99 protein-coding genes and 1 riboswitch (2 of these 100 only partly in view) are annotated in these 115,343 nt (G+C 70.2%); of the genes, 34 read left to right on the plus strand and 65 right to left on the minus strand.

The features are described 5' to 3' along the window. The 4 genes from PV734_RS35240 to PV734_RS35255 all read left to right on the plus strand — a co-directional run. A protein-coding gene (locus PV734_RS35240) for a TIGR01777 family oxidoreductase (RefSeq protein ID WP_319293506.1) crosses the window boundary here: on the plus strand, positions 1-820 show its 3' portion. 179 nt of this gene lie to the left of the window's left edge; 820 of the gene's 999 nt are visible here — the last part of the coding sequence; its start codon lies beyond the left edge, outside the window; the stop codon is at positions 818-820. Between the two features lie 131 nt (positions 821-951). Beyond that, a complete protein-coding gene (locus PV734_RS35245) occupies positions 952-2,358 on the plus strand; it encodes an alpha/beta hydrolase (RefSeq protein WP_319293508.1) in 1,407 nt (468 codons plus the stop codon). A gap of 300 nt (positions 2,359-2,658) precedes the next feature. Then, positions 2,659-4,233: a hypothetical protein gene (locus PV734_RS35250; RefSeq protein WP_319096077.1), complete on the plus strand. Its 1,575-nt coding sequence runs from the start codon at positions 2,659-2,661 to the stop codon at positions 4,231-4,233. Positions 4,234-4,425: 192 nt separating this feature from the next. Beyond that, positions 4,426-4,845, plus strand: coding sequence for a hypothetical protein (locus PV734_RS35255; RefSeq protein ID WP_319096076.1), 420 nt, complete (start codon positions 4,426-4,428; stop codon positions 4,843-4,845). 66 nt (positions 4,846-4,911) lie between these two features. Here the strand turns inward: PV734_RS35255 and PV734_RS35260 are convergent, their stop codons facing one another. Both PV734_RS35260 and PV734_RS35265 read right to left on the minus strand, forming a co-directional pair. Further along, entirely contained in the window at positions 4,912-6,240 is a 1,329-nt protein-coding gene (locus PV734_RS35260; protein WP_319096075.1) for a class I SAM-dependent RNA methyltransferase, read from the minus strand. Between the two features lie 121 nt (positions 6,241-6,361). Next, a complete protein-coding gene (locus tag PV734_RS35265) occupies positions 6,362-8,410 on the minus strand; it encodes an APC family permease (RefSeq protein WP_319096074.1) in 2,049 nt (682 codons plus the stop codon). Between the two features lie 167 nt (positions 8,411-8,577). Here PV734_RS35265 and PV734_RS35270 point away from each other — a divergent pair, with 167 nt between their 5' ends. The 3 genes from PV734_RS35270 to PV734_RS35280 all read left to right on the plus strand — a co-directional run bounded on the left by PV734_RS35270 (position 8,578) and on the right by PV734_RS35280 (position 10,222). Beyond that, on the plus strand, positions 8,578-8,736 hold the full coding sequence (locus PV734_RS35270; RefSeq protein ID WP_319293576.1) for a hypothetical protein: 159 nt from the start codon (positions 8,578-8,580) through the stop codon (positions 8,734-8,736). Positions 8,737-8,873: 137 nt separating this feature from the next. After that, entirely contained in the window at positions 8,874-9,545 is a 672-nt protein-coding gene (locus PV734_RS35275) for a TrkA family potassium uptake protein (protein WP_319096073.1), read from the plus strand. After that, the gene (locus PV734_RS35280; protein ID WP_319096072.1) at positions 9,545-10,222 is read left to right on the plus strand and encodes a TrkA family potassium uptake protein; all 678 of its coding nucleotides are present in this window, start codon (positions 9,545-9,547) and stop codon (positions 10,220-10,222) included. Before PV734_RS35275 ends, PV734_RS35280 begins: the two co-directional genes overlap by 1 nt. A gap of 156 nt (positions 10,223-10,378) precedes the next feature. Here the strand turns inward: PV734_RS35280 and PV734_RS35285 are convergent, their stop codons facing one another. From PV734_RS35285 to PV734_RS35315, 7 genes are all read right to left on the minus strand, one after another. Next, a complete protein-coding gene (locus tag PV734_RS35285; protein WP_319096071.1) occupies positions 10,379-11,101 on the minus strand; it encodes a DUF3159 domain-containing protein in 723 nt (240 codons plus the stop codon). Positions 11,102-11,104: 3 nt separating this feature from the next. Further along, positions 11,105-11,503: an OB-fold nucleic acid binding domain-containing protein gene (locus PV734_RS35290; protein ID WP_319096070.1), complete on the minus strand. Its 399-nt coding sequence runs from the start codon at positions 11,501-11,503 to the stop codon at positions 11,105-11,107. Between the two features lie 68 nt (positions 11,504-11,571). Then, positions 11,572-12,255, minus strand: a complete 684-nt coding sequence (locus PV734_RS35295; RefSeq protein WP_319096069.1) for a response regulator — start codon at positions 12,253-12,255, stop codon at positions 11,572-11,574. Next, the gene (locus PV734_RS35300; RefSeq protein WP_319293510.1) at positions 12,252-14,870 is read right to left on the minus strand and encodes a sensor histidine kinase KdpD; all 2,619 of its coding nucleotides are present in this window, start codon (positions 14,868-14,870) and stop codon (positions 12,252-12,254) included. Before PV734_RS35300 ends, PV734_RS35295 begins: the two co-directional genes overlap by 4 nt. 186 nt (positions 14,871-15,056) lie before the next feature. Then, positions 15,057-15,824, minus strand: a complete 768-nt coding sequence (locus tag PV734_RS35305; protein ID WP_319096066.1) for a DUF3710 domain-containing protein — start codon at positions 15,822-15,824, stop codon at positions 15,057-15,059. Position 15,825: 1 nt separating this feature from the next. Continuing rightward, on the minus strand, positions 15,826-16,377 hold the full coding sequence (gene dut / locus PV734_RS35310) for a dUTP diphosphatase (protein WP_319293572.1): 552 nt from the start codon (positions 16,375-16,377) through the stop codon (positions 15,826-15,828). A gap of 11 nt (positions 16,378-16,388) precedes the next feature. After that, positions 16,389-16,973, minus strand: a complete 585-nt coding sequence (locus PV734_RS35315) for a PaaI family thioesterase (RefSeq protein ID WP_319096064.1) — start codon at positions 16,971-16,973, stop codon at positions 16,389-16,391. A 58-nt stretch (positions 16,974-17,031) separates the two neighbouring features. Between PV734_RS35315 and PV734_RS35320 the strand changes: the two genes are divergently transcribed. Continuing rightward, a complete protein-coding gene (locus PV734_RS35320) occupies positions 17,032-17,508 on the plus strand; it encodes a DUF3093 domain-containing protein (protein ID WP_319293513.1) in 477 nt (158 codons plus the stop codon). 110 nt (positions 17,509-17,618) lie between these two features. Here the strand turns inward: PV734_RS35320 and PV734_RS35325 are convergent, their stop codons facing one another. The 4 genes from PV734_RS35325 to PV734_RS35340 all read right to left on the minus strand — a co-directional run bounded on the left by PV734_RS35325 (position 17,619) and on the right by PV734_RS35340 (position 21,151). Beyond that, positions 17,619-18,539 carry a hypothetical protein gene (locus PV734_RS35325; protein ID WP_319293515.1) on the minus strand — a complete coding sequence of 307 codons (921 nt, stop codon included), beginning with the start codon at positions 18,537-18,539 and terminating at the stop codon, positions 17,619-17,621. Between the two features lie 13 nt (positions 18,540-18,552). After that, positions 18,553-18,849 (minus strand): DUF4193 domain-containing protein, encoded by a 297-nt coding sequence (locus PV734_RS35330; protein ID WP_006380512.1) that lies wholly within the window; start codon positions 18,847-18,849, stop codon positions 18,553-18,555. A 394-nt stretch (positions 18,850-19,243) separates the two neighbouring features. Further along, positions 19,244-20,491, minus strand: coding sequence for a HAMP domain-containing sensor histidine kinase (locus tag PV734_RS35335; RefSeq protein ID WP_319096060.1), 1,248 nt, complete (start codon positions 20,489-20,491; stop codon positions 19,244-19,246). Positions 20,492-20,497: 6 nt separating this feature from the next. Continuing rightward, positions 20,498-21,151, minus strand: a complete 654-nt coding sequence (locus PV734_RS35340) for a response regulator transcription factor (protein WP_006380516.1) — start codon at positions 21,149-21,151, stop codon at positions 20,498-20,500. A gap of 434 nt (positions 21,152-21,585) precedes the next feature. On the opposite strand from PV734_RS35340, the gene PV734_RS35345 reads away from it, so the two are divergent. After that, a complete protein-coding gene (locus PV734_RS35345; protein WP_179200522.1) occupies positions 21,586-21,759 on the plus strand; it encodes a hypothetical protein in 174 nt (57 codons plus the stop codon). 99 nt (positions 21,760-21,858) lie between these two features. Here the strand turns inward: PV734_RS35345 and PV734_RS35350 are convergent, their stop codons facing one another. Together PV734_RS35350 and PV734_RS35355 are read right to left on the minus strand one after the other, a co-directional pair. After that, entirely contained in the window at positions 21,859-22,674 is an 816-nt protein-coding gene (locus PV734_RS35350; RefSeq protein ID WP_319096058.1) for an inositol monophosphatase family protein, read from the minus strand. A gap of 8 nt (positions 22,675-22,682) precedes the next feature. Continuing rightward, positions 22,683-23,810, minus strand: coding sequence for a ferrochelatase (locus PV734_RS35355; protein ID WP_319096057.1), 1,128 nt, complete (start codon positions 23,808-23,810; stop codon positions 22,683-22,685). A 150-nt stretch (positions 23,811-23,960) separates the two neighbouring features. Here PV734_RS35355 and PV734_RS35360 point away from each other — a divergent pair, with 150 nt between their 5' ends. From PV734_RS35360 to sepH, 3 genes are all read left to right on the plus strand, one after another. Next, positions 23,961-25,199 (plus strand): MFS transporter, encoded by a 1,239-nt coding sequence (locus PV734_RS35360; RefSeq protein WP_319096056.1) that lies wholly within the window; start codon positions 23,961-23,963, stop codon positions 25,197-25,199. Beyond that, positions 25,159-26,478, plus strand: coding sequence for a D-arabinono-1,4-lactone oxidase (locus PV734_RS35365; protein WP_319096055.1), 1,320 nt, complete (start codon positions 25,159-25,161; stop codon positions 26,476-26,478). Before PV734_RS35360 ends, PV734_RS35365 begins: the two co-directional genes overlap by 41 nt. Positions 26,479-26,885: 407 nt before the next feature. Continuing rightward, on the plus strand, positions 26,886-27,911 hold the full coding sequence (sepH, locus tag PV734_RS35370) for a septation protein SepH (RefSeq protein WP_319096054.1): 1,026 nt from the start codon (positions 26,886-26,888) through the stop codon (positions 27,909-27,911). A gap of 84 nt (positions 27,912-27,995) precedes the next feature. Here the strand turns inward: sepH and PV734_RS35375 are convergent, their stop codons facing one another. Further along, entirely contained in the window at positions 27,996-28,847 is an 852-nt protein-coding gene (locus PV734_RS35375; protein WP_319096053.1) for a sulfurtransferase, read from the minus strand. 381 nt (positions 28,848-29,228) lie between these two features. On the opposite strand from PV734_RS35375, the gene PV734_RS35380 reads away from it, so the two are divergent. After that, a complete protein-coding gene (locus PV734_RS35380; protein ID WP_319096052.1) occupies positions 29,229-30,032 on the plus strand; it encodes a VOC family protein in 804 nt (267 codons plus the stop codon). 18 nt (positions 30,033-30,050) lie between these two features. On the opposite strand, the gene PV734_RS35385 is transcribed toward PV734_RS35380, so the two are convergent. The 5 genes from PV734_RS35385 to PV734_RS35405 all read right to left on the minus strand — a co-directional run bounded on the left by PV734_RS35385 (position 30,051) and on the right by PV734_RS35405 (position 36,972). Further along, a complete protein-coding gene (locus PV734_RS35385) occupies positions 30,051-31,349 on the minus strand; it encodes a C40 family peptidase (RefSeq protein ID WP_319293517.1) in 1,299 nt (432 codons plus the stop codon). Positions 31,350-31,543: 194 nt separating this feature from the next. Then, positions 31,544-32,194 (minus strand): thymidine kinase, encoded by a 651-nt coding sequence (locus PV734_RS35390; protein ID WP_319096050.1) that lies wholly within the window; start codon positions 32,192-32,194, stop codon positions 31,544-31,546. Positions 32,195-32,283: 89 nt separating this feature from the next. Continuing rightward, positions 32,284-33,474: an alkaline phosphatase family protein gene (locus PV734_RS35395; protein ID WP_319096049.1), complete on the minus strand. Its 1,191-nt coding sequence runs from the start codon at positions 33,472-33,474 to the stop codon at positions 32,284-32,286. Then, positions 33,474-34,061, minus strand: a complete 588-nt coding sequence (locus PV734_RS35400; RefSeq protein WP_318320856.1) for a DUF5998 family protein — start codon at positions 34,059-34,061, stop codon at positions 33,474-33,476. The genes PV734_RS35395 and PV734_RS35400 overlap by 1 nt, the downstream gene beginning before the upstream one ends. 40 nt (positions 34,062-34,101) lie before the next feature. Then, a complete protein-coding gene (locus PV734_RS35405; protein ID WP_319293519.1) occupies positions 34,102-36,972 on the minus strand; it encodes a GNAT family N-acetyltransferase in 2,871 nt (956 codons plus the stop codon). Positions 36,973-37,151: 179 nt separating this feature from the next. Here PV734_RS35405 and PV734_RS35410 point away from each other — a divergent pair, with 179 nt between their 5' ends. Then, positions 37,152-37,433 carry an HPr family phosphocarrier protein gene (locus PV734_RS35410; RefSeq protein ID WP_006379745.1) on the plus strand — a complete coding sequence of 94 codons (282 nt, stop codon included), beginning with the start codon at positions 37,152-37,154 and terminating at the stop codon, positions 37,431-37,433. Positions 37,434-37,604: 171 nt separating this feature from the next. Here the strand turns inward: PV734_RS35410 and PV734_RS35415 are convergent, their stop codons facing one another. From PV734_RS35415 to PV734_RS35430, 4 genes are all read right to left on the minus strand, one after another. Next, the gene (locus PV734_RS35415) at positions 37,605-38,300 is read right to left on the minus strand and encodes a GntR family transcriptional regulator (RefSeq protein WP_319096046.1); all 696 of its coding nucleotides are present in this window, start codon (positions 38,298-38,300) and stop codon (positions 37,605-37,607) included. 188 nt (positions 38,301-38,488) lie between these two features. Beyond that, complete coding sequence (locus tag PV734_RS35420) at positions 38,489-39,262, minus strand: M23 family metallopeptidase (protein WP_319293521.1); 774 nt, start codon at positions 39,260-39,262, stop codon at positions 38,489-38,491. 13 nt (positions 39,263-39,275) lie between these two features. Then, a riboswitch (cyclic di-AMP (ydaO/yuaA leader) is annotated at positions 39,276-39,443 on the minus strand. Positions 39,444-39,658: 215 nt separating this feature from the next. Beyond that, positions 39,659-41,062 carry a pitrilysin family protein gene (locus PV734_RS35425; protein ID WP_319096044.1) on the minus strand — a complete coding sequence of 468 codons (1,404 nt, stop codon included), beginning with the start codon at positions 41,060-41,062 and terminating at the stop codon, positions 39,659-39,661. Next, entirely contained in the window at positions 41,059-42,396 is a 1,338-nt protein-coding gene (locus PV734_RS35430) for a pitrilysin family protein (protein WP_319096212.1), read from the minus strand. The genes PV734_RS35425 and PV734_RS35430 overlap by 4 nt, the downstream gene beginning before the upstream one ends. 322 nt (positions 42,397-42,718) lie before the next feature. On the opposite strand from PV734_RS35430, the gene PV734_RS35435 reads away from it, so the two are divergent. After that, positions 42,719-45,175 (plus strand): DNA topoisomerase IV subunit A, encoded by a 2,457-nt coding sequence (locus tag PV734_RS35435; RefSeq protein ID WP_319293524.1) that lies wholly within the window; start codon positions 42,719-42,721, stop codon positions 45,173-45,175. Between the two features lies 1 nt (position 45,176). On the opposite strand, the gene PV734_RS35440 is transcribed toward PV734_RS35435, so the two are convergent. Next, complete coding sequence (locus PV734_RS35440; protein ID WP_319293527.1) at positions 45,177-46,256, minus strand: GTP-binding protein; 1,080 nt, start codon at positions 46,254-46,256, stop codon at positions 45,177-45,179. A gap of 717 nt (positions 46,257-46,973) precedes the next feature. Between PV734_RS35440 and PV734_RS35445 the strand changes: the two genes are divergently transcribed. The 4 genes from PV734_RS35445 to PV734_RS35460 all read left to right on the plus strand — a co-directional run bounded on the left by PV734_RS35445 (position 46,974) and on the right by PV734_RS35460 (position 51,329). After that, complete coding sequence (locus PV734_RS35445) at positions 46,974-47,912, plus strand: sucrase ferredoxin (RefSeq protein WP_319096041.1); 939 nt, start codon at positions 46,974-46,976, stop codon at positions 47,910-47,912. Between the two features lie 138 nt (positions 47,913-48,050). Further along, entirely contained in the window at positions 48,051-49,799 is a 1,749-nt protein-coding gene (locus PV734_RS35450; RefSeq protein ID WP_415924315.1) for an ATP-binding protein, read from the plus strand. Then, positions 49,796-50,476, plus strand: coding sequence for a response regulator (locus PV734_RS35455; RefSeq protein ID WP_319096039.1), 681 nt, complete (start codon positions 49,796-49,798; stop codon positions 50,474-50,476). Before PV734_RS35450 ends, PV734_RS35455 begins: the two co-directional genes overlap by 4 nt. A gap of 160 nt (positions 50,477-50,636) precedes the next feature. Beyond that, on the plus strand, positions 50,637-51,329 hold the full coding sequence (locus PV734_RS35460) for a response regulator (protein WP_319096038.1): 693 nt from the start codon (positions 50,637-50,639) through the stop codon (positions 51,327-51,329). A gap of 104 nt (positions 51,330-51,433) precedes the next feature. Here the strand turns inward: PV734_RS35460 and PV734_RS35465 are convergent, their stop codons facing one another. The 6 genes from PV734_RS35465 to PV734_RS35490 form a co-directional block, all read right to left on the minus strand. Further along, on the minus strand, positions 51,434-53,026 hold the full coding sequence (locus PV734_RS35465) for a cation acetate symporter (protein ID WP_319096037.1): 1,593 nt from the start codon (positions 53,024-53,026) through the stop codon (positions 51,434-51,436). After that, on the minus strand, positions 53,023-53,586 hold the full coding sequence (locus PV734_RS35470; RefSeq protein ID WP_319096036.1) for a DUF485 domain-containing protein: 564 nt from the start codon (positions 53,584-53,586) through the stop codon (positions 53,023-53,025). Before PV734_RS35470 ends, PV734_RS35465 begins: the two co-directional genes overlap by 4 nt. A gap of 69 nt (positions 53,587-53,655) precedes the next feature. Continuing rightward, positions 53,656-54,339, minus strand: coding sequence for a response regulator transcription factor (locus PV734_RS35475; protein ID WP_319096035.1), 684 nt, complete (start codon positions 54,337-54,339; stop codon positions 53,656-53,658). Next, positions 54,336-55,487 (minus strand): sensor histidine kinase, encoded by a 1,152-nt coding sequence (locus PV734_RS35480; RefSeq protein WP_319096033.1) that lies wholly within the window; start codon positions 55,485-55,487, stop codon positions 54,336-54,338. Before PV734_RS35480 ends, PV734_RS35475 begins: the two co-directional genes overlap by 4 nt. Next, entirely contained in the window at positions 55,484-56,047 is a 564-nt protein-coding gene (locus tag PV734_RS35485) for a DUF1453 domain-containing protein (protein WP_319096031.1), read from the minus strand. Before PV734_RS35485 ends, PV734_RS35480 begins: the two co-directional genes overlap by 4 nt. 204 nt (positions 56,048-56,251) lie before the next feature. Continuing rightward, on the minus strand, positions 56,252-58,372 hold the full coding sequence (locus tag PV734_RS35490) for a DNA topoisomerase IV subunit B (RefSeq protein ID WP_319096030.1): 2,121 nt from the start codon (positions 58,370-58,372) through the stop codon (positions 56,252-56,254). A 452-nt stretch (positions 58,373-58,824) separates the two neighbouring features. Between PV734_RS35490 and PV734_RS35495 the strand changes: the two genes are divergently transcribed. Further along, complete coding sequence (locus PV734_RS35495) at positions 58,825-59,055, plus strand: hypothetical protein (RefSeq protein ID WP_319096029.1); 231 nt, start codon at positions 58,825-58,827, stop codon at positions 59,053-59,055. A 181-nt stretch (positions 59,056-59,236) separates the two neighbouring features. Here the strand turns inward: PV734_RS35495 and PV734_RS35500 are convergent, their stop codons facing one another. From PV734_RS35500 to PV734_RS35530, 7 genes are all read right to left on the minus strand, one after another. Then, the gene (locus tag PV734_RS35500; RefSeq protein ID WP_319096028.1) at positions 59,237-60,103 is read right to left on the minus strand and encodes a serine protease; all 867 of its coding nucleotides are present in this window, start codon (positions 60,101-60,103) and stop codon (positions 59,237-59,239) included. Between the two features lie 226 nt (positions 60,104-60,329). Then, entirely contained in the window at positions 60,330-61,865 is a 1,536-nt protein-coding gene (locus PV734_RS35505; protein WP_006375893.1) for an RNA polymerase sigma factor, read from the minus strand. Between the two features lie 515 nt (positions 61,866-62,380). Then, positions 62,381-63,268 (minus strand): FadR/GntR family transcriptional regulator, encoded by an 888-nt coding sequence (locus PV734_RS35510; RefSeq protein ID WP_319096027.1) that lies wholly within the window; start codon positions 63,266-63,268, stop codon positions 62,381-62,383. A 162-nt stretch (positions 63,269-63,430) separates the two neighbouring features. Next, complete coding sequence (locus tag PV734_RS35515) at positions 63,431-65,524, minus strand: ATP-binding cassette domain-containing protein (protein ID WP_319293531.1); 2,094 nt, start codon at positions 65,522-65,524, stop codon at positions 63,431-63,433. A 111-nt stretch (positions 65,525-65,635) separates the two neighbouring features. After that, entirely contained in the window at positions 65,636-66,394 is a 759-nt protein-coding gene (locus PV734_RS35520) for an NUDIX hydrolase (protein ID WP_044472053.1), read from the minus strand. Positions 66,395-66,524: 130 nt separating this feature from the next. Further along, on the minus strand, positions 66,525-68,444 hold the full coding sequence (locus tag PV734_RS35525; RefSeq protein WP_319293533.1) for a glycogen debranching N-terminal domain-containing protein: 1,920 nt from the start codon (positions 68,442-68,444) through the stop codon (positions 66,525-66,527). A 764-nt stretch (positions 68,445-69,208) separates the two neighbouring features. Continuing rightward, the gene (locus PV734_RS35530) at positions 69,209-70,780 is read right to left on the minus strand and encodes a DUF4192 domain-containing protein (protein ID WP_319293535.1); all 1,572 of its coding nucleotides are present in this window, start codon (positions 70,778-70,780) and stop codon (positions 69,209-69,211) included. A 142-nt stretch (positions 70,781-70,922) separates the two neighbouring features. On the opposite strand from PV734_RS35530, the gene PV734_RS35535 reads away from it, so the two are divergent. Then, positions 70,923-71,186: a GlsB/YeaQ/YmgE family stress response membrane protein gene (locus tag PV734_RS35535; RefSeq protein ID WP_319096022.1), complete on the plus strand. Its 264-nt coding sequence runs from the start codon at positions 70,923-70,925 to the stop codon at positions 71,184-71,186. A 200-nt stretch (positions 71,187-71,386) separates the two neighbouring features. Beyond that, the gene (locus PV734_RS35540) at positions 71,387-71,578 is read left to right on the plus strand and encodes a hypothetical protein (protein ID WP_319096021.1); all 192 of its coding nucleotides are present in this window, start codon (positions 71,387-71,389) and stop codon (positions 71,576-71,578) included. 89 nt (positions 71,579-71,667) lie between these two features. Here the strand turns inward: PV734_RS35540 and PV734_RS35545 are convergent, their stop codons facing one another. Further along, positions 71,668-73,827 carry a RecQ family ATP-dependent DNA helicase gene (locus PV734_RS35545; protein WP_319096020.1) on the minus strand — a complete coding sequence of 720 codons (2,160 nt, stop codon included), beginning with the start codon at positions 73,825-73,827 and terminating at the stop codon, positions 71,668-71,670. 491 nt (positions 73,828-74,318) lie between these two features. Between PV734_RS35545 and PV734_RS35550 the strand changes: the two genes are divergently transcribed. Beyond that, positions 74,319-74,960, plus strand: a complete 642-nt coding sequence (locus PV734_RS35550; RefSeq protein ID WP_319096019.1) for a hypothetical protein — start codon at positions 74,319-74,321, stop codon at positions 74,958-74,960. Positions 74,961-75,467: 507 nt separating this feature from the next. Here the strand turns inward: PV734_RS35550 and PV734_RS35555 are convergent. The 3 genes from PV734_RS35555 to PV734_RS35565 all read right to left on the minus strand — a co-directional run bounded on the left by PV734_RS35555 (position 75,468) and on the right by PV734_RS35565 (position 77,659). Next, positions 75,468-76,160, minus strand: coding sequence for a hypothetical protein (locus PV734_RS35555; protein ID WP_319293537.1), 693 nt, complete (start codon positions 76,158-76,160; stop codon positions 75,468-75,470). 68 nt (positions 76,161-76,228) lie between these two features. Then, positions 76,229-76,930: a ribonuclease HII gene (locus PV734_RS35560; RefSeq protein WP_319293538.1), complete on the minus strand. Its 702-nt coding sequence runs from the start codon at positions 76,928-76,930 to the stop codon at positions 76,229-76,231. 105 nt (positions 76,931-77,035) lie between these two features. Further along, a complete protein-coding gene (locus tag PV734_RS35565; protein ID WP_319293540.1) occupies positions 77,036-77,659 on the minus strand; it encodes a TetR/AcrR family transcriptional regulator in 624 nt (207 codons plus the stop codon). Between the two features lie 223 nt (positions 77,660-77,882). Between PV734_RS35565 and PV734_RS35570 the strand changes: the two genes are divergently transcribed. Then, the gene (locus PV734_RS35570; protein WP_319293542.1) at positions 77,883-79,442 is read left to right on the plus strand and encodes an MFS transporter; all 1,560 of its coding nucleotides are present in this window, start codon (positions 77,883-77,885) and stop codon (positions 79,440-79,442) included. Between the two features lie 284 nt (positions 79,443-79,726). Here the strand turns inward: PV734_RS35570 and PV734_RS35575 are convergent, their stop codons facing one another. The 3 genes from PV734_RS35575 to PV734_RS35585 all read right to left on the minus strand — a co-directional run bounded on the left by PV734_RS35575 (position 79,727) and on the right by PV734_RS35585 (position 82,076). Further along, a complete protein-coding gene (locus tag PV734_RS35575) occupies positions 79,727-80,632 on the minus strand; it encodes an ADP-ribosylglycohydrolase family protein (protein WP_319096013.1) in 906 nt (301 codons plus the stop codon). Positions 80,633-80,644: 12 nt separating this feature from the next. Continuing rightward, entirely contained in the window at positions 80,645-81,304 is a 660-nt protein-coding gene (locus PV734_RS35580; protein WP_319096012.1) for a histidine phosphatase family protein, read from the minus strand. 166 nt (positions 81,305-81,470) lie between these two features. Then, positions 81,471-82,076, minus strand: coding sequence for a YdbC family protein (locus PV734_RS35585; RefSeq protein ID WP_044473835.1), 606 nt, complete (start codon positions 82,074-82,076; stop codon positions 81,471-81,473). 154 nt (positions 82,077-82,230) lie between these two features. Between PV734_RS35585 and PV734_RS35590 the strand changes: the two genes are divergently transcribed. Next, positions 82,231-82,764: a TerD family protein gene (locus PV734_RS35590; protein WP_415924316.1), complete on the plus strand. Its 534-nt coding sequence runs from the start codon at positions 82,231-82,233 to the stop codon at positions 82,762-82,764. Here the strand turns inward: PV734_RS35590 and PV734_RS35595 are convergent. From PV734_RS35595 to nrdR, 3 genes are all read right to left on the minus strand, one after another. Continuing rightward, positions 82,755-83,570: a DUF2785 domain-containing protein gene (locus PV734_RS35595; RefSeq protein WP_319096011.1), complete on the minus strand. Its 816-nt coding sequence runs from the start codon at positions 83,568-83,570 to the stop codon at positions 82,755-82,757. The two genes, PV734_RS35590 and PV734_RS35595, sit on opposite strands and share 10 nt — an antisense overlap. 101 nt (positions 83,571-83,671) lie before the next feature. Then, positions 83,672-86,575, minus strand: a complete 2,904-nt coding sequence (locus PV734_RS35600; RefSeq protein ID WP_319293545.1) for a vitamin B12-dependent ribonucleotide reductase — start codon at positions 86,573-86,575, stop codon at positions 83,672-83,674. 163 nt (positions 86,576-86,738) lie between these two features. Further along, positions 86,739-87,290 carry a transcriptional regulator NrdR gene (nrdR, locus tag PV734_RS35605; protein ID WP_319096009.1) on the minus strand — a complete coding sequence of 184 codons (552 nt, stop codon included), beginning with the start codon at positions 87,288-87,290 and terminating at the stop codon, positions 86,739-86,741. Between the two features lie 543 nt (positions 87,291-87,833). On the opposite strand from nrdR, the gene lexA reads away from it, so the two are divergent. Next, positions 87,834-88,613 (plus strand): transcriptional repressor LexA, encoded by a 780-nt coding sequence (gene lexA / locus PV734_RS35610; protein WP_006378242.1) that lies wholly within the window; start codon positions 87,834-87,836, stop codon positions 88,611-88,613. Between the two features lie 149 nt (positions 88,614-88,762). Here lexA and PV734_RS35615 read toward each other — a convergent pair whose 3' ends face one another. The 4 genes from PV734_RS35615 to PV734_RS35630 all read right to left on the minus strand — a co-directional run bounded on the left by PV734_RS35615 (position 88,763) and on the right by PV734_RS35630 (position 95,256). After that, the gene (locus tag PV734_RS35615; protein ID WP_319096008.1) at positions 88,763-90,778 is read right to left on the minus strand and encodes an ATP-dependent DNA helicase; all 2,016 of its coding nucleotides are present in this window, start codon (positions 90,776-90,778) and stop codon (positions 88,763-88,765) included. 84 nt (positions 90,779-90,862) lie between these two features. Next, the gene (locus PV734_RS35620) at positions 90,863-91,597 is read right to left on the minus strand and encodes a GNAT family N-acetyltransferase (protein WP_319293547.1); all 735 of its coding nucleotides are present in this window, start codon (positions 91,595-91,597) and stop codon (positions 90,863-90,865) included. Between the two features lie 94 nt (positions 91,598-91,691). Further along, positions 91,692-93,698 (minus strand): IucA/IucC family protein, encoded by a 2,007-nt coding sequence (locus PV734_RS35625; RefSeq protein WP_415924317.1) that lies wholly within the window; start codon positions 93,696-93,698, stop codon positions 91,692-91,694. Positions 93,699-93,801: 103 nt separating this feature from the next. Next, positions 93,802-95,256, minus strand: a complete 1,455-nt coding sequence (locus PV734_RS35630; protein ID WP_319096210.1) for a diaminobutyrate--2-oxoglutarate transaminase family protein — start codon at positions 95,254-95,256, stop codon at positions 93,802-93,804. Between the two features lie 356 nt (positions 95,257-95,612). On the opposite strand from PV734_RS35630, the gene PV734_RS35635 reads away from it, so the two are divergent. Further along, the gene (locus PV734_RS35635) at positions 95,613-96,848 is read left to right on the plus strand and encodes a hypothetical protein (RefSeq protein ID WP_319096006.1); all 1,236 of its coding nucleotides are present in this window, start codon (positions 95,613-95,615) and stop codon (positions 96,846-96,848) included. A 111-nt stretch (positions 96,849-96,959) separates the two neighbouring features. Here the strand turns inward: PV734_RS35635 and hflX are convergent, their stop codons facing one another. From hflX to miaA, 6 genes are all read right to left on the minus strand, one after another. Next, positions 96,960-98,456: a GTPase HflX gene (gene hflX, locus PV734_RS35640; protein WP_319096005.1), complete on the minus strand. Its 1,497-nt coding sequence runs from the start codon at positions 98,454-98,456 to the stop codon at positions 96,960-96,962. Between the two features lie 179 nt (positions 98,457-98,635). After that, positions 98,636-100,090, minus strand: coding sequence for a M1 family metallopeptidase (locus PV734_RS35645; protein WP_319293549.1), 1,455 nt, complete (start codon positions 100,088-100,090; stop codon positions 98,636-98,638). Between the two features lie 69 nt (positions 100,091-100,159). Then, the gene (locus PV734_RS35650; RefSeq protein ID WP_319096003.1) at positions 100,160-102,376 is read right to left on the minus strand and encodes a RelA/SpoT family protein; all 2,217 of its coding nucleotides are present in this window, start codon (positions 102,374-102,376) and stop codon (positions 100,160-100,162) included. 298 nt (positions 102,377-102,674) lie between these two features. Next, the gene (dapF, locus tag PV734_RS35655) at positions 102,675-103,544 is read right to left on the minus strand and encodes a diaminopimelate epimerase (protein ID WP_319096002.1); all 870 of its coding nucleotides are present in this window, start codon (positions 103,542-103,544) and stop codon (positions 102,675-102,677) included. Between the two features lie 51 nt (positions 103,545-103,595). Continuing rightward, positions 103,596-104,087 carry a hypothetical protein gene (locus PV734_RS35660; protein WP_319096208.1) on the minus strand — a complete coding sequence of 164 codons (492 nt, stop codon included), beginning with the start codon at positions 104,085-104,087 and terminating at the stop codon, positions 103,596-103,598. Positions 104,088-104,195: 108 nt separating this feature from the next. Then, on the minus strand, positions 104,196-105,134 hold the full coding sequence (gene miaA, locus PV734_RS35665; RefSeq protein ID WP_319096001.1) for a tRNA (adenosine(37)-N6)-dimethylallyltransferase MiaA: 939 nt from the start codon (positions 105,132-105,134) through the stop codon (positions 104,196-104,198). A gap of 181 nt (positions 105,135-105,315) precedes the next feature. Here miaA and PV734_RS35670 point away from each other — a divergent pair, with 181 nt between their 5' ends. Both PV734_RS35670 and PV734_RS35675 read left to right on the plus strand, forming a co-directional pair. Further along, positions 105,316-105,591: a hypothetical protein gene (locus PV734_RS35670; RefSeq protein WP_319096000.1), complete on the plus strand. Its 276-nt coding sequence runs from the start codon at positions 105,316-105,318 to the stop codon at positions 105,589-105,591. Positions 105,592-105,614: 23 nt separating this feature from the next. Continuing rightward, positions 105,615-105,884 carry an antitoxin gene (locus tag PV734_RS35675; RefSeq protein ID WP_319095999.1) on the plus strand — a complete coding sequence of 90 codons (270 nt, stop codon included), beginning with the start codon at positions 105,615-105,617 and terminating at the stop codon, positions 105,882-105,884. Between the two features lie 109 nt (positions 105,885-105,993). Here PV734_RS35675 and PV734_RS35680 read toward each other — a convergent pair whose 3' ends face one another. The 4 genes from PV734_RS35680 to PV734_RS35695 are packed head-to-tail and all read right to left on the minus strand — an operon-like array spanning position 105,994 to position 109,064. After that, positions 105,994-106,713, minus strand: coding sequence for a class III extradiol dioxygenase subunit B-like domain-containing protein (locus tag PV734_RS35680; RefSeq protein WP_319095998.1), 720 nt, complete (start codon positions 106,711-106,713; stop codon positions 105,994-105,996). Between the two features lie 34 nt (positions 106,714-106,747). Beyond that, complete coding sequence (locus PV734_RS35685) at positions 106,748-107,017, minus strand: hypothetical protein (RefSeq protein ID WP_319095997.1); 270 nt, start codon at positions 107,015-107,017, stop codon at positions 106,748-106,750. 36 nt (positions 107,018-107,053) lie between these two features. After that, positions 107,054-108,571: a tRNA (N6-isopentenyl adenosine(37)-C2)-methylthiotransferase MiaB gene (gene miaB, locus PV734_RS35690; RefSeq protein WP_319293550.1), complete on the minus strand. Its 1,518-nt coding sequence runs from the start codon at positions 108,569-108,571 to the stop codon at positions 107,054-107,056. A gap of 40 nt (positions 108,572-108,611) precedes the next feature. Further along, positions 108,612-109,064 carry a MazG nucleotide pyrophosphohydrolase domain-containing protein gene (locus PV734_RS35695; protein ID WP_319293552.1) on the minus strand — a complete coding sequence of 151 codons (453 nt, stop codon included), beginning with the start codon at positions 109,062-109,064 and terminating at the stop codon, positions 108,612-108,614. A 118-nt stretch (positions 109,065-109,182) separates the two neighbouring features. On the opposite strand from PV734_RS35695, the gene PV734_RS35700 reads away from it, so the two are divergent. Then, the gene (locus PV734_RS35700; protein WP_319095993.1) at positions 109,183-110,178 is read left to right on the plus strand and encodes a TAXI family TRAP transporter solute-binding subunit; all 996 of its coding nucleotides are present in this window, start codon (positions 109,183-109,185) and stop codon (positions 110,176-110,178) included. A gap of 21 nt (positions 110,179-110,199) precedes the next feature. On the opposite strand, the gene PV734_RS35705 is transcribed toward PV734_RS35700, so the two are convergent. Both PV734_RS35705 and PV734_RS35710 read right to left on the minus strand, forming a co-directional pair. Further along, complete coding sequence (locus tag PV734_RS35705) at positions 110,200-111,612, minus strand: HAMP domain-containing sensor histidine kinase (protein WP_319095992.1); 1,413 nt, start codon at positions 111,610-111,612, stop codon at positions 110,200-110,202. Positions 111,613-111,627: 15 nt separating this feature from the next. Further along, on the minus strand, positions 111,628-112,314 hold the full coding sequence (locus PV734_RS35710; protein ID WP_319095991.1) for a response regulator transcription factor: 687 nt from the start codon (positions 112,312-112,314) through the stop codon (positions 111,628-111,630). 298 nt (positions 112,315-112,612) lie between these two features. On the opposite strand from PV734_RS35710, the gene PV734_RS35715 reads away from it, so the two are divergent. From PV734_RS35715 to PV734_RS35730, 4 genes are all read left to right on the plus strand, one after another. Then, positions 112,613-113,389: an amino acid ABC transporter ATP-binding protein gene (locus PV734_RS35715; protein WP_319095990.1), complete on the plus strand. Its 777-nt coding sequence runs from the start codon at positions 112,613-112,615 to the stop codon at positions 113,387-113,389. Between the two features lie 148 nt (positions 113,390-113,537). Next, complete coding sequence (locus tag PV734_RS35720) at positions 113,538-114,377, plus strand: glutamate ABC transporter substrate-binding protein (RefSeq protein WP_319095989.1); 840 nt, start codon at positions 113,538-113,540, stop codon at positions 114,375-114,377. Positions 114,378-114,490: 113 nt separating this feature from the next. Further along, complete coding sequence (locus PV734_RS35725; RefSeq protein ID WP_319095988.1) at positions 114,491-115,159, plus strand: amino acid ABC transporter permease; 669 nt, start codon at positions 114,491-114,493, stop codon at positions 115,157-115,159. After that, a protein-coding gene (locus tag PV734_RS35730; RefSeq protein ID WP_319095987.1) for an amino acid ABC transporter permease crosses the window boundary here: on the plus strand, positions 115,156-115,343 show its beginning. It continues 697 nt past the right edge of the window; the window shows 188 of its 885 coding nt (coding positions 1-188); it begins with the start codon at positions 115,156-115,158; its stop codon lies off the right edge, out of view. Before PV734_RS35725 ends, PV734_RS35730 begins: the two co-directional genes overlap by 4 nt.

Genomic DNA, 115,343 nt, shown 5'->3' on the forward strand with positions numbered 1-115,343 from the left:
GATCAACCTGGCCGGCCGCAGCGTCAGCTGCCGCTACACCCCGGCCAACCTGCGGGCCATGATGGACTCGCGCGTGGACTCCGCCCGGGTCGTCGGCGAGGCCGTCGCGGGTGCCGCGCGGCCTCCCCGGCTCTGGCTCCAGATGAGCACCGCCACGGTCTACGCCCACCGCTTCGACGCCCCCAACGACGAGGCGACCGGCGTCATCGGCGGCACCGAGCCCGGCGTACCGGACTACTGGGCCTACAGCGTCGAGATCGCCAAGGCCTGGGAGGCGGCCCAGGAACAGGCCACGACTCCTGCCACGCGCAAGGTCGCCCTGCGGACCGCCATGGTGATGAGCCCGGATCGCGGCGGCGTTTTCGACGTCCTGCTGCGGCTGGCCCGGCTCGGCCTCGGCGGCCCGGTCGCGGGCGGCGCGCAGTACGTGTCCTGGATCCACGACCACGACTTCGTACGCGCCGTCGAGTTCCTGGCCGGCCGGGACGACCTCGCCGGACCCGTCAACCTCGCCGCTCCCCACCCCCTCCCGCAGCGCGAGTTCATGCGTGCGCTGCGCGCCGCGTGGGGCGTTCCGGTGGGCCTGCCCGCGACGCGGTGGATGGCCGAACTGGGCGCGTTCGCGCTCCGCTCGGACACCGAACTCCTGCTCAAGAGCCGCCGGGTCGTCCCCGGCCGCCTGCTCGACGCGGGCTTCACCTTCGACCACGCCGAATGGCCGGAGGCCGCCGCCGACCTCGTACACCGGGTGCGCGACAGGGCGAAAACGGGCGCGGGCGCTCCGTCCCGGTCGTCGGCCATGGGGCCGGCGGATCGGTGACCCGGTCCGCGCCCTGGTCGGCGCCCTGACGACGGCAGGCCCCGAGCCTTCGCGAAAGCGACCCTGGTGCGAAGGCCGTCGAGCGCGAGAGGGAAGCTGGCTCCGACCAACTCTCCCTGGAGGTACGCGAGATGACGAGCCGTCTGCCGCGCCGTACGTTGCTGGGCGGAATGATCGGCGGTCTGGTGCCGGCCGTATCCGGCACGGGGGCCGGATCCGCGCAGGCCGCAGGACGCGCACCGGGCGCCACCGGACAAGAGACATTCGGACAATGGGTCGTCGGCCCGGAGCCCTACGCGCCGGTGGCCGTGGGCAGCGGGGGCGGGCCCGCCGGGACGGACAGGGTGCACGTCCTGAAGGTCGGCCCGGACGCGGCGCCCACCGTCCTCGTGCTGGTGCCGGGCATGTTCGGGGCCGCGAACGACTTCCGGCTGCTGGCCCGTGATCTGGTCGCCGCCGTGCCCGGGCTGCAGGTGTGGGCCCTCGACCGGCGGGAGGAGAACCTCGCCGACCGTTCGGGATTCGCGGGCCCGGACCCCCTCACCCACTACCTGGACGGCCACTACCGCACCCAGGCCCCGGCCGCTTCCCCCTTCGCCGCGCACTGGGGCCTGCCCCTGACCCTCGCCGACCTGCGGGCCGTCGTCCGAACGGCGGGACGCGGCGGCCGGCGTGTGGTGCTCGGCGGGCACTCCTGGGGAGCGACGACCGCGATGGCGTACGCGGCCTGGGACTTCGACGGCTGCCCCGGCTACCGGGACCTCGCGGGGCTCGTGGTCGTCGACGGCGGTGTGCTCGGCGCGTTCGTCGGCACGGGCGACCCGGTCCTCGACTCGCCGGAGGAGATACGGGAACGGCTGGCGGCCATCGACGCGGGGGCGGTCTTCGACCTGACCCTGAGCGGCGTGGGCCTCGGCAGCCGCGCGGAGAGCACCCAGATCTGGTACCAGCTCGCCGGGCACTACGCACTCCACGACCCCGACGGCCCCTCCCTCCTCCAACCCCGCCTGCCCGAGGCTCTGCGTCTGCCCTACCAGGTCACCAACGCGGGGCTGCTGGGCTTCTTCGTGGACGCGGGCTTCGGCTGGCCCAACTCCATCACCGTGCACTCCGGACACCTCGCCGACAGCGGGGACGTACGCGGCTGGGTCGACACCGGGATCACGCCGATAGGCCGGGTCGCGGCGGCGTACGCCGGTCCGGTGCCGGCCGTGTGGGAGTGGTACTGGCCCGCCCGGCTCTCCGTCGACCTCGACGTCACGGACGCCTACACCGACTCGGCGCTCGCCCGCTCCCTGGGCCTGCGACTGCACCACGCCGACCGTCTCGACGTACCGCTGTACGCCTTCGGCACGAGCTACGCCAAGGGCACGATCGAGTCGGCGGCGCACACGGTGGTTGCCAACTCCCGTATTCCGTACGCCACTTACGAGACCGACACCGGCATGAACCACCTCGACCCGCTCTTCGCGGCTCCGGCCCACAACACCCTGACCCGCACACTCGCGGACTTCGTGAAGGGGCTGGGGGCGCGCTGACCGGCGCTCATGCGCCTGCCCGTGTGCAGGAATCGGACTGTGCCACGAGGCCGGCCGTCTGAACGCCGGTCGCGATGAAGGCTGTTCATTCCGTTGCGGAAGCAGTCCGACACCGCCTTCGTGGTCTCGTCCGACGGCATGTCCCGAGTGGCTGGAAGCAGGCTCCCCGCGGTCTGGCGGGCCGACCATCCTGAGGTGGAGAGCCGGTGGCGTGGAAGCGGGGGCCGAGCCGTGCACCAGGGCAACGGGAGTGAACGAACAGCAGGCTCGGCCGGGACGACACGGACCGCGTCGTGGAGCGTGCGGGCAGGATGGCTGCTGCGGACGCACCGCTGGCGGCACCAGGATCCGGCGGTACGCACCGGAGCATCGTTCGCGGCGCTGCTCGGGGCTCATGGCGGTGCGCCGGGACCTGTCAGCGCGAGCACCGTGTCCCGCTGGGAGAGCGCAAGGGTCACCGTTCCGTACGCGGCCGTTCGCCGGTACGAAGAGGTGCTGGGGCTGACCCCGTACGCACTGCTGGCGGTGATCGAGACCATGGCCCGCTACCAGGGCGGTCCCGCGGCGGATGCCTTCGCCGCCGGCGCCATGAACGGGGCGAGTACGGCCGGGCTGCGCGCCCGCCGCTTGGACCTGTTGCTCGACAAGGTTCTCGACAACGAACGGCTGACGGGCGGGGAATGGGACGAGCTGACCGCGCGGCTGGTCAGCGGCTCCGCGCTCCTCTCGCCCGCGCGCATCCGTGGCGCGGTCGTCGAGCGTCTGCTGGAGGAGACACTGGTGTCGGCGGGAATTCCGTGGATGCGCCGGTTCGAAGGATTGGGCCGACTGCTCGCCGATCCCGGCTGGGCACCGGCCACCGTGGCCGTGTGCGCGGATGTCGGGTCCCAGGCACACCACGCCGGACTGATCGAGGCCCTCTGCGCGCTGGACGGCAGCAGGCATCCTGACGCGGCCCGGCATGTCCTGCGCCAGCTGCGTGACCCGACGAACGACGACAGCTTCCACGGAGCCTTGATGGCCTGTGTGCGCAAGGTACAGCGTCGTCATTTCGACCCGGCGCAGTCGGCGGAACTCCTGCACGTCGTCGGCGATGTGCTCCGCGATCCCTCGACCTCACCCGAGACGGCCGAGCTGGCCGCGGTCCTGCTGCCGCGACTGCCCGCCACGCCCCAGCACGCCGTCGTACTCGCGCGGGCCGCAGGAGCCCGTGCCGCGACCCGACACATCGCCGCCCACGGGCTCCTGACCGACCCGTACACCGCACGAGTCGCCGTTGCCCGGCTGCTCAGCCGCATGCCCGTGGTGGCCGACCCGCCGGCGGTGGTGGCGGTGCTGCGCGACATCGTGGACGACATCCTGCACCATCCCGTCTCGGACGTGCGGCTGTACAACGCGATGCTGCTCCGCGCCAGCCCCTACCAGGCGTCGCTGGCTGCCGCACTCGCCGCCGAGCTGGCCGTGGCCTCCACTCTGCGGTCGGAACGCGCTGTGCCCATCCTGCACGCGCTCCGAGTGCTCGGCGGTCCCGCGCAGCGCGCCGCGATAGCCCGGTTGACCATCGCCGAGGGCCTGCCGTCCACCGTCGTCCGGGCGGCGATCCACTCGCTGAGCCACATCCCTGGGCGCAGCCCGGAACACTACTGGCGCACCGTGCTGCGTCGCCACACGGACCAGTACTCCCTCCCCGGCGGATCCGGACGACCCGGCGGGGAGGCGGAACTCAAGCGGCTGATCTACGCGTTCGGGATGGCCAGTGAACTCGGCCTGCTGGTCCGTCTGTTGCGCGAGGAGGCGGTCGAGGCCCCCGCCCGCGCCATGTCCGCCTGGTGGACCGCACTGCCGCACCACGTCCGTGTCAGCGCCCTGAGCTGACTCCCCGACCGACAGGAAACCCCGCGAACTGCCAGCTACCACACGACAACGGCGGCGGGCGGAGCATTGCACCCGGGCCGGACACGTGCAAGACCCGCTGCCGGACGAGCCGGCCACATCTACAAAGGGGATTCCGCACCGTCGACGGCAGTCGCACCCATTGCCGTCGCCAGAACGCGACCAGGAGACCCCATGACGAGCGGAACACACAGCCGACGGACGCCGCCCTGCCAAGCAATGCCGATCACCACCGACGAAAGGAAGGCAGCCCTCCCTCGAATACGCCTGCTCGGCAGCCTCGCCACCGCGGCCGTCACTCTGTCCGGGACAACCGCCTCACCCGCATCGGCGTGGAGCGGCAGCTACATCTCCTCCAACACCGGCTACGCCCACGTCCGCGCAGGCGCGACGACCAACTCCGCGATCATCGGCACGGCGCCCAACGGCCGTATGGCCGACATGATGTGCTGGAAGGACGGTGACTGGGCACAGGGCAACTACTGGACCAACCGCTGGTTCTACTCCACGGTTCAATCCAACGGGACGAACAACTGGATCGGCTACGTGCACGCCTCACTCGTCGCCAATCAGAAGACCGTGCCGCACTGCTGAGTGGTGCCCCGGACATGGTGCCCCGGCCTCGAAGAGGGCCGGGGTCACTGCGACAGAGACCGCAGGTCAGAGGCCCTTCGCCACCGGCTCCAGAATCGCCACGCACTCCACATGATGCGTCATCGGAAACAGATCGAAAGCCCGCAACGTCCGCACCCGGTACCCCCCGTCCCGGAAGTACCCCAAATCCCGCGCCAGCGCCGCCGGATCGCAGGCCACGTACGCGATCTTCCTCGCCCCCAGCTTCACCAGTTGCTCGACCGTCTTCTTGCCCGCCCCCGCCCGCGGCGGGTCCAGGACGATCAGGTCGACCTCGGTGATACCCGTGCGCGGGAGCACCGCCTCGACCTTGCCCTGTTCGATGCGGACGCGGTCGAAGGCGGCCAGGTTGTGCCGGGCGTCCTCGACCGCGCGCTTGCCCGACTCGATGCCGAGGACCGCGCCCTTCTCGCCGATCCGGTCGGCGAGGGCGCCCGCGAAGAGGCCGACGCCGCAGTAGAGGTCGAGGGCCATGTCGCCCTTGCGCGGAAGCAGACCCTGCATGACCGCCTTGGTCAGGGTGTCCGCCGCCATCGGGTGGACCTGCCAGAAGCCGCCGCTGCCGACCCGGTGTGTACGGCCGTCGGCACGCTCGCGGACGAACGCGCGGCCGTGGACGCGGTGGATGCCGCCGTCGTGCTCCTCGACGCGCATGACGGAGACGGGCTTGTCGAGCTCGACGAGGGGGAGGCGGGCGCCCGGCTTCGGCTCCAGGATGACCATGCGGTCCTGGGATCCGGTCGCGGCGATCACGTCGACGGACTCCATCCCGGACCAGTCGTGCTTCTCGATGCCGAGCTCGCTGACACCGGGCGCCGCGATCATGCAGTGCTCGATCGGCTCGACCTCGTGCGAACGGTGGCGCCGCAGCCCGGCGTTGCCGTCCGCGTCCACCGCGTACTGGACCCTCGTACGCCACTGAGGCACCTCGCCCGGCGGCAGCTTGTCGCCCTCGGCCGGCATCACCGTGCCGTCCCAGCCGGCCTCCTCCGGGGTCAGGCCGGCGAGACGCTGCAACTGCTCGGTGATGACCTCGCCCTTGAGGCGGCGCTGCGCGCCCGGCTTGGCGTGCTGCCAGTCGCAGCCGCCGCAGCGGCCGGGGCCGGCGTAAGGGCAGGGTGCCTCGACCCGGTCCTTGGACGCCGTCAGGACCTCCACCGCGTCCGCGCGCAGGAACCGCGCGCCTTCCTCGCCGTCCGTCACCCGGGCCACGACGCGCTCACCGGGCAACGTGTGCCGTACGAAGAGCACCTGTCCGTCATCCGTACGGGCGACGCAGTGGCCCCCGTGGGCGACGGGACCGACCTCGACCTCGTACTCCTGGCCCGCCAGCGACTTCTTCGGTTCTGCCTGCATGGCGGGGTGACTCCAGGGGAGAGAAAAGGGAACGGCCGGACAACAGCCCACCAGTCTACGTGGGTGCCGCCCGACCGCTCACCACAAGCCCGTACGAGACGTGGCCTCCGACAACCGTCGGCTAGTTCTTCGTGCTCGGTTCCTGTGCCCGCTCCTCGGCGGGCCCGCGCCTCACGGATCCGGGCGCGTTCCAGTCCTGGCGCTTGCGGGCCCGCTTCTTGGCCGCCTCGGACGACTGGAGCTGGTAGGGCACCGACGTCACCATGACACCCGGGGTGAACAGCAGGCGTCCCTTGAGCCGCAGCGCGCTCTGGTTGTGCAGCAGCTGCTCGTACCAGTGGCCGACCACGTACTCCGGGATGATCACGGACACGGCGTCGCGCGGCGACTCCCTGCGCAGCCCCTTCACGTACTCGATCACCGGCCGGGTGATCTCCCGGTACGGCGAGTCGAGCACCTTCAGCGGGACCGTGATCCCCCGCCGCTCCCACTCCTCCTGCAACGCCTTCGTCTCCGCCGGATCGACGTTGACGCTGAGCGCCTCCAGCGTGTCGGAGCGCATCAGTTTCGCGTAGGCGAGGGCGCGCAGCGCGGGCCGGTGGATCTTCGAGATCAGGACGACCGAGTGCACCCTCGACGGCCGTACGCTGTCGTCGCCCGGGCCCTCCGGCGCGGCGATCTCCTCGGAGACGCGGTCGTAGTGCTTACGGATCGCCGTCATCACCGCGTAGAAGATCACCATGCCGAGCAGCGCCACCCAGGCGCCGTGGGTGAACTTCGTCCCCAGTACGACGACCAGCACCAGCCCGGTGAAGAAGGCGCCGAAGGTGTTGATGGCGCGGGAGCGGACCATGTGCCGCCGCTTCACCGGATCCTTCTCGGTGGCCAGGTGCCGGTTCCAGTGCCGGACCATGCCGGTCTGGCTGAGCGTGAAGGACACGAACACGCCGACGATGTACAGCTGGATGAGGCGGGTCGAGTCCGCCCCGTAGATCCACACCAGCAGGACAGCGGCCCCGGCGAGCAGCACGATGCCGTTGGAGAAGGCGAGCCGGTCACCGCGGGTGTGCAGCTGGCGCGGGAGGTAGCGGTCCTGCGCGAGGATCGAGCCGAGCAGCGGGAAGCCGTTGTACGCGGTGTTGGCGGCCAGGAAGAGCACCAGCGCGGTGGCGGTGGCCAGCAGGATGAAGAGGAAGCTGCCGTCGCCGAAGACGGCCTCGGCGACCTGCGAGATCACCGGGTTCTGGACGTAGCCGGAGCCGACCTCGACTCCCTTGTTCAGCAGGTCCTTCGCGGGGTGCTCGGCCATCCGCACCTTGGTGGTCATGGCCAGGACGATGATCCCGCAGAACATGGTGACGGCGAGGAGGCCCATCGCCGCGAGCGTGGTCGCCGCGTTTTTCGACTTGGGCTTGCGGAACGCCGGCACACCGTTGGAGATGGCCTCGACACCGGTGAGCGCGGCACAGCCGGAGGAGAAGGCGCGTAGCAGCAGGAACACGAGTGCGAACCCGGCGAGTCCCTGGTGTTCGGCCTTGATCGTGTAGCCGGCCGTCGGCGCGCGCATGGTGTCACCCAGCACCAGACCGCGGAACGCGCCCCACGCGATCATGATGAAGACTCCGGCGACGAACACGTACGTCGGAATCGCGAACAGCTTCCCGGACTCCTTGACGCCCCGCAGGTTCATCAGCGTCAGCAGCACGATGACGGCGACCGCGCAGAACACCTTGTGCTCGACGACGAAGGGGATGGCGGAGCCGAGGTTCTCGATGCCCGACGCGATCGAGACGGCGACGGTCAGCACGTAGTCGACGAGCAGCGCGCTGGCGACCGTGAGGCCGGCCTTGGGGCCGAGGTTGGTGGTCGCCACCTCGTAGTCGCCGCCGCCGCTCGGGTACGCGTGCACGTTCTGCCGGTAGGAGGCGACCACGGTGAACATCAGTACGACGACAGCGACCGCGATCCACGGGCTGAAGTGGTACGCCGACACACCCGCGATCGACAGGACCAGCAGCACTTCCCCGGGAGCGTAGGCCACGGAGGAAAGGGGGTCGGAGGCGAAGACGGGGAGGGCGATGCGCTTCGGCAGGAGCGTTTCGCCGAGCCGATCACTGCGCAGTGCGCGCCCGATCAGGATCCGTTTGGGCACGTCGGTCAGTTTGGACACGGACAGGATCGTAAGCTCCCCGCCTTGTTCTGGGCACATCCGGGTGAAATCCCGACGGGCCGTCGAGTGAAATCCCGGCATCCGAGACAGGCGAACACCCCCGGGAGCGCGTCCTCATGGCTATATGACGAAGCCGCAGCGCCCTTCGCGTCCTTCTTCAGCCATCCATGTCCTCGTCAGCCGCACTGCCGGCCTTCGCGCTTCCCCCCTCACGTCCGGGAGACCCCATGCCGCATCTCGCCGCCGAGCTGATCGGCGCCGCCGCAGCGCTCGTCGTCCTCGCCCTTCTCACCGCGGCCAGCGTGCGCAGTATCAGCCGCAGGTAGACGGCCCACGGGTAAAGCCGGAGCGCACACGGGGTGCCCTCCGACGACCGTGCGTGTGTAGCTTGGGCGGGGGTCTGAGACCCTGTTCAAGCCAGGTCGACAACGGCGGGCCTTGACATCGGATCGGAAGGACGGTCGTGCACATCGTCATCATGGGCTGCGGCAGAGTGGGTTCCGCTCTCGCGCAGACCCTGGAGCAACAGGGGCACACGGTCGCCGTGATCGACCAGGACCCCACCGCCTTCCGACGACTGGGCTCCGGGTTCGGCGGCCGTCGTGTCACCGGAGTCGGCTTCGACCAGGACACCCTGCGCGAGGCGGGCATCGAGGAGGCCGGCGCCTTCGCCGCCGTCTCCAGCGGGGACAACTCGAACATCATCGCCGCCCGGGTGGCCCGCGAGATGTTCGGCATCGAGAACGTCGCGGCCCGCATCTACGACCCCCGCCGCGCAGAGGTCTACCAGCGCCTGGGTATCCCGACCGTCGCCACGGTCCGCTGGACGGCGGACCAGATGCTGCGCAGGCTGCTGCCGTCCGGTGCGGAGCCGCTGTGGCGCGATCCCACCGGGGGCGTCCAGCTCGCGGAGGTGCACGCGTCCTCGGCCTGGGTGGGCCACAAGATCAGCAAGATGCAGGACGAGACCGGCGTGCGTGTCGCCTTCCTCACCCGCCTGGGCGAGGCGGTTCTGCCCACCTCGCAGACGGTTCTGCAGGAGGGCGACCTGGTGCACGTGATGATGCGTACGGACGACGTCGAGAAGGTCGAGGCGTCCTTCGCCGAGGGCCCTGAAGAGGAGGCCGGTCACTGATGAGGGTCGCCATTGCCGGTGCCGGTGCCGTCGGCCGCTCGATCGCGGGCGAGCTGCTGGAGAACGGCCACGAGATCCTGCTGATCGACAAGGCCCCCACGGCCATCTCGGTCGAACGAGTCCCCATGGCGGAATGGCTGCTGGCCGACGCCTGCGAGATCACGTCGTTGGACGAGGCGGCACTGCAGCGCTGCAACGTCGTCATCGCCGCGACGGGAGACGACAAGGTCAACCTGGTCGTGTCCCTCCTCGCGAAGACGGAGTACGGCGTTCCGCGCGTCGTCGCCCGCGTCAACAACCCGAAGAACGAGTGGCTCTTCAACGAGTCCTGGGGCGTGGACGTGGCGGTCTCCACACCCCGTCTGATGTCCGCCCTGGTCGAGGAGGCGGTGAGCGTCGGTGACCTGGTACGCCTGCTCCGCTTCAGCCACGGCGACGCGAACCTCGTGGAACTGACCCTGCCCCCGGAGTCGGCGCTGGCCGGCACCCAGGTCGGCGACGTGGAGTGGCCGGAGGACACGTCCCTGGTGACGATCATCCGCGGCACCCGGGTCCTGACCCCGACCCGGGAGGACTCCCTGGAAGCGGGCGACGAACTCCTGTTCGTAGCCGCCCAGGCGAGGGAGGAAGAGCTGGAGGACCTCCTGTCGGTGCGCAAGGAGGAAGCCCCGAAGTAACTCCCGCTTGCCCCCTCAGCCCGTCCGGCGTCTGAGGACGAGCGCGTCCAGCGCGAAAGGGGGGTCTGGGGGAGGGATGGGACGGGTAGGGGCGGCGGGGGCGAGACAACCAGCGCCCGCCCCCCCACCGCCCCGAATCCGATCGCCCCGGAAGAACTACTCGGGCGAGGAAGCCGCGGCCTTGCGCCGCTCCTCTTCCGCCCGCTCCTCCGCCTCCATCTCGGCGAACACGTCGATCGGCGCCGGCGCCTTCGCCAGGAACACCCATGTGAGCCACACGGCCAGCAGGAACGGCGGGATCTTCAACGCCACCAGGACCCAGCCGAGTGACGCCGTGTCCGCCCACAGGTACAGCGGGAAGAGAATCGCGCACTTGGCGAGCAGGATCAGCCCCCACGCCCAACTGGCCTTCGTGTACGCCTTCTTGCGCCCCGGATTCCGCGTACGCCAGGAGAGGTTCTCCTTGAAGACCGGGCCGAGGATCAGCCCGAGCAGCGGAACACCGAACAGCGTCGTGATGATGTACGCCAGCGCCAGCCCCAGCGTGTAGAACATGCCGGGCAGATAGAAGTTCTTGGCGTTGCCCGTGAACATCGCGAAGAAGACACCGAAGGCGACACCGAACACACCACTGAAGGCGTGCTTGACGGTGTCCTTCATGACGAGGCGCACCACGACCAGGAGCACCGAGACACCGAGGGCCGCGATGGCCGACGAGTGCAGGTCCTTGTTGATCGTGTAGATCGTGACGAAGAGCAGCCCCGGCAGGACCGTCTCGATCATGCCCCGCAGACCGCCGAACGCCTCGAAGAGCGCGGCCTCGGTCACCGCCCTGGAATCGTGCTGGGCGTCTTCGGTCGGCTTGTCGAGCGACGTCACCGGCTACTCCCGTCCGAGGGGTCTCAGTTCGTATTTCGGATTGAACAGCACACGGCGGCCCCGGCTCATCGAGATCCGCCCCGACGCGATCAGCTTGCGTCCCGGCTCTATCCCGACGATGGAGCGTCTGCCGAGCCACACCACGTCCAGCGCGGCCGAGCCGTCGAACAGCTCGGCCTCCAGGGCCGGAACCCCGGCTCTCGGCCGCAGCGTGACCGTGCGCAAGGTACCAGTAACCGTCACCACCTGTCGGTCGTGGCAGTCACCGATGCGCGTACAGCCCGCGGTCGCGGTGTCCTCGCGCAGTTCCTCGGACTCCAGATCCTCCTGGGACGAGGAGAGCCGGTCGAACATGCGCCGGAACCGGCCCACCGGCTTCTCGGAACGAGGAACAGCACTCATACCTGAAGCGTACCGGCGCCCACCGACACCGACGTACCCCGGGAACCTTCGTCTACCCGGGAACGGCCCTACCGCTCGAACCGGTATCCCATCCCGGGTTCGGTGATGAAGTGCTTCGGATGCGAGGGATCCGCCTCCAGCTTGCGCCGCAGCTGCGCCATGTACACGCGCAGATAGTTGGTCTCCGTCCCGTACGAGGGCCCCCACACCTCCTGGAGCAGCTGTTTCTGGCTGACCAGCCGGCCCGTGTTGCGCACGAGCACCTCCAGCAGATGCCACTCCGTGGGAGTCAGCCGTACGTCGCGCCCCGCGCGGTGGACCTTTTTCGCGGCCAGGTCGACGGTGAACTCGTCGGTCTCCACCATGACGTCGTCCTCGCCGCTTCCCGTGGGCTCGGCCCGGCGGACGGCGGCCCTGAGCCGGGCCAGCAGTTCGTCCATGCCGAAGGGCTTGGTGACGTAGTCGTCGGCGCCCGCGTCGAGCGCCTCGACCTTCTCGTCGGACGAGTGACGGGCCGACAGCACCAGGATGGGCACCCGTGTCCACCCCCGGAGGCCCTTGATCACCTCGACACCGTCCATGTCGGGCAGTCCCAGGTCGAGCACGACCACATCGGGGTGACGGGCGGCGGCGAGTTCGAGGGCGGTGGCACCGTCGGGGGCCGCGTCGACCTCGTACTTGCGTGCCTTGAGGTTGATCACGAGGGCACGCACGATCTGCGGCTCGTCCTCGACCACCAGCACCCGGGTCATGACACCTGCCTCTCCGACTCCACCGGCACCGCCGACCCCGCTGACACTTCTGTTCCCACTTCCCCCGCCCCCGTTCCACCACCGGGCAACCGCCCAGCCCCGTCGTCGCTCCCTGTCCCCATCCTCGCCGCCCGCACCGTGAGCACCATGCTGAGCCCGCCCCCAGGCGTGTCCTCGGCCCGCAGGGTGCCGCCCATCGCCTCGGCGAACCCCCGGGCCACCGCGAGCCCGAGCCCCACCCCGGCCCCGCGCGGAGCGTCCCCGTACCGCTGGAAGGGCGCGAAGATACGGTCCTTCGCCTCGTCCGGCACGCCCGGCCCCCGGTCCACCACCCGGACCTCCACCCGCTCGGCGATCGCGCTGGCGGCCACCAGCACCGTCTCCCCGTCCGGGCTGTACTTGACGGCGTTCTCGACCAGGTTGGCCACCGACCGTTCCAGCAACCCCGGGTCGACGGCGACCATCGGCAGGGTCTCGGGAATGTCCAGCTCGACACTGTCCTCGGGTACGCCGCCCAGTGCCATCGGCACCACCTCGTCGAGGTCGATCTCCCTGATCAGCGGGGTGACGGTGCCGGTCTGGAGCCGGGACATGTCCAGCAGGTTGCCCACGAGGTGGTCGAGCCGGTCGGCGCCGTCCTCGATGCCGGCCAGCAGCTCGGCCCTGTCCTCCTCGGACCACTCCACGTCGTCCGACCGCAGCGACGAGACCGCCGCCTTGATCCCGGCCAGCGGCGTACGGAGGTCATGGCTGACGGCGGCGAGCAGTGCCGTGCGGATGCGGTTGCCCTCGGCGAGGGTACGGGCCTGGTCGGCCTGGGACTGAAGGCGCCGGCGGTCCAGCACCACGGCCGCCTGGGCGGCGAACGCGGCCAGCACGCGCCGGTCGGCGGCGGGCAGGACCCGGCCGGACAACGCGAGCGCCATGTGGTCACCGACCGGCAGGTCCACGTCGGCGTCCTCCGGCCGCGCCACCGCCTGACGTGGGCCGACACTGCCCGCGCAGGTCCACGGATCGACGTCTGAGGCACGCTCCAGCAGGGCCACGGAGTCCATCCCGAAGGTCTCCCTGACCCGGTCGAGGAGCGCCTCCAGGCTGGTCTCGCCGCGCAGGACGCTGCCCGCGAGGAAGGAGAGGATCTCCGACTCCGCCCGTAGCCGGGCCGCCTGGTGTGTGCGCCGGGCGGCCAGATCCACCACGGACGCCACCGACACGGCGACCCCGAAGAAGATCACGAGCGCGACGATGTTCTTCGGGTTGGCGATGGTCAGCCGGTGGTAGGGCGGCGTGTAGTAGTAGTTCAGCAGCAGCGAGCCGACCGCCGCCGAGGCCAGCGCCGGGTAGAGGCCGCCGAGCAGGGCCGCCGCCACCGTGAGCGCCAGGAACAGCAGCATGTCGTTGGCGAGGCCGAGGTCGACGGCGTTCAGCAGCAGCGCGAGGCACACCGGACCCGCGACGCCGACCAGCCAGCCCCAGATGATCCGCGACCGCCCGAGCCGGGCTCCCCGGGCCACGGGCAGCCCGCGTCCCTTGCCTGCCTCGTCGTGGGTGATCAGATGGACGTCGAGGTCGGGCCCCGAGTCCCGGGCCACGGTCGCGCCGACCCCGGGTCCGAAGACGTACTGCCAGGTCTTGCGCCGGGAGACGCCCAGCACGATCTGCGTGGCGTTCACGCCCCGCGCGAAGTCCAGCAGGGCCGCCGGGACATCGTCCCCGACCACATGATGAAACGTTCCGCCTAGGTCCTCGGCCAGCGTGCGCTGGACGGCGAGCTCCTTGGGGGAGGCGTTGGTCAGACCGTCACTGCGGGCGACGTAGACGGCCATGACCTCGCCGCCGGCGCCCTTCTCCGCGAGCCGTGCGGCCCGCCGGATCAGCGTGCGGCCCTCGGGTCCGCCGGTCAGTCCGACCACGATCCGCTCGCGCGACCCCCAGATCCTGGAGACCTGGTGCTCACTGCGGTACTCGGTCAGATACTCGTCGACCCGGTCCGCCACCCACAGCAGCGCCAGTTCCCGCAGCGCGGTCAGGTTCCCGGGCCGGAAGTAGTTGGCGAGAGCCGCGTCGACCTTGTCGGACTTGTAGATGTTGCCGTGGGCCATCCGTCGCCGCAACGCCTGCGGGGACATGTCGACCAGCTCGATCTGATCCGCGCGCCGGACCACCTCGTCGGGAACGGTCTCCTGCTGCCGTACACCGGTGATCGACTCGACCACATCGCCCAACGACTCCAGATGCTGGATGTTGACGGTCGATATCACGTCGATGCCGGCGGCCAGCAGCTCTTGCACGTCCTGCCAGCGCTTGGTGTTGCGCGAGCCGGGAATGTTGGTGTGCGGCAGTTCGTCCACCAGGGCGATCTGCGGCCGACGGGCGAGCACGGCGTCAACGTCCATCTCGGTGAACACGGCTCCGCGGTAGGGCAGCTCCTTGCGGGGGATCTGCTCCAGCCCGTGGAGCATCACCTCCGTACGCGTCCGGCCGTGGTGCTCCACGAAGGCGACCACACAGTCCGTCCCCCGCTCGACACGGCGGTGCGCCTCGGACAGCATCGCGTACGTCTTGCCGACGCCCGGTGCCGCACCGAGGTAGATCCGAAGCTTGCCGCGTCCCATGGCCTCATTGTCTTCCCGTGCACGCCGAGTGCGCAGCGTCGACCCTACGTCCAGCGATGTCGGCCAAAGGGACGAGAAGCAGGCCGGAGCGGCTCTTTGACGCAACCCTGACGCGCCGGTGAACCGAGCACGGGCCGCACTCCTCGGTGAGGAGTGCGGCCCGTGCCGGGAAATCAGCCGTTGCGGCTAACGAACCTCGGTGATCTCCGGTCCGCGCTGCAGCTGGCCCATGCCCCCGCCGAAGCGGGAACCGGACTGCTCCTCCTGCTGGACGCCCTCGGGCACCATCTGGGCGTCGTTCGGCAGCTTCAGGACGATCGGGTCGCGAGGCGCCATGGGTCCCTCGCCACGGACGACGACCGTGTCCCTGAAGATCTGCTCCAGCAGACCGGCGGCCTGCGGCTGGACGGCACCCTGACCGGAGATGACCCCACGCAGGAACCACCGCGGACCGTCCACACCGACGAACCGCACGACCTGGAAACCGCCTGTGCCGTCCGGCAGTTGCACCGGCACCTGCGCTCGCAGCTCCCAGCCCAGCGGCCCCTCGACCTCGTCGACGATGCCACCCTGCTGGGTGATGCCGCTGGCGATCTCCTCGCGCACCTCGCCCCAGATGCCCTCGCGCTTGGGCGCGGCGAAGGCCTGGAGCTGCACGGCGCTGTCGCGCAGCACGACGGTCGCCGCGACGATCGCGTCACCCGCGACCTCCACCCGCAGTTCCATGCCGTCGACCCCGGGCACGAACAGTCCGCCCAGGTCGACCCGGCCCTCGCCGGGCTCGCGCACCTCGGTGTCGTCCCAGGGTCCGTCGGGACGCGGCTCCGGCTCCAGCCGGACGCGCGTACGCGAACCAGCCGCTTCGTCCGCCTCAGTGTCGACGCTGTCGACGACCTGCTCGGCCTCGCCGGCCGCGTCCTCGGCGGCACCCTTCTTCTTGCGACGTCCGAACACGTCACTGTCCTTCCCGGTCGGATACGACCGAAGCGTATCGATTCCCACCCGTTGTGCCGCCTACCGCGGCCTGACCGCTGTGACCGCTCGCACCGCCCACCGAGGCGTGACCGCCGGTGGACCCGAAGCCCCCCTCGGCCCGCGCCGAGCCGGGAAGTTCCGCGACCTCCCGGAAGCGGACCTTCTCGACCTGCTGGACGACCAGTTGGGCAATCCTGTCGAAGCGCTCGAATCGCACGGGTTCGTGCGGGTCGAGATTCACCACGATCACCTTGATCTCCCCACGGTACCCGGCATCAACCGTCCCCGGGGCATTCACCAGAGCGACACCGCACCGGGCCGCCAGCCCCGAACGGGGGTGCACGAAGGCCGCGTACCCCTCCGGGAGGGCGACAGACACCCCGGTCGGAAGAACAGCCCGTTCGCCGGGCGCCAGTTCGCACCCCTCCGTCGTCCGCAGATCTGCCCCGGCGTCGCCCGGCTGCGCATACGCCGGAAGCGGTACGTCCGGATCGACGCGGCGGACGAGGACGTCCAGGGGCTCACGGCCCACGGGTGCGGGGCTCACGGGTTCACCTCGAATGCGCGGGCGCGCCGGACCTGGTCCGGGTCGCTCATGGCGGCCCGGATCTCCTCCGGGCGGCCGTTGTCGATGAAGTGGTCGACCTTGACCTCGATGAAGAGGGCCTGGGCGCGCACCGCGACGGGCCCGTCGGGGCCGCCGATGCGTCCGATGGCGGTCGAGTAGATCTTGCGCCGCGCCACGGCCGTGACCTCGGCCTCCAGGTGCAGCAGGGTGTCGACGGGGACGGGCCGGACGAACTCGGTCTCCAGTCGTCCGGTCACGGCGATGGTGCGCAGCAGCCAGTTCAGCGAGCCGAGGGTCTCGTCCAGGGCGCTGGCGAGCACACCGCCGTGGGCGAGGCCGGGGGCACCCTGGTGGGCGGCCCGCACGGTGAACTCGGCGGTGACCGTCACCCCGTCTCCGGCCCGGGCCGCGAGGTGCAGTCCGTGGGTCTGCCCACCACCACATCCGAAACACTGTTCGTAGTGGGCACCGAGCAGCTCTCCGGGCGCGGGCGCGTCCGGGTGCCGCACGGGCGCCACTGCGTCGGCGGGGGGCTGCAGAGCTGCTGAAGGACCACTCACAGCCGCAGACCTTACCCGCGAGTCGGCCTTCGACCGACACCATGCCAAGCTTGGCTCCATGCAGCTTTCCGCCTCCCCCTACGAAGAACGCCTCACGGCCCCGCGCTCCTGGTGGCTGATCTCGTTCCTGGTGGGCGTCTCCTTCGCCCTGATCCTGCTCCCGTTCGGCACGCTGCCCCTGCTCGGCGGCCTGGTGGGTGGCACGGCCGTGGCCGCGGTGGCGGCGAGCTCGTACGGTTCGATCCGGATCCGGGTCGTGGGGGACTCGTTGATCGCCGGAGAGGCGAGGATCCCGGTGGCGGCCCTGGGCGAGGCGGAGATCCTGGACGCCGAGGAGGCCCGCGCCTGGCGCACGTACAAGGCCGACACCCGCGCCTTCATGCTCCTGCGCGCCTACATCCCCACGGCGCTGCGCGTCCAGGTCACGGACCCGAAGGACCCCACCCCGTACCTGTATCTGTCGACGCGGGAGCCCGAACAGCTGGTCGCCGCCCTGGAATCGGCGCGGGCCGCGGCCGTGCGCGACGCGGGCTGAAACGGGCGGAACCGCGGTTCGGCGGGCGTCGGCAAATTCTTCCTCGACGGCGGGCAAAGACTTGCCCGCCATGCCTGTACCCGTAGTTGTCCGCGCCCCCTGTGACGCCTCTACGTCCCGAGTTCCTTCGGCGCGTCCCCGAGGTTCAGCGCGTCGGTGGGCGGCTCCAGCGGGGGCAGTTCCGGGAGTTGCTCCCAGGGGACCTGGAATCTGCGCAGGTCCTTGCGGATGCGGTCCGCGAGTCTTCTGGTGTCGCGCCGGTTCATGACCGCGCCGACGGCGGCGCCCACCATGAACGGCATCAGGTTGGGCAGGTCGCGGACCATCCGCTTCATGATCTGCTGGCGCAGTTCGCGCTTCATCTGGCCGCCGAGGGCCGAGTTGATCGTCGACGGCTTCGTCACGTCGATCCCGCGCTCACCCGACCACGAGTTCAGGTAGGCGGTACTGCGCTGTTTGAGACCGCCCGGCGGTCGTGCGCCGTAGACCTCGTGGAGTTCGGCGATCATTTTCAGCTCGATCGCGGCCACACCGGTGATCTCGGCGGCCAGTTCGGTCGGCATGGCCGGTGGCACCGGCAGCATCGCCGCCGCGCCGATGCCCGCGCCGACGGTCGCCGTGGCGCTCGCGGCGCCCGCGACGAGCTTGTCCGCGAGTTGCTCGGGCCCGAGGCCCGGGAACTGGCGGCGGAGGGTGGCGAGGTCGCGTACGGGGATACGTGGGGCGTTCTCGATGATCCGGTCGGTGAGGTAGGCCAGACCCGCTCTCGCGCGGCTGCCGCCCTTGCGGACGCCTTCTCTGGCCTTCTGGATCGCGGCCGTCCGTCGCCCGGCGACGGGTGCGGAAGGCTCGGCCGGCACCGGGAGGTCATCCCCGTGGTCGGCCGGCCCGGCGGCCGGTTCGAGCGAGGCCGATCCTGTTACGGATGAGCCCCGCTCGTCGTCACGCACACCATGAGGGCCGTTCTGCGGCCCCTGGTCCGCTCCCCGCGAGGGGAAGCGGCGCTTCCAAGGAGGGGTCGAGCCAGTCACGGCCGACCCTGCCTCAGTCGCAGTCGCGGCAGATCGGCTGACCGTTCTTCTCGCGGGCCAGCTGACTGCGGTGGTGCACCAGGAAGCAGGTCATGCAAGTGAACTCGTCCTGCTGCTTGGGCAGCACCCGGACGGCCAACTCCTCGTTCGAGAGGTCCGCTCCGGGCAGTTCGAGGCCTTCGGCGGCCTCGAATTCGTCGACGTCCACGGAGGAGGTCGACTTGTCGTTCCTCCTGGCCTTCAGTTCTTCAAGGCTGTCCGAGTCAACGTCGTCGTCGGTCTTGCGTGGGGTGTCGTAATCCGTTGCCATGTCGCGCTCTCCCCCTCTGGGTGTCTGCGGTGTCTCAGCGCAGGTAACGCGTGAGAGGCCGGACTTGTGCCCGACCTGAGGCGGAGATTTTGCCTCACATCAAGGTCTGTTACTGAATCGACACCCAACCGACCCCCTTGGGAGAGATCGGCGTGGATGGCGATCGGGACCGTACACGGTCCGAATGCCGCACTTCAAAGGCGCCCCACCGTGTACTTCCCGTGATCAAGACCCCCGAAAACCCGGATCTACCGGGCCTTACGGCGACTTGCATGATCACGGTGAGTGGATGGCGGGAAATTCGCCCTTGTGATCGATCACACACGAGGGTGCGGGGAGGGTACCCCGAAAATTCCGCGCAAAGCGAACATCCTCGCGTGTCGGCGACATGATCTCAGATCGGCAGGGCGACTCGCATCACGAGCCCACCCCCCTCCCGTGGCTGGGCCGAGATGTGACCGCCGTGAGCGCGCGCCACAGAGCGCGCGATGGACAGTCCCAGGCCCACACCCTTGTCGCTGCCCGTACGCTCGGTACGCAGCCGCCTGAAGGGCTCGAAGAGGTTGTCGATCTCGTACGCGGGGACCACGGGACCCGTGTTCGAGACCACCAGCACCGCCTGCCCGTGCTGGACCTCGGTAATCACCTCGACCCAGCCGTCCTCCGGCACGTTGTACCGGACCGCGTTCTGTACGAGGTTGAGCGCGATCCGCTCCAGCAGCACGCCGTTGCCCTGGACGACCGCGGGATCCCGCTTCCCGCGGAACTCGACCCCCTTGGCCTCGGCCTCGGCATGCGTCTGGTCGACGGCCTGCGTGGCGACCTCGGCGAGGTCCACCGGCTTGCGCTCGACGATCTGGTTGTCGCTGCGGGCGAGCAGCAGCAGTCCTTCGACGAGCTGCTCACTGCGTTCGTTGGTGGCCAGCAGCGTCTTGCCGAGCTGCTGGAGCTCCGGCGGCGCCGCCGGGTCCGACAGATGCACCTCCAGGAGTGTGCGATTGATCGCCAACGGCGTCCTCAGCTCGTGCGACGCGTTGCCGACGAACCTCTGCTGGGCGGTGAAGGCCCGCTGCAGACGCTCCAGCATGTCGTCGAGGGTGTCCGCCAGCTCCTTCAGCTCGTCGTCGGGGCCGTCCAGTTCGATCCTTCGGGACAGGTCCGAGCCGGCCACCGCGCGGGCGGTGCGGGTGATCCGGCCGAGCGGCGTCAGGACCCGGCCGGCCATGGCGTAGCCGAAGGCGAAGGCGATCACGGCGAGGCCCAGCAGGGTGAGCAGGGAGCGGCTGAGCAGGCCGTCCAGGGCGTGCTGGCGCAGGGTGTCGCTGCACGCCTTGAGGGCGGCGGTGCGCTCCTCGTCGGTGGTCGCGACGTTCAGCACCGGGCACGTGTCACTGGTGATCTTGATGTTGCTACTGCTGCTGATCTGGAAGGACTGGCTGCCGCTGCCCTCACGGATCGCCTGGGCGGCCAGCAGATAGATGATCGACAGCAGCAGGATGCCGGCGATCAGGAACATGCCACCGTAGAGCAGCGTGAGGCGTATGCGGATGGTCGGACGCAGCCAGGGCAACGGCAGCTGCGGCTTCCTCGGGTCCCAGGTGGGCTTCGGAGGCGCTTGCGGGGGCGCGGGTGTCGTGGCCATCGGAGATCAGATCCGGTAGCCGGAACCCGGCACGGTGACGATCACGGGAGGCTCGCCCAGCTTGCGGCGCAGGGTCATCACGGTCACGCGTACGACGTTGGTGAACGGGTCGGTGTTCTCGTCCCAGGCCTTCTCCAGGAGCTGCTCGGCGGAGACGACCGCGCCCTCGCTGCGCAGCAGCACCTCCAGGACGGCGAACTCCTTGGGCGCGAGCTGGACTTCCTTGCCGTCGCGGAAGACCTCGCGGCGGTTCGGGTCGAGCTTGATCCCGGCGCGCTCCAGGACGGGCGGCAGCGGCAGGCTCGTACGCCGACCGAGGGCACGCACGCGTGCCGTCAGCTCGCTGAAGGCAAACGGCTTCGGGAGGTAGTCGTCGGCGCCGATCTCCAGGCCCTCGACCCGGTCACTGACGTCTCCGGAGGCCGTGAGCATCAGCACGCGTGTGGGCATGCCGAGTTCGACGATCTTGCGGCAGACGTCGTCGCCGTGCACCAGCGGAAGGTCCCGGTCAAGGACGACCACGTCGTAGTCGTTGACGCCGATGCGTTCCAGGGCCGCCGCGCCGTCGTACACGACGTCGACGGCCATGGCCTCCCGGCGGAGTCCGGTGGCCACCGCATCGGCGAGCAGTTGCTCGTCCTCGACGACGAGTACGCGCACGTCGTTTGTCCTTCCTCGGGGTCGCCCGCGGGCCGGGACGGCACGTTGGCGGAAACTTTTCCTGCGGTCAGGCCCCCATCCTGCCGCTTTGGTCCGTAAACCGGTTGTAAGAGGCCCTTGGACGATCGGGACATGGCACCTTCCCGGCCGATCCGAGCCGCTCCCGCGACGGCGGCGGGAAGAATTCTTGGCGGGTTGAGGTTTCCTCCGCGAGGAGCGGGGGGAGGACGGCTTTACACCCCGCGATCACGCTCTGCGTGTGCCATGACACCTAGTGGCACAACGAACCGCTTTCCGCAGAGCGGGCGTGGGTGTCCGGCACCGTCGCCGCCCGGCAGGGCAGCGCTGGGCACCCAGTTGGAGACGTGATCGCCCCTTCCGAATCGGCACACCCCCGTGCCATCGACCCACGACCCAGGACGAGGGGGCGCAGCATGGACGCATTCACCGCAGGACTTCAGCAGCGCATAAGGGCGACCGAGACCGACCTGACGCGGGCTCGCGACGAGGGCGACGACTTCCTCGTCGAGGTGGAACAGGCCGAACTCGACGACCTGCGCCGCCTTGCCGCCGAACACGGTGTGGAGGTCGGCGCGGCCAGCGTCTGATTCAGTCCGCAGGAAATGGTGAGAAGAGGGGCCCCGGCATCGATCCAGTGCCGGGGCTCCTTCTCTTTTCGTCAGTCGTGTTTCCGCCGTCGTGTTTCCTCAGTCGTGCCAGGCGCCGAAGTCCTCCAGGAGGCGCTGGAGGGGTTCGAAGACCCCGGGGGTGCCCGCGACCGTCAGATCGCGTGACGGGCGCTCTCCGGGGCGTCCACCGGTCAGCGCGCCCGCCTCTCGGGCGATCAGGTCGCCCGCGGCGACGTCCCAGGCGTTGAGGCCCCGTTCGTAGTAGCCGTCCAGGCGGCCGGACGCCACGTCGCACAGGTCGACCGCCGCGGAGCCGCCGCGCCGGATGTCGCGCAGCAACGGGATCAGTCGCCGGGCCACCTCGGCCTGGTGGGCCTTGACCTCGGCGACGTAGTTGAAGCCCGTCGACACCAGTGCCTGGTCCAGTGGCGGGGCCGGGCGGACGGCGAGCCGGCGCTCGCCCTCCCAGGCCCCGGTCGCCCAGGCTCCCCCGTCGCGCACCGCGTGGTACGTCTCGCCGCGCATCGGCGCCGCGACCACGCCGACGACCCGCTCGCCGTCCTGCTCGGCGGCGATGGAGACGGCCCAAGTGGGCAACCCGTAGAGGTAGTTGACCGTGCCGTCGAGCGGGTCGATGACCCACCGGATGCCACTGGTGCCCTCGCTCGACGCACCCTCCTCGCCGAGGAAACCGTCGTCCGGGCGCTGCTCGGAGATCACGTCGGTGATCAGCTTCTCCGCCGCGATGTCCATCTCCGTGACGACGTCGATGGGGCTGGACTTGGTGGCGGCGACCGCGAGATCGGCCGGCCGGCCGTCCCGGAGCAGCTCTCCCGCGCGGCGGGCCGCCTCCTGGGCGAGCCGGAGCAGTTCGGGCAGCAGGGGGTCGGTCACAGGAGTCCTCACGCGTACGGGCTGTCGGCGCCCGCGGCGGCGGGCCTGGGGGCACGGGACGGGCAGCAGCCCACGGGGCAGAAGTTCCGGGTGGCGCCGAGCGTACCCAGGGCGCACGGGGTGATGTCCTGGCCGTTCTCGGTGGCGGCACGCTCCAGGACGAGTTCACGGATCGCCGCGGCGAAGCGCGGGTCGGCGCCCACCGTCGCGGAGCGGCGCATGGGCAGGCCCAGCTCCGCCGCCTTCGCCATGGCCTCCGTGTCGAGGTCGTACAGGACCTCCATGTGGTCCGACACGAACCCGATCGGCGCGATCACGACAGCCGGGACACCGGCACCGTGCAGGTCCTCCAGGTGGTCGCAGATGTCGGGTTCCAGCCACGGGATGTGCGGGGCACCCGAACGCGACTGGTAGACGAGCCGCCACGGGTGGTCGACGCCGGTACGCTCGCGCACGGCGTCCGCGATCAGCCGCGCGGTGTCCAGGTGCTGCTTCATGTACGCCCCGCCGTCCCCGTGGTCCTCGACGGGCCCGGAGGTGTCGGCGGACGCGGTCGGGATGGAGTGGGTCGAGAAGGCGAGGTGCGCGCCGTCCCTGACGTCCTCGGGGAGGTCGGCGAGGGAGGTGAGCACGCCCTCGATCATGGGCTCCAGGAAGCCCGGGTGGTTGAAGTAGTGCCGCAGCTTGTCGACCTCGGGCAGGTCGAGGCCCTCGCTCTCCAGGGCGGCCAGGGAGTCCGCGAGGTTCTCGCGGTACTGACGGCAGCCCGAGTACGAGGCGTACGCGCTGGTGGCGAGGACGAGGATGCGGCGTCTGCCGTCCTGGACCATCTCGCGCAGGGTGTCGGTCAGATACGGGGCCCAGTTGCGATTGCCCCAGTAGACCGGCAGATCCAGCCCGTGGTCCGCGAAGTCCTTGCGCAGGGCGTCCAGGAGGGCGCGGTTCTGGTCGTTGATCGGGCTGACCCCGCCGAACAGGAAGTAGTGCTGTCCGACTTCCTTGAGGCGTTCCTTGGGGATGCCCCGCCCGCGGGTCACGTTCTCCAGGAACGGAACCACGTCGTCCGGGCCCTCGGGGCCGCCGAAGGAGAGCAGGAGCAGGGCGTCGTAGGGGGTGGCGTCGAGCGCATCTCGCATGGTTCCGATCCTGCCACCCCCCTCTGACAGCCGGGATCCCGGCCCGTCCCCGCAGGTGCGTGCGGATCGCCCGACCCGTAAGCTGTATCAGCCGCCTTCACGCCTTACCCACGCTTCCCTCACGCCTTACCGGATCGACCGGAGTCCCCCGTGCCCAGCCCCTACCGCGCCCTGTTCGCCGCCCCGGGCTCCAGGCGCTTCACCGCCGCGGGGTTCCTCGGCCGGATGCCGCTGTCGATGATGGGCATCGGCGTGGTCACGATGGTCTCCCAGCTCACCGGCAGGTACGGACTCGCGGGCGCGCTCTCGGCGACCATCGCCATGGCCGCCGCCGTGGCGGGCCCCCAGGTCTCGCGTCTGGTCGACCAGTACGGGCAGCGCCGCGTGCTGCGCCCCGCGACGCTCTGCGCCCTGCTGGCCTCCGCCGGGCTGCTGCTCGCCGCGCACTTCGGATGGCCGGACTGGGTGCTGTTCGTGTGCAGCGCCGGCATCGGCTGCGTACCGAGCGTCGGCGCGATGACGAGGGCACGCTGGGCGGCCGTCTACCGGGACACCCCGCAGCTGCACACCGCGTACTCCTTCGAGTCCGTGGTGGACGAGATCTGCTTCATCTTCGGGCCGATCATCTCGATCGGTCTCTCCACGGCGTGGTTCCCGGAGGCGGGGCCGCTGCTCGCCGCCTGCTTCCTCGCGGTCGGCGTCTTCTGGCTGACGTCGCAGAGCGACACCGAACCGAAACCGCATCCGCGCACGCAGCGGAAGAGCGGCTCGGCGCTGCGCTCCTCCGGCCTCAAGGTGCTGGTGGTCACCTTCGCGGCGGTTGGAGCGATCTTCGGAGCCGTCGACGTGGTCACCGTCGCCTTCGCCGAGGAACAGGGCCACAAGGGCGCCGCGAGCGTCGTACTCGCCGTCTACGCGGCGGGCTCCTGCGCGGCGGGAGCCGTGTTCGGGCTGCTGCGCCTCCCGGGAGCCCCGGAACGCCGGTGGCTACTGGGCATATGTGCGATGGCCGTGAGTATGATCCCCCTCCTACTGGTCGGAAACTTGCCGTTCCTGGCCGTGGCGCTGTTCGTTGCGGGTCTGTCCATCGCTCCCACGATGATCACGACGATGTCCCTCATCGAACAGCACGTACCACGCGCGCAACTGACCGAGGGCATGACCTGGGTGAGCACCGGGCTCGCGGTCGGCGTCGCGCTCGGCTCCTCCGTGTCCGGCTGGGTGATCGACGCCGCCGGTGCGAGGGCCGGGTACGGGGTTCCGGTGGCGTCCGGAGCCGTCGCGGTCGCGGTCGGTTTCCTGGGGTACCGCCGGCTGAACAGACCGGCTCCGTGTCGGGGAGGCACCGTTGAGCAGCACAGTGAGCGGCAAGAGCGGCACGTGGCGTAACTGGGCGGGCAACGTCACCGCCCGGCCCGTCCGGGAGGTCACGCCCGCTTCCGTGGAGGAACTGTCCGCGGCCGTTCGGAAAGCGGCCGCGGACGGCCTGAAGGTGAAGGCCGTCGGCACCGGACACTCCTTCACGGCTGCCGCCGCCACCGACGGGGTGTTGATCCGCCCTCAACTGTTGACCGGTATCCGCGACATCGACCGCGAGAACATGACGGTCACGGTCGAGGCGGGCACTCCGCTCAAGAGACTCAACCTGGCTCTCGCCCGCGAGGGTCTGTCGCTCACGAACATGGGCGACATCATGGAGCAGACGGTCTCCGGCGCCACCAGCACCGGCACGCACGGCACCGGCCGTGAGTCGGGCTCGATAGCCGCCCAGATCAGGGCACTTGAGCTGGTGACGGCGGACGGCTCGGTGCTCACCTGTTCGGAGAAGGAGAATCCGGAGGTCTTCGCGGCGGCCCGCGTCGGCATCGGCGCCCTGGGGATCCTCACCGCGATCACCTTCGCCGTGGAGCCGCTCTTCCTGCTCACCGCCCGCGAGGAGCCGATGACCTTCGACAAGGTCACCAGCGCCTTCGACGAACTCTGGGCCGAGAACGAGCACTTCGAGTTCTACTGGTTCCCGCACACCGGCAACACCAACACCAAGCGCAACAACCGCAGCGCGGGCCCCGAGAAGCCGGTCAGCCCGATCAGCGGCTGGATCGAGGACGAGTTCCTCTCCAACGGCGTCTTCCAGGTGGCCCAGCTCGTCGGCCGCACGGTGCCCGCCACGATCCCGACGATCGCCCAGATCTCCAGCAAGGCCCTGTCCGCGCGGACCTACACCGACATCCCCTACAAGGTCTACACGTCTCCGCGCCGGGTGCGCTTCGTGGAGATGGAGTACGCCGTCCCGCGCGAGGCCCTGGTGGCGACACTGCGCGAACTCAAGGCGATGGTCGACCGGTCGGACATGCGGATCAGCTTCCCCGTGGAGGTGCGCACGGCCCCCGCGGACGACATCGCGCTCTCCACGGCCTCGGGCCGCGACAGCGCCTACGTCGCCGTCCACATGTTCCGCGGGACGCCCTACCAGGCGTACTTCACCGCCGCCGAGCGCATCTTCACGGCGCACGAGGGACGGCCGCACTGGGGCAAGGTGCACACGCGGGACGCCGAGTACTTCGCCGGTGTCTATCCCCGTTTCGGTGAGTTCACCGCTCTTCGGGACCGGCTCGACCCCGAACGGCTGTTCCAGAACGACTACTTGCGGCGGGTTCTAGGCGCGTAGCGAAGCAATTGGTTCCGTTTCCGATGTTTACGTGAATCACGCGACGTCCGAGGTCACGGAACCGGCGGGAGAACGGCCAACTCGCACTCCCCGGCAGGAATTGGGTGGCGTGCCAATCCACGCACGTGGCCCAAATGGAGTACTGTTGCGAGCCCTGGGCCCGGTCTCCCGCCTGGGCGTCCGGGGTCTTTCCGGGATCGTCAAGAGGGAGCTCGTTGCACAGGGTGACGGAGTTTGTCACTTAGCGTTGCGAATAGATAACCGTGGCATAACGGCGACCTCGGGCCCCTGCCCGACACGCCGGGCAACTCGGCAAGGTTGTGGCAGGCTGCACCCGGGCAGGCCACACTCGACTAGCGGAAGCAGCGACGCACGTGACGTCGGCAGGCACCACCCGGGAGGTCCCCATGCCCGAACTGCGTGTCGTGGCCGTCTCTAACGACGGCACACGGCTGGTGCTGAAGGCTGCGGACAGCACGGAGTACACGCTTCCGATCGATGAGCGTCTGCGCGCCGCCGTACGCGGCGACCGTCCCCGCCTCGGCCAGATCGAGATCGAGGTGGAGAGTCATCTCCGCCCCCGCGACATCCAGGCACGCATACGTGCCGGCGCGTCCGCGGAAGAGGTGGCGCAACTCGCCGGGATTCCGGTGGATCGCGTACGCCGCTTCGAGGGCCCCGTGCTGGCCGAGCGAGCCTTCATGGCCGAGCGGGCCCGGAAGACTCCGGTCCGTCGGCCCGGTGAGAACGCCGGTCCACAGCTCGGCGAGGCCGTGCAGGAACGGCTGTTGATCCGTGGCGCCGAGAAGGACACCGTCCAGTGGGACTCCTGGCGCCGCGACGACGGCACCTGGGAAGTCCTGCTGGTCTACCTGGTGGCCGGCGAACCCCACTCGGCGAGCTGGACGTACGACCCGCCCCGGCGGCTCGTACAGGCCGTCGACGAGGAGGCCCGCTCGCTGATCGGCGAGTCGGACGACCTCGCGGCGCCCGAACCCAGCTTCCCGTTCGTACCGCGCATCGCCCGGCTGCCGCGCGACCGCCCGCTGGACCGTCCGGCCCTGCCCGCGCCGTCCGCCGAGCTCACCGAGGAGGGCGTCAGCGCGAGCGAGCGTGACTCGCTGACGAGCCTTCTGGAAGCGGTACCGAGTTTCCGCGGCGACATGGTCGTGCCGGAACGACCCTCCTCCACGGAAGCCCCGGAGGAACCGGTGACCGAACCCGAGGTGGAGGAGCCCCCGGCTCCCGCGGCCTCGGCCGGTTCCGCCTACGCGGACGTGCTCATGCCCCGCTCGGTCGGCGCCCACCGCGACCGCCTCGTCGGTGCCACCGACCGCCAGGCCGAGGCGGACGGCGTCCGTCCCGGCCGGAGAGCGGCGGTACCGAGCTGGGACGAGATCGTGTTCGGCACACGCCGGAAGAACAAGGAGTAGCCACCCGTACGGGCTACTCGTACGACTGTGGGGGCCGCATCCGTCGAATGCGGCCCCCACAGTCGTACACACCACTCGTTCGGGCTACTGCGGATCGGGTCCCACGGCCACGGGCCGCGTCGGATCCCCCGACCATTCCGACCACGACCCGACGTACAGGGCGGCCGGAATGCCCGCCACCGCCAGGGCCAGGACCTCGTGGGCGCCCGAGACGCCCGAGCCGCAGTAGACACCCACCGCGGTGGCGTCCGCCGCGCCCAGGGTCTTGAAACGGGCCGTCAGCTCGTCCGCGGGCAGGAAGAGCCCGTCCGCGCCCACGTTCTCGTTCGTGGGCGCCGAGACCGCGCCCGGGATGTGTCCGCCGACCCGGTCGATGGGCTCGACCTCGCCCCGGTAACGCTCCCCCGCGCGTGCGTCGAGCAGCAGCCCGGAGCGGGCCAGCGCGGCGGCCCCGTCCGCGTCGAGGAGCTCCACCGCTCCCGGCACCGGTGTGAAGTCGCCCTCGGCGGGCGCGGGCACGTCCGTGTCGAGCGCCCCCTCCCAGGACGGCAACCCGCCGTCGAGAACCCGCACGTCCGGGTGACCCGTCCAGCGCAGCAGCCACCAGGCACGGGCCGCCGCCCAGCCCTGTCCGCCGTCGTACACAACCACCGGAACGCCGGACGAGACGCCCGCGCGGCGCATGGCGGCGCCGAACACCTCCGGCTCGGGCAGCGGATGCCGCCCGGCCGGCCCCGAGGCCGAGGCGAGTTCCCTGTCCAGGTCAACGAAGACCGCCCCGGGAAGGTGCCCTGCGGAGTACTCGGCACGCCCGTCGAAAGGCGCCGCGCCACCTGGGGCGGGCATGCTCAACTGCCAGCGGACGTCGAGGAGGACCGGCGGGCGGGAACCAGCCAGTTCGTTCACTAGTTCGGGTGCGGAGATGATGGCTTTCATGGCTCCATCCTTACCCACGGGGTGGCCGCGACGGCCAGGTCGGGCTACTCTCCCGCCGGACAGGTTCGATCACGTGGCGTACGGGATCGGACACATGCTGTACGACCTATGGACACAGTGCGGTAATCACGTGGAAATGGGCGGGAAAAGCCGCTTCAGGCACCCTCGGGACGAGGACGTGCCGGGTCGGCGCGGCCCGGACGCGCGGTGCCGCGGGTGGTGCGAGCATCGGCACGGAGCATTGCGGGTACGCGAGAAGGCGGCCCGGCACGACCGACGTACACGACGGAGCACGCCCTACGACGGCGTGCGGCAGGTCCGCCGACGGGGCGGACAGCGGAAGTGACACGGCCACCGCGAGGGGTCGAGGAGAGAGTGACGATGACCGAGGCACGGGAGTCGGCCGGCCGGAACAGCGAAGCGCCCGCCCGGCACGCGCCCGGCACACCCTGCTGGGTGAGTCTGATGGTGCACGGCATGACAGCGACCCAGGAGTTCTACGGGGAGTTGTTCGGCTGGGAGTTCGAACTGGGCCCGCAGCAGCTCGGCTGGTACGTACGAGCCCTGCTGGACGGCCAGGAGGTGGCCGGCATCGGCCAGCTGCCCCCGGACCGCCACCTCCCCGTCGCCTGGACGCCGTACCTGGCCTCGGACGACGTGGACCTCACGGCGGAGATGGTTCGGCACTCGGGAGGCACCGTGGGGGTGGGCCCCCTGGACGCGGCCGAGGCGGGCCGGCTGGCACTGGCCTCCGACCCGATGGGAGCGGTGTTCGGCATCTGGCAGACCGCCGCCCACCTGGGTACGGGCATCACCGGCGTCCCCGGCACCCCCGCCTGGAACGAGCTGGTGACCCGCGACTCGTCGAGCGTCGCCAAGTTCTACAAGACCGTCTTCGGGTACGAGGAGGAGGCCGTGGTCTCGGCGGACTTCGACTACGTCACCCTGCACGTCGAGGGCCGCCCGGTCGCCGGTATCCACGGCGTGGGCAACTTCCTGCCCCGCGACCGGGGACCGCACTGGAGGACGTACTTCGAGGTCGCCGACGCGGACGTGGCGGCCACCCGGCTGGTGGACCTGGGCGGCCACGTCGTGAAGCCTCCGCACGACAGCGCACACGGGCGGGTGGCGATCGTGACGGACCCCGAGGGGGCGATGTTCTCTCTGATCCAGGGCGCCCACTGACGGAGCCCTGGATGGCCTCTACGCGGGCCGCAGGACGCTGTGGATCGCCGCCTCACCGGCCGCGAAGATCGAGTCCTCGCGGACCCTGGACCCCGGATTCGGCGCGTGCATCATCATTCCGTCGCCGACGGAGATGCCCACATGCCCGACATGGCCCGCCTCGCCATGGAAGAAGACAAGGTCACCGGGCCGGACGTCGGCGAGGTTGATCATCATGCCGGCGCTCGCCTGATCGTGCACGGCACGCGGGAGCGCGACCCCGGCGGCCTTCCAAGCGGCTTGGACCAGACCGGCGTTGTCGTACGACCCCGGGCCGGCCGCGCCCCAGACGCACGGCCTGCCGATCTGCGCCCGGGCGAAGGCGACCGCCTTCGCGGCCTTCGCACCGGACTCGGCGGCGAAGTAGTAGGTCCCTGTGGCGTACGACGTCTGCGTGCCGTGGGGCGGCGTCTGCGTGCCGTACTCCGTCGCGTAGGAGGTCTGTGTCCCGTGCGGCGGCGTCTGCGTGATGTAGGGCGCCTGTGTGCCGTACGGCTCCTGCGGCACGGGGGCCGGGAACGGGTCGGCGGCGACGGGGAACGGCTCCGTGACGAGGGGGAGTTCGGTGACCAGGGCGTAGTCCCCGTCGCGGAGCGTGCCCGCGTAGAGAGGCGTGGCCGCGTCGAGAAACGCGTCGGGGCCCAGGCCGGCCGGCTGGGGCAGCTGCCACTCCTCGGCGGGCTGGGGGCGAGCCTGCTCGACGGAGTCCGGAAGGCGCCAGAGGGCCTCGGCGGGCAGGCCGCCGGTCGCCGGGAGCGGAGCCGCACCCTGGGAGGGCGACGGGAACCAGCTGGGCTCTGCCGAGAGCGCGTTCGGGCTCGGAGCCTCCTGGCGCGGCGCCGGGACGGCCGACAACGCGGCCACGGGTGCGGCGGGCAGCTGGGCGACCACCGCGGGCTCCAGCGCGGCGGCGGGCCCTGCGGACGGCTCCGGCACCGGACGGGCGGTCAACTCGGGGAGAAGGTCGGCGGGTCGGGCGGGCCGGGCCTCCGTCGTACGGGCCGGCCTCCTGTCGGGCGGCAGTACCGCAGGAACGGTCGGGCCCAGCTGGGCGCGCCCCACGTCGAACCACGGTCGGCTGATCTCGTCGAGGGCGGGATCGGAGCGCCTGCGCGCGGCCTCGGGCGCCGGGGTGACGCGCCTGCGTATCCCCAGCTTCATCGCGCGCGTGGCGTTGAAGGTCCCGGTGAAGCTCTCGGCCTGGTCGTAGAGGCTGTTGATCCGTTGCTGGACCTCCTCACGGCTCGGCCCATCATCTCGGGTTCGTTCCGGCGCCATGCGGGACGAGCTCCTTCCGTGGTACGTCCTCCCCGGCCAACTGTCAGGTGCGGACAGCAGGTTTGGGAAGGTGTTCGGGGGTCAACTTAGCCAACTTGTGTGCTTCAAGTGAAGATTGAAGCGTGAAATGTCCGATACGTTATTGTGACCTTCATCGTATCGGAACGGCTGGAAAGAACTGCCGAACAGAACTATCAAGCCGAATTGACCGGCAGGACATCCGGAGAGATGACGGAGGCGTGCGCGGAGGCGCTGGTCATACGGCGTCGGTGGTGCCGTCGGCACAGCACTTCGTAGCCGATCTCCTCGGCCGTGCGGTTCACGTCACCGACGACGACCTGTTCGCCCTCCACGACCATCACACCGTCCACCGTGCGCGCGTTGTGCGTGGCCCGTGCCCCGCACCAGCACATCGCCTCCACCTGGAGGGTCTCGATCCGGTCCGCCAGCTCGATCAGCCGCTGGGAACCCGGGAAGAGCTTCGTACGGAAGTCGGTGGTGATGCCGAACGCGAAGACATCCAGCCCCAGGTCGTCCACCACTCGCGCCAACTGGTCGATCTGCTCCGGCGCGAGGAACTGTGCCTCGTCCACGATCACGTAGTCGACCTTGCCGCCCCTGGACATCTGGTCCACCAGATAGGCGTGCAGATCCATGCCCACGCCCGCCTCGACCGCCTCCGTCACCAGACCGAGCCGGGAGGACAGTTTCCCCTCCCCCGCCCGGTCGTCGCGCGTGAAGATCACCCCCTGAAGCCCCCGTGCCGACCGGTTGTGTCCGATCTGGAGCGCCAGCGTCGACTTCCCGCAGTCCATCGTTCCGGAGAAGAACACCAGCTCGGGCATGGGAGGTCGAGCACCTTTCGGCGAGATACGCGGGTGACGCGGAGGACGGGCGGAGGGGTCGGGCGGGGACTGCCGGACAGGGACGGGCGTCAGGAGCGTACTTGGAGCAGCGGGACCAGTTGTTCCGCAGGGGTCATCGAGCCATGGTTGCCGACCATCGCCGACTCCCTGGGCTCCCGCTCCGAGGCGACGATCAGGACGTCGTCCCGGGCCGCCGCGACCACGTCACCGATCCGCCCGTACACGCGTTCGTCGACCGACGGACCGAACCAGCCCGCCGCGATCGCCTCGTCACGCGAGGCCACCCAGAACTGCTCACCGAGTACCTCGCGCCAGCAGGTCAGCACATCCGCCTCGGCGCCCGGAACCGCGTACACGTGCCGCGCGCGGCCCTCGCCGCCCAGCAGGGCGACACCGGCGCGCAGTTCCCAGTCCTCGTCGAAGTCGATGCGGTGCTGCTCGTCGAACGGGATGTCGATCATGCCGTGGTCGGCGGTGACGTACAGCGCGGCGCGCGGCGGGAGTTGTTCCGCCAGCCGCTGGACGAGCCGGTCGACGTACATGAGCTGACCGCGCCAGGGGTCCGAGTCGACGCCGAAGCGGTGGCCCTTGCCGTCCACCTCCGCGTAGTACGTGTAGACCAGCGAGCGGTCACCGGCGGCCAGTTGTTCGGCCGCGATGTCCATGCGGTCCTCGCCGGAGAGCTTTCCCCGGAACGTTCCGCCGCTGAGTGCGATCTTCGTCAGCGGGGTGTTCTCGAAGGTCGGCGAGGAGACCTGGGCCGTGTGCACCCCGGCCTGGTGCGCCAGCTGGAACACCGTGGGATACGGCTGCCACGCGCGCGGGTCCGACCACGGCTGCCAGCGCAGCTGGTTCATCAGCTCGCCGGTGGCCGGATTGCGCACCGTGTAGCCGGGCAGGCCGTGTGAGCCCGGCGGGAGTCCGGTGCCCACGGAGGCGAGGGAAGTCGCGGTGGTCGCCGGGTACCCGGTGGTGATCGGGCGTCCCGTGTCGCCGCGCGAGCTGCTCATGAGCGAGCTCATGAAGGGGGCCTCGTCCGGGTGGTCGCGCAGTTGCTCCCAGCCCAGTCCGTCGATCAGGAACACACAGTTCCGGTCGGCGGGCGCCAGCTCCGGGATCGCGGCGGACATGCCCGGTACGTCCATGCCGGCGGCCAGGGTGGGCAGCAGGTCGGCCAGCGAGCCCGTGCCGTACTGCGGGACGGGGGCGGAGGAGACGGCGAGCGGTTCCGGGTGGTCCCAGGCGGTCGGCTGCGCCATCAGCGGGCGACGTCCGCAGTCGCTTCCGAGAGGGCCTGCGCGAAGACGAGGGCCTGGCGGACCGTCTCCGGGCCGTCTCCGGCCTCGCTGACCCGCAGGCTCAGGTCGTCCGCCGTCGAACTGCCGGTGTAGCCGTGGTCCGCCTCGCAGTTGGGGTCCCCGCAGGCGGCCGGCTCCAGGTCGATCCGGGAGACGGCGCCCCAGCCGATGGTCAGGACGACCTCGCGGGGCAGCGTGCCCGGGGTGTACGACTCCGGGTTGGCCACGACCCGGCTGACGACCACGGACGAGATCCGGCCGAGCTTCACGGATTCCGTGGACGTGGTGGCGTACGGCGTCGGGGAGGTGGTGTCCTCGGCCTGCTCGTCGGTGTGGCTGACGATGAAACGGTTGCCCGTGAGGACGAGCACGGTCACGTGCCGACGCACCTCGTTCGCGTCGAATGTCGTCTCCTGGTGGACCAGGTACGACCGGATGGAGTCGCCGCCGATCGCGGCCTCCACCGCCTCGGCCACGAGGGCCGGGTAGTAGCCGCTGCGCTCGATCGCCGCTCGCAGCCCCTGGGTCGACGTACTGGTCTTGGCCATGTGGCCATCTTACGGGGGCCCACTGACTGCGAGGCACCGCTCAGTACACAGGAAGTGTCCTGGGACCGAGGTCGTCGCGGACGGGCGGGGGCGCGAGCCGCACCGACGCCCCGAGCACGCTCAGGCCGTGCTGCGCGACGACCACCGGCTCCAGGGAGACCGCGATGACCTCGGGATGGTCGTCCACGAGCCGCGACACCTTGAGCAGCAGCTCCTCCAGCGCCTCGCTGTCGACCGGCGCCGAGCCGCGCCAGCCGAAGAGGAGTGGCGCCGTCCGGATCGACCGGATCAGTGCGGCCGCGTCGCGGTCGGTCACCGGTATCAGCCGGTGACCGACGTCCCCCAGCAGCTGCGAGGCGGGACCGGCGAGGCCGAAGGAGAGCACCGCTCCGGCCGCCGGGTCGATGACCGCCCGTACGACGGTGTCGACTCCCCGCGGTGCCATCCCCTGCACCACGGGCCGCGTCTCCTCCGGGTTCCCGAAGAGACCGGTCAGTTCGGCGTACGCCCGCCGCAGCTGTTCCTCGTCCGCGAGATCCAGGCGTACGCCGCCCAGGTCGGCGCGGTGCCGCAGGTGCGGGGCGGTGGCCTTGAGGGCGACCGGGTAACCGAGGGTCCTCGCGGCGGCCGAGGCGTCGTCGGCGCTCGGGGCGGGCAGGGCCCCGCGCACCGGGATGCCGTACGTCCCGAGGAGCTCGGACGTCTCGTCCGGCCCGAGGGTGAGCCCCTGCCCGCGCGCGAGGAGACCGCCGATCAGCGCGGCGGCCCTCTTCTCGTCGATGTCCGCGTCGATGGACTCGGGCACCTTGCCGGGTTCGGCGGCCTCCCGCCGCCACTGGGCGTACTTCACGGCTTCACCGAGGGCCCGCACGGCGCGCTCGGCGGCGGGATAGGCGGGGATGAGACGGGAACAGGAATCGGGGGCGGACGGGGGCGCCGGCGCGGGCATCGCAACCGCGTTGGGCGGGCGTTCCGCCGCGCGGAACGCCCGGGAACCGCCCGCGGGTACGGCTCCGGGCGCCGGTGAACCCGCCTGCGGTGCCGTACTGGCGGCAGCCGACAGCGCCTCCGCGAGCCCGCCCAGCTCCACGTGCACCACCAGCACCGGCTTGCCGGGGACCTCCGCCGCGGCCGACCGGAGAGCGTCGGCCAACGCGGCGTCCTGGGCGGAAGCCTCCCCCACCGTGGGGATCGCGGTGACGACGACCGCGTCGCAGCCCTCGTCCGCCAACGCCTCCGCCAGCGCCCGGTGGAAGTCCTCCGAGGACGCACCTGTCGTCAGATCCAGCGGGGCCAGCGGCCGCAGTCCCTCGGAGAGGCACGCGTCGTACGTCAGCAGGCCCAGCGACTCGGAGTTCCCCAGGATCGCCACCCGGGGCCCGGCGGGCAGGGGCTGCCGGGCCAGCAGCAGCCCCGCGTCGACCAGTTCGGTGATCGTGTCCACCCGGATCACCCCGGCCTGCCGCAGCAGCTCGGACACCGTCGCGTGGGGCAGCCGCGTGGCCCGTACGGCATGTCCCTGGGGAGCGGCGCCGCCGTGCCGTGCCCCCTGCACGACCACCAGCGGCTTGGCCGCCGCCGTACGTCGTGCGAGGCGGGTGAACTTGCGTGGGTTGCCGATGGATTCGAGGTACATGAGGACCACGTCGGTGTCCGGGTCGTCGTACCAGTACTGGAGTACGTCGTTGCCCGACACGTCGGCCCGGTTGCCGGACGAGACGAATGTCGACACCCCGGTGACCCCGGTGACGCCGCCTCCCCGCCGGTGCAGCCGGGACAGCAGCGCGATCCCGATGGCCCCGGACTGCGCGAACAGCCCGATCCTCCCGGGCCTCGGCATCTCGGGGGCGAGGGACGCGTTCAGCCGGACGTTCTCCGCGGTGTTGATGACCCCGAAGGCGTTGGGGCCGATGATGCGCATCCCGTACGTGCGCGCGTGCCGTACGAGTTCACGCTGGCGCTCCCGTCCCTCGGGGCCGCTCTCGGCGTACCCGGCGGAGACCACGACGAGTCCCTGCACGCCGTGCTCACCGCACTCGGTGACGACATCAGGGACGTACTCGGCCGGGACGGCGACGACCGCGAGGTCCACGGGGCCCTCGATGTCACGCACCGACCGGTGGGCCGGTACTCCGTCGACGTCCTTCTGTTCCTCCGGGAAGGCTCTGTTGACCGCATACAGCTCACCGGCGAAACCGGCGTCCCTGATGTGGTCGAGGACGCTGCGGCCTACGCCACCGGGGGCGCGGCCGACGCCGATGACAGCCACGGCGCCCGGGGCGAGCAACCGTCGTACGGAGCGCGCCTCGGCCCGCTGCTCCCGCGCGCGCTGGACGGCGAGTGAGCGGTCGGTGGGCTCGAGGTCGAACTCGAGACGTACGACACCGTCCTCGAAGCTGCGTTTCTGGGTGTACCCGGCGTCCGTGAACACCTTGATCATCTTGCTGTTGGCGGGCAGCACCTCGGCGGCGAAGCGGCGGATGTCGCGCTCTCTGGCGACGGCCGCGATGTGTTCGAGGAGAGCGGAGGCGACACCCCTGCCCTGATGGGCGTCCTGCACCAGGAACGCGACCTCAGCCTCACTGGCGGGACCGGAGGCGGGCAGTCCGTCGGCGTCGATTCGGTCGTAGCGTACGGTGGCGATGAACTCGCCGCCGACCGTGGCCGCGAGCCCCACCCGGTCCACGAAGTCGTGGTGGGTGAAGCGGTGGACGTCCTTTGCGGACAGGCGCGGATAGGGCGCGAAGAAGCGGTAGTACTTCGACTCGTCCGACACCTGCTCGTAGAAGCTGACCAGCCGGTCGGCGTCGTCCGCGGTGATCGGCCGGATACGGGCGGTGCCGCCGTCGCGCAGTACGACGTCCGCCTCCCAGTGGGCGGGGTACTCGTGCCGGTCCGCCGAGTTCTGCATGCGCCCCAGAGTACGGCTCGCGTCCGACAGCGTCGCGATGCAGTCTGTGGGGGACCGAAGTCGGACCCGGGCCGGGGTTCGAACGCGGTTCCGGAACAGGTTTCGTCCTGCCTTCCGGCACGCTTCACGCTATGGAACAATGGTCTAGACAACCCTGAGACAGTGAAGGGCAGCATCACATGGCTGAGCGCCGCGTCAACGTCGGCTGGGCGGAGGGCCTCCACGCCCGCCCCGCCTCCATCTTCGTCCGTGCGGCCACGGCCGCCGGTGTCCCCATGACGATCGCCAAGGCCGACGGCAACCCCGTCAACGCGGCCTCCATGCTGGCGGTCCTCGGCCTGGGCGCCCAGGGCGGCGAGGAGATCGTCCTCGCCTCCGAGGCGGAGGGCGCCGACGCCGCGCTCGACCGCCTGGCGAAGCTGGTGGCCGAAGGGCTCGAGGAACTTCCCGAGACGGTCTGAGGACCGCGCGGGTCCGTCAATTGACGGTGTCGGCGGACTCCGCTTCACAAACACCGTTCGCACACCACGAAGGGCCTGCCTGAATATCAGGCGGGCCCTTTGTCATTTCCGATCGCGGGCAGCGAAAATAATCCCCCGCGAATTCAACCCTCTTTGTATACGGCGCCCGTGTTAATGACGCAGGCCCGTCATGTTTACGGGATGTTGCGAAGTCCTCACACGATCCGGGCGGTCTCCGCCGCCCGGAAAGCGCAGTCGGTGTGCGGCGGTCGCCCGCTCGGTGTGCAGCGCCGTGATCGCCCGCGCCCGCTCGCTGTCGCCTCGCGCCACCGCGTCCACGATCGCCCCGTGCTCCGCCCAGGAGTCGACCGGGCTGGCCGGCGCCTCCACCGCGTACATCCAGGCGATCTTGTGCCGGAGCTGGGTGAGCGTCGAGGCCAGGGCCTGGCTTCCGGAGGACTGGGCGAGCGTCTCGTGGAACCAGCCCCCCAGGGAGCGCAGATCCTCGCTGTTGCCCCTCCTGGCCCGCTCCTGCCCCAGCCTGACCAGGCCGCGCAGCACCTTGAGGTGTGCCTCGGTCCGCCGCTGGGCGGCCCGGGAGGCGCCCAGCGGCTCCAGGAGCATGCGCATCTCCAGCAGGTCGGAGGCCTCCGGCTCGGTGGGCTCCGCGACGCACGCGCCCGCGTGCCGCCGGGTGACCACGAAACCCTCGGCCTCCAGCGTGCGCAGGGCCTCACGAACGGGGACGCGCGAGACGCCGTACCGGCGCGCCAGCAGTTCCTCGGTGAGCCGGCTGCCGCGCTCGTAGACACCGGCGACGATGTCGTCCCGGATAGCCGTGCATACCGAGTGCGCCGGAATACGCATGTCCGACCTCCGCTTTAATCCCCGTGAAACGTCGACGATTGACGTGTGTTCAGTGACTCTATTGCAGAGAACCGGAATTTCCGACGGCAGGCCGGAATCCATGGATATTTTTTGGACACACCACCCTCCGAAACGCCGAAAACCCCGGCTCGGGGAGCCGGGGCCACGACAAGTGGTGCGCGGGTTCGTCAGACGTTCACACCGTGCGAGCGGAGGTAGGCGACGGGGTTGATGTCCGAGCCGTACTCCGGGGTCGTGCGCGCCTCGAAGTGGAGGTGCGGACCGGTGACGTTGCCGGTGGCCCCGGAGAGGCCTATCTGCTGCCCCGGGGTGACCGTCTGGCCGACGAAGACGCTGATGGACGACAGATGACCGTACTGGGTGTAGGTACCGTCGATCATCTTGATCACGATGTTGTTGCCGTAGGACCCACCCCAGCCGGCCTCGACGACGGTGCCGGAGCCCACCGCGTGCACGGTGGTGCCGGACGCGGCGTGGAAGTCGACTCCGGTGTGGCTGCCTGAGGACCAGATGCCGCCGCCCGCCTTGTAGCCCGTGGAGATGTACGAGCCGGAGATCGGGGCGACATAGCTGTTGAGGCGCTTGCGCTCGGCCTCGCGGGCGGCACGGGCCTGCGCCTCGCGCGCCTCCTTGACCCGTTCCTCCGCCTCCTTCTGCGCGGCGGCCAAGGCCTTCTTCTCGGCGGCGGCCTTCTCGGCGGCCTGCTCCTGGGCGGCGGCCTGGGCGTCGATCTGGGCAGCGAGCGACTCGCCGATGGAGATCACCGGGGTGAGTCCGGTCTGCTCGACGGCGGACTCCGCCGCGAGCGCCGGGGCGGCGAGAGAGCCTACGACTCCGGTGGTCGCGAGGGCGGCGACGCCGGCAGCGCGGGCGGTCGTACGGGTGACAAGGCTGGGGCGGCTGGGACGACGGTGCTTCCCGGTGGCGCGGGTGAACGCCATGTAGTGGCTGGTCCTTTCCTTCCTTCTCGCCTACCGGGTTAGCTGACGGGTTCGGAGCAGGAAGGTCTCCTACGGACCCCCTCGCTGCGCGCGCGGGCGTCCGATTCACCCCAGGGACTGCACATGGTGGGTCCCCGGCTCCCCTGGCTCGCGCCGTACGGGGACTCGGCGATGACTGCCCGGTGCCGCGGCTGCGGCGCACTGCATGACGGACAGCCGGACAGACGCTAAGCGGGACCTCTTTCAATCAACAAACCGATCACGGGTTTTGTCGCACATGCCACAGTGCAGACCGTCAACCTCTCCATCAATACGGGCAACTTGCCCATCAACACGGACAAAAAGGGGCCCGGTGACGCTTTCGCCACCGGGCCCCTGCCGTGTACGCCGATGCCGCTACTCGGCGGGGACGACGCTCACTTCACCGATACCGAGGGCCCGGACAGGCCCCTCGATGGTCGCCGCGTCGCCGACGAGGACCGTCACCAGCCGGTCCACCGGGAAGGCGTTGACGGCCGCCGCGGTGGCTTCCACGGTGCCGGTCGCCGCGAGTTGGCGGTACAGCGTCGCCTGGTAGTCGTCGGGCAGGTGCTGCTCGACCTGGTCGGCCAGCGTGCTGGCCACGGCCGCCGCGGTCTCGTACTTGAGCGGGGCGACGCCGACCAGGTTCTGCACCGCGACATCGCGCTCGGCGTCGGTGAGCCCTTCGGCCGCGAGGGTGCGCAGCACCTTCCAGAGGTCCTCAAGGGCGGGACCGGTGTTCGGGGTGTCGAAGGAACCGCTGATGGCGAGCAGCGCGGCGCCCGTGGCCCCTCCGGGGGAGGAGGGGGCAGCCGAGCGCAGGACCTGGCCGAACGCCCGCACACCGTAGGTGTAGCCCTTCTCCTCGCGCAGGACACGGTCCAGACGGGAGGTGAGGGTGCCGCCGAGGCAGTACGTGCCGAGGACCTGGGCGGCCCAGACACGGTCGTGCCGGTCGGCGCCGATGCGGCCGATGAGCAACTGGGTCTGCACGGCGCCCGGACGGTCCACGATGACAACCCGGCCGGTGTCGTCGGCGGTCACCGGCGGCACGGGCCGCGGCTCGGCCGACGAGCCCGTCCAGGCCCCCAGGGTGTCGCCGAGCAGCGCGTCCAGGTCGACGCCGGTGAGGTCGCCGACGACCACGGCGGTGGCCGTGGCGGGCCGGACGTGCCTCTCGTAGAAGGCGCGGACGGCCGCCGCGTCGATCTTCGCGACCGTCTCCTCGGTGCCCTGGCGCGGACGTGACATGCGCGAGGACGCCGGGAACAGCTCCTTGTACAGCTGCTTGGCGGAGCGGCGGGCCGGGTTGGCCGTCTCGTGCGGGATCTCGTCGAGCCGGTTGCGCACCAGCCGCTCGACCTCGCTGTCCGTGAACGCGGGCGCCCTGAGGGCGTCGGCCAGCAGACCGAGCCCCTTGGGGAGCCGCGACACGGGGACTTCGAGGCTGAGGCGGACACCCGGGTGGTCGGCGTGCGCGTCGAGGGTGGCGCCGCAGCGCTCCAACTCGGCGGCGAACTCCTCGGCGGAGTGCTTGTCGGTGCCTTCGGAGAAGGCCCGGGACATGATCGTGGCCACACCGTCGAGACCGGCCGGCTCCGCCTCCAGGGGGGCGTCGACGAGCACCTCGACGGCGACGACCTGCTGGCCGGGGCGGTGGCACCGCAGGACGGTCAGGCCGTTGCCGAGCGTGTCGCGCGCGGGGGCCGGGAAGGCCCAGGGCCGGGCCTCGCCCGCCTGGGGCTGGGGGTGGAACTCCATCGTGGCGAGCTCGGTCACTTGGCCGCCTCCTCGTCGGTGTCGGTGGCAGTGTCGGCGGTGAGCGGCTCGTAGACGAGCACCGCGCGGTTGTCGGGACGCAGCCGGGCCTTGGCGGCCTGCTGGACCTCCTCCGCCGTCACGTCGAGGACGCGCTGCACGGCGGTCAGGGCGAGCTGCGGGTCGCCGAACAGCACGGCGAAGCGGCACAGTTCGTCGGCACGGCCGGCGACCGTACCGAGCCGGTCCAGCCACTCGCGCTCCAACTGGGCCTGCGCACGCTCCATTTCCTCGGCCGTCGGGCCCTCCGCGGCGAACCGGGCGAGCTCCTCGTCGACAGCGGCCTCGATGACCGGCACCTCGACGTCCGCGGAGGTCTTCACGTCCAGCCACCCCAGGGAGGGCGCTCCGGCCAGCCGCAGCAGGCCGAACCCGGCCGCGACCGCCGTACGGTCCCGCCGTACGAGCCGGTTGTAGAGGCGCGAGGACTCGCCGCCGCCGAGGACGGTGAGCGCCAGGTCGGCCGCGTCGCACGCACGCGTGCCGTCCTCCGGGAGCCGGTAGGCGGCCATCAACGCGCGCGCGGGGACCTCTTCCACGACGACCTCGCGCAGTTCCTCGCCGATGACGTCGGGAAGTGCCCCGGAGCGCGGCTCGGGCTTGCCGTCGTGCCCGGCGATGGATCCGAAGTACTTCTCGACCCAGGCGAGGGTCTCCTGGGGGTCGATGTCCCCGACGATCGACAGGACGGCGTTGTTGGGCGCGTAGTACGTGCGGAAGAACGCGCGCGCGTCCTCCAGCGTCGCCGCGTCCAGGTCCGCCATCGAACCGATCGGCGTGTGGTGGTAGGGGTGTCCCTCCGGGTACGCGAGGGCGGTCAGCTTCTCGAACGCCGTGCCGTAGGGGACGTTGTCGTAGCGCTGTCGGCGCTCGTTCTTGACGACGTCCCGCTGGTTCTCCATGGACTCGTCGTCGAGGGCCGCGAGCAGCGAGCCCATGCGGTCCGCCTCCAGCCAGAGGGCGAGCTCCAGTTGGTGGGTGGGCATGGTCTCGAAGTAGTTGGTGCGCTCGAAACTGGTGGTGCCGTTGAGCGAACCGCCCGCGCCCTGGACCAGTTCGAAGTGGCCGTTGCCCTTCACCTGGCCCGAACCCTGGAACATCAGGTGCTCGAAGAGGTGAGCCAGGCCGGTACGGCCCTTGACCTCGTGGCGCGACCCGACGTCGTACCAGAGGCACACTGCTGCGACCGGGGTCAGGTGGTCCTCGGAGAGCACCACGCGCAGCCCGTTGGCGAGGCGGTGCTCGGTCGCTGTCAGGCCGCCGGAGCCTGCCTCGGCTGTGGCCGTGTGACCCATGGGCATGTACGTCCCTTCGATCGCGGATGCGGTTGTTGCAACCGCTGTTTTCCTGCCGGTCCTGCCACTGTATGCAAGCGTGTGGAGTGCTGGCGAAGTTCCCGGCGGACGTACGCCGACAGCGAGATTCCTCGGGTTCCAGGCGGTACGTTTCAGCATCGGCGGCCAACACCCAACACCGCCGCGGGGACGGGCCTTGGTCCGCGTTGTCAGTGCGGCAGTCCACAATGGTCCGCGTCAGATCCCGTTCAGTCTCAGCAGGAGTGAGCCGCAGGGGCGCGCCCCGTAGGCGAACGACAGGAAACAGAAGGAGCCGGCAGCGATGGCCCGCCGCAGCACGAAGACCCCGCCGCCCGATGACTTCGAGGAGCGGATCCTCGACATCGACGTCGTCGACGAGATGCAGGGCTCCTTCCTCGAGTACGCGTACTCGGTCATCTACTCCCGAGCCCTGCCCGACGCCCGCGACGGCCTCAAGCCCGTACACCGGCGCATCGTCTACCAGATGAACGAGATGGGTCTGCGCCCCGACCGCGGCTATGTGAAGTGTGCCCGCGTGGTCGGCGAGGTCATGGGTAAGCTGCACCCCCACGGCGACTCGTCGATCTACGACGCCATGGTGCGTCTCGCCCAGCCGTTCTCCATGCGCGTGCCGCTGGTCGACGGGCACGGCAACTTCGGTTCGCTGGGCAACGACGACCCGCCGGCCGCCATGCGGTACACCGAGGCCCGTATGGCCGACGCGACGTCCCTGATGACGGAGTCGATCGAAGAGGACACGGTCGACTTCGCCCCCAACTACGACGGCCAGGAGCAGGAGCCGGTGGCGCTGCCCGCCGCCTTCCCGAACCTGCTGGTGAACGGCGCGTCGGGCATCGCCGTCGGTATGGCCACGAACATGCCGCCGCACAACCTCGGCGAGGTCATCTCGGCCGCCCGGCATCTGATCCGCTACCCGGCCGCCGACCTCGACACCCTGATGCGGCACGTCCCGGGCCCCGATCTGCCCACGGGCGGCCGGATCGTCGGCCTCGCCGGGATCAGGGACGCGTACGAGTCGGGCCGAGGCACGTTCAAGATCCGTGCCACGGTGTCGGTGGAGAACGTGACGGCGCGCCGCATGGGCCTGGTCGTCACCGAACTGCCGTTCACGGTCGGCCCGGAGAAGGTGATCGCCAAGATCAAGGACCTGGTCGGCTCGAAGAAGCTCCAGGGGATCGCCGACGTCAAGGACCTCACCGACCGCAGCCACGGCCTGCGTCTGGTCATCGAGATCAAAAACGGCTTCGTGCCGGAAGCCGTCCTGGAACAGCTCTACAAGCTGACGCCGATGGAGGAGTCCTTCGGCATCAACAACGTGGCGCTGGTGGACGGCCAGCCCCTCACCCTGGGGCTGAAGGAACTCCTGGAGGTCTATCTCGACCACCGCTTCGAGGTCGTACGGCGTCGCTCGGAGTTCCGCCGCGGCAAGCGCCGCGACCGGCTGCACCTGGTCGAGGGCCTGCTCACCGCGCTGGTCGACATCGACGAGGTCATCCGGCTGATCCGCTCCAGCGACAACTCCGCGCAGGCGAAGGAACGCCTGATGGAGCGCTTCTCCCTCTCGGAGATCCAGACGCAGTACATCCTGGACACCCCGCTGCGCCGGCTGACCCGGTTCGACCGGATCGAGCTGGAGTCCGAGCAGGACCGGCTGGCCGCCGAGATCGCGGAGCTGACCCGGATCCTGGAGTCGGACGCGGAACTGCGCAAGCTGGTCTCGACCGAACTGGCCGCGGTGGCCAAGAAGTTCGGCACCGAGCGTCGTACGGTCCTGCTGGAGTCGGCCGGCGCCGCCCCCGCGGCCGGCGTCCCGCTCCAGGTGGCCGACGACCCGTGCCGGGTCCTGCTCTCCTCGACGGACCTGCTGGCACGTACGGCGAACGGTGAGCCGTTCCCGGCGGACGAGGACGGCCGCCGGGCGAAGCACGACCTGATCGTCTCCGCGGTACCGGCGACGGCGCGGGGCGAGGTGGGCGCGGTGACGTCGGCCGGCCGCCTGCTGCGTATCAACGTCATCGACCTCCCACGCCTCCCCGACACGATGGCGGCGCCCAACCTCTCGGGCGGGGCCCCGCTGTCGGAGTTCCTCTCCCTGGAGGACGGCGAGACGGTGGTCTGCCTGACGACACTCGACGAGTCGTCGCCGGGCCTCGCGATCGGCACGGAGCAGGGCGTCGTCAAGCGTGTGGTCCCCGACTATCCCTCCAACAAGGGGGAGCTGGAGGTCATCACGCTCAGGGACGGCGACCGGATCATCGGGGCCACGGAGCTGCGTACCGGCGAGGAGGACCTGGTCTTCATCACGGACGACGCCCAGTTGCTGCGCTTCCAGGCCGCCCATGTCCGCCCGCAGGGCAGGCCGGCGGGCGGTATGGCCGGCATCAAGCTCACGGACGGCGCCAAGGTGATCTCGTTCACGGCGGTGGACCCGGCGGTGGAGGCGGTCGTCTTCACGGTGGCCGGCTCGCGCGGCACTCTGGACGACTCCGTGCAGACGACGGCGAAGCTGACGCCCTTCGACCAGTATCCGCGCAAGGGGCGCGCCACCGGAGGCGTCCGCTGCCAGCGGTTCCTGAAGGGCGAGGACTGTCTGTCCCTGGCCTGGGCGGGCCCGACCCCGGCACGTGCGTCCCAGAGGAACGGCACCCCGGCGGAGCTCCCGGAGATGGACCCGCGCCGCGACGGCTCGGGCGTGTCGCTGCCGAGGACGGTGGGTGTGGTGACGGGCCCGGTGTAGGTCAGCCGGCCTCTCCGGAGTCCTCCGGACTCTGCTCCTGTACGTATCTCAGGACGCCCCACATGCTGTGCTCGTCGGCGTGTGGGGCGTCGTCCATACAGGCCTCCAGCTCCTTGCCGAGGGTGGGCAGTCCGATGCCGGACCCGATGAGGACCAGCTGACTGAGCCTGGGCTCACCGGCGGCCCAGGGCTCGGGATAGAACCGCAGGAACCGCCCGACGGCGTGCACGGCGTACCGGTTGCCCGGGTCGTGCGGCCCGAAATCGACGTACCCCTTGATGCGGTAGAGCCCTTCGGGCCGGCTGTCGAGGAAGTCCATCAGCCGACGCGGGTCGAGCGGAGTCGAGGAGCTGAAGGAGAGACTGTCGTAGGCGGCGTGCAGATGCCCGGAATGGGCTTCCGCACTGCCCTCCTCGTGTTGGTGCAGGTCGTCGAAGGTCAACTGACCGATGCGCTCCTCGGTCGGTCGGCAGTCGAAGAGGAACTCGGGGTCGACCCGTCCGTAGTCGGCGGGGACCACAGCGGCACGGTCGACCAGCCCACGCACGGTCCCCAGAACCCGCTCACCACCATCGGGGACCTGCCCGACCTTGTTGACGACGACGAGATCGGCGAGCGCGAGATGCCGGTCGATCTCGGGGTGCTTCACCCGAGTGCCGTCGAACTCGACGGCGTCGACGACCTCGACGAGCCCCCCGTACACGACCCGGGGATTCTCACTGGCGAGCAGCATCCGCACGAGTTCCTGCGGCTCGGCGAGCCCGCTGGCCTCGATGACGATGACGTCGATCCGGGCCGAGGGCTGAGTGAGTCGGTCAAGATAGACATCGAGTTCGCTCGCGTCGACAGCACAGCACAGGCATCCGTTGCCGAGCGACACCGTGGAGTCCCCCAGCGCCCCCGCGACGGCCATCGCGTCGATCTCGATGGCCCCGAAGTCGTTGACGATGGCCCCGATACGACTGCCACCGCTGCGATGGAGGAGGTGGTTGAGGAGGGTGGTCTTGCCGGATCCGAGGAAACCGGCGAGGACGACGACGGGGATCTGCCGATGGCTCTGGCTCGGACCCGGCTGACTCAAAATCTGCGGCCTCTCTCACGCCGACGCGCACACCGGCTCGGGGCCCCGCGCGCGTACGAGGAACGAATGCGACCCAGGATACGAGCCGGAGGAGTCGTCGCCGAGTGATCGACTTCCAGCGGTAGGCGCGGCCACGGGCCGGGCGTGGCACCGGAGTGACGGGCTGCCTGGCCCAGGGGCGCCGCGATCGCCACGGCAGCCACCGATTCGCTCCGCTTCGACCGCTCCGCGGTCACCGTCCTGGGCATCGGCGGCACTCTCATCCTCGCTCTTCGCCCGCCCTCGGCGCCGCTCTGCCGACGCGCTCACCCGGCCACCGCGACGAAGGTTCACTGACCCACCGCCGCTGATCCGGCTCACCGTCCGGATCGCCGACGGCGCGTCACCGCACGTCCGGGCGCCCACTGGACACGGCGATCAGCGTCCTCGTGGACACGACCCGGCCGCGCCGGCCCTCTCGCCGTACGCGTCGCCGCGTCAGCCCGCGCTCACCCCTCCGCGGCCGTGTCGGCCGGGCTCGACGAAGACGACGCGGCTCCCGTGGCGGCGGACGAGCCGCGCGTGGGCCGCCATGTCCCCTGGCTCGGCCACCGGCTCCACCCCTGCGAGGATCCCCGCGCGCGGGACTCCTCTCGCCCGTAGCCCGAGGACACCGGAATCACCCGTTCAGCGCGACGAAGAGCATCCCCGCCCCGAGGTCAGGTTAGGCTCACCTCTGTGAGTAGGTGCGCAACCGTCTCCCGGGACCTCGACGAGCCCATCGCGGGAACCGCCGCGACCGCGAGGACCTGGCTGCTGCTGGAACAACCGGGCCCGTGGGGCGCCCAGGCGCTCACCATGAGCCATCTGGACCCCGCACTCGGCCGGGCCCTGGAGAAGGCCACCGAGGGCACCGGCGTACGGGTCGCGCTGATCCGCCGGCCGGGCCGCCACGCCGACTTCGGTACCCCCGCGGTGAGGCAGGTGTACGCGGCCCACGTCACGCCCGGGAACGTCTGGCTGCACAGCGCCACGACCCGCGCCCCCGAGCAACTGATCGACCTCGACTTCGCCGCCCTCGGCCAAGGTGCCCCGGGAAGCTTCGACTCCGTCCTCCAGGCACGGCCCCACACCGGCGATCCCCTCGCGCTCGTCTGCACCAACGGCAAGCGCGACCGCTGCTGCGCGTTGCTGGGCCGTCCCCTCGCGGCCGAACTGGCCGCCTCCGGGGTCGAGGGCGCCTGGGAGGTCACCCACCTCGGCGGACACCGCTTCTCCCCGACGTTGCTCGTCCTCCCGTACGGATACGCGTACGGCCGCGCGCAGGCCCCGCACGTCAAGGAGATCCTCCAGGGCGTGCGTGAGGGGCGTGTCGTCCTGGAGGGCTGCCGTGGCGGCTCCGCGTGGGGGCGACCCGGCCAGGCCGCGGAACTGGCCGTCCGCGCGGCGGCGCGCGAATACGCGGCGGACGCGCTGAGTGTCGTACGCACTGACGGCTCGGCACCACGCTGGGAGGTGACCGTCGCTCACGCCGACGGCCGCCGGTGGGGCGTCACCGTCGTCCAGGGCACCGCGCTGCCGCCTCGCCCCGAGAGCTGCGGATCGGCGTTGGGTTCGCCGGCGCGGATGGACGTGGTGGCCTTGCGCGAACTGGAGTCCGCGGCCCCGGCGCACTGAGGGCACTACGCCGGTCACCGGCTCCTCCGCAGCCGGGATCCGCCCGTCAAGCACCCCGTACGGGCACTGATCCACAGTGTTGACAAGGAATCCACGTCACACCCCTCTACGGAACGGCGCCCTCGTCCCCGTACCGTCATGGGTATGAGCCCCACTCCCCCCGCACGCCGCCTGCGCCTCGGTCTGCCGCGGCGCATGTTCTCGCAGGTGCTGCTGATGCAGGTGGCCATCGCCGCGGGAGTCGCGGTGCTCGCGACCGGGTTGTTCCTGGCGCCGCTCAGCGATCAGCTGGACGACCAGGCGATGCGCCGGGCGCTGGCGATCGCGCAGACCACCGCCGCCCAGCCCCAGCTCGCCGAGGACCTGCAGCGAAGCAGGCCGACCGTCGACGGGCCCGTCCAGGCCGAGGCGGAGCTGATCCGGAAGGCCAGCGGGGCCGAGTACATCGTGGTGATGGACATGCGGGGCGTGCGCTGGTCGCACACGGATCCGAAGCAGATCGGCCGGGTGGTCTCCACCGACCCCCGCCAGGCACTGGCGGGCAAGGAGGTCATGGAGATCGACAGCGGCACCCTGGGCCGCTCGGCCCGCGGCAAGGTGCCCCTGCGGGACACCGGCGGGAAGGTCATCGGAGCGGTCTCTGTCGGCATCGAGTACGACAGTGTCCGCGCCCTGCTGTTCCACGCGATTCCGGGGCTGCTCGCCTACGCGGGCGGCGCCATGGCCGTCGGCGCCCTGGCCGCCTGGCTGATCTCCCGAAGGGTGCAGCGGCAGACCCGGGACCTGGCGTTCTCGGACATCGCGGCGCTGCTCGCGGAGCGCGAGGCCGTACTGCACGGCATCCGCGAGGGTGTCGTCGCGCTGGACCGCGCGGGCCGTGTCCGGCTCCTCAACGACGAGGCGCAGCGTCTGCTGGGCATCGGTGAGGAGGCTGTCGGCCGCTCCCTGGACGAGGCGCTCGGTGAGGGCCGTACGACAGATGTGCTCGCCGGCCGCGTGACCGGCACCGACCTGCTCACCGTGCGCGGCCAGCGTGTCCTGGTCGCGAACCGCATGCCCACCGACGACGGAGGAGCCGTCGCCACCCTGCGCGACCGTACCGAGCTGGAGCAGCTCGGCCGTGAGCTCGACTCCACGCACGGTCTGCTCGACGCGCTGCGCGCCCAGGACCACGAACACGCCAACCGCATGCACACGCTCCTGGGGCTGCTCGAACTGGAGATGTTCGACGACGCCGTGGAGTTCGTCGGCGAGGTGGTCGGCGACCATCGGGCCACCGCGGAACAGGTCGCCGAGAAGATCCGCGATCCGCTGCTCGCCGCACTGCTGGTCGGCAAGGCCACCGTGGCGGCGGAGCGCGGTGTCGCCCTGTGGGTCTCGGACCGGACGCTGCTCCCGGACCGGCTGGTCGATCCCAGGGGACTGGTCACCGTCGTCGGCAACCTGGTCGACAACGCGCTGGACGCCGTCGCCGGCACCGCGCACGCGCGCGTGGAGGTCGAACTGCGTGCGGAGGGCCGTACCGCGGTCCTCCCAGTGCGCGACACAGGGCCCGGAATCCCGGCGGAACAGCGTGAGTTGATCTTCACGGAGGGTTGGTCCACGAAGAAGCCGCCAGCGCACGGCAAACGCGGAATCGGGCTCCCATTGGTACGCCGTCTCGCGGAACGTCAGGGTGGCAGCGCACGCGCGGACGAGGCCGAGGGCGGGGGCGCGGAGTTCACGGTCGTCCTGCCGGAGGCCCTCGCTGAGGCCGATCCGGCGCCGGAACCCCGGCACAGGCACATCCCGGAGGAACACGCACGCGTCCCGGACCCGGAACCGTTCCCCCAACCGACCGCCATCCCGGCCACCGGCGCCCACGCCCCGCACGAGGAGTCGAGATGATCGAGGTCCTGGTCGTGGACGACGACACCCGGGTGGCGCGGGTCAACGCCGCCTACGTGGAGAAGGTGCCCGGCTTCCACGTCGCGGGGGAGGCGCACAGCGCGGCCGAAGCTCTGCGGCAACTGGAGGCCCTGCCCCAGATCGACCTCGTCCTGATGGACCACTATCTGCCTGACGGAACAGGCCTCTCGGTCGTCCAGGAGATGCGTCGGCGCGGTCGTGAGACTGACGTGATCATGGTGACGGCGGCCCGGGACGTGTCGACCGTTCAGGCGGCGATGCGGCAGGGGGCACTGCAGTATCTGGTCAAGCCGTTCGCCTTCGCGGGGCTGCGCGCCAAACTTGAGGCATACGCGGAACTGCGCCGCACCCTGGACAGCGGCGGCGAGGCCGAACAGGCCGAGGTGGACCGGATCTTCGGAGCCCTTTCCTCCGGCCCCGAGCCCGAGCTCCCCAAGGGCCACTCCTCCACCACCGCGGAACTCGTGCGCCGAGCCCTGGTGAACGCCGAAGGCCCCCTGTCGGCCCAGGAGATCGCCGAACGGACCGGGGTGAGCCGCCAGACCGCCCAGCGCTATCTGAAGCTGCTGGAGCGCACGGGCCGGGCCAGACTCACCCTCAAGTACGGTGACGCCGGCCGCCCGGAGCACCGTTATGTGTGGGCGACCCGCACCTGAGGAACAGGCGGACCCCCGCGAAGTTGTGAAGATCTTGCTCGCTCCACGCCATTCAATGGCGCGAGACACGGCACATGCCACAGCATCGGTCTTCTGGCCGCAAGCCGTTCTTCTGCCGGCAAAGGTCTGTTGTGTTCGTCGGCCCTGAGGGAGAGGCCCGATGATTGACGTCCTGGTGGTGGACGACGATCTCCGCGTCGCGGAGATCAACGCCAAGTACGTGGGAAAGGTCTCCGGGTTCAGGGTGGCCGCCCGCGCGCACAGCGCCGCCCAGGCTCTGGCCGCAGTACAGCAGGGCACGATCGACCTGGTCCTGCTCGACCACTACCTGCCCGACCAGACGGGACTCGAACTCGTCCACCGCATGCGGGAGCAGGGCCATTGCACCGACGTCATCATGATCACGGCGGCGAGTGACGTGGTGACCGTGCAGACCGCGATGCGCTTGGGCGCGGTGCACTACCTGGTCAAGCCGTTCACCTTCGCGGCGTTGCGCACCCGTCTGGACTCCTACGCCGCCATGCGCCGCACCGTCGACCACGTCGGCGACCGGAGCCAGGCCGGCCAGGAGCAGGTCGACCGGATCTTCGGCGCCCTGCGCACGCCACCCGGCCCCGCGTCCCCCGGCCTGCCGAGCGGTCACTCGGAACCGACCACGGATCTCATCTGCGGTGTGCTCCACCGCGCCGGCCATCCGCTCTCGGCTCACGAGGTGGCCGCGAAGACAGGCCTGAGCCGCTCCACGGCGCAGCGCTACCTCCGCCACCTGGAACAGGAAGGCCGTCTCCGCCTCTCCCTCAAGTACGGCGACACCGGCCGCCCCGAACACCAGTACGCATGGGTGGCCCCGTGAGCCGCTCCCCCGCTCAGCGGCGTACGACGGTGAAGTCGCCGCCCGCTAGGTCCTGTCGTCAAATTCCCGCCTGCCCGGCGACGACGGGAATTTGACGACAGGGCCTAGACGGCCCCCGCCCCCGTGAGCGACCGCACCTCGGTCTCCGCGTGCTTGGCCTCGTCCGGGTCCTCCGCCGAGGTGACCGTGCCGAGCCAGCCGGCGAGGAATCCCAGCGGGATCGAGATGAGCCCCGGGTTCTGCAGCGGGAAGTACTGGAAGTCCACTCCCGGGAACAGCGATTCGGGGCTGCCCGACACCACGGGCGACAGCAGCACCAGGACCAGCGACGGAATCAGCCCCCCGTACACCGACCACACCGCGCCCCGGGTCGTGAAGCCGCCCCAGAAGAGCGAGTAGAGCAGCACCGGTAGATTCGCGGACGCCGCGACAGCGAAGGCGAGTCCCACCAGGAACGCCACGTTGAGGTCGCGGGCCAGCAGGCCGAGGGCGATCGCGACCACGCCGATGCCGACCGCGGCGGTCCGGGCCACAGCCACCTCGCTTCGCGGCTTGGCGCGTGGGCGACGCAGTGACGCGTAGAGGTCGTGTGCCACCGACGCCGAGGACGCGAGGGTGATGCCTGCGACCACCGCGAGAATGGTTGCGAAGGCGATGGCGGCGACGATCGCGAACAGAACCGTTCCGCCTGTGGAGTCCGCGCCGCCACCCAGATCGAGGGCCAGGAGCGGGACCGCCGTGTTCCCGGCCGCGTTCGAGCCACGGACCGCCTGCGGTCCGACGATCGCTGCAGCGCCGAAGCCGAGGACGATCGTCATCAGATAGAAACCGCCGATGAGCCCGATCGACCAGACGACCGACCGGCGCGCGGCCCGAGCGGTCGGCACGGTGTAGAAACGGGAGAGGATGTGGGGCAGCCCGGCCGTGCCCAGTACGAGGGCGAGCCCCAGGCTGATGAAGTCCAGACGCGAGGTCCAGTCTCCGCCGTACCTCAACCCGGGAGCGAGGAACGCGTCACCATGACCGCTGCGCGCGGCCGCAGTGCGCAGCAACTGGTCGACGTCGCCGTGGAACCGCACCAGCACCAGCACGGTCAGCGCGATCGTCCCGCCCATCAGTAGGACCGCTTTGACGATCTGGATCCAGGTGGTGGCCCGCATCCCTCCCAACGACACATAGACCACCATGAGCGCGCCGACCGCGATCACCGTCCAGGACTGCGCCGCCTCGCTCGATCCACCCAGCAGCAGCGCGACCAGACTGCCCGCGCCGACCATTTGCGCCACCAAATACAGAACGGACACGGTGACCGAGGAAGTTCCCGCGGCGATCCGCACCGGCCGCTCACGCATCCGGGCCGCGACGACATCCGCCAGCGTGAACCGCCCGCAGTTGCGCACCAGTTCGGCCACCAGGAACAGCACGACCAGCCAGGCCACCAGGAAGCCCACCGAGTACAGCAGCCCGTCGTAGCCGAAGAGAGCGATGAGGCCGGAGATCCCGAGGAAGGACGCGGCCGACATGTAGTCGCCCGCGATGGCAAAACCATTCTCCATCGGTGAGAAGAGCCGCCCGCCCGCGTAGAACTCCTCCGCCGAGCCCTGTCGGTGCCGGCTCACCCAGGTGGTGATGCCCAGCGTGACGGCCACAAACGCACTGAACAGCACCAACGCCAGCATCTGATGATTGCCGGTCACGATCCACCGCCTCGAAGGCCACGCGTCAGTTCCTGGGTGTCCCAGCGCAGATCGAGCGCGGCCCGGTCCCTGCGCAGCCGTGCGTGCCTCGCATAGGCCCAGGTGAAGAGGAATGTCGTGAGGAACTGTCCGAGGCCGGCCAGCATCGCCACGTTCACCGCGCCCACCACCGGCCGGGCCATGAAACCGGGCGCCGTGGTCGCGGTCACCACATAGCCCACGTACCAGGTGAGGAAGACAACGACGCCGGGGATCACAAACCTTCGGTACCGCCTGCGTACCTCCTGAAAGGCAGCACTGCGCTGTACCTCCAGATAGACGTCCGCCGCGCCGCCACCCGGGCTCTCCTGCTCCCGGCGCGAGGGCGGAACGACGGGGGCGGGCGCACCCGTGCCGTCCAACTCGCCCCAGCCAGAGGCAAGCGCGTCGTACCAGGGGTCGTCGAACCGTGTGTCCCCGCTCACCCCCTCGTGGGTCGGGACGGCCTCACGACCTTCTTGGGTCTCGGCCGAAATCTCAGGGCCGCTCCCGCGTCCAGGGCGACCGGTGCTTGACTGCATGCCCAAGGATGGACAGAACGGGAAGTTCCCCGACTCTTGTTCCCCACGCAGTTCACCCCATCAGGTGACTCACCGCGTGGGAGGCCGCACCAATCCCTTGCCGTAGGCGTAACGCACCGCCTGCGCACGATCCTTGATTCCCGTCTTGGCGAAGAGGTTGTTGATGTGGGTCTTCACGGTCGCCGTGGAGACATGCAGCTTGTGCGCGATCTCCTGGTTGCTGAGTCCGTCCGCGATCAGCACCAGCACCTCGGCCTCCCTCGTGGTGAGCCCGTCGGGCGGCTCGGCGAGCGCGGGAGGCGCCTTCTCCGGCTCCGTCAGCCGCTCCAGAAGCCGCCGTTGGATGCTCGGCGCGAGCCCCGCCTCTCCTGACAGCACACTGTGCACCGCTCTGACGATCTCGTCCCCGTCCGCGTCCTTGGTGAGATAGCCGCGCGCCCCTGCCCGCAACGCGCGGAACAGCGACTCGTCGTCCGCGAAGGTCGTGAGCACAACGACCTGCGTCCCAGGATGCTCCGACCTGATCCGCCGGGTCGCCTCGACACCGTCACAACGCGGCATGCGCAGGTCCATCAGCACCACGTCCGGCGCGAGTTCACCGGCCAACCGCACGGCCTCGTCCCCGTCTCCGGCCGCTCCGACGACCTCGATCCCGGGCAGCAGGCCGAGCAGCATCACGATGCCTTCTCGTACGACGGTCTGATCGTCCGCGACCACGACCCGCGCGATTTTCCGGCCGACCACGTCCGTCACGTCGGCACCCTCAGTGTCACCACGAAGCCCTTCTCGTCGGGTCCGGCCGCCAGCGAACCCCCCAGCAACTCGGCCCGCTCCCGCATACCCAGCAGACCGTACCCGCCACCCACCCCGGTGAGTTCGCCCGGCGAACCACCCGTGTCCCTCACATCCAGGGTCACTTGGTGCTCGCCGTACTCCAGCCGAACCTGGACCGCGGCGCCCGGTGCGTGCTTGCGGACATTCGTCAGTGCCTCCTGGGCAACCCGGCGCACGGCCTGCGACGCTTCGGCCGACAGCGGTCTGCGCTCACCCGTAATGGTGACGCCCACAGCGTCGGTCGCGCCGATGAGCTCACTCAGGTAGTCCTCCAGCGGGGACATCTCGCCCCGCAGGGCGGACAGTGCGTGTCGCGTCTCGGCCAGACCGTCGCGGGCCATCCCCCGCGCCGCCACCACCCGTTCGAGGATGCGGTCGCGGCCGGCGCCCCGCTCGATCAGCAGGCGGGCCGCTTCCAGGTGCACCAGCTGTGCCGAGAGACTGTGCGCCAGTACGTCGTGGATCTCCCGCGCTATCCGGGCACGCTCCGCGAGCGCCGCCGACTCCGTTTCCGCTGCACGGGCGGCCCGCTCCCGGGCGAGGAGCAACTGGGTGTTGCCGCGAGCTTCGGCGTCGAGTCGCAGGACGTATCCGAGGAGTGCGAGACCGATGCTGGTGACGGTCGTGGTGAGCAAGGCGTCGTCGTTGACCACTGCGTACGAACCGAGGGCCACCACGCTCATGGGCAGGGCGGCCGACAGGGGCATTCTTTCCAGGGCCGTGATCGCGCATCCGCACCACAGGACGAGCGCCGGCACCCGGAAGCCCGCGGCCTGTCCCGCGACCGCGAGGCCTTGGAGCAGCAGCAGAAGCGTCAGAGAGGGCCACAGTCGGTGCTGGAAGGTGGTCCGATAGAGCGCCCGGGCGAGCAGCGCGGCGACGCCGACTCCCCCGACGGCCAGCGTCGCACCCCAGCCCCGGAGCGGATTGCTGCTGACGGCTCCCCACAGCAGCATGCCGAGGACCAGCATCCGGGTGGCCCAGGCGAGCCGACGGCGGTTGCGTGAGATTCCCTCGCGGCCCAGCGCTTCCTGGGAGGGCCAGCGCAACCAGTCGTTCTTCGTCACACGCGCTCCTTCCGCGACCGCACGCCGTCACCGTAAGCCGTGGTCCACCCGTGCGCCGAGGGCGCGGACGCCGGATGCGGTGGCTCGGTGTGCGGGGAGGTCTGGTGCAGGAACCGGACTCGCCGGTGCAGGATTCCGGCGCGGAGCAGGAGCGTCGCCGCGAGCGCGAGGAGAAGGGCCGAGGTGTCCTGGTGGACGCCGAGTGTCGCGCCCAGGGCGAAAAGGGCTGCGCGAAGTCCGATCCCGATCGCCCATACGGCGAGACTCGCCCTGGTGCTCCGGCTCCACACCTCACCGTCCGGCTCCGCCCAGACACGGGTGGTCCAGGCCCAGCCGGCTCCGGTCACGAGGCCGATGAGCAGTTCGACCGCGAGCAGGGTGATCGACGCCGTGCGGTGGTGTATGTCGACAAGCCCGGGCCCGCGCAGCGCCACGACGGCCAGGATCACGGGCACAAGCCACCAGCGCCGGTCCGTGTCTATCCGGCGTGTACGAAACTGTCGTACGACCACCAGGGCGACGACGGCGACGATCAGCGAGGCGTCAACGAGCCCGGACATCAGGCCTCCGTGGGCGAAGAAGGAGCGGCTGTCGGCAGCGGGTGCTGTCGACGCCTTCGACGCTACGGAAAACGGCAGGCCAGAGAATCGGAGCGAGGGTGGATCGCGGGTGGATTCACGGTGGGACGGTGGTCCACCCCAGGGTGGAGAACGGTGCCGACGCAGCACTGGGAAGCACTGCGCCGGCACCGGAACCCGGATGGGTCAGGCGTCGATTCGAGACCTGTCCAGCGTCGCCGCCGAGCTGGAGATGAACTCCTTCCGCGGAGCCACGTCGTTGCCCATCAGGAGATCGAAAACCTGTTCGGCAGAATCCAGGTCGGAGAGGTTGATCCGACGCAGCGTGCGATGACGCGGATCCATCGTGGTCTCGGCCAGCTGATCGGCGTCCATCTCCCCGAGGCCCTTGTAGCGCTGGATCGAGTCCTTGTAGCGGACGCCCTTGCTCTGGAACTCCAGCAGCTTCTCGCGCAGCTCACGGTCCGAGTACGTGTAGACGTACTTGTCCTGGCCCTTCTTCGGCTGGACGAGCTCGATACGGTGCAGCGGCGGCACCGCGGCGAACACCCGGCCCGCTTCGACCATGGGCCGCATGTAGCGGTGGAACAGGGTCAGCAGCAGGGTGCGGATGTGGGAGCCGTCGACGTCGGCGTCGGTCATCATGATGATCTTGCCGTAGCGAGCCGCGTCGATATCGAACGTACGACCAGATCCCGCCCCTATGACCTGGATGATCGCGCCGCACTCGGTGTTCTTGAGCATGTCGGTCACGGACGACTTCTGGACGTTGAGGATCTTCCCCCGGATCGGGAGCAGCGCCTGGAACTCCGAGTTCCGGGCGAGCTTGGCCGTACCGAGCGCGGAGTCGCCCTCCACGATGAACAGTTCGCTGCGTTCGACATCGTCACTGCGGCAGTCGGCGAGCTTGGCGGGCAGCGAGGACGATTCCAGGGCCGTCTTACGACGCTGAGCGTCCTTGTGCTGACGGGCCGCGATGCGCGTACGCGCGGCTGCCACGGCCTTCTCCATGACGACGCGGGCCTGTGCCGCGGCGTCCCTCTTGGTGGAGGTCAGGAAGTCCTTGAGCTCCTTCGACACCACGCTCGTCACAATGCGGCGCGCAGCCGAGGTGCCGAGCACCTCCTTGGTCTGGCCCTCGAACTGCGGCTCGGCGAGACGCACGGTGACGACCGCGGTGAGGCCCTCCAGTGCGTCGTCCTTGACGATGTCGTCCTCGGCCACACGCAGCAGCTTCTTGGCGCGCAGTACCTCGTTCATCGTCTTCGAGACGGCCTGCTCGAACCCCGCCATATGGGTACCGCCCTTCGGCGTGGCGATGATGTTCACGAACGACTTGAGGGTCGCGTCGTAGCCCGTTCCCCAGCGGAGCGCCACGTCGACACCCAGTTCGCGGGTGACCTCGGTGGGTGTCATCTGGCCGTGGTCGTCAAGGACCGGGACCGTCTCCTTGAAGGTGCCCTGTCCCGAAAAGCGGAGGACGTCGCAGACCGGCTTGTCGGTAGCCAGGTACTCGCAGAACTCGCTGATGCCGCCGTCGAAGCGGAAGGACTCCTCGCCCTTGCTGCCGCCCTCTCCGAGCCCGACCTCGTCACGGACGACGATGGTGAGGCCCGGCACCAGGAACGCGGTCTGCCGAGCCCGCTGATGGAGGTTCTCCAGCGAGAGCTTGGCGTCCTTCAGGAAGATCTGGCGGTCCGCCCAGTACCGCACACGCGTGCCGGTACGGGTCTTGGGGACCCGCTTGGTCTTTCGCAGGCCACCCGGCTCGAACGTGGCGTCAGGACCGACGGCGGTGAAGGAGCCGGGCACACCGCGCCGGAAGCTGATCGCATGGGTGTTCCCCCCGCGGTCGACCTCGACGTCCAGGCGCGCCGAGAGCGCGTTCACCACGGACGCGCCCACACCGTGCAGGCCGCCGGAAGCGGCATACGAACCGCCGCCGAACTTGCCGCCGGCGTGCAGCTTCGTCATGACGACCTCGACACCGGAGAGGCCGGTTTTGGGCTCGACATCCACGGGGATGCCGCGGCCGTTGTCCCGCACCTCGACGGAGCCGTCGTCGTGCAGGACGACATCGATGTGGTCGCAGTAGCCCCCGAGGGCCTCGTCCACGGAGTTGTCGATGATCTCCCAGAGGCAGTGCATCAGGCCGCGACTGTCGGTCGACCCGATGTACATGCCCGGGCGCTTGCGTACGGCCTCCAGCCCCTCAAGGACGAGCAGGTGCCGCGCGGTGTAGTTGGAACCGTCCCGGTCTGCTCCTGCCAGCAGCGCTGTGGACGGCACGGACGTATCGGCGGTCACGCGGTTCGCTCCTCGCTGAATTTCAGTTGGAGCCCTGATGGGTAAGGGCCCGGCTTCGGTCGCCGCTCAGAGGGTACCGAGGCCTGGTAGAGCCGATGTAACGCCACCCTCGTCTGAAGTAACACTAATCCAGAGTCGCATACCTGTTCGATCCCTCGATGGAGTGAAGTACATATCACGTTCCCTTCCAGGCATGAACCATTTAGGCTCCGGGCACGTCCTCATCAACAACCGGCAACCCAGCCGGGCGGACCTACACCCCCTAGAGACGACAGACAGCGCGAACCCGTACAGACACAAAGACACGCAATACGGCACATTCGCCGCCAACCGGCATCAGACAGCCGTCTCGAAAAGATTTTTTTCGAGGAAGAGCCACGAGCGGGAACGTTTTCGGCCTGGTTGGATGTTGACCCTGGTACGACAGCTCGTCGAGCTAGAGAAGAGGCGACGTGACTACTGTTCTGACCCCCGCGAGCCCGCTGACGGCCGCTGATCGCTGCGACCGCTGTGGCGCCCAGGCATACCTTCGCGTTGTCTTGGCGAGCGGCGGAGAACTGCTCTTCTGCGCCCACCACGGTCGCAAGTTCGAGCCGGAACTCAAGAAGATCGCCGCTGAGATACAGGACGAGACGGAGCGACTGACGACCGTTCCCGCCAGCTCAACCGAAGAAGCGCACTGATACCCACGCTTCGACGACGAGCCAGCTCCGGCACAGGCCGGTTGATTCGGGCGGCCACTCCTGCACTCAGGAGTGGCCGCCCGCTTCACGTAAGCCGTTCACGGTCTCTCTGTCGCGCCACTACGGGGCCGGCAGGCGGAGGAGGGACCGGAAAACCTCTCAGACCGCCGCACAGGGCTCCTCAGCGGCCGTTCCCGGGGACGGGGGCAGCGCCCCACCCCATCGTCCTCACGGCGTCCGAGATCCGCGTATAGACGCCCGGGCTGCCGGGCCGTCCACAACCGCTCCCCCAGGACACGAGCCCGACCAGTCGGCCCTGAGCCACCAGCGGTCCACCGCTGTCCCCCTGGCAGGCGTCCGGTCCCCCCACGGCCTCGCCCGCGCACAGCATGCTGTCGGCTCGGTACGTCCCGTCGGCGCTGCCCGGATATGCCCGCTCACAGAGCGAGTCGGACAGCACGTGCACCCGCGCGGCCCGCAGACTGCGCGCGTAGTCGCCGCCTCCCGTGATGTCACCCCAGCCGTAGACCGTGGCACTCGTATCGGGCCGGTAGGCAGGATCGCCCGCCCCCGCCATCCCGATGACCGAGTTCTCCGGGAGGGCCTCGGCGAGGGTGAGCACGGCGAAGTCCCCGGCGTTGCTGAGTCTGTCGTAGCCGGGATTGACCCAGGTGTCGCGCACGGCGATCTCCCTGCCCTGGGCCGACGTCAGGTCCGTACGCCCGGTGATGACCTTCAGGTCCTTCGCACGGTGTGGCGGCGCCCCCAGGACGTCCTCGCCCATGCAGTGGGCCGCGGTCAGTACGGTGGTCCGGCCGACAGCCACACCGCCGCAGAACTGACCGGCCCGCGTACCCCCGAACCGGTCACGGCTGGACAGCGCCACCGTCCACGGGCCCTCGGACACGTCGATCGGGAATCCGCCGACGACGACGCCGTCGGCCGTGGCAGGGGCGGCGGACGCCAGCGGTATGACGGCTGCCGCGGCCGCCAGAACCAGCGACCGGGTCAGCGCCCGGGACAGGGCCCGGACAAACGGATGACGCATGCGCGCTCCTCACTCAGGGATGATCACGAGAAACCCAGAGTGATCCAACGGGCCGCGCCCCGCACGCGCGCGCCACGAACGAGGGACACCTCCGACAGAAGCGCCCCGCTCCGCACGCGCCGAGCCGCACTCCCCGCGCGCCGGTGCGACGATCCGCACCGGCTCAGCACGAAGGCCCGGCCTCCCGTCGCGGGAAACCGGGCCTTGCGTGTCGTACGACCGCGACCTAGTCGAGGTAGTCGCGCAGCACCTGGGAACGCGACGGGTGGCGCAGTTTCGACATGGTCTTGGACTCGATCTGGCGGATGCGCTCGCGGGTGACGCCGTACACCTTGCCGATCTCGTCGAGGGTCTTCGGCTGACCGTCGGTGAGACCGAAGCGCATCGAGACGACGCCCGCCTCGCGCTCGGAGAGAGTGTCGAGGACGGAGTGCAACTGCTCCTGGAGGAGCGTGAAGCTGACGGCGTCGGCCGGCACGACCGCCTCGGAGTCCTCGATCAGGTCACCGAACTCGCTGTCGCCGTCCTCACCCAGGGGGGTGTGGAGGGAGATCGGCTCACGGCCGTACTTCTGGACCTCGATGACCTTCTCCGGGGTCATGTCGAGTTCCTTGGCCAGCTCCTCCGGGGTGGGCTCGCGGCCCAGGTCCTGGAGCATCTGACGCTGCACGCGCGCGAGCTTGTTGATGACCTCGACCATGTGCACCGGGATACGGATGGTGCGGGCCTGGTCGGCCATGGCGCGGGTGATCGCCTGACGGATCCACCAGGTGGCGTACGTCGAGAACTTGTAACCCTTGGTGTAGTCGAACTTCTCCACCGCGCGGATCAGACCGAGGTTGCCCTCCTGGATGAGGTCCAGGAAGAGCATGCCGCGGCCGGTGTAACGCTTGGCCAGAGAGACCACCAGGCGGAGGTTGGCCTCCAGGAGGTGGTTCTTGGCGCGGCGGCCGTCCTCGGCGATGATCTCCAGCTCGCGCTTGAGCTTCGGGGCGAGCTTGTCGGCGTTGGCCAGTTTGTCCTCGGCGAAGAGACCTGCCTCGATGCGCTTGGCGAGCTCGACCTCCTGCTCGGCGTTGAGCAGCGGGACCTTGCCGATCTGCTTGAGGTAGTCCTTGACCGGGTCGGCGGTGGCGCCGGCGACGGCGACCTGCTGGGCCGGCGCGTCGTCCTCGTCGTCGTCGGAGAGGACGAAGCCCTTGTTCTCGGCTCCCTCCTCTTCCTCTTCGCCGGGCTTGACGTCTTCGAGTGCCTCGTCCTCGACGGCCTCGGCGTCGTCCTTGCCGGCGGTCGTCTTCTTGGCCGCCGTCTTCTTGGCGACGGTCTTCTTCGCGACCGCCTTCTTGGCGGTCGTCGTCTTCTTGGCGGCGGCCTTCTTCGCGGGCGCCTCGTCCTCGACGGAGGACTCGGCGGAGGGAGCCGCAGGGGTGGCGGTGGCGGTGGCCTTCTTCGTGGTCACCGTCTTCGCCGCGACCGTCTTGGTGGCGGTGCGCTTGACCGGACTCTTCGCTGCGACGCTCTTTCGGGTGCGCTTTGGCTCCGCGGCACTGACCATCAGCGTCACACCCTCTTCCTCGAGGATCTGGTTGAGGCTGCGCAGTACGTTCTTCCACTGAGTGGCCGGAATCTGGTCAGCTTCGAAGGCCCGACGCACGTCGTCGCCGGCGATCTGCCCCTCGGCCTTTCCCCGCTCGATGAGCGCCATGACAGAGACGGACTCGGCGATCTCGGGCGGGAGCGTACGGGATGTGCTGGCCGACACGAACAACCTCTCGGAACGTTGGAAAACGGCTTCCGGCCCCGTCCACTACGGACAGGAGCCGACGACCGCCGACTGGGGATGGGCCGACGGCGCGGGCGGGGGCCGGGAAGATGCACAGCGCCTGGAACGGCGCCTGTATTCCCTCCGCGGCTGTCACCTATTAGGTCATCGCGCTGCTTCCGCGAGCGTTACGCCCAATCTGCGTGGCCCGAGTCACACCCCGTAAGCACTCAAAAGCTGTCAAATGCGGTTAAAGATGGTCAGGCATGGCCACGGCCAAGCCGGGCCGACCGTTCCGCGCCCGCATCTGCAGCCCGGTTCAGAGCTGTGGCGGGCGCTTCAGAACGGTTCGCCGCCGCTTCACCCCACCGCTCATCGCGCGGTGGGCCCCGTCTCGCCGTCGGACCCCGCGGAGCCCTCTCGGGTTCGGCGGGGCCCGGCAGCGACGGTTCGCGAGCCGAGCGATGTTCGCGGTGGGCGGCACGGCCCCCGTTCACGCCGCCCTCGGCTCACGGTCAGTGCTCGCGCGGGGCCGGGACCACGCGCTCCACCTCGGGGTGCACCATCAGAAGCTGCCGCATCGCCGCCTCCGCCCCCGCGCCGTCGCCCGCCGCGAGAGCCTCGACGATCCGGGCATGGTGCGCCAGGGACGCCTCGGTGGGGCGGTCGCAACCGGTGATCGGCCCGCCGGACACCTGGAGGGCGGCGGAAACGATCCCGGAGAGGTGCTCCAGCATGCGGTTGCCGGCGAGCTGGATGAGCAGCGAGTGGTACTCCGCGTCGGCGCGCGAGAACGTCAGCGCGTCACCCTGGTTCATGGCGTGGCCCATGATCTCGACCATGTCCACGAGCCGCTGCTGGACCTCCTCACGGCCATGCCCGGCGGCGAGGCGAGCGGCGAGCGGCTCGATCGTCCAGCGCAGCTCGCCGAGCTCGCGACGCTGGTTGTCGCGCTGCGGCCCGAAGGCTCGCCACTCGATGATGTCGGGGTCGAGGAGATTCCAGTCGCTGACGGGACGCACACGCGTACCCACGTTCGGCCGGGCGCTCACCAGGCCCTTGGCCTCGAGCACCCGGAGCGACTCGCGGACTACGGTGCGGGAGACCTCGAAACGCTGGCCGATCTCCTCGGGCACGAGAGGGCGGTCCGCACCCAGGTCGCCGGAGACGATCATCTGGCCCAGCTGCTGGACGAGTTGACCGTGGAGCCCGCGACCGCGGCTGCCCGCGGTGCGGCGGCCGACACGGCCCAGCTCCGGGTCCCCGGCGTCCCAGGAAGGGACTCCCACGCGGTCGGCACCGGGGGCCTCGGCGAAGGGGTAGCGGTCGAGCCCGCCCGGGCCGACGAGACCGGAGTCTGCGGAGCGGGCGGCGGTCATCATGGTGTGCGCAAGGGTACTCACGGATCCTTTGTCGGCGCCGTCTCCAACTCCCTTGAGGTCTTTGGTGAAAAGCACACGAAAGGGTGATCGCTCACCCCGTCGCAATTGACGCCTTATCGGAAAGAAACGGGCGTTCCCCGGGGAGTTGTGCGCAGGGCAGGACCGGAAGGTCACGGACGGTCGTCATCGGACCCTGCTTCGCAGGGTCGTGAGCAGATACGCGCAGAGCAGGGCAGTCAGCGACAACGTCAGCGCTCCACCGACGGGTTGGGCGATCACCCGCGCCACGGAAACCAGATACCGCTCGCCCCCGAACGGCCACTCGGCCAGGAACAGTTCCTGGGACCGCATGGCGAGTCCGGCCGCGCTCCGCATGGAGGGGCCCTCCAGGAACTTCTGTACGAGGGGCACCACGAGGACCGGTACAGCGACCACTGCGGCGAGTCCGGCGGTGGTGGACCGGAAGAGGCCCGCGGCCAGTACTCCGGCCCATGAGCAGCCGATCACGAGGCCGATCCAACTCGCGGTCAGCGCGAGCCAGTCCGCGGGAACCCTCGCCAGCTCCCGTCCGTAGACGAGATAGAGCGCTTCGGCGTCGCAGCCCACGGTGAGGACGGCCAGCAGCAGCCCGGTGACCGCGGCGACGAGGAGCTTGGCGACGAGCAGTCCCAGCCTGCGGGGCACCGTGCCGCGGTCGACCGCCAGGGCGGGGTGGCGGAACTCGTCACCGAAGGCGACGGCGCCGAGCAGCCCGGCGCCGAGTGCCGCGGGCGGCAGCGGCAGCTCCTGGGGCCAGGCGGCCAGCAGACGGTGCTGTGGCGTGTGGCCGACGCGGGCCAGGAGTACGGCGACGAGCGCGGACGAGACGAGCACGACGGCCGCGGTCAGGAACCCGGTGCCGACACCGCAGGCCCGGCGCAGCTCGTAGCGGAGGGGACGCAGCGGACTCGGAGCGGGACGGACGGAGATCGGAGGTGGGAGCGGGGGCAGAGCGTCGGAGGCGAGCACGCCGGAGGGGCACGGGCGGGCTCCCTGCGGGCGGGTGGGCGCGGACTCCGTGGAGACACGGGCAGTTGTCAGCACACGACCGGGGGCCACGTGCGGCTCCGGAACGCGTGCCGCCGGAGTGACCCCGGTTGAGGTTGCCGTTGACACGCGAAGGCCTTGTCCAACGGAACCGTGCGACGCGGAAACGTCCGCGGGGGTCACAGGACCCGGCCGCACGTCGGCGTCCTCTGACGTGACCGCGCCAGGACCCTGGCCCGCGCCGCCGATGATCTCGCCGGTTTCGACGGTCGTTCCGTCCTCGTCGGCCGTTCCTCCATCGGTCGTACGAGCCTCGCCGAGAGTCCGCGTCCCGCCGCACACCGACGTCCCGCTGCGGCGGATCGAGCCTGCTCCGGGGCCCATGTCACCGACCTCGTCGGCGAGTTGGTGTACGAGGATGCCGTGCCTGAACGCGGTCTCCCCGATGTCCGCGCAAGTGCTGCCGTACACGGAGAGCCGGTTGCCGGTTTCCCGGACGACCTCCACGGAGCGGTGTGCCGCCCGGGCCTCTTTGGTCAGCAGGGCTTCGAGACGGGTGGCGTGCGGGCTGCGGACGGCGACGCGGGGGCGCAGTCGGGTGCGGGAGAAGTCCGAGGCCTCCTGGTCGGCGACGAGTCGCCCTTGGTGCAGGGTGACGATCCGGTCGGAGGTGCGGGCCGCCTCTTTCGGGTCGCTGGTGGTGCACAGAACGGTGCCGCCCTGGGTGGCGTGGGCGCGCAGCATGCCGTGCAGCCACTGCCGTTCGCGCGCGGACAGACCGTCGGCGGGCGCGTCGAGCACGAGGGTGTGGGGGTCGGCCAGGAGGGCGCAGGCCAGGCCGAGCCGACGGTCCATGCCGCGCGACAGAGTGCCAAGGCGTTCGTCACGCAGGCTGACGAGGCCGACGACCTCCAGGACTTCGTCGGCACGGCGGACAGGGACGCCCGCCGCCGCGCACAGCATGCGGAGTTGACCTCGGACGGTGCGCGCGGGGTGCCCCGGCACATCCCCCAGGAGAACGCCGACCTCACGTGAGGGATGGGCGACGCGGTGCAGTGGGCGGCCTCTGAAGTAGGTGACTCCACGGCCCTGTTGGAGTTCGAGCATGAGCCTGAGCACTGTTGTCTTGCCTGCGCCCGGGGAGCCGAGGAGCGTCGTGACGCAGCCCGCGCGCGCCTCGAAGGAGACGTCGTCGGCGGCGGGGGGAAGATCCTTGCGAGAGTTGCTGGTCAGTCCGAAGGCCTGGATCACCCGTAGCAAGATAGCGCGTTATGTCCGTTTTCCCTGGTGTGGCGGGGCCCACTGGGAGACAAGCTCTGCTCGGGTCGGCGTTCAGCTGCGCTCATCCGCGCGGATCCGGGGTCAGACCTCGGGACGCAGCATCGGGGGGTTGAGCAGGGTGGCTCCCCCGGCTCGGAACAGCTGGGCCGGACGACCGCCCTGCCGGGTGGTCGTACCTCCGGTGGGGACGAGGAAGCCCGGTGTGCCCGTGACCTTGCGGTGGAAGTTGCGTGGGTCGAGGGCAACGCCCCACACCGCCTCGTACACGCGGCGCAGCTCTCCGACGGTGAACTCGGTCGGGCAGAACGCTGTGGCCAGCGACGAGTACTCGATCTTGGAGCGGGCGCGCTCCACCCCGTCCGAAAGGATCTGGGCGTGGTCGAAGGCGAGTGGTGCCGCCTGTTCGCCGTCGCGGCCGTAGCCGCCCTGCCGCAGCAGTTCCTCGACGGGTGCCCAGCGGGCGCTGTTGGCGTCACCGCCCGCGCGGGGAGCGGGCAGGTCGGGGGCGAGCGCGAGATGAGCGACGCTGACCACCCGCATTCGAGGATCCCGCTTGGGGTCGCCGTAGGTCGCGAGCTGTTCCAGGTGCGCGCCGTTGTCCTGGGCCGGGGCATCAGGATCGTGGGCGCGCAGTCCGGTCTCCTCGGCCAGTTCGCGCGCTGCGGCCTGCGAGAGGTCCTCGTCGGCCCGTACGAATCCGCCTGGCAGCGCCCAGCGTCCCTGAAAAGGCGGCTCCCCCCTGCGTACCGCCAGCGCGCACAGGGCATGACGACGCACGGTCAGCACGACCAGGTCCACGGTGACGGCGAAGGGCGGGAAGGCTGACGGGTCGTAGGGCATGCCGTGATCATAGTCGTCTGCCTGACGATAAACACTCCCTTCTCCAGCCGCACGCCTGAGTGGTCCAGGGTGGTCAGGCAGCGGTGTCACAGCTGCTTCCGGTCGTCCTCCCGAGACGGCTCGTCCGAGGTCACGCTCGCAGTTGCAGTCCTGCGGCAGCCTCCTCGACCATGGCGACGCCGAGCCGGCTGACCCGGACCGAGAAGGGGGCACCCGCGATCCGCAGCCCCGTCAGGCTGATCTCGCCCAACGGCACACTGCGTACCGGGCGGAGCATGACCGTGCCCGCCGGGGCGTCCGGACGGATACCGGTCAGGGTCGCGAGCAGCAGCACCCCGGAGGCTGCAGCGGTGGCCGACGGTCGGCAGGCCGCCGGGTGGGGCAACGGCGCGCTTCCTTCCGCGCGCTGCTCCCCCGCGTACATCTCCGGTAGCCGGTACTCGAAGGTGTCGGCTGCCGCCAGGAGGCCGCGCAGCAGCGAACTCGCCTCCCTCTCGTAGCCGGCGGTGGCCAGGCCCGCGACGGCCACCGCGGTCTCCTGGACCCGTACGGCACCGCTCCTGTGGCCGAACGGGTTGTAGCCCCCCTCCTTGACGCCCAGGCCACGCAGCCCCCAGCCGGAGTCCATGGCCGGGCTGCCGAACAAACGGGCGAGCTGTTCGGTCTGCACCTTGTCGAGCAGCCCGGGGGCCGGTTCGCCCTCGCCCAGCAGACCGGTGTCGAGGAGATGGGCGGCGATCGCGCCGAAGTGCGGCACGACGCGCCCGTCCGGCGTTCGGGCGGCGGCGGGTCTGCCGCCACCCCGGTCCTCGATCCAGAACTCGTCCCTGAACGCGGTGCGCAACTCCTGGGCCCACTGCCTCAGCCCGGCGCCGCCCGGTCGGCCGTAAGCGTCGAGAAGATCGGCGCCGAGGAGGGCGGCCCGATGGGCATGGGCCTGCGTCTCACAGCGCAGAGGGCCGCCCGGTCGCGGATCGGGCAGATAGGTTCCGTCGCCCACGGTCGTGCGAAGCCAGGTCAGACAGCGCTCGGCGGTCGGGAGCAGTTCCTCGGTCGCCTGTTCCGGGAGCCCCCAGCGACGGGCCTCGGCCAGGAGCACGGGGAAGAGCAGCGTGGCTTCCGTGCCTGTACAGCCGGCCGGCAGGTGTGGGCCGGCGTCCCGGCGCGGGCCAGGGAGCATGCCGGACCTCGGGCCCGGTCCCGGGAGCTGGGTGCGGGCGAGGGCTCGCAGCGTGCCCACCGCGAGCCCGGTGCCGAGGGGAAGCGTCATGCGGGCGGCAGCGAGAGCCTCGGCCGGGGCCATCCCGCAGCGCCACGGTGCCCCTGCCGCGAGATGGATGTCACCGGGATGCGCGGAGTCGCGCAGGAGCAGCGCCTGAAGGTCTTCGACGCTGGTCCGTAGCAATGTCTCGACGCGTGGGTCGTCGCCGGTGGCCCGTGCCGGGGCGAGGGGGCTCGTCGCCGCGCGGCCCACGGCCCGGACAGGTCCCGCGCCGTCCAGCCGTACGCGCAGTTCCAGGGTCGTGGAACCGCCCGGGGGAAGGTCGAGTTCCCAGCGCAGCAGGCCCGCGGAGGCCAGCGCGTCCGCGGGGGGCGGTTCGGCCGTGACGGCTGCGCCGCCGGTGGCGCTGGACCAGCGCAGGCCGGAGGCATGGACGCTGGCGGGCAGTTCCGGGCCGGCGGTGCCGGAGGCGATCATGCCCAGGTCTGCCAGGTCGGTGCCGAGTGACACCTCGACCGGCAGGCGCAGCGGGCGCGGCGCCGAGCTGTGCAGAGTGATCCGCTCGGTGCCGTCGGCGTGGCGGACGCGCTCCACGACGAGGTCGGGGTCCGGGCCACCGTCCGGGGAGACCCGTAACGTCCCGACGAAGCGGGCGCTGTCGGCGGCGGTCATCCGGGCCTGCACGGCGAGCGGTTCACGGCCGGCCACGCGCACCTGGCACCGCGCGAGCACACGTCTGCCTCCGCGATAGAAGCCCTCCAGCCCTCGGCCGGTGAGCTGCCCCTGATCCGTGGAGATCGCGAGCCCGGGGAGGGCGACGCAGATCATGGCGGTGTGGGTCGGGGGCAACTGGGCGGGGCGGCGGGCGGCAGGAGACGGGGCGAGCGACGGCCGGGAAGGGGGAGGCGGGTCGAACGGCCGTGCGCCCCTTGCCGGAGACGTGGAAGGGCGCCCGGCGCCCGGGAAGCGTGGCTCCGAGCCGCGCTGGCCCCCCGCGTCACCGGGTGGTCCGCCGCCACCTCCCCGCAGGGGCGACGTGGGTGTGCCTGCGGCACGGCGGTCGTCGTCGGCGGCCGAGGGCGGGGTCGGCGGATGCATGGGCGGCTTCTTCTGCGCTCTGGGCGCCGAGGGCGCGCTCGGCGCCCGGTAGGGGGCTTCGGCAGGACAGGGGTGATGCGGCGGCTCGGCCCGTCCTGGGGTTCCGCCACTCAGGTGAACGGACCGGGGCTCGCCCGAGTCACGCCTCCGGCGGGACAAGCCGACCGAATGGCGGTGAGGCGGGGTATGCGTCAGGCGGGTGCCGGGACGACCGCGACGGTTGTCCGCCGTGGCGCTGTCCGCCGTGGTCGGGATGGTGAGGTGGTTCCGGGCCGTCCTGGCGTCGGTCAGTACGTGGGACGCACTGCCGTTGCTCAATCGCCGGTCGCGGGTTCCACCGCTGCCGGACCGTCCGCCGACCGGCGCGCGGTCGCCTGGTCGCCGGACGCCCGTCCCGTCGTTCTTCGGCCTCCGGTCGGCCGCCCCGCCCGCACCGATCCGTCGGCCAGGCACAGGGCTGCGGCCAGAAGACGTACGCACCGCTTCGCCCCTGTTCACCCGTCGTCCCCCCTGGTGCGGTGGCCGCGAGGGGCGGCTTCCCCCGTGCCCGGGCCATGTCGACGTACGACGGACCTGCTCAGAGGCTGGGGCCGGCTTCCGCCCGTCCTCCTGGCACGGGGACGCGTCTCGGCGCCATCGGCGGGGCCCACCCGACGTCGACGCCTGGTGGCCGACTCCAGCGCCCGGGTGGCGCCGCTGATCGACGTCGAGCAGGACGGGGCACCAGGGACGCCGTCACCGGGCGGCGTGGATTCCGTACCGGCGATGGGCCGGCCCTCGCTGTCGGTTCCCTCCGCGCAGTCGGCACCGCTCGTTGCCTCGAAGCCGTCGGCGGCCTCGAATCCCTCCGGGTACTCATCCCAGCCGCTGCCCGCGCCCTCGTACGCCTCGCCGACACCGATCCGCTCGCTGCCCGGCATCGTTCCGGACCGTCCGGCGGCCGGGCGAGTCCGGCCGCCGCGCTCCGCGCGCAGACAGCGGCGGATCGACTCCGGATCCAGGCCCTCGTTGCAGGCCTGGTGCAGCAGGCGGGCGAACAGGTAACCGGGGTCCGCGCCGAGTGCCATGGCCAGGGCTTCCCTGGCCTCCAGTTCGTCGCCGGTCGACCAGGCGACCCAGCCGGCCAGCGTCAGAGGGGCCGCCGCGTGCTCGCGGTAGGGCCCGACACAGCGGCGGGCCAGAGCCCGCCAGAGGCGCAGGGCCGGTGTCGCCTCGTCGCCCTCCATCCACTCCGCCGCGCGATCGCGAGTCGTACGGTCCTGGAGGCCCAGAATCAGTGTGGCGGCCTCGTCGTGTGCGAGCAGTTCGTCGTCGCGGAGGTCTGCCGAGAGCGTGCCGGAGGCGGCGGGTGCGTCGGCGAATCGGCTCATCACGCGTCGCGCCTGGCGCAGGGTTTCCTCGGCCACGTCCGCACGGCTCACGTCGTCGAGGATCCGCGGGACCAGGCGGGCGTTCGCTGTGTCGAGCACGCGTTCCTGTTCCAGCGCCGCGGCCGTCTCCCAGGGGTGGAACCTGGCCCTCAGCTCACCCAGCGTCCCTCGCACCTGCAGGCCGGCATAGGTCGCGGCGGCAGCCAGCACCGAGGTGCCGGGCAGGCCCATGGGCACTCCGTCGTCCGGACAGCACTCGGGCGTCACACAGCAGTAGGACCAGAAGCGGTTGTCCGCGATGCAGAGAGCCTCGACCACCGGTACGTCGAGTCGGCCGCATTCGGTGCGCAGCAACTGGGCGAGTGGGCGCAGCCGTTCCCTCACCCGAAGCCGTGCTTCGCCCGCCGCCGGTTCCTGGCAGAGGTACACGACCATGCTCTCGGGGCGGGCGCCCCTGCGTTCGCTTCCGGTCACCAGACCGTGCGTCAACTGCCGCGCCACGGCGGGCCAGTCCTCAGGGTTCGCCGGAATTCCGAGTCGCGCTCGGCCGCCGAACCGGCCGCGCCCGTCCCTGTCGTGCAGCGCGACCAGGACGATGCTGTCCTCGGGGTGATAGCCCAGCAGATAGGGCAGGGCGTCGGCCAGTTCGGCCGGAGTGCGCAGGGTGACCTGATGCGTTTCGCTGCGATTCGTCATGCGGTGACCATCTCGCGGATTCGCGAGTTCCGCTTGAGCCTGTGGATAACCCCAACCAGGGACACGTCAAGGGGCGTTACCCGTCGCTTCGAACGGGCACTCGCACGTCACCAACGGACAAGGGTGAGGTGGCATACCGAACATGGAGATCTCAGGCGTCATCAGCGCGATCGTCATCGGCATCGTGATCGGTGTCCTGGGTCGGCTCGTCGTGCCCGGACGCCAGCGCATCGGCCTCCTGTGGACGATCGCGATCGGCATCATCGCCGCGTTCATCGGAACCGGTATCGCCGCCGGCCTCGACGTCGCCGACACCAATGGCGTCGACTGGGTCCAGTGGCTCATCCAGATCGCCCTCGCCGCCCTCGGCGTCGCCGCGCTCAGTAAGGTGAAGTTGCGTCACTGACAGGGCCGTTGGCCGGGCTCAAAGCATCCGTGCGGAACTCGGCAGCCGCAGTGGCCCGGCCGCGGCCGGGCCACTGCGGCGTTCCACGCCGCCCTCTCGCGGCGACACGGTGGCGCCGGCCACCGGCACGGAGGGTTCAGCCCCTGAACGGATCCGGGAAGGGTGGCCGCGGTGTCTACCGCGCTTCCCGAGATGTCTGAGTGGAGGAGCGGTCGGCCGACGGGAGGTTCGCGGGCGCTGCGAGAGAACGCTTCGAACAGCGCCGCTCGGCACAGGTGTTCGGCGGTTTCGCCGGCGCCTACCTGACCCGCCGCCTCCCCTCCCAACTGCTGCGGAGCGTCATTCTGAGCACCGCCGTACTCATGACCTTCCGGTACCGCCTGCGCGGCTGACCACACGGCGCGTGTCGCGCCCGCGAGCCCCGGTGATCAGCCCTTGCCGTCGGAGCTGACGCCTGCGGACCCGGCGGGAGGCACCCCCCTCACCCCGCCACGGCAAGGGTGAGGGGAAGTACCTGGTCGGCTCCAGTCTGGCGCAGGAGGCGGGCGCCCACGGCCAGGGTCCAGCCGGAGTCGGTGTAGTCGTCGACAAGCAGGACCGGACCGGGGGTGCTGGTCAGGGCTGCCGCGAGTTCGTCGGGCACGGTGAACGACGCGGCCAGTGCACGCAGCCGCTGGGCGGAGTTACTGCGGTGCGCCGCGTACTCCCCCGCCTGCGGGGTGTAGGCGAGGCTGCCCAGCAGCGGCAGCCTGCCGACCCGGGCCAGGCCCCCGGCCAGGGAGGAGACCAGCTGGGGGCGGCTTCGGGAGGGCATGGCGACGATCCCCACCGGCCTTGCCATCGCGTCGGGGCCGCCGCCGGCCCAGCCGCCCGGCGAGCGGGCCCAGTCCGCCACCACCGTCACGACGGCGGCCAGCACGTCGTCCGGCACCGGCCCGTCCACAGCCTGTTCCGACAGCAGCGGACGCAGTCGGTTGCCCCAGCCGATGTCCGAAAGCCTGCCCAGCGCGCGCCCGGTGGCCGCCTGCCGGCCCACGGGGATACGGCCCTTGAGGTCGACCCCGACCGCCGCCATGCCCGAGGGCCACATCCGGCGCGGCTCGACCTCGACCCCTGGACGGTCCAGTTCACCCGCCGCACCCGCGAGAGCACCGGAGGACACGGATGGATCGAGCCAGGGTCCGGCGCATGTGTCGCACCGGCCGCACGGAACCGCCTTCTCGTCATCGAGCTGCCGCTGCAGGAACTCCATCCGGCACCCCGAGGTCGCCACGTAGTCCCGCATGGCCTGCTGCTCGGCGGCCCGCTGTTTGGCGACCCAGGCGTAACGCTCGGTGTCGTACGCCCATGGCTGCCCTGTCGCGGTCCAGCCCCCCTTGACACGCTTGACCGCCCCGTCCACGTCCAGGACCTTCAGCATCGTCTCCAGCCGCGAACGCCGAAGATCCACCAGCGGTTCCAGGGCCGGCAGCGACAGCGGACGTCCCGCGTCCTCCAGAACCGCCAGGGTGCGCCGGACCTGTTCCTCGGGAGGGAAGCCCACCGAGGCGAAGTACGCCCAGATCGCCTCGTCCTCCCGCCCCGGCAGCAGCAGCACATCCGCATGATCCACGCCACGCCCCGCACGCCCCACCTGCTGGTAGTACGCGATCGGGGACGAGGGCGAGCCCAGGTGCACCACGAACCCCAGGTCCGGTTTGTCGAAGCCCATCCCGAGCGCCGATGTCGCCACCAGCGCCTTCACCCGGTTGGCCAGCAGGTCCTCCTCCGCCTGCAGCCGGTCGGCGTTCTCGGTCTTTCCCGTGTACGAGGCCACCGGATACCCGCGCTGCCGCAGGAACGCCGCGACCTCCTCCGCCGCCGCCACCGTGAGCGTGTAGATGATCCCCGAGCCCGGCAGATCCCCCAGCCGCTCGCCCAGCCACGCCAGCCGATGCGCCGCGTCCGGCAGCTCCAGCACGCCCAGCCGCAGGCTCTCCCGGTCCAGCGGCCCGCGCAGCACCAGAGCGTCGCCGCCCCCCGTGCCCAGTTGCTCGGCCACGTCCGCCGTCACCCGCGCGTTCGCGGTCGCCGTCGTGGCCAGCACCGGCACCCCTGCCGGCAGCTCCGCAAGCATCGTGCGCAACCGACGGTAGTCGGGGCGGAAATCGTGCCCCCAGTCGGAGATGCAGTGCGCCTCGTCGACCACCAGCAGACCGGTCGTGGCCGCCAGTCTGGGCAGGACCTGATCGCGGAAGTCAACCGAGTTGAGGCGCTCCGGACTGACCAGGAGGACGTCGGTCTCTCCTCGCTCGACCTCCCCGTAGATGGTCTCCCACTCCTCCGGGTTGGCCGAGTTGATCGTGCGCGCCCGGATGCCCGCCCGTGCCGCCGAGTCGACCTGGTTGCGCATCAACGCCAGCAACGGGGAGATGATCACCGTCGGGCCGGAGCCACGCCGTCGCAACAGAGCGGTCGCGACGAAGTACACCGCCGACTTGCCCCAGCCGGTGCGCTGCACGACCAGGGCACGCCGGCGCTCCTCCACCAGGGCGGCCACCGCCTGCCACTGGTCCTCCCGCAGCCGCGCCGACCCCTCCGGGGCACCGACCAGCTCGGCGAGTACGGCGTCGGCTTCTGCGCGCAGCTCCTGGTTACTCATGCCCCCCATGCAACCCCACGGCACTGACATCGGCCCAATCCTCCGACCGTGACGAAGCGGGCACGGCCCGTCCACCTCACGTCCGCAGCGCCGCATCTCCTCCTTTCGGACGACTTCGCTGTGACCGGGTGGACCCTCGCGGTGACGGCCCTGAGGCTTCGACGAACCACCGCGCATGGGGGTAGCCACTGGTCCGCGCCCCGCTCCGCTCATGACGGGGACGTGAACCAAGCCGAACAAGCGGACTAACGCCCCGTTCCCCGCCACCCCAGCCATCTACAAATGACACACCTGGCAGGGATATAATCCACAGATCACCAGAAGCCGGTCGGTGGCCCCATTTGCTCGTTGCCGCAACCCAGTTCGACAGCAAGAATTGGAGTCCGCTCCCCGCACGGCAGGTCCGTGGTCCGGCAGGGCTCCGCCGCGGTGTGCGCTCCCCCAAGTCCGATCTCCGCCCGCAGTGTGGGCGCGTAGCCGAAGGGAGGACCGTGACCTTCGGATTCGCTCCGTCCCCCGCGGCATCCATGTCGACGTCTGCCGACCTGTCCGCCGCTTCCACCAACTCAGCAGCCCGCATGCTCGAACCCGCGGAGTGGGCCGCAGCCGGGATTCCCCTGCTGCGCAATCCCCGCGAGGTCGTCAGCGGACTGCACGCGCGGCACCGTCCCGGGCCCGCGACCGCGATCGTGGCCGTCCTCGATCCGGACGAGCGGTTGCGGGCGAGTGCCTCGTTCACCCGCCGCTCGGCACCGGCCGACGGCTGGATGTTCCGTAACTCCCTGCTCGCGCAGTTGCGTCGGGTCATCCCGCACGACCTGCGTCGGCGTACTCCGGTGCGCACCGCCGTCCTGCTCTACTGCCGTGACGGCGACGCCCGTTGGACGGAGGAGGACGGCGCGTGGATGTGGGGTCTGCGTGACGCCTGCACCCTGCACGGGCTGCGCTGCGGCGCGTACATCACGCTGACCCGCGACGGCTGGCAGGTACTCGGCGAGGGCCGCGGTGGGCGGCGTCCCAACGCGGACTCGCCACCGGAGCCGTTCGCCATGTCCGAGGCACCGCCACCGCTGCCGATGCCCCGCACCGGAGGCGCCGCCTCGGACATACTGCGCCGCGCGGCAGCCCGCTGACACCGACGCCCATCGGCCGACAGGCCTCGCCTCTTCGGCGGTTCAGCGGCCGACCACCCCGTACGACTGCGCCGGTCGGCCAGGGTGGCGTCCACGTCGTACACAGCCAGTCACCGCGGACCACGGCGTCCGCCGGTACGACGTACGGCAGCGAGAACTCGCGCGCGGGCAGCACACAACTCGCCCGGACGCGCGGGCGGCACCACGGCTCAGGACTCGCCTGGACGGCGGCCGACGCGCGAGAAGACGCGCGAGAAACGGGGGCACGCGCACGCGTGCTCCCGTCGCCCTGCGACTCCCACGGACGTCGGTTACCGGTAGCCGAGGGGCAGGACACGCCAAGGGGCCGCACGGCAGCCGACGCGTTCCCGACGTTTCCACGTCGGGGCACGCCGGATCGCCCGCCGTACGGTCACCGCTTCAGGGGTCCTCCGTCAGCCGGTCCGGTGTCGCTGGACCGGCTGACCCGGGTGGTTCCCGAAGCTGCTCGGACGAACCGGAACCGGCTCAGACCCCCGCGCCCGCGCCCAGCACCGAGTTGATCAGCTGCGGGTCACCACAGCAGATCAGCAGGGCACCGGCCCGGCCGAGGGCCAGGGGAAGGGCCGCGGCGGCGGCCGTGTCGGCACCGCCGTTGACGGCGACCACGACCACGGGACGGGAGGCCGCACGGCTCAGAGCGGCGGCGTCGGCGTAGAAGACGTCGTCGCCCGCGTCGTGCTGCGCCCAGTACGGGCCCTCACCGAAGGACAGCTCGTGCGCGGCCCACGGGTGCGGATCGCCGGTGGTGATCACCAGCACCTCACCGGGGGCCCGACCCGACTCCAGGAGCAGGTCGACGGCTTCCTCGGCAGCGTCCAGCGCACCCTCGGCCGAGGCCGGGACCAGCTGGACCTTCGGAGTCGCCGGGGCCTTGGAGGCGGGCACTGAAGGGATGGACGGGACAGGGGCGGCCGGAGCCGCGGACGGCCCGGGCTTGACCGCACCGGCGGTCGAAGCCACGGCCGCGGGCGCGTCGTGCGGTGCACGCTGGGCCGGCGCGGTGGGCCGGAAGGGACCCGGACGGCCGGGACGCGGCGATGCCGCGGGGCGCGGGCCGGGTACGGGACGAGGGGTCGGCGCGCTGTGGCCACTGGCCGGAGCGACGCGGGGACCCTGGGCACTCTCGTGAATCTGAGGCTCCTCGGGAATGAGAGGCATGACTTGATATCTATCAAACACCGGTGCGACTCGCGTCGGTGGGTGGCGCATGAGCGCGAACAGAGACGTCAGAAGTCGAAGCCGAGCTGGCCCTCGATCTCCGGAACGTTCCCGCTCGCCCAACGGCGGGCCTTCTTCAGGTGCCGCCACTGGGGCAGCGCATCAAGATACGCCCACGACAGCCGGTGGTACGGGGTGGGGCCCCGCTCCTCCAGCGCGGCCCTGTGCACGGGCGACGGATACCCGGCATTGGCCGCAAAATTGAAGTCTGCATGGTCGACACCCAGTTCGGCCATCATTTTGTCGCGCTGGACCTTGGCGATCACGGACGCGGCCGCGACCGCCACGCACGACTGGTCACCCTTGATCACCGTACGGACCTGCCACGGCGACCCCAGGTAGTCGTGCTTCCCGTCGAGGATGACCGCATCCGGACGGACCGGCAAGGCTTCCAGGGCGCGCTCCGCGGCGAGCCGCAGCGCGGCCGTCATCCCAAGGTCGTCGATCTCCTCGTGAGAGGCGTGCCCCAACGCGTACGACGTCACCCATTCCCGCAGTACGTCCGCGAGTTGGGTACGCCGCTTGACCGCGAGGAGCTTGGAGTCGGTGAGTCCCTCGGGAGGCCGCCGCAGACCGGTGACCGCCGCACAGACGGTGACAGGACCGGCCCACGCACCGCGCCCGACCTCGTCGACGCCGGCGACGACCTTGGCTCCGGTCGTGGCGCGCAGCGAGCGCTCGACAGTGTGGGTGGGTGCTTCGTACGGCATGGCGGTCTTAGCGTACGCCGCCCGGAAGGCCCCGCGACACCCGGCTCCCCCAAGCGACTTGAGGGCGACCGCGAGGCACGCCCCGACGGCCCTCCGGAGGGGACTTCAGGCACGGCCCGCCCGCAGTAGCGGAACCATCAACTGGTCGATCATCTCCTCGATGTCCCGCTCCTCCCATTCGCTCGCGCACACCTTCGCGCGGTACATCATCATCGCCGGAATGGCGTCGAAGACATAGCCGTTGGCAGCGTCGGGACGGGTCTCTCCCCGCTCGATCCCGCGGTCGATGATCTCCCGGAGAAGTCTCGCCGAGGGCTCGATGAGCGCCCGGAAGATCACACTCTGAAAGCGCTCCGCCTGGGGACTGTCGCATTCGTGAATCACCGAGCGCAGCGCGAATCCGGAGCGCGAGAACATGGTCTCCCGCACCTGCCGGCACAGCTCCAGAAGGTCGTCCCGCACGCTCCCGAGGTCGGGCGCCCGATCGAGGCTCGGCAGTCCGGCCTGCAACGCGTCCGCGACGAGATCCTCCTTGGAGGGCCAGCGCCGGTAGACCGCGGCCTTGCCGGTCTGGGCGCCGGCGGCGACGCCCTCCATCGTGAGCCCGTTCCAGCCGACCGTGCTGAGCTGATCCAGCGCGGCATCGAGGATCGCGCGTTCGAGCACGGCGCCGCGCCGACGGGGGGAGGCCGCCTGGGCGGGGGCAGCCGTCCAGCGCGAGGTAACCATCTGAGTGTCTCCAGCGGGCAGGGGGGAGCGGGGAGTGCAAGTATTTATGGGGATTGTCGGTATTGAGGGGATCGCCGACGACGTGAATCGCCGAGATTACCCGGGCAACCGGGACACGACACGGCGGCGGCTTCAGTGAACGCTTGCGTTCACTGTCGGGGACTCACTACCGTTCGACGCGACAGTGAACGCGAGCGTTCACTATTGCTCCTATGGGGGACCCATGGTCACTACCTCTTCGTTGTTGAAGGACCAGAAGCCAGGTGCGGCCCGCCGGGAGGGGCATCCCGGCATAGCGCTCACCGTCATCGCGGCCTGCCAACTCATGGTGGTACTCGACGCGACGATTGTGAACATCGCGCTGCCGCACATTCAAGACGCTCTCAAGTTCAGCACCACCGACCTCACCTGGGTGGTCAGCGCCTACACACTCACCTTCGGCGGCCTGCTGCTGCTCGGCGGGCGGGCCGGCGACATCCTCGGCCGCCGCCGGGTCTTCATGACCGGCATCCTGCTGTTCATCGCCGCCTCCCTGCTGGGCGGACTCGCCCAGGAACCCTGGCAGTTGCTGGCCGCGCGTGCCCTGCAGGGCGTCGGCGGGGCGATCGCCTCGCCGACCGCGCTGGCGCTCATCACCACCACGTTCGCCGAAGGCCCGGAGCGCAACCGGGCGTTCGGGGTCTTCGCCGCCGTATCGGCAGGCGGCGGCGCCGTCGGTCTGCTCGCCGGCGGCATGCTCACGGAGTGGCTCAACTGGCGCTGGGTGCTCTTCGTCAACGTACCGATCGGCATCCTGATCGCCGTGCTCACGCCGATGTACATCGGCGAGTCCGAACGCCACCCGGGCCGCTTCGACGTCGTGGGCGCACTGACCTCGACGCTGGGCATGGCGTCCCTCGTGTACGGCTTCATCCGCGCGGCGGAGAAGGGCTGGCGGGACAGCCTGACCCTGGCGTCCTTCGCCACGGCGGTGGTCCTGCTCGCCGCCTTCGTCTTCGTGGAGATGCGCGCCAAGGAGCCGATCACCCCGCTGAAGATGTTCGCCGACCGCAACCGCTCGGGCACGTACGTGATCATGCTGAGCCTGGCCGCGGCGATGTTCGGCATGTTCTTCTTCATCGTCCTCTTCGTGCAGAACGTGCTGCTGTACACGCCGATCGAGGCGGGCCTCGCATTCCTGCCGGTGACCGTCGCGATCGCCACGGGCGCGGGGCTTTCGCAGCGGTTCCTGCCGGTCCTGGGGCCCAAACCGTTCATGCTGGTCGGCTCGGCACTGGCCACGCTCGGCCTCGCCTGGCAGGCCTTCATCACCCCCGACAGTTCCTACGTCGGCGGGGTTCTCGGCCCGATGCTGGTGTTCGGCTTCGGTATGGGCCTGAACTTCGTGACGCTGACCCTGACGGCCGTCTCCGGGGTCGCCGCACACGAGGCGGGTGCCGCGTCCGGGCTGCTCAACGTCACTCAGCAGGTGGGCGGTTCGCTCGGCCTCTCCATCCTGACGACGGTGTTCGGCTCGGCCAGCCGCGACGAGGCGGGGAAACAGGTGTCCAAGTTCCTCGCCGAGGCGACGGCGGGACAGAAGGCGGAGTTCGCCAGAACCGGTCAGCTTCCCGCTCCCTGGAGCCACGAGGTCCTCGCCCACGGCATCTCCACGGCGTTCATCCCCGCCGCCGCGATGGCCACCCTGGCCCTCGCCACCGCCTGGTTCGTGATCCGCGTCCGCAAGAGCGACCTGGACGCCCTCGCGGGCACGGCCAGCACCGCGGGCCCGGCCGGCGGCTGATCCCCCGGCAGCGGGCCGGCGGGCGTCCCCGGCGGGGTGGCGGCCGACCGGTCGGCGGTACGTCGCTCCGGTCACCTGAGCGACGTACCGCAGGCTTGCGGAAACTCGCGTGACGGCATCCGTGGCAACCCCCGCGAGAGGTCGGCGGTGGGGCGGTGAGACGTTACGACAGCTGCGGGCCCGCCCGAGGACACACGGTCGGTTCAGGCGCGCCCGAGCCTCCGAATCGACGGCGAGCGGCGGCACCGCGCCTGCCTGGCACTCGCAGGGGCCCGTCAACCGTCCTACGCCCCCGAGGGCACCCACTCCGGCAGCGCTTCCGTGCGATCCAGCCACGCCGACGGCGGCGCCCCCGCCTTCCCCGCGGCGAGTACGCCGCCCACGATGGCGCAGTTCGTGTCCACATCGCCGCCCACCTGGGCCGTCGCCCAGAAGGCTTCCTCGTAGTCACCGAGAGCGCGCGCCGCGGACCAGAGCGCGAACGGCACGGTGTCGTGCGCCGACGTACGCCGGCCGCAGCCCAGCACGGCCGCGACCGTGCTCGGGTCGGCGTAGTCCAGCATGTCCCGGGCGCGCCGCAGCCCTGCCGAGACGGCGCTCCTGGGGACGAGCGCGATCACCGCGTCGAGAAGCGCCTCGGGGCTCGGCGGGCCGCCCTCGGCGGCCACCAGGGCGGCGGCAGCGGCGACGGCCATGGCTCCCACGACGGCCTCGCGGTGCTGGTGCGTGGGGTAGGCCGAGATCTCCGCCTGGTGGGTCGCCTGCTCCGGGTCGTCCGCGTACCAGGCACCCAGCGGCGCGATGCGCATGGCGGCGCCGTTGCCCCAGGACCCCTGGCCGTTGAACAGGGCGGACGCCAGCTCCCGCCAGTCGCCGCCCTCCCGGACCAGCCGCAGGAGCCGGTTCACCGCGGGACCGTACCCGCGGTCGAAGTCGTGGTGCTCCGCGAAGGAGCGGGCGAGGGCGTCCTGGTCGACGCGGTGGTGGGTGGCCAGTACGGCCACCACGGAGCACGCCATCTCCGTGTCGTCCGTCCACTGCCAGGGGCCGGGCGGCAGCTCACGGTTCTTGAGCCGCGGATGGTTCACGGGCACGAAGAACTGTGACCCCAGCGCATCCCCCACCGCGAGCCCGCTCAGGCTGGTCAGGGCGCGCTCCATGCGCTCGGGAGAAGAGGAATCAACGGTCATCGCCCTGCCACTCTATCCGGTGATTCCATACGATTCCGGCTCACGCCAACGCTCGAAAGGTCGGTCGAGGGTGTACCTGCCGTCACTACCGAGAACGAGCATCCGCATCTCCGCGTTCCCCGGATTCGACAGCGACTCGAATTCCGCGACGGTCCAGTGGAACCAGCGCATGCAGAACAGCCGCATGGCCAGCCCATGGGTCACCAGCAGCACGTTGGGCGGATGGTCGGGCGCCTCGAAGCTGCGGTAGAGACTCTCCAGGAAACCGCCGACCCTGTCGTACACGTCGGCCCCGGACTCCCCCTGGGCGAAGCGGTAGAAGAAGTGCCCGTAGGCGTCCCGGTAGGCCTTCTGCAGCTGTACGTCGTCCCGGTCCTGCCAGTTGCCCCAGTCCTGCTCGCGCAGCCGGGGCTCCTCGCGTACGCGTATGTGGTCGGGGTTCAGGCTGAAAGCGCGCAGGGTTTCGTGCGTCCGACGGTAGGGGGAGACGTAGACACTCACCTGCTCCTGCCCGAACACCTCGCGCAGCCGCTTGCCGGTCTCCTCCGCCTGTCGCCAGCCGCGTTCCGTGAGCGCAAGGGCATGATCCGGTTCGCGCTCGTAGACGGTGTCATCGGCATTGCCCATTGACTCGCCGTGCCGGACAAGGACGATGCGCCGTGGTCTTACCATGCCAAAACCCTAGATCGGGTCGACGCCGGCCGGGCACTCAGGCGCCCTCTATACGGCGTATGTCACACATGTCATGCGTGCTGGAGCACACGAGGTCCGGAACACGGAGTCCTGAAGCCGGAAGCCTGAAGCCGGAAGGCACAGTCCGCGGCAAGCGGTCCGGACCTCAGACTATCCAGCTGGGTTCCAGTTCGACGATGTCCCCGGCGAGGGCCGCGACGTCCGCCTCCAGCTGCGCCCGCAGCGCCAGCCGCTCCACCCGCTCGGCCCGGTACTTGCCGTGCTCGGCGGCCGAGCGCCACATCGACAGGATGAGGAACTCGTGCCCCGGCGCCTCGCCGAACAGCCCACGCACCATGCCGGGCGAACCCGCCATCGCGGGGTTCCAGACCTTCTCCTGCATCAGCGCGAAGTGCTCGGCGCGCTCCTCGTGGACACGGCAGTGCGCCACCCGTACCAGGTCGGAGTCCGTGAAGCGCGGCTCGAAGCCGGTCTTCACGTCGAAACGGTGGTCGAAGAGCTTGACCTGCTGATCCTTGAAGGTGCCCGACTGCGCGGTGGCGAGCCGGTCATGGGACCGGGCCATGAAGGAGTCGTAGAAGGCGCGGCTCTCCCAGAAGGCGAAGACGTGTGCCACGCCGGGACGCCCCCGGCTCCAGCCCCCGCCCTGCCCCCGGAATCCCGGCTCCCCCAGAAGTCCCGCCCACTTTCGCTGCCCCCGTTCGAAACCGCGGCGGTCCACCACGGTGCAGCGAATCCACTTGACCAGCACGGCGCCATCGTAAGGCCCCGCGGCGTGGCGCCGGTCACGCTCGGGCGGAGTGGGACCGCGCGAGCGCCCCCGCGCGCGTGGCACGATGGACAACCAGCTGTGAGGTACCGGCAGTTGGAGCGAGAGCACAACGGCGAACGGGGAAGGGAAGTCTGTGAAGGCCCTCAACAAGGGGATCCGCAAGGCCGAAGTCTCACTGAAGTGGGATCCGAGTCCGACGGGACAGCCGCCCACCGATCTCGACATCGTCGCGGCGACCTACCCGGCGACCGATCCGCACGGCGATCCCGCCTACGTGGTGCACTTCGACAGCCGCTCCCCGGACGGCACGATCACGCTCAACCGGGACAGCAAGGACGGCAAGGGCTTCGGCTGGGACGAGGTCATGACACTGGAGTTCGACCGGCTGGGCGCCCAGTACGCGCGCGTGGTGGTCGGTGTCATCATCCAACAGCGCTCCGCCGACCGGACGTTCGTCAACGTCCTCAGCCCCGGCCTGCGCATCCGCGAGGGCTACACCGTGCTGGCCGAGGACGACTTCGGCGGCGTCCTGGGGTCCACGGCGGCCACGGTCGCGGAGTTCGTCCGCGACGAGTCCGGGTCGTGGGACTTCCACTCCGGCGTCCAGGGCTTCGAGGACGACCCCGACACGTTCACCATGACGATGGGCCACACGCGTCAGACCTGATCCCTCCCCGAAGGGGAGGGCAGGTAGGGGGTGACGATCGCGAGGGTGGCGGCCAGGGCGTCGAGTACGGCCTCCCTGTGGGTGACCGTGCTCGGCGGACCGTCCCCTCCGGGCGCGAGCAGTCCGCGGTCCACCAGCAGGTAGAGCATCCGCAGGGTGCGCATGGCATTGGAGGCCCAGGGGGGAACCGGCCCGGGCTCCCCCGTCCGGAACGCCGCCGAGACGGCGTCCAGCCACCCCACAGAGCCGGCCGCGGCGAGACCGGGCCGGCACAGGAGCTGGGCCAGCGCACGAGCGATCCGGTCGTCCTCCTGGGCGTCGAAGACCTGCCCGGTGTCGGCCAGCAACCGCGCGACAACCAGCTCGAACAACGGTGCGGGGTCCTGCTCCGGGCGCCTGGCGAGGGCCGCCAGCAGATCGGCTCCGTGGGCGGCGGCGTGCACCCAGCCGAGCTCGGAGTCGTACCCGCGCAGATCGGTCTCGCCGGGATACCACCCGGCGAACGCCTCCCACCACTCCTGCCGCCAGACACCCGCGTCCACGAGCCGGGCCAGGACGAGGGGAGCGAACGCCCGCGCCTGAATCCCGGGATCGTCGAACAGTTCGGCCGTACGATCCCCGAGCCATCGCCGCTCCAGCGCGTCGAGCCCGGGTATCCAGCGGACAGCCGCGCCGTACGCGCCCTCGTCGCGCACCACGGGATCCGGGGAACGGAGATCCGCGACCAGCGCGCCGAGAGCGGCGGTCCGGGCTGCCCCCGAGAGCTCACCGATGTCACCGTCGTGGCGCCGCAACGTGTCGTCCATGGACGCAGGTTACGTGCCCCACGACACGACGAAGGAGGGGCACCGGCACCCGGCCGACACCCCTCCTCCCTCACTCACCGGTCAGGGACCGTCCGTCGCGGTCAGCTGCAACCGCTGGTCGACCCGCATCCCTCGCAGATGTAGCAGGACCCGGCCCGCTGCATCTTCGTACCGCAGGAGAAGCACAGCGGGGCGTCCGCCTGGATGCCCAGCTGCATCTCGACCAGTTCGGCGCTGGTGTGGACCTGCTGCAGCGCGGGCTCCGGCACCTCCGCGACCACGGCCTTCGGTGTCGCGACGGCCTTCAGTTCCTGGGCGCGGGGGGCCGACTGGGCCAGGCCCTCGATGTCGACCTCTTCGTCGTCCATGGACGGCTCGTAGGAGCCCGTCTCCAGGTGACGCTGGCGCTCCCCGGCGGAGTGGATGCCGAGGGCGGAACGCGTCTCGAAGGGGAGGAAGTCCAGCGCGAGGCGGCGGAAGATGTAGTCGACGATCGACTGGGCCATCCGGACATCGGGGTCGTCCGTCATACCGGCCGGCTCGAAGCGCATGTTCGTGAACTTCGAGACGTACGTCTCCAGCGGAACGCCGTACTGCAGGCCCACCGAGATGGCGATCGAGAAGGCGTCCATCATGCCCGCGAGGGTGGAACCCTGCTTGGACATCTTCAGGAAGACCTCGCCGAGACCGTCGTCCGGGTAGGAGTTGGCGGTCATGTAGCCCTCGGCGCCGCCGACCGTGAAGGACGTGGTGATGCCGGGGCGGCCCTTCGGGAGGCGCTTGCGGACCGGGCGGTACTCGACGACCTTCTCGACGGCCTCACGGATCGTCGCCTCGGTCTTCGCGGTCACCGCGGTCTTCTCGTCCTCCTTCTTCTTGACGGAGAGCGGCTGGCCGACCTTGCAGTTGTCGCGGTAGATCGCGAGCGCCTTGACGCCCATCTTCCAGGCCTCGAAGTAGACCTCCTCGACGTCCTCGACAGTCGCCGTCTCCGGCAGGTTGACCGTCTTGGACAGGGCGCCGGAGATCCAGGGCTGGATCGCGGCCATCATCCGGACGTGGCCCATCGCGGAGATGGTCCGCTCTCCCATGGCGCAGTCGAACACCTCGTAGTGCTCGTGCTTGAGGCCCGGGGCGTCGATCACATGGCCGTGCTCGGCGATGTGGGCGACGATCGCCTCGATCTGCTCCTCCTGGTAGCCCAGGCGGCGCAGGGCCTGCGGGACCGTGCCGTTGACGATCTGCATCGAGCCGCCGCCGACGAGCTTCTTGAACTTGACCAGCGCGAGGTCGGGCTCAAGACCCGTGGTGTCGCAGGACATCGCGAGACCGATGGTGCCGGTCGGGGCGATGACGGAAGCCTGCGCGTTACGGAAACCGTTCTTCTCACCGATGCGGACGACGTCCTGCCAGGCCTCCGTGGCGGCGGCCCAGATCGGGGTGTCCAGGTCGTCGATACGGACGGCCTTGTCGTTCTCGTCGGCGTGCTGCTTCATGACCCGCAGGTGCGGCTGCTCGTTGCGGGCGTAGCCGTCGTACGGGCCGACGACCGCGGCGAGTTCGGCGGAACGGCGGTACGACGTACCGGTCATCAGGGAGGTGATGGCACCGGCCAGGGCACGGCCGCCCACGGAGTCGTACGCGTGACCGGTCGCCATCAGCAGGGCGCCGAGGTTGGCGTAGCCGATGCCGAGCTGGCGGAACGCACGCGTGTTCTCGCCGATCTTCTCGGTCGGGAAGTCGGCGAAGCAGATGGAGATGTCCATCGCGGTGATGACGAGCTCGACGACCTTCGCGAAGCGGTCGATCTCGAAGGACTGGCGGCCCTTGCCGTCGTCCTTCAGGAACTTCATCAGGTTCAGCGAGGCGAGGTTGCAGGACGTGTTGTCCAGGTGCATGTACTCGCTGCACGGGTTCGAGCCGTTGATACGGCCGGACTCCGGGCACGTGTGCCACTGGTTGATCGTGTCGTCGTACTGGATGCCCGGGTCGGCGCAGGCCCAGGCCGCCTCGGCCAGCTTGCGGAAGAGCGACTTGGCGTCGACCTCCTCGATGACCTCGCCGGTCATCCTGGAGGTGAGCCCGAACTTGCCACCCGCCTCGACGGCCTTCATGAACGTGTCGTTCACGCGGACCGAGTTGTTGGCGTTCTGGTACTGGACGGACGTGATGTCGTCGCCGCCCAGGTCCATGTCGAAGCCCGCGTCGCGCAGGGCGCGGATCTTCTCCTCCTCCTTCACCTTGGTCTCGATGAAGCCCTCGATGTCGGGGTGGTCGACGTCGAGGATGACCATCTTGGCCGCGCGGCGGGTGGCGCCGCCCGACTTGATCGTCCCCGCCGACGCGTCCGCGCCGCGCATGAAGGAGACCGGGCCGGAGGCGTTGCCGCCGGAGGAGAGGAGTTCCTTGGAGGAACGGATCCGGGAGAGGTTCAGGCCGGCGCCCGAGCCGCCCTTGAAGATCATGCCCTCTTCCTTGTACCAGTCGAGGATCGACTCCATGGAGTCGTCGACGGACAGGATGAAGCAGGCCGAGACCTGCTGGGGCTGCGGGGTCCCGACGTTGAACCAGACGGGGCTGTTGAAGCTGAAGATCTGGTGCAGGAGGGCGTACGCCAGCTCGTGCTCGAAGATCTCGGCGTCGGCCGGGGACGCGAAGTACTTGTAGTCCTCACCGGCCTTCGTGTACGTCTTCACGATGCGGTCGATGAGCTGCTTGAGGCTCACCTCGCGCTGCGGGGTGCCGACCGCACCGCGGAAGTACTTGCTGGTGACGATGTTGACCGCGTTCACCGCCCACTCGGCGGGGAACTCGACGCCACGCTGCTCGAAGTTGACCGAGCCGTCGCGCCAGTTGGTCATGACGACGTCACGGCTCGCCCACTCGACCTCGTCGTACGGGTGCACGCCGGGGGTGGTGTGGATCCGCTCGATGCGCAGGCCCTTGGCCACCTTCGTCCCCTTTGCGCGGGAACTCCGTGCCGGACCGCTCGCCGTCTCTGTCATGCCGCCTCCCTGTATCGGGCAAAACGCCCAGAAGTGTCACGTTGTTCCCATGACACGGTGTGTTTCTTGCGCTGCGGGCACCTCTCGATGCTGTCCGCAACAGGTCTTCGGATCGCCGCCCCGGGGCCAGGTCCGCACGTACTGTCCGGATCGGGCCCGCCGGTCAGTCGGCGGCGTTGGCGGGCACGGGGACCTGAGCAGTCCCCCCGGACCCGCGATGGTCTTCCTGGCGCCCCACATCCGGGTCTTCGTCGTCCACGGCGGGGCCGCGCGGCACTTCCCTGAGCTCCGCGATGGCGGCCTCGAAGTCGTCCAGCGAGTCGAACGCCCGGTAGACGGACGCGAATCGCAGGTAGGCGACGAGGTCGAGTTCCTGCAACGGGCCGAGCATGGCCAGCCCCACGTCATGGGTGGTCAGTTCGGCGCTTCCGGTGGCCCGCACCGCTTCCTCGACCCGCTGGCCGAGTTGGGCGAGCGCGTCTTCGGTGACCGGCCGTCCCTGACATGCCTTGCGCACGCCGTTGATGACCTTCGTCCGACTGAACGGTTCGGTGACTCCGGACCGCTTGACCACCATGAGCGAGCACGTCTCGACGGTCGTGAACCGGCGGGAGCAGTCAGGGCATTGGCGGCGCCTGCGGATGGACGTGCCGTCGTCGGTCGTACGACTGTCGACGACACGGCTGTCGGGATGCCGGCAGAAGGGGCAGTGCATGTTCTCCAACCCTCCGTCACAGCAGACTCAATGGCCTCGTAAAGACCCTTGAGCCCCTCGAAGCAGCCCCCAGCATAGGTGATGCCGGAGGGGTTGATGACCCGGGGGACCACAACTTCTGGGCCACTGCTGCAATCCAACCACTAGATGTGGGGATTGGCCCGTACATCCACCGCGTACGCGCGTGTCGCACCAGTATTGGCGGGTGCCGCCCGGCCACCCCGTCACGACAGGCCCCGTCCGGCACGGACGTACCGCTCGGGAACATGCGGAGATACGGTGAGAACCGCGCGCGGCGGGGGGCGATTCCCGGTTGACGGGGATCCGGGTGGCAGACTTGAGCACCGGCCCACGAGGTCGCCTCTCCGGCGGTGAAGGGTACAACAAGGAGCCCTTTTGTCCGCCCGGCACGACGTGAGCCATACACCCAAACATCTGATCGCGGCAGGCCATCCGCAATTTTTCACTCGAACGTGTGTTTGGCGCAACCTTTCGAAAGCAACTACCGTTGCACTGCACGGGAGACCATCGAGAGGGGCCGACGTGACCACCACCGCTGACAGTGCCACCATCACTGCCCAGGACCGCTCCCAGAGCCGACTCGAGCCGGTGCATGCGATGAACGAAGCCACGAATCCCGAGGGGCCCAAGCGGTCCCTCCCTGGACGACCTCCAGGAATCCGAGCGGACAGCTCGGGCCTCACAGACCGGCAACGGCGCGTGATCGAGGTCATCAGGGACTCCGTGCAACGACGCGGTTACCCGCCGTCGATGCGCGAGATCGGGCAGGCAGTCGGCCTCTCCAGTACCTCATCGGTCGCACACCAGCTCATGGCTCTGGAGCGCAAGGGATTCCTGCGCCGCGATCCGCATCGCCCGCGCGCCTATGAAGTACGCGGTTCCGACCAAGGGGCTTCCGTGCAGCCCACGGACACCGCGGGCAAGCCCGCCGCGTCGTACGTCCCCCTTGTGGGCCGTATCGCCGCCGGCGGTCCCATCCTCGCCGAGGAATCGGTCGAGGACGTGTTCCCTCTCCCCCGCCAACTGGTGGGTGACGGAGAGCTGTTCGTGCTGAAGGTCGTCGGTGACTCGATGATCGAGGCCGCGATCTGCGACGGCGACTGGGTCACCGTGCGCCGCCAACCGGTCGCCGAGAACGGCGATGTCGTGGCCGCGATGCTGGACGGCGAAGCAACCGTCAAGCGCTTCAAGCGCGAGGACGGCCATGTCTGGCTCCTCCCGCACAACTCCGCGTACCAGCCGATCCCCGGTGACGAGGCGACGATCCTCGGCAAGGTGGTGGCGGTGCTCCGCCGCCTGTGAGAGAGGCCGGCGGCCGGGGTCGTGCGAGACCCCGCCCCTGACCGGGCCCCGGAACCCCTGCGCCGGTTCCGGGGCCCTGTGTTGTCCGGGTATCCAGGTGCGTCACTGTGCCGGCCACCGACCGAAGTCGGTGGCCGGCACAGTGGTGTCTACGCCTCCTCCGCCTGCTCGGCCTCTTCCGCGACCGGCTCGGTGCTCTCCGTCCCCCGCGCCACGGCGTCGATCGCGGCCAGCGAGCGCCGGACCACGTTGCGGTCGGTGGTGTACCAGAAGTCCGGCAGGGACGCCTTCAGGTAGCTCCCGTACCGGGCCGTGGCGAGGCGCTGGTCCAGTACGGCGACCACACCGCGGTCCCCCGTCGCCCGTACGAGGCGGCCGGCGCCCTGGGCCATGAGCAGGGCCGCGTGGGTGGCGGCGACGGCCATGAAGCCGTTGCCCCCGGCGTCCTCGACGGCCTTCTGGCGGGCGCTCATCAGCGGGTCGTCCGGGCGAGGGAACGGGATCTTGTCCATGACGACCAACTGGCAGCTGGCGCCCGGCACGTCGACGCCCTGCCAGAGCGACAGTGTGCCGAACAGACAGGTCCGCGGATCAGCCGCGAAGTTCTTGATCAGCTCGCCGAGCGTCTCCTCACCCTGCAGGAGGATCGGGAACTCCGGGATGCGTGACCGCAGTTCCTCGGCGGCCAGCTGCGCCGCCCGCATCGAGGAGAACAGGCCGAGGGTGCGCCCGCCCGCCGCCTGGATCAGCTCGGTGAGCTCGTCGAGCATGTCGGCGCGGTCGCCGTCCCGCGCGGGGCGGGACAGGTGCTTGGCGACGTACAGGATGCCCTGCTTCGGGTAGTCGAAGGGCGAACCGACGTCGACGCCCTTCCACTGCGGGAGGTCGTCGCCCGCCGTGCCCTCCGGGGCGAGGCCGAGCGAGGCCCCGACACCGTTGAAGTCGCCGCCGAGCTTGAGCGTCGCCGAGGTCAGGACCACCGAACGGTCCGTGAAGAGCTTCTCTCTGAGGAGGCCCGACACCGACATGGGGGCGACCCGCAGTGAGGCACCGAAGCGGTCGTGCCGCTCGTACCAGACGACGTCCCACTCGGAGCCGTTCGCGATCCGCTCCGCGACGTCGTGGACGCTTTCCACCGAGGCCAGCGCCTGTTTACGGACCGCGTCCTCGTCCTGGACCGACTTGTCGCGGGTCGCGCCGATGCCGGAGATCACCTGCCGGGCGGCGTCCCTCAATGCCATCAGCGCGTACCCGAGGTCCTCCGGGACCTCCTCCAGGCGGCCCGGCAGGGCCAGTTCCATCACCCGCTCGAAACCCTCGGCCGCGGTCTGGAGCTGGTCGGCGGCCTTCTCGTTGACGAGCTTCGCCGCCCGGCGCACGGCGCGGTTGACCTGGCCCGGCGTGAGTTCGCCGGTGGCCACTCCGGTGACCCGCGAGACCAGTTCGTGCGCCTCGTCGACGATCAGCACCTCGTGCTGCGGGAGGACGGGCGCGCCTTCGATGGCGTCGATCGCCAGCAGGGCGTGGTTCGTGACGATCACCTCGGCGAGTTTGGCGCGCTCGCGGGCCATCTCGGCGAAGCACTCGGCTCCGTACGCGCACTTCGAGGCGCCCAGGCACTCCCGGGAGGAGACGGAGACCTGCGCCCAGGCCCGGTCGGAGACGCCGGGGGTGAGGCCGTCACGGTCGCCGGTCTCGGTCTCGTCGGACCATTCCCGCAGGCGCAGCAGATCCTGGCCCAGCTTGCTGGTGGGCGCCGCGGCCTCGAACTGGTCGAAGAGGCCCTCGTCCTCGTCCTGCGGTACCCCCTCGTGGAGGCGGTGCAGGCACAGGTAGTTCGATCTGCCCTTGAGCATCGCGAACTCGGGGCGGCGGCGCAGTACGGGGTGCAGGGCGTCGACCGTGCGGGGCAGGTCGCGCTCCACGAGCTGGCGCTGCAGCGCGAGGGTGGCGGTCGCGACGACGACCCGCTCCCCGTGCGCGAGCGCGGGTACGAGGTAGCCGAGCGACTTTCCGGTGCCGGTGCCTGCCTGGACCAGCAGATGGGAACCGTCGTCGATCGCCTCCGCGACGGCTTCGGCCATGGTCACCTGGCCGGGGCGCTCCGTACCGCCGACGGCGGTGACGGCAGCATGCAGGAGTTCGGGGAGTGAGGGCTTCGTCATAGCGCGACCACCCTACGGGGCGGCACTGACAATCGGGTGATCAAGGCGGGAGCGCACGGTGGGAGAGGGCGTGACTCAGGGGGTCTACAGCGCATCGCGCAGGCCCCGGTCCCGGACCATGAGGGCGGCCCGCTTGGCGGGCAGGTCGACCTCGGCGGAGAACCGGAAACCGGCGCTCAGAAAGGCCGAGACGGAGGGGGTGTTGCGCAGGTCGGGTTCCGCGACGACGCGCCCGCAGCGAGGACGGTTGTCGAGTACGAGGTCGGCGACGGCTCTGAGCAGGACGCCGCCCAGTCCACGCCCGCGGTCGGCGACACCGCCGAGCAGGAGGTGCACTCCGGTGTCGTGGGGACGGGCGGGATAGTGCCGGGCCAGTGGGTCGAGGTCGGCGCGGTAGATCTCCCAGTAGCTCATCGGGGTGCCCTCCAGCACGCCGAGACAGGGGACGCTGCGTCCGTCACCGTCGAGCTGGGACCGCAGATGGGCCTCGGTCACGCGTTCGGTGCCGGCGAGTTCCCAGAAGGTGGCGACGGTGGGGTCGTTTATCCAGCGCCCGACAAGAGGGAGATCGCGCTCGATCCGTACAGGCAGGAGCCGGAACGGACCTGCGGGCGTGTTCGTCGGCCCCCATTCCCCGATGCGGTCGAGGAGGTCGTCGACGGCCGGGGAGACGGCGTCAGCGGCGTTGCCGGGGCCGGAGTACAGCGCGAGGAACTCGGCGGGCAGACGCAGCTCCAGCGTGTCCTCGTTGTCGCTCTCGGTGGTCGAGGCGGTTCGGCGGTCGGTACGGGCATCGATGCGCGCGTCGGCGGAAGGCACGGGACGCTCCTCTCAGGAGATGGGGTGTGGGGTGTTCCTCAGGGGTGAACTCGGGGGTGAAAGGGGGTCGGTGTCGTCACTGGTGTCTGGAAGGTCAGGGACGAAGGGGGTTGGCGATGGTGACGTAGACGGACTGGGTGTCGACCGGGCCCACCAGTTCGTCGAGGCCGTGGAGCCGGGTGAGCAGGTTGGCCTTGCAGCGCAGGACGGGTGAGTCGAGCAGCCGGCCGGGCAGGGTCGTACGCAGTCGGGCGGGGCCGGAGGCGACGTCACCGAGAAAGCGTCGGAAGGCGGCGAGCAGCAGTTGTTCGTCGGCGAGGCGCTGGGAGCCGAACGCGCCGATGAGGCCCAGTACGTTGTTGATGCCGAGGTAGTAGGCGAAGCGTTCGTCGGTGACCTCGTCGGAGACGAACGTGTCGCTCTGTTCGCCGATGCCCGGCAGTCGGGCGTCGAGTTCGTCGCGCCGGGACTCGCGGAAGTAGTACCCCTGGTTGTCGCGGTAGCGGCCTCCCCTGGGCCAGCCGTCGCCGTCCAGCAGGAGCAGGGTGTTCTGCTGGTGGGCCTCCAGGGCGATGCCCGCCTCGCTGTCCAGCCAGAGCACGGGCCGGACGACCTGCTCCAGGTAGCGCAGGAACCACTCGGTGGCCACGGCTCCGCGGGGGCGGCCCGTTCTTCCGGCGAGACGTGTGACGACCTCGGCCAGCCGGGACCGCAGGAGCGGGCCGACCGTGCTGCCCGCGTGGGCGTGGGGCCTGGGCGAGACGAGACCGGCGATGCAGGACACGTCGTCCGCCGGGTGGAACGGGTTGTGCCGGATCACCACGTCGAGGCCGGGGACCGGGCGGCCGTCCGGGTCGTCGACGGCGAGCCAGGCCGGATCGCGGACGATGTCGAAGCCCGGGTGGGTGGACTGCCACTGCTTGGCCAGACCGCCGCGCAGCAGCCGATGGACCTCGACGCCGCGGTGGAGTTCCTTGCGGAGGTTCTCGCGCCGCGAGTTGGTGATGCGCAGCCCCAGCGAGAGCTTCAGCATCGCTGGGGCCCCTGAGCGGTGGACCGTGCGCACCGAGGACGTGGGGTACCAGGGGGACCCGTGGGTGCAGAGGTCGCGGAGCAGCCCGGCTTCGAACAGGGCGGCGGTCTGCGGGCGGTGCCTGGTCTCACGGATCTGCCAGGGGTGCAGCGGGAGAGCCGCGTAGCCGTCGGGCAGCGGCAGTGCGGCGCCGATGAGCTGTGCGGTGAGCTGCTCGGCGCGGATGGGGCGGCCCCGCTCGGTCCAGGCGGAGTCCGTGGCGAGGACGGAGGGGGCCACCGCCAGCCAGTGCAGGGGGAAGGAGCCACGCAACTCGGGTGAGTAGAGCCGGGCTTCGGCCTCGGCGAGCCCTTCACGGCTCTTCGGGGTCGGATGCATCGGGTGGCCGAGCAGCAGTGCCTGTTCGGCTGCGAGGAAGAGGTCGGGGCCGTCGGCGGGCTGTGCGCGACGGTCGCTGATGAAGGTGGCGGTCCGTCGGACCGAGTCGGCGACCCGGGCGACCAGGTCGACGGCGTCGGTGGGCAGGACGGAGGAGCCGGGAGGCGCCGGGGCGGGGGCTTCGGCGGAGCCGTCGACGGCCGCCGACGTGCCGCCCGCGTGGGCCGGGGGTACCTCGGTCGCCGGGTCGGCGCCGGTCATGGCCGGCTGCGGGGTGTCGTACGCCTCTCTGGCGAGCAAGGTCGCGACGGTGACCGCGTCCGCCGCCGGTGCTCCTGCGGGTGCGTCGGCCAGGTGGGGGAGGCCGAAGCGGTGCCAGCCGGTCGGGGACCAGTAGTGGACCGGAGCCAGCAGGGCGGTGCCGCTGGTGGGGAGTGGGATGCGGAGGGTGCCGTCCTCGGGGGCGGTGAGGTCGTTCTCACGTACCCAGCAGCGCAGCAGGTTCTCGGTGGCGGCGGCCTGGGCCGCGGTGTGGGGGTCCAGGTGCTCCAGCAGGTCGGCGGTGGCATCGCGCGCCCACTCGGCGCCGCCGGCTGTTCCCTTCTGCCGGGGCACCGTCTCCCGCGCGGGCCCGGAACCACGCGCGGGGACGGTGTGGGAACGGCCTTCGGGTACGGGGGTGCTGTTCAAGACCAGTCCTCGGGATATTGCCGGGTGCGCGTGCGGGAGGGGTGAGAGAGACGAATCGGGGTGGTGGGAGTCCAGGGGTGGTACGGGCGGGCGTTGGGGCCGGCTAGCCCGCTCGCTCGGAGTGGCCGGCGCGGGGACGGCCGAGGTGGGTGTGACCGCGAGACACCGCTGCCACGGCGTCGGACAGTCGGTCGAGTACCGCGACGGCCTGTTCGTCGCTGATGGTCAGCGGCGGCAGCAGCCGAACGACGCTCGCCCGGCGTCCGCCGAGTTCGACGATCAGGCCCCGTCGCAGGCACTCCCGCTGTACGGCGGCGGCCAGTTCGGGCGCTGCGGGACGTGGCCCGCCGTCGGCCGGCCCGGGGAAGACCTCCGGGTCGGTGTCCCGGTACCCGTCGGCGGAGTCCGTGGCTGCCCCCTGCCCGCCTTCCGCCCCCGGCTCGACCAGTTCGACCCCGATCATCAGCCCTCGTCCGCGTACGTCCCCGATGATCGGGAACTCCGCTGCCAGCTGCCGGAGCCGGGTGAGCAGACGGGCGCCCAGGACGGCCGCGCGTTCGGCGAGGCCGTGCTCGCGTACGTAGGCAAGAGTGGCCGTGCCGGCCGCCATGGCGAGTTGGTTGCCGCGGAACGTGCCGGCGTGGGCGCCGGGTTCCCAGACGTCGAGGTCGTCGCGGTAGACCACGACGGCCAGCGGCAGGCTCCCGCCGATCGCCTTGGACAGCACCATCACGTCGGGGGTGACCCCGCTGTGCTCCACCGCCCAGAACCTGCCGGTTCGGCCGACTCCGGTCTGGATCTCGTCCGCGATCAGCGGGATCGAGCGGGACTCGGTGATCCGTCGCATACGCCGCATCCAGGCGTCCGGCGCCGGCATCACCCCGCCCTCGCCCTGCACGGGTTCGAGGATCATGCCCGCGGGCAACGGCACGCCCGACTTGGTGTCGTCCAGGAGGGACTCCGTCCAGCGGGCGGAGAGTTCGGCGCCCCGGTCACCGCCCATCCCGAAGGGGCAGCGGTAGTCCTGGGGGAAGGGCAGCCGGGCGACCTGGACGTCGGTCGCGTGACCGGAGGCGCCGAGCGAACCGGCGGTCATACCGTGATAGGCGCCGGTGAAGGCGAGCATGCCGGTACGGCCGGTCGCGGCGCGCACGAGCTTGAACGCGGCCTCCACCGCGTCCGTCCCGGCCGGTCCGCAGAACTGCACGCGCGCGTGGTCGGCGAGTCCGGGCGGCAGGGTACGGAACAGTTCGGTGGTGAAGGCGTCCTTGACGGGCGTCGCCAGGTCGAGGACGTGCAACGGCGCCCCCGAGTCGAGGACCTTGCGGATCGCCTCCAGTACGACGGGGTGGTTGTGGCCCAGGGCCAGTGTCCCCGCCCCCGAGAGACAGTCGAGGTAGCGGCGGCCGTCGGCGCCCTCGATCGTCAGCCCGCGGGCCCGGACGGGCACGATCGGCAGGGCGCGCGCATAGGTGCGTGCCGCCGATTCACGCGCCGACTGGCGCCGCAGAATCCCCTCGTGCGCCGCGCGCGCCCCCGTGTACTCCCCCGTCTCCATGGACTCCCGCAACTCCAACGCCCCAACTCCCCGCTGTTCCACTGCTCTGCCGCCCCGCCAACCGCCAACTCGGCGATACACCGCTCCCGTTATCAACACCCGGCACACCCCAGGAGTCACGGGTCACCTCAAGATCCTTACTGCGGCGGCGCCTTCGCCCCAGCACGACGGACTCGGCACTCCAGGAACAGCCGCCCCAAGGCGTCACACCGGCGGGCCGACGGACGATCCGCAGATCAGGCCGCCCGTAGCGAAACCGTTGCCGTTCTCTCGGATGTCCCCCACAGCGACCGCATAGTGTGTGATGCCGTGCGGGGAACGGCGCACGGTTGGACCACGCCAGGGGGAGTCAGATCATGCGACGCATACGTCCACCATTCATCACCCGCCACGGGAACGCCGGGCGCCGCGGAACCTCCCCCGCGCCCGCCGCCGTCGGCCTCGCTCTGGCGCTCGCGCTCACCGCCACCGCGTGCGGCTCTGGTTCCGGGAACTCCGACGCCGGCGGGGAGGCCTCTTCCTCCGCGGCCGACGACGGTGCCGGGACCGGAAAGATCACGATCCCGGACGGGCTCAGGGACAAGCTCAAAGAGCACGGGATCGACATCGACAAGTGGAAGAACGGCGCCTGGAAGAACTGGGACAAGGACGACTGGCTGCGCGAGGCCGAGGACTACGTCAATCCCATCATCGAGGGTCTGTGGAACACGGACCGGATGCGGGACGCCGACGACCCGGAGAAGAGCGTCGACTCGGGCGACCTCTCGGGCGACCAGGGCGTCACCGACCCGACGCCGGCCGCGGTGGACGCCAAGGCGGTGCCGCCCGCCTACCACGCCAACGTGCCCGAGGCGGGCAAGGTGTTCTTCGACGCCCCCGAAGGCACGATGGTCTGTTCGGCGACCGTGGTGGAGGACCCCGCTCACCCCGGGAAGTCGAACCTCGTCTGGACGGCCGGTCACTGTGTGCACGCCGGCAAGAAGGGCGGCTGGTACCGCAACCTCGCCTTCGTGCCTTCGTACAACAACGCGGGCCGGTCGAGCGCCGAGGTCGAGAACGCCCCCCGCGCGCAGATCGCTCCCTACGGCGTCTGGTGGGCCGACTGGGCCCGGACCTCGGACCAGTGGATCGCGCAGGGCGGTTCGACGGGCGGCGACGGAGCACCGTACGACTTCGCGGTCATCCATGTGACGCCGGAGAAGGGCAGCAACGGCAAGTCGCTGGAGGAGACGGTCGGTTCGGCCCTCCCGGTGGACTTCGACGCGCCCGCCGTGTCGCAGGTGGGGACCATCACGGCGACGGGTTATCCGGCGGCGGCGCCGTTCGACGGCGAGACGATGTACCAGTGCCAGGACAGGCCGGGCCGCCTGTCGATCGTCAGGGCCGACCCGACGATGTACCGCATCGGCTGCACCATGACCGGCGGCTCCTCCGGCGGCGGCTGGATCGCCACGGGCGCGGACGGCGACCCGGCCCTGGTCTCCAACACCTCGATCGGCCCGGTGAGTTCGGGCTGGCTGGCGGGCCCGAGGCTGGGCAAGGTGGCGAAGGGCGTGTATGACGAGGTGAGCGAGAAGTTCGCCGGTCAGTGACGAAATGGGCCCCCGATACCTTCGGTATCGGGGGCCCATTTCAGGGGCGCGGGGAACTGTGCGAACAACCCCCACGCGCCTGCGGACGACAACGCACCCGCCCGGCGGAGCCTAGAGCGACGCCACCACCGGAACATACGGCGACAGTTCCGCCGCCAGTTCCTCGTGCACCCGCGCCTTGAGCAACGTGCCCTCCCCCGTGTGCTCCTCGGAGAGAACTTCGCCCTCGGAATGCGCGCGCGCGACCAGCTTGCCGTGGGTGTACGGCACGAGCGCCTCGATCTCGACCGAGGGCCGGGGCAGCTCGTTGTCGATCAGTGCGAGGAGTTCGTCGATGCCCTGACCGGTGCGGGCGGACACCGCGATGGAACGCGTCTCCATCCGCATCAGTCGCTGCAGCGTCAGCGGGTCCGCCGCGTCCGCCTTGTTGATCACGACGATCTCGGGTACGCCGGTGGCGCCGACGTCCCTGATGACCTCGCGTACGGCGGCCAGCTGCTCCTCCGGCGTCGGGTGTGAACCGTCGACCACGTGCAGGATCAGGTCGGCGTCGCCGACCTCCTCCATGGTGGAGCGGAACGCCTCGACCAGGTGGTGCGGCAGGTGCCGGACGAAACCGACGGTGTCGGTCAGCGTGTGCAGCCGCCCGCTGGGGGTCTCGGCCCGGCGCACGGTCGGGTCGAGGGTCGCGAACAGGGAGTTCTCGACCAGCACTCCGGCCCCCGTGAGGCGGTTGAGCAGCGAGGACTTACCGGCATTGGTGTAACCGGCGATGGCGACCGAGGGCACCTTGTTGCGGCGGCGCTCCTGGCGCTTGATCTCGCGGCCGGTCTTCATGTCCGCGATCTCCCGGCGCATCTTCGCCATCTTCTCGCGGATCCGGCGCCGGTCCGTCTCGATCTTGGTCTCACCGGGACCACGGGTGGCGAGCCCGCCGCCCTTGCCGCCGCCCATCTGACGGGACAGCGACTGGCCCCAGCCGCGGAGCCTCGGCAGCATGTACTGCATCTGCGCGAGCGCGACCTGCGCCTTGCCCTCCCGGGACTTGGCGTGCTGGGCGAAGATGTCGAGGATCAGGGCCGTACGGTCGATGACCTTGACCTTGACGACGTCTTCGAGGTGGATGAGCTGGCCCGGGCTGAGCTCTCCGTCGCAGATGACGGTGTCCGCGCCCGTCTCGATGACGATGTCCCGCAGCTCGTTGGCCTTGCCGGAGCCGATGTAGGTCGCCGCGTCGGGCTTGTCGCGGCGCTGGACGACACCGTCGAGCACGAGCGCGCCCGCGGTCTCCGCGAGGGCGGCGAGCTCGGCGAGCGAGTTGTCCGCGTCCCGGACGGTCCCCGTGGTCCACACGCCGACGAGCACGACCCGCTCCAGGCGGAGCTGGCGGTACTCGACCTCGGTGACGTCCTCGAGCTCGGTGGAGAGGCCGGCCACGCGGCGCAGGGCCGCGCGCTCGGAGCGGTCGAACTGGTCGCCGTCCCGCTCTCCGTCGATCTCGTGGCTCCAGGCGACGTCCTCTTCCATCAGGGCATCGGCCCGAAGACCTTCGGGGTAGGCGTGCGCGAAGCGCTCAGTGTCCTGGGAAGGGGAAGAAGAGGAGGTCATTGGGTCCTTACGTCGATGGGGTCTCGGGTGCGGTGACGGAGCGAGCCCCGTCACCTGTCACAACGCACGAGCGTCCCGGGAGATTCCCGGAACCCGTGCTGTGGAGCCGGGGGCAGGGCCGCCGACCTGAAGATGGTCGCACGGCACGCCCCGTCTCGTCACGGTGTTATTTCGCGGCTCTATGCCGTGGGCGCGACGGACTTCCAGTCGGGGTGCCCGGGCATCGGCGGCGTCTTCTCCGCGTACAGCCAGGCCTGGAAGAACGTGCTCAGATCACGTCCGGCGATGTCGGAGGCGAGTCGCTCGAAATCGGCGGTTCCGGCGACACCGTCCCTGTGGAGGCCCACCCATGCCTCCTCCACGCGCGCGAACGCCGGGGCGCCGATCTCCTGGCGCAGGGCGTAGAGGGCGAGGGCGGCCCCGTCGTAGACGTTCGGGCGGAAGATGCCGATCTTCTGGCCGGGCTTGGGTGCCTTGGGGGCGGCCGGTGGTCCGCCTGCGGCCCGCCAGCGGTCGGAGGCCCCGTACGCCGCCTTCATACGGTCCACCAGCTTCCGGCCCGCCTTCTCCTCCGCGTAGAGGGCCTCGTACCAGGTGGCGTGCCCTTCGTTGAGCCACAGGTCGGACCAGGTGCGGGGGCTGACGCTGTCACCGAACCATTGGTGGGACAGTTCGTGCACCATGATCGAGTCGACGTACCAGGCGGGGTAGGCGGGCTCGGTGAACAGGTCTTTCTCGAAGAGGGAGAGTGTCTGTGTCTCCAGTTCGAAGCCGGTCGACGCCTCGGCGACGAGCAGCCCGTACGTCTCGAACGGGTAGCGGCCGACCTTGCTCTCCAGCCACTCGATCTGCGCGGGCGTCTTCTTAAGCCACGGCTCCAGCAGCGCGCGGTCCTTGGTGGGGACCACATCGCGGACCGGCAACCCGTGCGGCCCGGCGCGGTGCACCACGGTGGAGCGGCCGATGGACACCTGGGCCAGCTCGGTGGCCATGGGGTGCTGGGTGCGGTATGTCCAGGTCGTGGCCGTACCGACCCGGTCGACGCCGGTGGGCAGGCCATTGGCGACGGCCGTGTAGCCGTTCGGGGCGGTGACCCTGATGGTGAACATCGCCTTGTCGGAAGGGTGGTCGTTGCACGGGAACACCAGGTGGGCGACATCGGCCTGGTTGGCCATCGCGAGCCCGTCGTTCGTGCGTACCCAGCCGCCGTCCCGGCCGGCCGGCGACACGGGGTCGCTGGTGTGCCGCACGGTGATCCGCGTCCAGCTCCCGGCGGGCAGCGCCGCCCGGGGCGTCACCACCAGGTCCTCGTCGGCGGTGGTGAACGACGCCGGCTCCCCGTCGACCTCGACCGAGGCGACCGTGCCGTGGGAGAAGTCGAGGTTGATCCGTTCCAGCGGGGTGGTCGTCCAGGCGTCGATGGTCGTGACGGCGGACAGTGGCTTGCTGTTGGTTCCCGGATAGCTGAAGGCGAGGTCGTACGACGCCACGTCGTACCCGGGATTGCCCAGGTGCGGGAAGAGGCGGTCGCCGACGCCCAGGGGGGCCGCGGGCGCACTCGCGGCGACGAGGCAGACGGAGACGGCGGAGGCGAGCAGCGCCGACGTGAACCGGGTACGGGGGTTGAGCAGCATGCACCATCGCTACCAGCGCCCGCCCGCCGGAGGGCGGCGACTCGCGCCGGTCCCACCCGAACGGGTACCTCAGGGAACCGCCACGTGATGCTGCGCCCGGCTCACGTCGTACACACCCGGCACGTTGCGCATGGCCCGCATGAGGGCCGGAAGGTGTGCGGCGTCGGAGAGTTGGAGCGTGTAGGTGTGGCGTACGCGCTGCTGGCTGGGGGGTTCGACGGTCGCCGAGACGATGGCGACGCCCTCCAGGGCGATGGCTTCGGTTAGGTCGGCCAGCAGATGCGGCCGACCGAACGACTCGGCGACCAGGGTGACCCGGGCCTCGGTGGTGTCACCCCAGTGCACACCGACCTCAGCGCGCCCGGTGCTCTTCATGTGCGCCACCCCGGAGCACTCCACCCGGTGGACGGTCACCACTCCCCCGCGCACGGCGAAGCCGGTGACCTCGTCGGGCGGAACGGGCGTACAGCAGCCCGCCAGTCGTACGGTCGCGCCGGGCTGGTCGACGACGGCGGTCGCGGCGGCCGGGGACGCGTCGGAGCCGTCCTGGGCGGAGCGGGCGTCGGCGGCCGCGCGGGCAGCATCTGCCTCGGCGGGGTCGCCGGAGGACTCGGGCCCGTGCACCGGATCGTCGTGCGTCGGGTGGGCGGCCAGCCAGCGCTGGATGGCGATCCTGGCGACGGGCGTGCGGGCGTGCTCCAGCCACTCCCTGGAGGGCTCGGAGGCCGGGTCCTGCCCCATGAGGAGCTGGACCGTGTCGCCGTCCCGCAGAACCGTGCTCAGCGTCGCCAGCCGGCCGTTGACCCGGGCACCGATACAGGCATGCGCGTCCTCGCCGTACTGCGCGTACGCGGCGTCCACGCAACTCGCGCCCTCGGGCAGCCCCAACGAGCCCCCGTCGGCCCGGAAGACGGTGATCTCGCGGTCCTGGGCCAGGTCCTCGCGCAGAGTCGACCAGAAGGTGTCGGGGTCGGGCGCGGCCTCCTGCCAGTCGAGGAGGCGGGACAGCCAGCCGGGCCGGGTCGGGTCGATGCGCTCGCCGTCGGGGTCGGTCCGCGCCCGGTCGCCGCCGGACTGCTCCTCCGAAGGAGGAGCGTAGGGATTGCCGAGCGCGATGACGCCGGCCTCGGCGGCCTTGTGCATCTGGTGGGTACGGATGAGTACTTCGGCGACCTGGCCGTCCGCACGGGCGACGGCGGTGTGCAGCGACTGGTACAGGTTGAACTTGGGGACGGCGATGAAGTCCTTGAACTCCGAGACGACGGGCGTCATACAGGTGTGAAGCTCACCCAGTACGCCGTAGCAGTCGGCGTCCTCGTTGACGAGTACCAGGACCCGGCCGAAGTCGGTGCCGCGCAGTCGGCCGCGTTTGCGTGACGCGCGGTGCAGGGACACGAAGTGCCGGGGCCGGATGAGGACTTCGGCCTGGATCCCCGAGTCGCGCAGTACCGCGCGCACCTCTTCGGCGATCTCCGCGAGCGGGTCGTCCGCGCGGGACGCGTTGTCGACGATCAGCTCCCGGGTGTGCTGGTACTCCTCGGGGTGCAGGATCGCGAAGACCAGGTCTTCCAGTTCGGTCTTGAGCGCCTGGACACCGAGGCGTTCGGCGAGCGGGATGAGCACGTCCCGGGTCACCTTGGCGATGCGTTCCTGCTTCTCGGGGCGCATCACGCCCAGGGTGCGCATGTTGTGCAGGCGGTCGGCGAGTTTGATCGACATCACTCGGACGTCGTTCCCGGTGGCGACGAGCATCTTGCGGAAGGTCTCGGGCTCGGCGGCGGTGCCGTAGTCGACCTTCTCCAGCTTGGTGACGCCGTCGACGATGTAGCGGACCTCGGCGCCGAACTCCTCACCGACCTGATCCAGCGTCACGTCCGTGTCCTCGACGGTGTCGTGGAGCAGAGACGCCGTCAGGGTCGTGGTCTCCGCGCCGAGTTCGGCGAGGATCAGGGTCACGGCGAGCGGGTGCGTGATGTACGGCTCGCCGCTCTTGCGCATCTGGCCGCGGTGCGAGGACTCGGCCAGGACGTAGGCCCGGCGCAGCGGTTCCAGGTCGGCGTCGGGGTGGTGGGCACGGTGCGCCTCGACGACGTGGCCGATGGCGTCGGGCAGCCGGTCGCGGGTCGCGGAGCCGAGGAACGCCGCTCTGCCCAGTCGGCGCAGGTCGATCCGGGGGCGGGTCCGTCGCCGGGGCGACGGGGGCCCGTCCTGTTCCAGCGAGGCCGCGAGCTTGGGCGAGGACGTCACAGCACCTGGGCTCGCGGGATTCGTGGCCTCCGCACTCATGGGCACCTCCGGCTACCTGGACCGGCGGACGGGATGCCCCATGGCGGACGGCGGCTCAGGGGATGACGTTGTTCCCCCGTCCGGGCCGGTGCTTGATGCTACCGAGCCCACCACGCGCGACTGACCACCTCTCGTCGAGCGTGAAACGGATCACCCATTCGAGCGACAATTCAGGAGGCTATGTTTTCAAGCCGAATGGATCGCGATTCACCCTGCCTTCGAGCTTGGACAGGTTTCAGGGGCTGCGTTTCCACGGCCCAGGATCCCCCTGGGCTCCGATATCCAGCCATCGACCACGTCAGATCCCCGCGGTTTCCAGCCACTCCGCATCGATCTCGCCCTCGGCGACGATCACCGCGGGCCCGGTCATCTCGATCTCACCGTCGGCCCGCTCGGTGATGACGAGGCGTCCACCGGGCACATCGACGGTGTACGTGACCGGGGTTCCGGTCGCGGCAGGGTCGGCGCCGTCGCGCCGGGCGGTGGCCACGGCGACGGCACACGCGCCCGTACCGCACGAGCGGGTCTCGCCGGCCCCGCGCTCGTGCACGCGCAGCGCGACATGCCGAGGGCCCCGGTCGACCACGAACTCGACGTTGACGCCGTCCGGATACACCGAGGCCGGGCTGACCGGCGGTGCGGTGAACAGGTCGCCCGCGTGCGCGAGGTCGGCCACGAAGGCGATCGCGTGCGGGTTGCCCATGTTCACGTTCCGCGCGGGCCAGGTGCGCTCGCCCACCCGCACCACCACCTCCCCTTCGGGGAGGAGTGCCTTGCCCATACCGACGGTGACGTCACCCTCCTTAGCGAGGTGCACGCTCTTCACGCCCCCGCGCGTGGCGACCTTGAGGTCCCCCTCGGTCACCTGTCCGGCCCGCTGGAGGTAGCGGGCGAAGACCCGCACCCCGTTGCCGCACATCTCCGCCACGGAGCCGTCGCCGTTGCGGTAGTCCATGAACCACTCCGCCTCGGCCGCCATGCCCTTCGCCTCGGGGTGCGCGGCGGACCGCACGACGTGCAGCAGTCCGTCACCCCCGATGCCCGCACGCCGGTCGCACAGGGCGGCGACGGCGGCCGGAGTGAGGTCGATGACGTTCTCTGGGTCGGGGACGATCACGAAGTCGTTCTCGGTCCCGTGGCCCTTGAGGAAGGCGATCCGCGTGCTCATTCCCCGATCGTACGGGTTGGCACTTCCAGCACGTCGGCGTGCCGGCAGGGCTCAGCGCAGCCGCGCGACCCGCCATACGGCGAGCCCGATGACCACGACCACCGTCACGACGTACGCCGACACGACCCGCCAGTCCCGCCTGTGGTCCTCACCGAGCCCCGGAGCCGTGTAGCCGACGCGGCGCGCGGCCATCATTCCCCAGCCCGCGGCGCAGGAGCAGATGAGCAGCCCCAGCATGGCGATCACGGCTCCGCTGTCGCCGAAGTCGAATGCCAGCGGGAAGGCGAACATCAGGGAACCGAGCGCCGCCAGGACCACGATCGGGGCGAGCTGCCAGATACGCAGGCGGCGCTGCGGTCGCAGTTCGACCTCGACCTCGGGCCCGAGGAACATCTCGTCCGGTTCGGGTCCGTCGGCGGTCACGCCGCCCTGGGTCTCGTCGGGCCCGTCCGGGCTCAGACGGTCCTCGCCCTGTTCCGCTTCGCCACCGTCACCGGTGACGTGTCCCGCGCCTTGTGCGGTGTCGCGAGGGCCGGCCTCCATCGCCACGCGCCCTCCCAACTCGGACTCCACTTGGTCGATCGAAGCTCGATGATGGCACGGCGCCGGAGGCCTGGATGACGGCCTGAGCGTCCCGATGCCATGACGTGATCAGGCTGTGACCGGTCGTTCGAGCAACGCCAGTGCGAGGTGCGGAAGTTCTGTGAGATCCGCCGCAGCCCCACTCAACCAGTGCACCCGCGGATCGCGCCTGAACCACGAATCCTGACGGCGCGCGAAGCGCTTGGTGGCGCGCACGGTCTCGGCTCGCGCATCGTCCTCGCCGCACTCCCCGGCGAGCGCCGCGAGCACCTGCTGGTAGCCCAGCGCACGCGATGCCGTGAGCCCCTCGCGCAGGCCGTGCGCCTCCAGCGCGCGCACCTCCTCCACGAGCCCCGCCGCCCACATCCGGTCGACCCGGCGGGCGATGCGCTCGTCCAGCTCGGGGCGGGACACGTCGACGCCGATCTGCACGGTGTCGTACACGGAGTCGTGGCCCGGAAGGTTGGCGGTGAACGGCTTGCCAGTGATCTCGATGACCTCCAGCGCCCGGACGATACGGCGGCCGTTGCTGGGCAGGATCGCCTGCGCGGCCTCGGGGTCGGCGGCGGCCAGCCGGGCGTGCAGGGCACCGGAGCCGCGCAGGGTGAGCTCCTCCTCCAGCCGGGCCCTGACCTCGGGGTCGGTGCCGGGGAACTCCATCTTGTCGACGGCGCCACGGACGTACAGGCCGGAGCCGCCGACCAGGACCGGCCAGCGCCCCTCGGCGAGCAGCGCGTCGATCCGCTCGCGGGCGAGGCGCTGGTATTCGGCGACGCTCGCCGCGACGGTCACGTCCCAGATGTCCAACAGGTGGTGCGGTACACCGCCACGCTCCTCGGGCGTCAACTTGGCGGTTCCGATGTCCATCCCTCGGTAGAGCTGCATCGAGTCCGCGTTGACGACCTCACCGCCGAGACGCTGAGCGAGAAAGACGCCCAGATCGGACTTTCCGGCCGCGGTGGGGCCGACGACGGCGATGACTCGTGGGGTGGGGGCTGCGCTGCTCACCGCCACAGTCTCGCAAACCCCGGACCTCTCCTCGAACGAGCGACGTGACGGCGGGGGTCCGGGGTCGTTGCCAGATGCGAGGTTCGCGCCGCCGGATTCGAGAGGCGGTGACGGGGGCGACGCAAACGGACGCACCGGGCTACGCGGGATTTCGCCCGCACGAGTAACGTATGGAGTGGATATGGGCGTTTTTGCACGGCTTCTCGGACGGTCGAAGACCACGGAGGAGGCGTCGACCGCCGACGAGCAGTCCGTCGTCGTGACGGACGAACCGGCGACGGAGGAGACGGAAGCGGCGAAGGGGTCGCACGAGGCCGACAGCGGTGCCGAGACGGAGATCACGGCGGAGAAGACGGAAGCCGTGGCCGTGGCCGCCACCGAGGGCGTCGAGATTCCCAAGCAGCAGTCCGCCGAAGAGGCCGCCGACAGCGAGGTCGGTGAGGGCGCCCGCAAGTAACTGCCCGCGAGGGAAGGCGAACCATGGGTCTGCTGGACAATCTGAAGGCAAAGCTCGCCCCGGCCAAGGAGAAGGTCGCGGACTTCGCGCACCAGCACGAGGGCCAGATCGAGCGAGGTCTCGACAAGGCCGCGAAGGTGGTCGACGAGAAGACCAAGGGCAAGTACAGCGACAAGATCCATACGGGCACCGGCAAGGCCAAGGGCGCCGTGGACCGACTCGCCCACAAGGACGGCGGCACTCCGGACGACACCTTCACGCCGCCGCCGGACGCACCGCCGCCGGCTTCCTGACCGGCACGCACGACAGCACGACACGTCGGCGGACGGCCGCGGGGCGCCAGGCTCCCGGCCGTCCGCCGTGTCATGGCGACACCGCCGACCGCGCGCCAGGCCGACGCCGCTACGACCAGGCCGCGACCACGTAGCCGACGCCGTACGGCGCGTCCTCGTACAGCAGCGTGCCCGCGAGGCCGGTGCTCTCGGCCGCGCCCGCGAGAACCTGCCAGGGCGCCCGGCCCGAAGCCTTCAGCTCGTACGCCAGTTCCGCGTCCAGCGCCTTGAGCGCCGGCACGTCCGCCGCTGCCAACGCCCTCGCGACCTCCGCGTCGAACCCCTCGGCCCGCTCGTCCAGGTACCCCGGGGACTTGAGCGTGCGGCACGCGCTGGCGTCGCCCATTACGAGCAGGGCCACCCTCTGCGACTGGCCGCCGATCCCCCTGCCGACCTCCACGCACCGCTCGGCCGCCAGGGGCTCTCCCACGCCCAGCCCCTCCACTGGCGCCTCCGACCAGCCGATCCGCTCCAGCAGCCACGCCGCGACGGCGAGTGCCGGGGGCAGCTCCCGTTCCTCCGCTGCCGCATCTGCGGTCCCGGCGCCCAGCGTCACGTCGAGGTCCACCCCGAAGCCGCGGAACGAACCCCGCGTGCCCGCCGGGTGCGGTCCACGTCCACCCTGTTCGGCGGGGCCGACGACCAGCAGGCGGTCGGGGCGGGAGGCCGCGAGAATGCCCAGCGCGTCCGTACAGGCGGTGCGGGCGGCGTCAAGCTCGGGGGCGGCGCCCGCGGCCACGTCGGGCACGAGGAGCGGCGGACAGGGGCAGACGGCGGCGGCGACAAGCATGATCGGCAGCGTAACCCCGGAGTGCGGCCCGGTGTCAGTCCTCGAAGAGCACGTCGGTCAGGTCGATCACTGTCAGCACCAGAACCACGAGTTTGCCCTCAGTGATCACGTACTCGATGAAGAGATTGCGCGACAGGGCGAGTCCGCGCGTGGACTCGTCGCCGAGGACGGAATGGGAGAACTTGTGCCGTGGGTCGGTCGACAGTATGGCCAGGCCCCGCTCCAGCAGGTCGCGCCTGTCGGCGGTCAGGCTGTCGCGTACCTTGGCGGCCTGTTCGGTGAACGCGACGCTGTACGGCAACATCTGGTGCTCCTTCCCCGTCCGTATTGTGCCAGGACGTCAGTCGCAGCCGCAGCCGCTTCCGGCGGCCACCGGCAGCGGGGCCGGAGCCCCGATCCCCGGCAGACCGAGCATGACGCCCGCCGGCTTCGCGGCCTCCGCGGTGTTGCGCTTCTCCCAGGCGTCACCCGCGCGCGTGGGACGCACGTTCAGGACGGCGCCCTCGGCCAGCAGGTGGTGCGGGGCGGCATAGGTGATCTCCACCGTCACCACGTCCCCCGGGCGCACCACGGTGTCGGGCTTGGTGAAGTGGACCAGGCGGTTGTCGGGGGCGCGGCCGGAGAGCCGCTGGGTGGCGCCGTCCTTGCGGCCCTCGCCCTCGGCGACCATCAGCTCCAGGGTGCGGCCGATCTGCTTCTTGTTCTCGTCCCAGGAGATCTCCTCCTGGAGGGCCGCGAGACGCAGGTAACGCTCCTGGACGACCTCCTTGGGGATCTGGTCGTCCATGGTGGCGGCAGGCGTGCCCGGCCGCTTGGAGTACTGGAAGGTGAATGCCTGTGCGAACCTCGCCTCGCGCACCGCGTGCATCGTCTGCTCGAAGTCCTCCTCGGTCTCGCCGGGGAAGCCCACGATGATGTCGGAGGTGATCGCCGCGTGCGGGATGGCCGCCCGCACCTTCTCGATGATCCCGAGGTAGCGGTCCTGACGGTACGACCGGCGCATCGCCTTCAGGATCGTGTCCGAGCCGGACTGCATGGGCATATGGAGCTGCGGCATCACGTTCGGGGTCTCGGCCATGGCCGAGATCACGTCGTCGGTGAAGTCGCGCGGGTGCGGCGAGGTGAAGCGGACGCGCTCCAGGCCGTCGATCTTCCCGCAGGCCCGCAGCAGCTTGCTGAAGGCCTCGCGGTCACCGATGTCGGAGCCGTACGCGTTGACGTTCTGGCCGAGCAGGGTGATCTCGGAGACGCCCTCGCCGACCAGGGCCTCGATCTCGGCGAGGATGTCGCCGGTACGGCGGTCCTTCTCCTTGCCGCGCAGGGCCGGGACGATGCAGAAGGTGCAGGTGTTGTTGCAGCCGACGGAGATCGACACCCAGGCCGCGTACGCGCTCTCGCGCCGCGTCGGCAGCGTCGACGGGAACGCCTCCAGCGACTCGGCGATCTCGACCTGCGCCTCCTCCTGCACGCGCGCGCGTTCGAGCAGGACGGGCAGCTTGCCGATGTTGTGCGTACCGAAGACGACGTCCACCCAGGGCGCCCGCTTCACGATGGTGTCGCGGTCCTTCTGCGCGAGACAGCCGCCCACGGCGATCTGCATCCCGGGACGCTTCGTCTTCATCGGCGCGAGCCGGCCGAGGTTGCCGTACAGCTTGTTGTCGGCGTTCTCGCGCACCGCGCAGGTGTTGAAGACGACGACGTCCGCGTCGCCGTCCGCATCCTTGGGCGCACGCACATAACCGGCGTTTTCGAGCAGTCCGGACAATCGCTCGGAATCGTGAACGTTCATCTGGCACCCATAGGTGCGCACTTCGTACGTCTTGACGTCCACGGCCTGGATCCGGTCACTGCTGCTCATGCGACAAGGGTAGGCGGTGCGTGAAGCAGGCTCGTACGGGTTACCGCTCGCCCTCCGTCCAGCCCTGGCGCCGCAGGACTGCTCCGATGTCCGGGGCCCGGTAGTGGTCGCCCTTGAGCACCTTGCCGTCGGCCCTGCGGGCGACCAGGCCGTCGGGGCCCAGCTTGGTCATGTTGGCCCGGTGGATCTCCGCGATCACCGCGTCGAGGTCGATGCCGTGGACCAGGGCCGTGCCGTACGCCACGTACACGACGTCGGCCAGCTCGTGCGCCAGCCGGTCCAGCGGGCCGGTGACCGAGACCTCGGCGACCTCCGCGGCCTCTTCCGCGAGCAGCTCACCCCGGTGCGCCGCGAGCTGCGGGGAGACCTCGGCAGGCGTACTGCGGGTGTCGAGGCCGAAGGCGAGGTGGAATTCCCGGACGAGGTCGGCGGGCGAGGCGGCAGCGGAGGGAGTGGCGGCGGGAGTGGTGGAAGCAGAGGTACCGGGGCGCATGCGGTGACTCTAGCGATCTCGCGACGGCTCACGGGGCGGAAGCCATCGTCGTACCGCAGACGTCCCTTCCCTTCTTTTTCCTGGCCAGTACCGCTCCCGTACTGGCAGGATCTCGCCCATGTTCAAGGTGCTCCGGATCCGCAGGCGACACGCCCTCATGGGCTCGGCCGCGGGTTTCGTGGCCTTCGGGCTGCTGCTGTGGTGGCTGCTGCCGCTGGACGAGGCTCCCCCGGGCGGGACGATCACGTTCAGCACCGGGACACCCGCCGGCGTCTACCAGCAGTACGGATCGGGGCTCCGTGCGTCCTTCGCGAAGGACATGCCGAACCTGGACGTACGGATGATGACCAGCCAGGGGTCCCAGGAGAACGTCAGACGGGTGGCCACGGGCAAGGCGGACTTCACCATCGCGGCGGCCGACGCCGTGGAGACGTACAAACTGCGACGGCTGCCCGGGGCCGACGGACTGCGTGGGGTCGCACGGTTGTACGACGACTACATGCAACTCGTCGTTCCACGTGATTCGAAGATCAACACCTTGGGAGATCTGCGGGGCAAGCGGGTCTCCATAGGGCCGGAGAGCTCGGGCGTACGGCTGATCGCCGACAAGATTCTCGTCGCGGCCGGCCTCGACCCCGCCAAGGACATCACTCCCTTCGCCGACGGGATCAGCACCGGCCCCGGGCGGCTCCAGCGGGGCCAGATCGACGCCTTCTTCTGGTCGGGCGGGCTGCCCACGAACGGTCTGGTGCAGCTGGCGAAGAGCTTCCCCTTCCGCTTCGTCCCGATCGACGCGGACCTGGTCACCAGGCTGCACGAACAGGGCGGAGCGTCCCGCTACTACCGGGCCACCAACATGCCCGAGTCGGCCTATCCGTCCGTCCAGGACGGCTCGACCGTGGCGACCCTCGCGGTGTCCAACCTGCTCATGACCCGCGAGGACGTGGACCCGAGGCTCACCGAGTGGCTGACCCGGTCGGTGATCAACAGCCGGGACCGCATCGGCGCCCACGTCCACTCGGCACAGCTCGTGGACCTGCGGACCGCCATCTACACCGACCCGCTGGCCCTGCACGAGGGCGCCCGGCGCTACTACCGCTCGGTCAAACCGTAGGCCTGCCGTGCCGCGGGCCCCTCAGGACGTCGGGCCCGACCTCGGCACCCGCACCGTCACCTTCAGGCCGTGCGGCTCGTGATGGTCGTACGAGATCGTGCCGCCGCCCGCCGCCAGCAGGACCCGGCAGATGGAGAGGCCGAGCCCCGAGCCCTTCACGTTCTGGTGCCGGCCACTGCGCCAGAAGCGGTCGCCGATACGGGCGAGTTCGTCGTCGGTGAGACCCGGGCCGCCGTCGGTGACCACCATCGTCGAAGTCTCCCCGTTCGACGCCACCGACACCTGTACGCACTCGTCCTCGGGCGTGAACTTCACCGCGTTGTCGATCACCGCGTCCAGGGCGCTGGACAGCGTGACCGGGTCGGCCCACGCGGTGGTGGCCGGGCAGTCGCCGAGCAGGCGTACGCCCTTGGCCTCGGCGAGCGGGGTCCAGGCCGCGACGCGTTCGGCCGTCAGCGCGCCGATGTCGGTGAGTACGAGGTCCGCCTCGGCGTGCTCGGCCAGCGCCAGGTCGAGAAGGTCGTCCAGGACCTCGGCCAGGCGCTTGCCCTCGGTCTGGACCGAGGCGATCTCCTCGTTTCCCTCCGGCAGTTCGAGTGCGAGCAGTTCGATGCGCAGCAGCAGCGCCGAGAGCGGGTTGCGCAACTGGTGCGAGGCGTCGGCGACGAAGGCACGCTGCTGCTCCAGCACGTCCTCGACGTTGTCCGCCATCTCGTTGAACGACCGGGCCAGCCGTCTGAGTTCCGGCGGACCGCCGGCCACCGCGACCCGGGACTTCAGGCTGCCGGTCGCGATGTGGTGCGTGGTGGCGTCGAGCACACGTACGGGTTTGAGCACCCACCCGGTGAGGCGCAGCGCGGCTCCTACGGCGAGCAGCATCGCGGCGATCTCACCGGCACCGACGACGAGCCAGCCGTGGAGCGTCCGCGAACGCATCTGTCCGGTGGGCGAGTCGGTGACCACGACGGCCACGACGTCGCCGTCCCGGATGACCGGCGACGCGACGACCAGCCGGTGCCGCTGCCAGGGCCAGACCTGCTGCGGATCGTGGCTGCGGCGCGAGAGGAGCGCTTCGGCGAACGCGTCACGCACCTCGCCCGTTTCCGGCAGATACCAGTCGGCGGGCGCGTTGGCCATGGGAGCGTCGTTGCGGTAGAAGACGCCGGCCCTGATGCCGTAGACGTCGTAGTAGCTCTCGAGTTCGCGTTGCAGGGTCTCGCCGCGCTCGTCGGTGGCCGCGTCCTTGACGCGGGACCCGGTGGGCTTGTCGGTGACGAACTGGGCGAGCGCCGCGAAGCGTGCCGTGTCGTCGATCCGGTCGACGACGACCGTCTGCTGCTGCGCGCCGGCCACGCTGATGGCGAGCGGGATGCCCAGCGCGAGCAGGACGGCCGCCATCAGGACGATGAGCAGGGGGAGAAGACGTGTGCGCACCCGTGACCTGTTCCGCTACCGCGTCGGGGCGACGAGCCGGTAGCCCACGCCGCGGACGGTCTCGATCAGCGCCGGCATCCGCAACTTGGCGCGCAGGGACGCGACATGCACCTCCAGGGTGCGACCGGTCCCCTCCCAGCTGGTGCGCCAGACCTCGCTGATGATCTGTTCACGGCGGAACACCACTCCGGGACGCTGCGCGAGGAGGGCGAGCAGATCGAACTCCTTGCGGGTCAGCTGGACGACCGAACCGTCCACGAGAACCTGCCGGGTGGACAGTTCGATCCGCAGGGAGCCCAGGAGCAGCGCGTTCTCGGCCGCGTCGGCGGTGTCCTCATGGATGTTGCGCCGGCTGACGGCATGGATCCGGGCGAGCAGCTCCCCGGTGTCGTACGGCTTCACCACATAGTCGTCGGCGCCGAGGTTGAGGCCGTGGATACGGGAGCGGATGTCGGAGCGCGCGGTGACCATGATCACGGGGGTGTTGGTGCGTTTGCGGATCTTGCCGCAGACCTCGTACCCGTCCTGGTCGGGCAGGCCCAGGTCGAGCAGCACCACGCCGAAGCCGTTGCCTTCCGGGACGAGCGCCTGCAGGGCCTCCTCGCCGCTGCGGGCGTGGGTGACGGCGAAGCCGTGGCGCGCCAGGACCGCGGAGAGCGCGGCGGCGACATGGTTGTCGTCCTCGACGAGGAGCAGTCTCATCGCGACCCCTTTCGGTTCATCGGCTCATCGGCTTCGCTTCGTCGGCCGTACCGTTTCGACTTGTACACCACATGCGGTGCTCCAGCGGAGTACACCATGGGGACATGCACGCGCGCGTGCATGGTTCCGGCCTCGGACCGCTCTGTTATCCAGCCGGTACACCTCTTTCAGGGGGTGCCACAAAGCGTGTTGACCTGACATCAGATCGTTATCCTCAAGTTCCCCTCAGATGTGCTGACGCTGCTCTCGCGCGGTCACTACTGTCCTCCGAAACCGAGGTGGACGGAGCCAGTAAGCGATGACCGAAGTATCGGTGGCCAAGGACGACGTGCCCGTGACCGGCGACCTGGTCGTCCTGAAGAGCGTCAACAAGCACTTTGGCGCGTTGCATGTTCTCCAGGACATCGACCTGACCATCGCCCGCGGCGAGGTGGTCGTGGTCATCGGACCCTCCGGGTCCGGTAAGTCCACTCTGTGCCGCGCCATCAACCGTCTGGAGACCATCGATTCGGGAGACATCTCGATCGACGGCAAGCCGCTCCCCCAGGAGGGCAAGGCGCTGGCCCGGCTGCGGGCCGACGTCGGCATGGTCTTCCAGTCCTTCAATCTCTTCGCGCACAAGACGGTGCTCGAGAACGTGATGCTGGCCCAGATCAAGGTCCGCAAGGCCGACAAGAAGGCGGCCGAGGACAAGGCCCGCGCCCTGCTCGACCGGGTGGGTGTGGCCACGCAGGCGGACAAGTACCCCGCTCAGCTGTCCGGTGGCCAGCAGCAGCGTGTCGCCATCGCGCGAGCCCTGGCCATGGACCCGAAGGTCATGCTCTTCGACGAGCCGACGTCGGCGCTCGACCCGGAGATGATCAACGAGGTCCTGGAGGTCATGCAGCAGCTCGCCCGCGAGGGCATGACCATGATCGTCGTCACCCACGAAATGGGGTTCGCCCGTTCGGCCGCCAACCGAGTGGTGTTCATGGCCGACGGCCGCATCGTCGAAGAGGCTGTGCCGGACCAGTTCTTCAGCAACCCGCGCAGCGACCGCGCGAAGGACTTCCTGTCCAAGATCCTGCATCACTGATCCCACGGCACTTCCCGCAGCCGGCCCTTCCCCCGCCGCCCGTAGCGCTGAAGGAATCCGCCTCATCGGCGGTCTCCGGACCGCGGACGAACTGCGGCACCCGATCGTGACAGCCCGCATTCACCTCATCACTCAAAGGATGTTCACCATGAAGCTTCGCAAGGTCACCGCCGCGACCGCAGCAGCTCTTGTCCTCGCCCTCACGGCGACGGCTTGTGGAGGCGACGACGACAAGAGCGATGGCGGCTCCGGCGGCGGCGACAAGATCAAGGTCGGCATCAAGTTCGACCAGCCCGGCATCGGCCTGAAGGAGCCCGACGGCTCCTTCTCGGGCTTCGACGTGGACGTGGCGACGTACGTGGCCAAGCAGCTCGGCTACGCGCCCGACAAGATCGAGTGGGTCGAGACCAAGAGCGCCGACCGTGAGACCGCGCTCGCCCGTGGCGACGTGAAGTTCATCGCGGCCTCGTACTCGATCAACGACAAGCGCAAGGCGAAGGTCGACTTCGCCGGCCCGTACCTGCTCGCCCACCAGGACCTGCTCGTCAAGACGGACTCCAAGATCGCCAAGGGCACGGACCTCAACGGCAAGAACCTCTGCTCCGTGACCGGCTCCACCTCGGCGCAGAACATCAAGGACACCATCGCCCCGAAGGCCAACCTGCGTGAGAACTCGGGCTACTCGGAGTGCATCGCCGCCCTGCAGAGCGGTGCCGTCGACGCGGTGACCACGGACGACTCGATCCTCGCGGGCTTCGCCGCCCAGGACAAGTACAAGGGTCAGTTCAAGCTGGCGGGCCTCAAGCTGAGCAACGAGAACTACGGCATCGGCGTCAAGAAGGGCGACACCGCGACCGTGACCAAGATCAACACCGCGCTGGAGAAGATGGTCAGCGACGGCGCCTGGGAAACCGCGGTCAAGAACAACTTCGGTCCGGCCGGCTACAAGAACGAGCCGGCGCCGAAGATCGGCGACATCGTCAGCTAGCACTGGGTCGCGCAGGTGCGCCGCCGCCCACCGCGATCAGGGCGGCGGCGCGCTGCGTCTGCCACGTACACCACGTACGCCACATACGCCTCACACCCGGAAGCGCGGGGATCGTGTTCGACTTTCTTGATGGTTACGACGTCCTCGGGGCGTTCTGGATGACGGTGAAACTCACCGTCTTCTCCGCCCTCGGCTCCCTGGTCTGGGGCACACTGCTGGCCGCCATGCGGGTCAGCCCGGTCCCGCTCATGCGCGGATTCGGCACCGCCTACGTGAACATCGTCCGCAACATCCCGTTGACGGTCATCATCGTCTTCACCTCACTCGGCCTCGCCGACATCTTCGGCGTGACGATGGGCGCATCCGACAACTTCCCGCTCCAGGGCTTCCGGCTGGCCGTGCTCGGCCTCGTCGCCTACACTGCGGCCTTCGTCTGCGAGGCACTGCGCTCCGGCATCAACACCGTGCCCCCGGGCCAGGCCGAGGCGGCCCGCGCCCTCGGACTGAGTTTCAGCCAGGTGCTGGGCCTCGTCGTGTTGCCGCAGGCCTTCCGGTCGGTCATCGGCCCGCTGGCCAACGTACTGATCGCGCTGACCAAGAACACGACTGTGGCCGCCGCGATCGGCGTGGCCGAGGCCGCGAGTCTGATGAAGACGATGATCGAGAACGAGGCTCAGTTGGTGCTCATCGGCGCGGTCTTCGCCTTCGGGTTCGTGGTACTCACGCTCCCCACCGGGCTCGCCCTCGGCCGGCTGAGCAAGCGACTGGCGGTGAAGCGATGACCTCCGTGCTCTACGACGCACCGGGCCCCCGCGCCAAGCAGCGCAACGTGATCCTCACTGTCGTCTTCTTCGCCCTGCTCGCCCTGTTCCTGTGGTGGATCTGGCAGACGATGGACGACAAGGGGCAGCTGAAGTGGGCCCTGTGGGAGCCGTTCACCACCTCGCAGGCCTGGACGACGTATCT

Origin of the sequence: Streptomyces sp. AK08-02 (genome assembly GCF_033795085.1) — a bacterium.
Taxonomy (GTDB): Bacteria; Actinomycetota; Actinomycetes; order Streptomycetales; family Streptomycetaceae; genus Streptomyces; species Streptomyces echiniscabiei.

Coding starts and splice junctions, on each gene's coding strand:
- PV734_RS35455 (WP_319096039.1), top strand. CDS start 49,796: ATGATCGAGGTCCTGGTCGTGGACGACGACACCCGGGTGGCGCGGGTC.
- nrdR (WP_319096009.1), bottom strand. CDS start 87,290: ATGCACTGCCCCTTCTGCCGGCATCCCGACAGCCGTGTCGTCGACAGT.
- PV734_RS35685 (WP_319095997.1), bottom strand. CDS start 107,017: ATGTTGCCGTACAGCGTCGCGTTCACCGAACAGGCCGCCAAGGTACGC.
- PV734_RS35410 (WP_006379745.1), top strand. CDS start 37,152: ATGGCTGAGCGCCGCGTCAACGTCGGCTGGGCGGAGGGCCTCCACGCC.
- PV734_RS35675 (WP_319095999.1), top strand. CDS start 105,615: ATGGGTCTGCTGGACAATCTGAAGGCAAAGCTCGCCCCGGCCAAGGAG.
- PV734_RS35335 (WP_319096060.1), bottom strand. CDS start 20,491: ATGGCCACGACACCCGCGCCCCCGCAAGCGCCTCCGAAGCCCACCTGG.
- PV734_RS35485 (WP_319096031.1), bottom strand. CDS start 56,047: ATGTCCGGGCTCGTTGACGCCTCGCTGATCGTCGCCGTCGTCGCCCTG.
- PV734_RS35595 (WP_319096011.1), bottom strand. CDS start 83,570: ATGGACGACACGTTGCGGCGCCACGACGGTGACATCGGTGAGCTCTCG.
- PV734_RS35420 (WP_319293521.1), bottom strand. CDS start 39,262: ATGGCGTTCACCCGCGCCACCGGGAAGCACCGTCGTCCCAGCCGCCCC.
- PV734_RS35395 (WP_319096049.1), bottom strand. CDS start 33,474: ATGGCGCAGCCGACCGCCTGGGACCACCCGGAACCGCTCGCCGTCTCC.
- PV734_RS35565 (WP_319293540.1), bottom strand. CDS start 77,659: ATGGTTACCTCGCGCTGGACGGCTGCCCCCGCCCAGGCGGCCTCCCCC.
- PV734_RS35520 (WP_044472053.1), bottom strand. CDS start 66,394: ATGCCCTACGACCCGTCAGCCTTCCCGCCCTTCGCCGTCACCGTGGAC.
- PV734_RS35355 (WP_319096057.1), bottom strand. CDS start 23,810: ATGCGAGATGCGCTCGACGCCACCCCCTACGACGCCCTGCTCCTGCTC.
- PV734_RS35430 (WP_319096212.1), bottom strand. CDS start 42,396: ATGGGTCACACGGCCACAGCCGAGGCAGGCTCCGGCGGCCTGACAGCG.
- PV734_RS35580 (WP_319096012.1), bottom strand. CDS start 81,304: ATGGTAAGACCACGGCGCATCGTCCTTGTCCGGCACGGCGAGTCAATG.
- PV734_RS35245 (WP_319293508.1), top strand. CDS start 952: ATGACGAGCCGTCTGCCGCGCCGTACGTTGCTGGGCGGAATGATCGGC.
- PV734_RS35415 (WP_319096046.1), bottom strand. CDS start 38,300: ATGCGTATTCCGGCGCACTCGGTATGCACGGCTATCCGGGACGACATC.
- hflX (WP_319096005.1), bottom strand. CDS start 98,456: ATGACCTCCTCTTCTTCCCCTTCCCAGGACACTGAGCGCTTCGCGCAC.
- PV734_RS35450 (WP_415924315.1), top strand. CDS start 48,051: ATGGGTATGAGCCCCACTCCCCCCGCACGCCGCCTGCGCCTCGGTCTG.
- PV734_RS35650 (WP_319096003.1), bottom strand. CDS start 102,376: ATGAGTGCGGAGGCCACGAATCCCGCGAGCCCAGGTGCTGTGACGTCC.
- PV734_RS35645 (WP_319293549.1), bottom strand. CDS start 100,090: ATGCTGCTCAACCCCCGTACCCGGTTCACGTCGGCGCTGCTCGCCTCC.
- PV734_RS35635 (WP_319096006.1), top strand. CDS start 95,613: ATGCGACGCATACGTCCACCATTCATCACCCGCCACGGGAACGCCGGG.
- PV734_RS35375 (WP_319096053.1), bottom strand. CDS start 28,847: ATGAAAGCCATCATCTCCGCACCCGAACTAGTGAACGAACTGGCTGGT.
- PV734_RS35270 (WP_319293576.1), top strand. CDS start 8,578: ATGTCCTCGTCAGCCGCACTGCCGGCCTTCGCGCTTCCCCCCTCACGT.
- PV734_RS35560 (WP_319293538.1), bottom strand. CDS start 76,930: ATGCCGTACGAAGCACCCACCCACACTGTCGAGCGCTCGCTGCGCGCC.
- PV734_RS35680 (WP_319095998.1), bottom strand. CDS start 106,713: ATGCTTGTCGCCGCCGCCGTCTGCCCCTGTCCGCCGCTCCTCGTGCCC.
- PV734_RS35260 (WP_319096075.1), bottom strand. CDS start 6,240: ATGCAGGCAGAACCGAAGAAGTCGCTGGCGGGCCAGGAGTACGAGGTC.
- PV734_RS35710 (WP_319095991.1), bottom strand. CDS start 112,314: ATGAGACTGCTCCTCGTCGAGGACGACAACCATGTCGCCGCCGCGCTC.
- PV734_RS35500 (WP_319096028.1), bottom strand. CDS start 60,103: ATGCGTCATCCGTTTGTCCGGGCCCTGTCCCGGGCGCTGACCCGGTCG.
- miaB (WP_319293550.1), bottom strand. CDS start 108,571: ATGAGCAGCAGTGACCGGATCCAGGCCGTGGACGTCAAGACGTACGAA.
- PV734_RS35280 (WP_319096072.1), top strand. CDS start 9,545: ATGAGGGTCGCCATTGCCGGTGCCGGTGCCGTCGGCCGCTCGATCGCG.
- PV734_RS35695 (WP_319293552.1), bottom strand. CDS start 109,064: ATGCGCCCCGGTACCTCTGCTTCCACCACTCCCGCCGCCACTCCCTCC.
- PV734_RS35320 (WP_319293513.1), top strand. CDS start 17,032: ATGCAGCTTTCCGCCTCCCCCTACGAAGAACGCCTCACGGCCCCGCGC.
- PV734_RS35435 (WP_319293524.1), top strand. CDS start 42,719: ATGGCCCGCCGCAGCACGAAGACCCCGCCGCCCGATGACTTCGAGGAG.
- PV734_RS35290 (WP_319096070.1), bottom strand. CDS start 11,503: ATGAGTGCTGTTCCTCGTTCCGAGAAGCCGGTGGGCCGGTTCCGGCGC.
- PV734_RS35570 (WP_319293542.1), top strand. CDS start 77,883: ATGGTCACTACCTCTTCGTTGTTGAAGGACCAGAAGCCAGGTGCGGCC.
- PV734_RS35345 (WP_179200522.1), top strand. CDS start 21,586: ATGGACGCATTCACCGCAGGACTTCAGCAGCGCATAAGGGCGACCGAG.
- PV734_RS35525 (WP_319293533.1), bottom strand. CDS start 68,444: ATGATCTGCGTCGCCCTCCCCGGGCTCGCGATCTCCACGGATCAGGGG.
- PV734_RS35390 (WP_319096050.1), bottom strand. CDS start 32,194: ATGCCCGAGCTGGTGTTCTTCTCCGGAACGATGGACTGCGGGAAGTCG.
- PV734_RS35700 (WP_319095993.1), top strand. CDS start 109,183: ATGTTCAAGGTGCTCCGGATCCGCAGGCGACACGCCCTCATGGGCTCG.
- PV734_RS35385 (WP_319293517.1), bottom strand. CDS start 31,349: ATGGCGCCGGAACGAACCCGAGATGATGGGCCGAGCCGTGAGGAGGTC.
- PV734_RS35380 (WP_319096052.1), top strand. CDS start 29,229: ATGACCGAGGCACGGGAGTCGGCCGGCCGGAACAGCGAAGCGCCCGCC.
- PV734_RS35400 (WP_318320856.1), bottom strand. CDS start 34,061: ATGGCCAAGACCAGTACGTCGACCCAGGGGCTGCGAGCGGCGATCGAG.
- PV734_RS35630 (WP_319096210.1), bottom strand. CDS start 95,256: ATGGAGACGGGGGAGTACACGGGGGCGCGCGCGGCGCACGAGGGGATT.
- PV734_RS35670 (WP_319096000.1), top strand. CDS start 105,316: ATGGGCGTTTTTGCACGGCTTCTCGGACGGTCGAAGACCACGGAGGAG.
- PV734_RS35715 (WP_319095990.1), top strand. CDS start 112,613: ATGACCGAAGTATCGGTGGCCAAGGACGACGTGCCCGTGACCGGCGAC.
- PV734_RS35295 (WP_319096069.1), bottom strand. CDS start 12,255: ATGACCCGGGTGCTGGTGGTCGAGGACGAGCCGCAGATCGTGCGTGCC.
- PV734_RS35545 (WP_319096020.1), bottom strand. CDS start 73,827: ATGAGTAACCAGGAGCTGCGCGCAGAAGCCGACGCCGTACTCGCCGAG.
- PV734_RS35600 (WP_319293545.1), bottom strand. CDS start 86,575: ATGACAGAGACGGCGAGCGGTCCGGCACGGAGTTCCCGCGCAAAGGGG.
- dapF (WP_319096002.1), bottom strand. CDS start 103,544: ATGAGCACGCGGATCGCCTTCCTCAAGGGCCACGGGACCGAGAACGAC.
- sepH (WP_319096054.1), top strand. CDS start 26,886: ATGCCCGAACTGCGTGTCGTGGCCGTCTCTAACGACGGCACACGGCTG.
- PV734_RS35660 (WP_319096208.1), bottom strand. CDS start 104,087: ATGGAGGCCGGCCCTCGCGACACCGCACAAGGCGCGGGACACGTCACC.
- PV734_RS35720 (WP_319095989.1), top strand. CDS start 113,538: ATGAAGCTTCGCAAGGTCACCGCCGCGACCGCAGCAGCTCTTGTCCTC.
- PV734_RS35530 (WP_319293535.1), bottom strand. CDS start 70,780: ATGACGAATCGCAGCGAAACGCATCAGGTCACCCTGCGCACTCCGGCC.
- PV734_RS35300 (WP_319293510.1), bottom strand. CDS start 14,870: ATGGGACGCGGCAAGCTTCGGATCTACCTCGGTGCGGCACCGGGCGTC.
- PV734_RS35330 (WP_006380512.1), bottom strand. CDS start 18,849: ATGGCAACGGATTACGACACCCCACGCAAGACCGACGACGACGTTGAC.
- PV734_RS35255 (WP_319096076.1), top strand. CDS start 4,426: ATGACGAGCGGAACACACAGCCGACGGACGCCGCCCTGCCAAGCAATG.
- PV734_RS35405 (WP_319293519.1), bottom strand. CDS start 36,972: ATGCAGAACTCGGCGGACCGGCACGAGTACCCCGCCCACTGGGAGGCG.
- PV734_RS35615 (WP_319096008.1), bottom strand. CDS start 90,778: ATGACGAAGCCCTCACTCCCCGAACTCCTGCATGCTGCCGTCACCGCC.
- PV734_RS35535 (WP_319096022.1), top strand. CDS start 70,923: ATGGAGATCTCAGGCGTCATCAGCGCGATCGTCATCGGCATCGTGATC.
- PV734_RS35460 (WP_319096038.1), top strand. CDS start 50,637: ATGATTGACGTCCTGGTGGTGGACGACGATCTCCGCGTCGCGGAGATC.
- PV734_RS35470 (WP_319096036.1), bottom strand. CDS start 53,586: ATGCAGTCAAGCACCGGTCGCCCTGGACGCGGGAGCGGCCCTGAGATT.
- PV734_RS35555 (WP_319293537.1), bottom strand. CDS start 76,160: ATGCCTCTCATTCCCGAGGAGCCTCAGATTCACGAGAGTGCCCAGGGT.
- PV734_RS35575 (WP_319096013.1), bottom strand. CDS start 80,632: ATGACCGTTGATTCCTCTTCTCCCGAGCGCATGGAGCGCGCCCTGACC.